Genomic DNA, 115,343 nt, shown 5'->3' on the forward strand with positions numbered 1-115,343 from the left:
GTAATTAAGCGACCGTTGGCTTGTTCCTAGAAGTAGTCAACGGTCGATTTTTTGAGTTTAGGGATTAGGAACTCACCTATGCTAGATTTACAAGGATACGAAGCTTCGATTTTGAAAGGAGCTTTAGTAACAATAGAAGTTGCAGTGCTTTCACTCATTCTCGCCATGGTCTTAGGCATGCTTGGCGCATTAGCTAAGTTAGCGCCTTACAAATGGGCAAGGGCGATTGCCACTCTTTACACCACCGTCATTCGCGGCATTCCAGATTTGGTTCTGATGATGCTAATTTTCTTTGGTGGACAAATACTTTTAAATAACAGCCTTTACTCCATCAACGAAACGCTCAACGAGTGGTTTGCCTCGAGTGATCCAAACCATGAATGGACGTCTTACTTACCTGATTATATTGATGTCAGCCCATTTATAGCTGGTGTACTCACGATTGGTTTTATCTTTGGCGCCTACATGGCGGAGACTTTTCGTGGAGCGATCATGGCGGTGGACAAGGGTGAATTAGAAGCGGCGAAAGCTTATGGGATGAGTTCTGCTTTATCGTTTAGAAGAATCTTACTTCCTCAGATGATTCGTCATGCATTACCTGGATTTGGTAATAACTGGTTAGTGTTACTTAAGACCACAGCGTTAGTTTCCATTATTGGTCTGGATGACATGGTGAGAATGAGCTCATTGGCAGCAGGTACAACGAAAATGCCGTTCACCTTTTACATGGCTGTCGCGCTCATCTTTCTATTTTTTACCAGCGTTTCGACCGGGCTACTCAAGCTTGTTGAGCGTAAGTTCAGTATTCATGCGAGGTAAGTTATGGACTTTTCTTTGATTATTGAAAGCTTTCCAACTTATCTTCAGGGACTTTGGACAACAGTTTGGTTAGTGGGATTAGCGTTGGTTATTGGCTTGTGTGTCTCTATCCCATTAGCCGTGGCACGCAATAGTACCAATTACGCTCTAAGCTTACCTTCTTGGGGATTCATTTACTTTTTCCGTGGAACGCCGCTATTGGTTCAGCTGTATTTGATTTACTACGGCATGGATCAGTTTTTCCCTGTGAAAGATACCTTGTGGGAGAACGCTTGGTTTTGTGCTTTGGTCGCTTTTATTCTGAATACATCGGCTTACACCGCAGAAATTATTCGTGGTGCGATTAATGGTTTGCCGAAAGGTGAGGTGGAAGCTGCGAAAGCCTATGGCATGAGTAAGTTTATGACATACAGACGTATTATCTTGCCGAGTGCATTGCGTCGAGCATTACCAGCTTATTCCAACGAGGTCATATTTATGCTGCACGGAAGTGCAGTCGCGGGCATCGTTACCATCATGGATTTAACTGGTGCTGCGCGTCTAGTTAACTCGCGCTACTATGCACCATTTGAGTCTTTTCTGACGGCGGGGCTGTTCTACATGGCACTGACGTTTATGATTTTGTGGTGTTTCAAAGTGGCAGAGAAGCGTTTCTTAGCTTATCTGCGTCCTTTAAGCTAATTATCAATAGAGGCAATAGCACCGGAGTGGGTGCTATTGCTTTTGATAATTTTGTTATCTTCATTCCTATTTTTCCAGCCGATGTAAAAGACTCTTTCTTATTATTCATTAACTTACATTAACATTCGATAAACTCATTGTTTAGTAAGTAAAAATGAAAAAAACAATTCTATCGTTGGGCATTGCCGCCTTAGCCACAGGATGTGGTGGGGGAGAGGGAGAATCACAACCTAATGCTCAAGTAAAACCAACGCCAGCTCCAGTTCAACAAGCTCTTGAAACTGGTAATGCACTGCTCGTTTCTGACCCGAGCGATTTCATTCGTGAAAGTCGTCAGGTTGTGGAAGCTCACAAGATGCAGTCGAATACGATCAAATCTGCAATTGCGAAAAACCTTTCAGGTCTTTATTGGGATCCAACCCATGATGCCGCGATCTTGGCACCTAAGTATGGCTTCAACGACACCATCTTGATGACCAATAAGGCCATGGTAAGCGGTTACAAAGATCAAGCTATGTCAATTGGCGTTGCCGGGGAAAAGTCTAATGGTCAACGTTACGCACTATTAGGGAGTAACCCATTTAGAACGGCACAACGTTTTCCCGACTCTTCCAACGCAGCGATGACGAAATGGTTAAGTAATCTGGTCACTTGGTTGTCGGGCGGAGTTACTTCAAACGTCGTCATCGCGCAAATGGACCAGTCTTATTACTTTCCGGATGAGCAAGCGACTCGGAATTGGCTGAAAGACAATGTTTCACAAGAGTTGGCGTTTAACGAGGCCAACCTATGCGATGGTTCGAAGCTACTTAGCTGCTTGCAAACCAATACTCCAAACTTATTGATCTTGTCACAGCATCTGCAATCTGGCGACACTAACCAACAAGTACTCGATGCTCTGGCATACGCTGAGCAAGCCCAAATTCCTGTTCTATACCTGCATTGGGATGGAGGACTAACTGAACTTGGCCGAGACATTTTGGAAAAATTCCATGTTGATTATGTGGGAGATAACTATTGGCGTAAGTTAGGCTTGGTTGATTGGGCGCCTTCATCACTCATGAACTTCGTGCCAGACTCTGTTGCTACGCAACAAGCGCTGTTGTCTCGTTTTGAATCTCAAAACTTCAATGTTGACTTGTCACAGTGTGAGGACAAATCTTGTCCTGACACTGCGAATATGGAAAGTCAATTTTATGCAGGGGCAAACAGTATTCGCCATCGGTTGAAAAAGCTTGATGAACAAAAAGTAGATTTGTTTAATCAAGACGGCTACCAATACGAAAAACTCATGGTATTGCTGGCTGATCATTATCGTCAAACGGTTGTCTTCCCAATGGACAAACAGTCAACCCAAACGACCGAATTCCTAAAGTCGTACTTTGCCGATTACGTGCAATACAACAGCCGAAGCGTAAACCCAAAACAACCAAATATGGGGAACTTCAGCCGTAGTGAGTTTAGCCCTGAAGTAAAGAGAATCAGCGCAACTATTAATATGGAATCAAAGCGTAATTTCCGCTCTGCTGGTGTGTATGCGCTTCCTGGGGAGACCTTTACGGTCACGCGCAATGACAGTAATGAAGTGACGACTAAAATTGTCATCAACAGTTTAAGAAGTGGCGCAACTCATGAGTTCAGCAAAGATGGATACACGCGACCAAAAATGCTGACTTCTTTCGCCTATGAGGTGAAGCCGGGTGAAACCATCACGCTGACTTCACCTTATGGCGGGCCTATCCAGGTTCACTTTAACAATAATGATGTGCCAGTAGCTCTAACATTTAGCCATGTAGCGCAACACCCTGTATGGAGAAGTGAAAAGGATAACGATGCGTTTATTCAGGAGCTTGAAGCGAATTTGTTCGATTGGGCTGAACTGATCACGCCTGGATTTGAGGTACACTCTAAACGTGACAAAATGCTTGAATCTGTCAACGATGAGATGTGGTCGACACCAGCTGAAATGGCGCTAGCGACAGAAGAGTATGTTCATAACTACCCACATGTCTTGGCTGGTTTCCAAGGGCCGGGGATCGATGAGGTTCCGGAAATTATCCAGTATGCCAAAAATCAAGGTTGGGAAATCGCCAATATTGATATGGTGAAGCATATGAACGCTGACCAAGCGACGTGTGGTTACGGCTGTTCTGGTAACCCATACGATGCTTACTGGTCATTCAGCCCACTCGGTCACGGTGATTTACATGAGCTTGGTCATGGCTTGGAAAAAGGTCGATTCCGATTTGCAGGCTGGGAAGGGCATTCAACGACCAATTACTACTCGTATTACAGTAAGTCTCGGTTCTTCCAGAATACGGGGAAAGTTTCAACTTGCCAAAGCTTGGATTTCAAAGGCCAGTTTGAATTATTGCAAGTTAGCCGAACTCAAGCGGATCCAAACGCATACATGGCTGCGCAAAATCAAACCAGTTGGAGTTGGGGCGCTCGTGTTTACATTCAAATGATGATGGCGGCGCAGCATGAAGGTGTGCTTAAAAATGGTTGGCATTTATTGGCGCGCTTGCACCTGATTGAACGTGAGTTTAACCGCTTAAAATCGGACGATGCGCTTTGGGATGAGAGACGATTGAGCATTGGTTTCGCCAACTACTCTCGGGAAGAAGCAAATAGCATCTCAAACAACGACTGGTTGCTTATTGCTCTGAGCTACATCTCTCAGCGAGGCATGACGAGCTATTTAGATATGTGGGGCTTCTCGTTCACAGAAAAAGCGAAACAGCAGGTTGTGGCGCTGAATCTACCGCCGATGCCGCTCACTTACTTTGCAAGCAGCAATACCGGCTACTGTCTGAACGAATTTGCTCAAACACCGATAACTATTGATGGTCAAACGGTTTGGCCGCTGAATCAGTGATTAAATAGTAATTTGTATGAAAAAGGGAGACTGAGTCTCCCTTTTTATTGGACTAAGCTTAGCGTTGAGTCTCGCTTATAGCTTTGCAATAAATTACTTAAATGTCGACCAGATTGGTGCGTGATCTGAAGGCTTCTCGATACCACGAAGCTCATAGTCGATACCAGATTCAATACACTTTTCCGCTAGAGAAGGGGTTGCCAAAATGACATCAATTCGTAGGCCACGGTTATCATCAAAACCGCGAGAACGGTAGTCAAACCACGAAAATTGATCGTTCACCTCTGGGTATAGCTTACGGAAGGTGTCCACAAAGCCCCAGTCTAGTAAGGTTTTCAACCATTCGCGCTCTTCAGGTTGGAATGAACATTTACCTGTTTTTAGCCAACGTTTACGGTTTGGTTCGCCGATACCGATATCTGCATCAATAGGGCTGATGTTGATGTCACCCATAACAATCAATTGCTCGTCGTTATTGTGATGATCGTTTAGGTAGGTCATCAGATCTTTATAGAATTGGCGCTTGTATGGGAATTTGGTTTCGTGGCTGATGTTATCCCCTTGAGGGAAATAGCCGTTTAGCACAGTGACCTTTTCGCCGTTTTCATTTAAAAACGTTGCCATGATCATGCGCTTTTGATGTTCCTCGTTATCCGTCGGGAACCCTTTTTGTACGTGTAGAGGCTCTTGCTTACAAAGCATTGCTACGCCGTAATGTGCTTTTTGACCATGAAAATACACTTTGTAGCCCATGGCTTCGACAGCTTCAATCGGGAATGCTTCATCGTGAACTTTAATTTCCTGAAGACCAATCACATCAGGTTGGTGTTTGTCGATTAGCGCTTGGAGTTGGTGCAGTCGCGCACGTAGTCCATTGATGTTAAAGCTGATTACTTTCATTATTTATCCTTTTTGGGGCGTACTTTTGTATGAATAGTATCATTGTGTAAGAGCACTGAAAACGAGTCTCGGTGAAAGGAGTGAAACGCTCTGAGCTACTTTGCTTTTAATTTGTTTTCTAAGTCGTTTTGCACGATCTTTAAAGCGTTAAGCGCAACTTCTGGATGTATCTCATTGCTCTCAAGCAAATAGATTAAATCGACAGCCAGTTTGATCTCTTCAGGTGCGTCATCTAAAGGCGAGGTTGGTTGATCAGCCATTATTGATGTTTTTCCCTATGTGTAATTTGGTTCTCTAGCTTAAGAAGTGCTGCTTCACAACGCGCTAAACGTTGCTCGGTTGCTAGTAATACTTTTTGAGCGTCGGCACGCATAAAACTAGGAGCGCTTTCGACAGCACGTTCTTTTTCTAACACCATCTCGCGCAAGCGTCTTGCCCACTCTTGATGTTGAGCGAGCTCCTGATAAAGCACGTTGATAGGCTTGCGGAAATAGCTGCTATGTTTGATTTCATTCTTACGAATTTTAGTGGTAGAAATCTCGCGTTGAATCGCACCGATTTGTGCCACTAACCGTTCAGTGAGGTACTCAGCACGCAAAGCGGTGAGCTTACCTTCATTTTGCTCACGCACAATCGCATCCAGCGTGGCTTTTGCTTCTTTTACGCAAGGAGTAAGTAAGCGAGAGCGGCAACCAAATAAACGCTCATCAAAAAGCGGAACATGATGTTCGCCTCTTTGACGGTCAAGAACAGCGGCTTGCTTCGCCATTTGTTCTAGATTTTCCTGGAGTTGAGAAATGTTCATGACAAACCTACAAACCATGCGTCATAAGCCAATTTAATGGCTAGTATGCTGACGACAGTAACAAATACAGGACGAATGAATTTAGAACCAAATCTAATAGCGGAGTGCGCGCCAACAAAAGCACCAGCCATTAAACATACTCCCATTGTTAAGCCTAGCACCCAGTTGATATGTCCGAGGAATGCAAAAGTGATCAAAGAGGTAAAGTTACTGGTAAAGTTCATTGCTTTTGCTAAGCCAGAGGCGAGCAAGATATTCAGCCGGTACAGCGCCATTGAACTTACTGTCCAAAAAGCCCCAGTTCCAGGCCCTGCGAGTCCGTCGTAGAATCCTATGGATAAGCCTTGCATGTACTGTTTTTTATGAAGTTTTGGGCAAGGCTCGGGTATTGGACTTTGATGAGCAGAGTGGGGTGTTTTATGAAAAACGGTATACAACGCTGCCGCCAAAATAACAAGCGGCAATCCTTTTTCCAGCCAATCCGTACTAATCGCATCTACAAATAGCGTACCTAATGTCGCTCCGACGAGTGTTGCCACGAATGCACGCCTCCAGCATTGAGGTTTGAATAGACGTTTTTTGTAGTACGTAAATGCTGCAGTAGAAGAAGCAAAGGTAGCGGCAAGTTTATTGGTGCCTAGTGCAATATGAGGCGGCAAGCCTAGCGAAAGTAGAGCAGGTACGGTAAGCATGCCACCACCACCGGCAACTGCATCAATAAATCCTGCGACAAAAGCGACAAGCGCCAACACCAACAGCATGGTTGGCTCAATCATTTCCATAAATGGTGATTCTTCTAATATTCTATTTTACGTTTAAATGGAGGTAGTGAGTCGATTAAGGCTTGTCCGTATCGCTTAGTGACTAGGCGTCGATCAAGAATCGTTACTCTACCAGAATCTCTCTCTTTACGCAGTAAGCGACCTACGCTCTGGATCAGCTTTTTGCTTGCGTCTGGTACAGTTATTTGCATAAACGGGTTTCCTCCTTTTTTCTCAATGTATTCGGAATGAGCCTGCTCAACAGGGGAGGTTGGAACGCCAAATGGAATTTTTGTAATCACCAAGTTTTCAAGTAATTCGCCAGGTAAGTCTAGCCCCTCAGAGAAACTGCCAGTACCAAATAAGACGCTGGTTTTATTTGATTCTATTAGCTTTTTATGTTTTTTTAGAATTTCTTGACGTGAGCTTTCACCTTGAACTTGCAACGCCCAGCCTTTTTTTATGAACTCCGAAGAGAGTGCCTTCGCGACTTGGTTCATCTGCCAATAGGATGAGAATAATACTAAGTTGGCTTTCTTGTCTTCCAAGTACTTAGGCAATATCTCGATAAGATATTCAGTAAATTGAGGCGCTGGTGGTTCATATTTCATCGCAGGGATGAGCAATTCTGCCTGGTTTTGGTAATCGAATGGTGACGCAAGCGCTAAAAACTGAGTGCCTGATTCTGGTTTTCCATCAATACCAACCTGATGGCAAAAGTAATGGAAAGAGTTTAATGCACGCATCGTTGCGGAAACCAAAATGGCGCCAATACATCTGCTCCAAATCTGTTGGTCGAGTTGCCATCCAATTTCAAGTGGCGAAACACTCACAATGAAATCACCCTCGCGATCGGGGTGGGTTTCTAACCAGCGAGCTAAAGGCGCACCTTTTTCACGAGCTGGTTCAGCCATTAAATGCCATACTTGCGCTAGGTTTTCTAACCTTTGAATGTAGAAACCGAGCTCTGCAAGCGCTGGTTCAGCCAACCTTGTCGCAAGCTCCCCGTCCTTTACTCTTTCCGCAATAAGGTCGGCAATTTTTGCCACACTTTGATTTGCTTTTTTACTGAACTGCTTTAACTCTTTGGATTGGTTCTCTAGCCACTCCGGTAGTTCACCGTGTTCGAAGCGGTAGATACCCTCTTCAAATTGAGCTGGGTCGAACTGTTTGGGCAATTGAGTCAGTGCCGGTATTAAGTTCTGAACCGCGTCTTGAAGGTCGTTGCGAAATCGAGCTACGCGTTTCTCGTCTGCGAGTGATGAAAACTTACTAATCGACTGATTTAACTTCTCAAGCCATGCTGCCGCGCCTTTTAAACTCGCAGATGCTGAAGCATGGTCACGAGCGACGTGAGGTAAGTGATGTGCCTCGTCGAAGACGTATATTGTATTTTCTGGCTCAGGTAAAATCACGCCGCCACCTAAATCTGCGTCTGCCATGACGAGAGAGTGGTTAGCAATGATGACATCGTTTTTATCCAACTCTGAGCGCGCTTTTTGGAATGGGCAGCCGCGGTGGCCTGGTAAACTGTTATTGCAACTGTGTTTATCACTGACAATCAGTTGCCAAAGCTTATCGTCGATGGGTTTAGGCCAAGAATCACGGTCACCGTCCCATTTACCTTGCGCAAGAGAGCGATGCATTGTTTCTAACAGCTCTATATCTTTTTGCTTAGGTTTGGTTTCAAACATGGCTAACTGGCCACCATCAGCACCGCTAGCAGTGGCGAGCTTTTCTGCACAACAATAGCGTTGACGGCCTTTTGCCAAAATAAAAGAAAACTCTCGGTCGGTAATCCGACGAAAAAGAGGGAGGTCTTTATTTATGAGCTGCTCTTGCAGAGCGACGGTCGCTGTTGAGATAACCACTTTTCTATTGTTATGTACAGCCACGGGAATGGTCGCCATTAGATAGGAGAGCGATTTACCAATTCCAGTCCCTGCTTCTGCAACGAGTATTCGGTTAGATTTGTGATACTGACCGCACAGCGTTTTTGCAATCTCTGCAACAAGGTAGTTTTGTGCTCTTCTAGGCACAAAGTTATCAAGTTGATCTTGAAGGTTTTGATAGCTATTACGAATCGATTTTTGAATGTTACTGGTCAGCATACGGGCCTCAAATGCGTTGGAGGCGAATAGTAGCACACATCACTAGTTGTACAGTAGTTCACAAAACGGAATGCTTTTATAAGGAATGTAGATCTCCTTCACAAAAAAAAATTGAACCTTATCTTAATGAAATTAATTTCATTATATGAAAAATATAAAACTCCAATTTGGTCTGATTTGTAGGTTTTTATTCTTTTTTTTGTTGTTTTAAAATTTACTTGTTGGATTAAAAAACCATTTGTTAATAATTTTGTAAATTACAAATAATAACGGGGATTGGTTAGATGTTCGTCGAATAAATAAAGGTAAACTTGTCAAGTTGTTGTTTTGTAATGGTATTTTGTTTTTTTTACATTGGTATTTAGAAAATTTGACAGCCAGAATAATCTTTTGCACTCTTAGCTCCAGATTTTGAGGAGGTGCTGTATAACGTTTTGTTAACGCTCTACCTCAAACATATAAAAAAAGGGAACCGGACAAGGATATCCCGAACTAAGAAAAGGCAGTGGATTAATTATGAAAAAAACTCTATTAGCACTAGCTGTAGTTGCGTCTGCAACTTCAGTGAACGCAGCTGAAGTATTCAAATCTGAAGAAGGTTCTGTAGATTTCTACGGTCAGCTACGTCCAACTCTTCTATTCACAGAAAAAACTGATCACACAGCAGAGCTAAACACTAGCTCTTCTCGTACTGGTGTGAACGCGGTTTACGTTGTTGACGAAAGCCTAAAAGTTCTGGGTGAAGTTGAAATCGGTGTTGCTCTAGGTGACAACTACGACGCAGGTGCTGATTCAAGCGAGCGTACAGATGACTCTGTATACGTACGTCGCCACATCATCGGTTTTGATATGGGTGATATGGGTACTCTTCGCTTCGGTAAAGAAGGTACTTGGGCTGATGACGTATACTTCGCAGATTACTCTTACTTCTTCGGTGGTAACGCAGCGGAAACTGCATACGGTCACGCTTGGAACAACGATTCTCAAATCAAATACGCTTACGAAAATGACGCATTCTGGCTAAAAGCTGGTTACGCGCTAGGCGAAAAAGATTCTAACGAAGAAGTACTAGAAGTATTCGTTGGTAAATCTTTCAACGACCTATCTCTACACGCTGGTGTACTTACTGCGAACAACGACATCAACGTAACTAAAGAGAAAAAACTAGTTCTTAATGGTGTAGAGCAAACAGTTTCTCACACAGAGCGTACTGATAACGAAAACCTATCTTTTGAAGTAACTGCTGAGTACGCACTAAACGAGCACACTCTAGGTGCTACGTACTACTACAACGAAAACGAAGATAAGCTAGGTAAATCAACAGTTGATTCACACTACATCGTTGTAGCTGGTATGTTCGCTGTTGCTCCTAAAACAACTCTATACTCTGGTTACGAGTACCTAGCTCAGTCTACTGACGAAGCAGGTAAAGTAGACGCAGACTCTTCTTGGTTCTACGCTGGTGTTGAATACAAGTTCTCTAAATGGGCACGTGTATTCGCAGAAGCGGGTTACACTTTCGAAGGTACTGACTTCGACAACAAAGACACAGACGACGCAACTAACTTCGGTGTTGGTGCTCGTTTCTACTGGTAATCAATACCCAGTTTGATATTGTAAGACCCAGCTATATGCTGGGTCTTTTACTATGAAGATAAGGATGAAAAATTCTATGCAGTTATCATTAAAAGTGGCAATGGCGTTGTCTATTCTTGCCAGTACAAACCTTTATGCTGCAACGACTTTAGTGGTTCCAGAAGACGTGAAGTTATTGGCCGTCAACATGGAGAAGCCAAAACTTGAGGGGGGACTTTTCTCTAGTGAGAAGACAATTGAGATCCCTGACGGAACTAACCAAATTGTCTTCAAATATCAACCTGCTTTTGAAACAAACGAAAACCTTAAGACGGTTTACAGTGATGTAATCGTTGCTAAATTTGATGCTGAAAACGAAAAGCTAACGTTTGAACTGCCAGAGTTTAAAACTCTTCGCCAAGCGCAAAACAACATCTCGCCTCTAGATTGGCAATTACTGGATACCAAAGGCCAACCTATTGCTTTGGTCGAAGATGTATTAGAGTCAGATGGTGTTCAAATTGGTCGTAATTACCCTCAAGAATCTCGTAACTACAATATTGCTGGCGGTATCGCGAGTGTTGCCGTTAGTTATGTAACTGTGAATCAGCATCAACAATCAGTAAGTGATATCGAGCCTCGAGTTGAGAGTAGTGATACCCGTTCAACAGCCGCATCAAACGACAGCCCAATGGTTGATGTATTAAAGACGATGTACCAGAAAGCGTCTCCGGCGGAAAAAGAGGCCTTTAAAAACTGGCTTGCTGAGCAGTAATCCCTTAGTTCATTAGGTAGGGCTTAACTGAAAAAGTACGAATCTAAAAAGCAGGCTTTAAGCCTGCTTTTATCTTTTCTGCTTATTAGAGAGAGATTTCTCTCCATTCACCAGGCATTAGGTCGTTAAGGACGATATCACCCATCGAATGACGAATGAGGCGCAAAGTAGGGAAGCCAATGTGCGCAGTCATGCGACGCACCTGACGATTTCTTCCTTCAATAATGGTAATGGCTAACCAAGTGGTAGGGATATTTGCGCGAAAACGGACCGGAGGGGTTCTGTCCCAGACTTGTGGTTCTGGAATTACTTTAACTTCGGCTGGTAGAGTCATACCATCTTTTAGCTCTACTCCCTTTCTCAATTTTTCAAGATCTTGCTCCTGAGGAGCGCCATCGACTTGAACCCAATAAGTCTTCGGCGATTTTGACTTTGGCTGCGTTAGCTTCGCCTGCAAGATGCCATCGTTAGTGAGTACCATTAAACCTTCGCTGTCTCGGTCCAATCGGCCAGCCGCATAGATATTTTTGATCGGGATATAGTCCGCTAACGTTTTGCGACCATCGCCATCGGTAAATTGACTGAGCGTATCGTAAGGCTTATTGAAAATAATGACTTTACGATCTTTAGGGGTCACTTTTGGCTTTTGGCTCTTTGTTGGGCGATTAGGGCGGCGGTCTTGCTGAGTACGAGTCTTCGAGCCATTGCGAGCTCCTGAGTGTTTAAAATGGCCCGTTTTAGACTGGTTACGACTGCGACCTTTTTCCTGACCTGTACGAGATGACATGTTAACTACCCTGCAAAAATGTAAATGAACTGTGTTTGAAAGTTTTAAGTTTTCTCATGATCGGATATGATTTGCGCGCCTAAAACTAACAAACGCGCACAGAATGATAGACTAATTCGTGTTATTTGTTTAATTATATCAGTGCACTCATGGATTCAGAGCTTAGAGCTTCAAACTACAACAAAGAGTGCGAACCGCATGTGGCGTTAGTGAGGAGACATGTACTGCTAACGTGCAGCAATGCGTCAATTAAACCAACTCAGACGCTGAGTTGATCAGCCAACAAGTTGATTAAAAAATAGGGAAATTTCATGCCTACAGAAAAACCTACAATTATCTACACCATCACTGATGAAGCGCCGGCGCTAGCAACTTATTCATTACTACCAATCATTCAATCATTCACAGCATCGTCTGGCATCAATGTAGATACTCGTGATATTTCACTAGCAGGTCGAATTATCGCTAACTTCCCAGAGCATCTAAAAGAAGAACAGCGCATTGGCGATGCGTTGACTGAGCTTGGTGAACTAGCTCAAACTCCAGAAGCAAATATCATCAAGCTACCTAACATTTCAGCTTCAGTTCCTCAGCTTAAAGCGGCGATTAAAGAGCTTCAGGCGAAAGGTTACGATTTACCAAACTACCCAGAAGAGCCGAGCACGTACGAAGAGAAAGCGATTAAAGCGGCTTACGACAAAATCAAAGGTAGTGCGGTTAACCCAGTACTTCGTGAAGGTAACTCAGACCGTCGTGCTCCGACTTCGGTTAAGAACTACGCGAAGAAAAACCCACACTCAATGGGTGCATGGTCAGCAGAATCTAAGTCCCATGTTGCGAGCATGTCAGACAATGACTTCTTTGGTAGCGAAAAGTCTACAACTATCTCTGGTGCAACAGAGGTCAAAATCGAGTTTGTCGGTAATGATGGTACAGTTAAAGAGCTTAAGTCTGCGTTCCCATTACTAGATAAAGAAGTCATTGATACTTCAGTAATGAAGAAGAAGGCGTTGGTTGAATTTTTCGAGAAAGAGATTGCTGAAGCGAAAGCACAAGACGTGCTGCTGTCTCTTCATATGAAAGCGACGATGATGAAAGTTTCTGACCCTGTCATTTTCGGTCATGCAGTAAAAGTTTACTACAAAGACGTTTTCGATAAGTACGGTAAGCTGTTTGAAGAGCTAGGTGTTGATGTAAACAATGGTATCGGTGATGTTTACTCAAAAATTGAGTCTCTACCTGAAGCGCAAAAAGCAGAAATTGAAGCGGCCATTCAAGCGGTTTACCAAACTCAACCAGAGCTTGCGATGGTTGACTCTGATCGTGGTATCACAAACTTACATGTACCAAGTGACATTATTGTAGATGCTTCTATGCCAGCAATGCTTCGCTCTTCTGGTCAAATGTGGGGACCAGATGGTAAACAAAAAGACACCAAAGCGATGATACCAGATCGTAGCTACGCAGGTATTTACCAAGCGGTGATTGATTTCTGTAAAGAGCACGGCGCATTTGACCCGACCACTATGGGTAGCGTGCCTAACGTTGGTCTAATGGCTCAGAAAGCTGAAGAATATGGTTCTCACGACAAGACATTCATTCTAGACGCTGCGGGTACTGTTCGCGTTGTTGATGCTTCAGGTAACGTACTGTTAGAGCAAGCGGTTGAAGAAGGCGATATCTTCCGTATGTGTCAGGTTAAAGACGCACCAATCCAAGATTGGGTTAAACTAGCAGTGACTCGCGCACGTGCAACAGGTGTTCCAGCTGTATTCTGGCTAGATGAAAACCGCGCGCACGATGCTGAGCTCATCAAGAAAGTAAACGCCTACCTACCAGATCACGATACTGACGGTCTAGAGATTAAGATCCTATCTCCTGTTGAAGCTTGTAAGTACTCACTAGAGCGTATGAAAGCGGGCCTAGATACTATCTCTGTTACAGGTAATGTTCTTCGTGACTACCTAACAGACTTGTTCCCAATTCTAGAGTTAGGTACGTCTGCTAAGATGCTATCTATTGTTCCATTGATGAATGGTGGTGGTCTATTTGAAACAGGCGCTGGTGGTTCTGCTCCTAAGCACGTTCAACAAGTAGAAAAAGAGAATCACCTTCGTTGGGATTCTTTGGGCGAGTTCCTAGCGCTTGCAGCTTCGTTAGAGCATTTAAGTGTAGCGACAAACAATCCTAAGGCTCAGGTTCTAGCAGATACACTAGATAAAGCGACCGGTGAGTTTTTAGACACCAACAAATCTCCGTCACGCAAAGTGGGTGAACTAGATAACCGTGGAAGCCACTTCTATCTTGCACTTTACTGGGCGAAAGCGCTTTCAGAGCAAACGGATGATGCGGATCTTGCTGCTGAATTTGCACCAATTGCAAAAGCGCTGTCAGAGCAGGAAGAAACGATCGTTGCTGAGCTAAATAATGCGCAAGGCGTGAAAGGTGAGCTAGGAGGTTACTACTTACTAGACGATACATTGGTTTCTAAATTGATGCGTCCAAGCGAAACCTTTAACGCAATCATTAACAAGTAAGTTAGTGTTAAAAAACACGTCGTTTTCGGCGTGTTTCCTATCCTGTAAGTGCGTTGTAAGTGTTCCTTTTGTAACACGTGCTCTAAATAGTAAGAAACCCGCTATCTTGGCGGGTTTATTTTTCTCTTCAAAACATCAACGTGGCGTTTCGAGAGCAATATTTTTATATTTCGACAGCGCTCTAATTATTTGGCTTGGCCTTCAAGAGGCACGACGCTACTCGCGTGACAGCCTTTGGGACCTTTTTCAATCTCGTAAGAGACTTGTTGGCCTGCTTTCAGTGTACGATAACCGTCCATCTGGATAGTTGAGTAGTGGGCAAAGATATCTCCCTCTTCTTCATCTGAACAAATAAACCCAAATCCTTTGGCATTGTTAAACCACTTTACTGTACCTGTAGCCATGCTTTACATCCCTCATGCATTTTTTACTGATGTTGTTACTGCAACCAAGTTATACCTTTAACTTGGTACTACCATTGTCAGCGAATGCCAACAAACGTCAAATCAATGATAAGTCACATTCATCAAACCACTTAAAGAAGAGAAGTTTCAAAATGATGATTTATGCATCGACACTTTCCACTGTAGTCAATGAATTTCGACAGTCAATAGCAGTGAGCAACAAACAGAAACATAATTGAAAACAAATCACTTTTGAGATTAACAAATTTGCAAACAGTTTTTCGTATATACGCAGAAGTTTAGTCAATTTGCCTATGAAGTGGCTCATACTGAAAAAGCCATACTGTCCGTGTTTCTTATGGGAGAAGAATCCTCTGACTGAATAAAAAATGAAGTTTTCGTGATAATTACCGTATTCTCAATGAGGAAGTGTGATCCAGATAGAAGATGATGGGGTGGTTTGCAATAGTCCGAGAGCAATAAATAGAAAGTTCTTTTATAAGAAAAAATGTGTAACTTATCGACAAGCATCTTTTATTTGCGCCGTATCAAGACGTGCATTAGTCTCTATATTAGGTAGCAACTTTTATCGATCAAAGATCGAATTCGGTGCCATAACTCACTACACCGCGCTGCATGCTTGTGGTAGATTGTTTTTTATAGGTCGAAAACATCAACCCTTTGATACGATATCTTTAGATTGCCATGAGTAAAAATTTTGAATGGGTCACTCCGGACTCTGATCTTCTGGAGCGAGAAAGTACGAAAGTCCAGCCACCTAAGCTGTACAATGTCGTACTCAATAATGATGACTATACACCTATGGATTTCGTCATAGAGGTGCTTGAGCGATTTTTCTCACATGATATTGATAAAGCAACTCAAATCATGCTTCAGGTCCACTATGAAGGAAAGGCAATCTGCGGCACATACAGCGCAGAAATTGCCGAAACAAAAGTAGCGCAAGTTACGATGTACGCAAGGGAAAATGAACATCCGCTACTTTGCACTATGGAGCAAGCGTAAACAAAGAAGACTTGCTCGAACAACCCCAGTTGTTTTTTCGGGAGGTACTTATGCTAAATAAAGAACTAGAGTCAAGCCTTAACGGTGCATTTGCTCGGGCGCGCGATAAACGCCACGAGTTTATGACTGTCGAACACCTCCTACTTGCATTGTTGGAAAATGATGCAGCTAAGGAAGCCCTTCTAGCTTGTAAGGCGGATCTTGACGCTTTACGCAACGAACTCGATATTTTCATCGATCAAACTACGCCTCTTATCCCAGATAGTGATGAGACGCGTGAAACGCAGCCGACTTTGAGTTTTCAACGTGTACTACAACGCGCCGTCTTTCATGTACAGTCGTCTGGTCGTAATGAAGTAACAGGCGCCAACGTGCTTGTTGCTATCTTCAGTGAACAAGAGTCGCATGCCGCTTACTTACTGAAGAAAAATGACATCTCCCGATTAGATATTGTTAACTTCATCTCCCACGGTATTACTAAAGCATCAGGTGCAGGTGAGGATTCATCATCAGACTCGTTTAGCTCAGAAAGTGTTGAAGAGCCTAATTCTGAAGAACGCCTAGAAAGCTTTGCGACGAATCTTAATCAAGTCGCTAAAGATGGAAACATCGACCCACTCATTGGACGTGATAAAGAGTTAGAGCGCACTATTCAGGTACTTTGTCGACGCCGCAAGAATAATCCACTACTAGTGGGTGAGGCAGGGGTTGGTAAAACAGCCATTGCGGAAGGTCTTGCATGGAGAATTGTCGAAGGACAGGTCCCTGAGGTTATTCAAAACAGCGTGATTTATTCACTAGATATTGGCTCTTTGCTCGCTGGTACCAAATATCGCGGTGATTTTGAAAAGCGCTTCAAGGCGATTTTGAAACAACTTGAAAAAGAAGAAGATGCCATTTTGTTCATCGATGAAATACATACCATCATCGGTGCAGGCGCGGCATCTGGTGGTCAAGTCGATGCAGCAAATCTTATTAAGCCTCTTTTAAGTAGTGGTAAGTTGCGTTGTATTGGTTCGACGACATACCAAGAATACAGCAACATTTTCGAGAAAGAGCGTGCGTTGTCTCGCCGTTTCCAAAAGATAGACGTTGTAGAGCCTTCATTAGATGACACAACTAAAATCTTGATGGGCTTGAAGCCGAAGTACGAAGCTCACCATGAAGTACGTTATACCAATAAAGCTCTGCGTGCCGCGGTAGAACTGTCGGCTAAATACATTAATGAACGCCATCTACCAGATAAGGCCATTGATGTCATTGATGAAGCTGGTGCTCGTAGTCGTCTTGCTCCTGCAAGCCGTCGTAAAAAAACGGTCGGAGTGGCTGATATCGAATCAATGGTTGCCAAAATGGCGCGAATTCCAGAGAAGTCGGTTTCTTCTTCAGATAAAGACATTTTGAAAAACTTAGATAGCAAAATGAAGATGTTGGTATTCGGTCAAGATAATGCGATTGATGCATTATCCGAGGCGATCAAGCTGACACGTGCAGGTTTGGGTGTAGACAACAAACCTGTTGGTTCATTTTTGTTTGCAGGCCCAACAGGGGTTGGTAAAACAGAGGTGACAGTGCAGTTATCTAAGCTTCTAGGTATCGAGCTACTTCGTTTTGATATGTCTGAGTATGGTGAGCGTCACTCCGTAAGTCGCTTAATTGGTGCGCCTCCTGGTTATGTCGGTTATGACCAAGGTGGTTTGCTAACTGATGCTGTTATTAAGCACCCACATTCAGTCGTATTACTTGATGAGATTGAAAAAGCGCACCCTGATATCTTTAACCTGCTGTTGCAAGTCATGGATAACGGTACGCTAACGGACAACAATGGTCGCAAAGCAGACTTCCGTAATGTCATTCTTGTTATGACAACTAACGCAGGTGTGGCGGAAACCGAGAAGAAATCAATTGGTTTGATTCAACAAGACAACAGTCACGATGCAATGGCGGAAATTAAGAAGGTGTTTACTCCTGAGTTCCGTAACCGTCTTGATAACATCATCTGGTTTAACAGCCTTGATGAAAGCGTTATCCATCAAGTGGTTGATAAGTTCATTGTTGAACTGCAAGTGCAACTTGATGCGAGAGGCGTTTCAATGGAAGTATCGCAAGACGCTCGCCATTGGTTAGCACATAAAGGTTATGACAAAGCTATGGGGGCTCGCCCAATGGGGCGTGTTATCCAAGAACAGCTTAAGAAGCCTTTGGCTAACGAACTGTTGTTTGGATCTTTAGTTGACGGCGGTACAGTGAAAGTAACGCTGGTCAACGATACGCTTGAGTTTGAATACTTAAGTGAGAAAGAGACAGCGATGCATTAATCGTTATTCGGTAACAAACGCAAAAGCGCACGAGAAGATCGTGCGCTTTTTTATCTGAACTAAATCGGAAAAAATTGTGCAATAAAAAACGGAGCAGCTTGCTCCGTTTTTTATTGCATCCGAAAATCAGAGATTAACGAGCGCGGAAGACGATGCGGCCTTTTGACAGGTCGTATGGAGTCATCTCTACAGTTACTTTGTCACCCGTTAGGATACGGATGTAGTTCTTACGCATCTTGCCAGAGATGTGAGCAGTCACAACGTGACCGTTTTCAAGTTCAACACGGAACATAGTGTTTGGTAGAGTGTCAAGGACTGTGCCTTGCATCTCGATTACGTCTTCTTTAGCCATTTAATCCTCTTTAGAAATTAGGCAATATTAGCGGGCTATATTCTGCCGCTAAATAGTAATTATGTAAAGTTGAGGCGTATTCTACCCTCGCCAACGCTGATTTACTAGCCTTTGGTGGCGTTGAAAGCGTGTTTTGTAGCTCATTGCTGGGCACTCATCAATCTGATATCCCAAATATAGCCACTGTTGTTTGTTTTCTTGGCAGTATTTAATTTGATAAAGCACTGCTAACGTGCCAAGAGATAACTCGTAGTCAGGGTCAAAAAAAGTATAAAAAGCACTCGAGCATTGAGGCATCAAATCTGTCACTGCAATGGCGAGCAATTGATCTGATTCATCGTAAATGTGTAAAAACGACGTTGTCAGCCAGCTGGTTTGAGCAAATCGAGCAAACTCATCACGCTTTGGTGGGTACATAGTGCCGTTTCTATGCCGTTTGCAGATGTACCGACTGTAAAGCTCAAACCATTCCTCATCCATTTCAGGTTTCATTTCCCAGCGTAAAGACTGTGCTTTATTAAGCAGCCTCTTCTGACTTTTTGATAGTCTAACGTCTGGAATCGAGACTCGAATTGGCTGGCAAGCGGTGCAATGCTCGCAATGCGGTTTATATATGGTATCTCCGCTACGACGAAAACCGTTAGCCATGAGCAACTGGTAATTTTCTTCAGTATGCAGCCTTTCATCAAGCGCCACCGCAACCCGCTCTTGCCGTTCAGGCAAATAACTACAAGGGTGATTATTCGTCAACCCTATTCGAATATGTTGTATATCCGTACTCATACTGAATCCTGCAAAACTTGGGGCTGATAGGCATCAAATAGTGTTTGCTTTTCTCTTAAAGATAGTAGTTTTTGCATAAATTCGTCACGCTCAAGTTCAAATGCGCCAAGTGATGCCAAGTGAGAATTCATAACTTGGCAATCGATTAATTGACCTTGCTTTGACGCCAAATGGTTGCATAAGTACCACAATGCAATTTTGGATGCGTTATCTTTTAGGCTAAACATCGACTCCCCGCAAAAAAGTTGGCCCACGCAGATGCCATATAGTCCGCCAATCAGGTTGTTGTCATGCCATACTTCTACAGAGTGACAGTGACCAAGTTTGGCTAACTCAATGTAGGAAGCTTGCATTTCCTCGTTGAGCCATGTTTCCTCTGCAGGGCGTGTTGAAGAACATAGTCTAATCACTTCTTCTGTCGCGAAATTGAGTGTTACTTTATAGTTATGTTTACGCTGAAATTTTTTGAGACTTTTAGATGGCTTAAACTGCAATGGGTCAAACACGGCGCGCGGAGAAGGGCTCCACCATAAAATAGGTTCACCAGGACCATACCAAGGGAAAATGCCTTGATAGTAACCATTGAGGATTCTCATGGGGTTTAAGTCACCACCAAAAGCCAGCAAACCATTGGGGTCGCTGAGTGCTTTATAGGGTGAGGGGAAGTTGAACGTTTCATCGAGTTCAGTTAAATAAATAGCCATAAGAAGTCGTTACCAACATTGGAGTCAGAGGAGTTTATGATGACCTGGTTAAGAAATATCGTAAAAGTATGGCTTGGGATCATACTGTTTTTACCACTTGTCGCCAACGCAGCCTATGAAAGAAATGTTGCCAAGCCAGTTAATGAAGTAGTTTACGGGAAGATTGACTCTGTCCGTTATATTACTCAACAAGAGGTTGTTCAATCGAAAAGTAACGGTTGGAAGACACTACTTGGTGCCACTATCGGTGGTTTAGTCGGTAATCAATTTGGTGGCGGTACGGGAAGAGAAGTCGCGACGGCAGTGGGTGCGCTTGCAGGTGCCGCAGTTGCTCAAAACCAAAGTAATTACCAATACACGGTTGAATATAAGTTAGTTGAGCTACTCATCAAAGTGAAGGGTGATAAGCTAATTAATGTCATCCAAGATGTTGATAAAAATATGTTATTTAGTCGAGGGGATGAAGTTCGTATTTTATATTTTGATGATGGAGTCAGGGTTGATATCACTTATTAACCCTAGGTTGTTTTAGCCTAACGAAGCCTAATCAAGCATGTACAGTCGGGCTGGCTTATTGTCAAATCAAGTCGAAATAGTTTGCTGTTTCGCCGTGCTTCTTTCGCTCTTATTTACATCGCTGGCAATGCCTTTAATTCTGTATCTTTAGGCTGCTTGAGGATATTCATAAATTAGCGCCGATTTACTCTGGTTTTGTCGTGTTTTTTTGGGTAGTCTGAATTCACGAAGAATTGTTTAGCCCTCATAAAAAATCGTATGTTGAGGGCACAAAGGATTATCAACTTTTAATGGAAAGCCTAACGTTACAACCTATCAATAAAATTCAAGGGGAAGTGAACCTTCCTGGCTCTAAAAGCGTTTCTAATCGAGCTCTTTTACTTGCTGCTCTTGCTAAAGGCAGAACTCGCCTTACTAATCTCCTCGACAGTGATGATATTCGCCATATGCTGAATGCGCTGACTAAACTAGGCGTTCAATACCAACTTTCCGAAGATAAAACAGAATGTCTCGTTGACGGCCTTGGGCGCCCGTTTTCTGTCTCAGAGCCGGTAGAGTTATTTCTCGGCAATGCTGGCACTGCGATGCGACCATTAGCTGCGGCTCTTTGTCTTGGAGAAGGGGAGTATGTACTGACGGGCGAACCTCGTATGAAAGAGCGTCCAATTGGTCACCTTGTCACGGCACTGAAAGATGCTGGTGCGAACGTTGAGTACATGGAAAACGAGAACTTTCCGCCTCTCAAAATAATTGGTACTGGCCTAAAAGCAGGTACAGTTTCTATCGATGGGTCCATTTCAAGTCAGTTCTTGACCGCTTTCTTAATGTCTGCGCCATTGGCTGAAGGTGAAATTCGCATCAACATCGAAGGCGATTTGGTTTCTAAGCCTTATATCGATATCACCCTGCATATCATGAAGCAGTTTGGAGTCGATGTGATCAACAACGACTATCAAGAGTTTGTGATCCCAGCCGGTCAGCAATACATCGCTCCAGGCGATTTCTTGGTTGAAGGTGACGCGTCTTCTGCTTCTTACTTCTTGGCGGCGGCAGCCATCAAAGGCGGAGAAGTTAAAGTCACGGGTATCGGTAAAAACAGCATTCAAGGTGATATTCAATTTGCTGATGCGCTTGAAAAAATGGGTGCAGAAATTGAATGGGGTGATGACTACGTAATTTCACGTGTTGGTCAATTAAAAGGCATCGATATGGATTACAACCATATCCCTGATGCTGCAATGACCATCGCGACAACAGCGCTATTTGCCGAAGGCACTACCGCTATTCGTAACGTTTATAACTGGCGTGTAAAAGAAACAGACCGTTTGTCAGCTATGGCGACTGAGTTACGTAAAGTTGGTGCGGAAGTGGAAGAAGGGGAAGACTACATCATCGTCAAACCTGTCTCTCAGTTAAAGCATGCTGCGATTGATACTTACGATGATCATCGAATGGCGATGTGTTTTTCGCTGGTGGCACTTAGTGATACGCCTGTGACGATTAACGATCCAAAGTGTACGTCGAAAACGTTCCCTGACTACTTCGACAAACTTAAGGCTTTAAGCTGCTAAATATTCTGACCTGAAACCGGAAAGCCAGAGTGAATAACACTCTGGCTTTTTTGTTTCCCAATACTATTTAACCAGCGTAAATTCCTTAGAAAGGTGATGCGCTAAGTATTTAAACATATTGAATACTGCAGTCGTATTTGAAGTTGGTAAACCTTTGTCATCAAGGAAGTATTCACCTTTAAAAACTAAAACACCTTCTTTTTCTTCTACGCTTGTTGCTCGCATTCCCTCGATGTAATCATCGTGCTCTTGGATGATTTGGTTAGCGATCAAAAGAAGGTCGAACTCTTCGATAAACGTTCTATCAGACATATTCTTTCTACCATTCTATTCAGTTAAGAGCGCTGAGTATACCTACAACTAAAATGGGTTTGCATGATTAATTCAGTCAATCGTTCAGTAAGACTAAACAGATCAATTTTTAGAGTATAAGCATGATGCGGAGGAAGATGGCAGAACATTGAACCAAACTATTTTGTGATGGGTAACAAAATTTATTGCATTGGATTAGCGGATGCTAAGTTTGCCTGTTTAGATATGCCGCTCAATACCTTTCAGAACCCTGTCTCTTTGAAGTATAAAGACGATGAATTGTCAACCAATCGGATCTGAATTTCAAAAAAGCAGTTGATCTTCTTTTCATCTCGCACAATAGTAAAAAAAGAAGCAATGAAATAGAACATTATGCGGGTGGCCTTTAAACAAGGTTTCTACCCGCATTATTATGAAGGACGTTAGAGTCAGTTATGGGTAAATCACTCGTTATAGTGGAGTCACCAGCCAAGGCAAAGACGATAAATAAGTACCTTGGTAAAGACTTTATTGTTAAGTCTAGTGTTGGTCATGTGCGTGATCTGCCTACGGCCGGTCAAAGCACTGGTGAGAAAAAAGCCGCAGCCATCTCAACTAAAGGGATGAGTCCGGAAGAGAAAGCGCGCGTTAAAAAAGAGAAAGACCGCAAAGCGTTGATCAAAAAAATGGGGATTAACCCATATCATGACTGGGAAGCGAATTACCAAATCCTTCCAGGCAAAGAAAAAGTTGTCAACGAACTACAAAAACTCGCCAAAGACGCAGATTGCGTTTATCTCGCAACCGATTTGGACCGCGAAGGGGAAGCAATCGCATGGCACCTTCGTGAGATCATCGGTGGCGATGAAGAGCGATACAAACGTGTAGTTTTTAACGAAATTACGAAAAACGCGATCCAACAAGCTTTCCAGACACCTGGCGAGCTGAACATGGATGGTGTAAATGCCCAACAAGCACGTCGCTTCATGGACCGTGTCGTTGGTTTTATGGTTTCACCTTTACTTTGGAAAAAAGTGGCTCGTGGCTTATCTGCTGGTCGAGTGCAGTCTGTTGCGGTGAAATTGTTAGTTGAGCGTGAGCGTGAGATTAACGCGTTTGTACCAGAAGAATTCTGGGACATTCATGCGAATACGAAAACGAAAGACAAAGCGGACTTTAAACTGCTTGTTGCGCAGAAAGACGGTTCTGCGTTTAAGCCAGTTAATGAGGCAGAAACCAAAGCAGCGATGTCTGTACTTGAGAATGCAAGTTACGAAGTATGTAAGCGTGAAGACCGTCCTACAAAGAGCAAGCCTTCAGCACCTTACATCACCTCTACGCTTCAACAGGCAGCGAGTACACGTCTGGGCTACGGCGTGAAAAAGACCATGATGCTAGCTCAGCGCCTCTATGAGGCCGGTTACATCACTTACATGCGTACTGACTCGACTAACCTAAGTGCCGAGGCTGTGGACGCTGTACGTGACTTTATTGGTTCTGAGTTTGGTGATAAGTACCTGCCAGCGAAACCATTGGCGTACGGTAGCAAAGAAGGGGCACAGGAAGCGCACGAAGCGATCCGTCCTTCAAATGTGGGTGTTAAGGCGGAAGACCTGCAAGGTGTCGATGCTGATGCGCACAAACTTTATGCTTTGATTTGGAATCAGTTTGTAGCGTGTCAAATGACGCCAGCAGAATACGATTCAACAACCATTAGCGTAAAAGCGGCAGAATACACGCTTAAAGCGAAAGGCCGTATCCTTAAATTTGACGGCTGGACTCGTGTACAGCGTCCAATGGGCAAAAACGAGGATACAATCCTTCCAGCGGTACAACTTGGCGATAAGCTAAGCTTAGAGTCACTTGACCCTAAACAGCACTTTACAAAGCCACCTGCGCGCTACACTGAAGCAGCACTGGTTAAAGAGCTGGAGAAACGAGGCATTGGTCGTCCGTCGACTTACGCATCGATCATTTCTACGATTCAAGATCGTGGCTACGTGAAAGTTGATCAGCGCCGTTTCTACGCTGAAAAAATGGGTGAAATTGTTACTGACCGCCTTGATGACAGCTTTAACGATTTGATGAACTACGACTTTACTGCGCGTATGGAACAGAAATTGGACCAAATCGCTGAAGGTGAAGTGAACTGGAAAGCTGTGTTAGACAACTTCTTTGCTGATTTTACTGGCGATCTTGAAAAAGCGGAGCTAGATGAGTCAGAAGGCGGTATGAAGTTAAATCACATCGTCATGACGGATATCGAGTGTCCGACGTGTAGCCGTCCAATGGGCATCCGTACTGCTTCGACAGGTGTGTTCTTAGGCTGTTCAGGTTACGCGTTACCACCAAAAGAGCGTTGTAAGACAACCATCAACTTGGGTGACGAAGAAGGTATTATTAACGTTCTAGAAGAAGACGTTGAAACCGCAGCTCTGCGCGCTAAAAAGCGTTGTCCGATCTGTGAAACAGCGATGGACGCATACCTGATTGATGACAAGCGTAAGATGCATGTTTGTGGTAATAACCCGAATTGTGAAGGCTACCTTGTTGAATACGGCGAGTTCAAAGTAAAAGGCTACGATGGTCCAGTTGTTGAATGTGACAAATGTGGCTCTGATATGGTGCTTAAGAACGGTCGCTTTGGTAAATACATGGATTGTACGAGCGAAACGTGCAAGAACACTCGAAAGATCTTGAAGAATGGCGAAGTCGCGCCCCCGAAAGAAGATCCTGTTCATTTCCCCGAGTTGCCATGTGAAAACTCAGATGCGTATTTCGTACTTCGTGATGGTGCTTCAGGTCTATTTATGGCGGCAAGCAACTTCCCGAAATCGCGCGAGACACGTGCTCCTTTGGTTGCTGAACTGGCACGTTTTGAAGAGCGTTTACCTGAGAAGTTCAAATACCTAGCGACCGCACCGCAAGAAGATCCTGATGGTCGTCCTGCAGTTGTACGCTTTAGTCGCAAAACAAAAGAGAACTACGTTCGTTCGGAAGAGAATGGCAAACCATCTGGTTGGACAGCGCTCTTTGTTGACGGTAAGTGGGAAGTCACTGATAAGCGTAAAAAAGCGAAAGCATAAAAACGTACGATCTAAGTAATGTAAAAAGGCAGCGATATCGCTGCCTTTTTTGCGTTTTGTTTTTGCGTAAAGGCCACTGTGTTGTTCGTATAGATCTTTGCTGCTTTGACTGAGTTTTGCTGACGCGAGAAGATCCCAGTATCAATATTTCGTAGTCGCTGATGTATTTTTTATGTAAAAAATATTCGTTGTAACTTTCATTTTGCATTCACATATTTGTTATACATTGGGCTAAAAAATCGGCGGTGTAGTGAATCCGTTCGTAAATTGTTTTCACAATGTAATCGTTTGCTTTTCCATGTGTGATCTAGATATCGTCTTGAGTACGCAAGAGCTGTATGGTACACAGAATGGCGTATTAAAAATTGTAATTTAGAACCCGCTTAGATAATTTATTACAAAAATTAGTGCAACTGTGTGCATTGTTTGCGTCAAAAAATAAGGAAAGAGTGGACGTTGCATACTGGAAGTGCCGTAGCTTTTTTATCCGTGTTGTAAGAGTTCACAGAAACTCAGAGACGGTTGCTAAATGTATTCGCTTGACTCCCCGAGTATGACTCATTCAAGCGAGTACCAAATCCAAGCTATAACGATATGGAGAACAACAAATGGCTGGTGTTTTGGGAATGATTCTTGCTGGCGGTGAAGGCTCTCGTTTGAGACCTTTAACGGAATCTCGCAGTAAACCTTCGGTACCGTTTGGTGGTAGTTATCGATTGATCGATTTTGCTCTAAACAATTTTGTTAATGCGGATCTGATGCGCATTTACGTCCTAACCCAATTTAAATCTCAATCTTTATTCCATCACTTAAAAAAGGGGTGGAACATCAACGGCATTACAGACCGCTTTATCGATCCTATTCCCGCTCAAATGCGTACTGGTAAACGTTGGTACGAAGGGACGGCGGACGCGATCTATCAAAACCTGCGTTTTATGGAATTAGAGGAACCAGAGCAAGTTTGTATTTTTGGCTCTGACCATATCTATAAGATGGATATCAAACAAATGCTGAACTTCCACTCAGAAAAGCAGGCTTCTCTGACGGTATCTGCATTGCGCATGCCACTAAAAGAGGCGTCGCAATTTGGGGTTATCGAAGTGGATAGTGAAGGTCGTATGATTGGCTTTGAAGAAAAACCAGCAAATCCGAAGTCGATTCCTGGTGACCCTGATTACGCTTTAGTTTCAATGGGTAACTATGTTTTTGAAGCTCAGGTACTGTTCTCAGAGTTGGTCGAAGATGCGGATAATGAAGCTTCATCACATGATTTTGGAAAGGACATCATTCCAAAGATGTTCCCTAGAGGTGATGTGTTCGTGTATGACTTCAGTACCAACAAAATCAGTGGCGAAAAAGAAGAGGTGTACTGGCGTGATGTCGGAACTATTGATGCGTACTGGCAAGCGCATATGGATCTGCTAGAAAAAGATGCACCATTTTCGCTGTACAACCGTAAATGGCCATTGCACACCTACTACCCACCATTGCCACCTGCGACATTTACCGACTCTGATAATGGTCGTGTGCAGATAATCGATAGTTTAGTGTGTAATGGCAGCTATGTTAGAGGCTCAAGAATCGAAAAGTCGGTGCTTGGTTTTCGCAGTAATATTGCTTCTGCTTGCGATATCAGCGAATGTATACTTCTTGGTGACGTAAAAATTGGCGAAGGCTGTGTTTTACGTCGTGTGATTGTCGACAAGGATGCCGATATTGCTCCTGGTACTCAGATTGGTGTGAATCTTCAAGAAGATAAAAAACACTTCCACGTGTCTGAGGAGGGCATTGTTGTTATTCCGAAAGGAGCTCGAGTTGGCTACTAACAACTTATCTATTCTGTTTGTAGCTTCTGAGGTTGAAGGCCTCATTAAAAGTGGTGGCTTGGCAGATGTTGCCAAGGCACTACCGGAAGCCCTTCAAAACCTACAGCAAGACGTAAGAATTACCATCCCTGCGTACAGTAGTATTGATAAACTCGCAGACGCAGAAGTTGTATTAGAAACAGAATTAACATCATGGCCGCATACGGAGTATCGAGTTTTGCGGCTCATGTTAGGTCAAAATCCTGTTTACCTGATTGATTGTCCGCCGTATTTCAATCGACCATCAATGTATGCGGAGAACAACCAAGCGTATACTGATAACGGCGAGCGCTTTGCGTTTTTTAGTGCAGCATGTCTCGACATGTTACCCAAGCTCGCCTTTCAACCTAATATCATACACGCGAACGATTGGCACACAGGTCTTGTTCCATTTTTGCTCAAGCACAGGTATGGCAATGATCCGTTTTTTGCTCATACTAAAAGCGTCATTTCAATTCACAATGCGGTCTTTAAAGGCGTATTTAGTTATGAAGACGTGCAGTGTTTGCCAGAGTTTCATTGTAGAAACGTTCCCGATGCTGCGGTGAGTGCAACGCATATTACGATGCTCAAAGCTGGTGTAATGAATGCAGATAAGATAAACGCGGTCAGCCCTACGTACGCAGAGGAACTCAAAACAGAGCTTGGCAGTCATGGAATGGCTTGGGAGTTTCAGCAACGCGCGCAGGACTTAGTTGGTATTTTGAACGGTTGTGATTACAGTGCTTGGAACCCGGAAACGGATACTTACTTGCCAGTTAATTACTGCGCCGACCAGCAAAGTATGTCGCAAGGGAAGAAAGCTTGTAAAAAAGCATTACAACAACGACTAAATTTGCCCGAAAAAAATGTAGCTATGTTCGGTATGGTTTGTCGATTGACCCAGCAGAAAGGCGTTCATTACTTGTTGCCTGCTTTGGCCGATTTTTTGAAGCACGATGTTCAGCTAGTTGTCGTTGGGACCGGAGACCCTATTCTTGCCGCTCAGCTACGAGAGGTTGCCGCGCAGTTTTCTAGCAAATTTGCCTTTGTAGAAGCGTATGACAATGAACTTGCGCATATCGTTGAAGCTGGTTCTGATTTCTTCTTGATGCCTTCTGAGTTTGAACCATGTGGCTTAAACCAAATCTATAGTATGGCTTATGGGACATTACCGATAGTACGCGGTGTTGGTGGCTTAAAGGACAGCGTTAGCGATTATGATGTAAACCCATCTGAAGCAACGGGGTTTGTTTTTTTCGAACCGACACCGCAGGCATTGTTGTTAACGATGCTAAGGGCACTGTTGCTCTACGCTCAAAACGAGCCTGAAGTGAATAAAGTACAGTTGCACGCGATGCAACAAGACTTTTGTTGGCAAAAGGCCGCAGAATCTTATTTGCAGCTTTACCACTCAGCGTTAGTTTGACTTAAAATTGTAACGAAAGGCACCGAATGAGGTGCCTTTATTATCTTGAGTAAGGGGAGTGTGGTAGGATGGCTTTTTACTCAATAGCACGATCTTTTTGATACTCAATATGACTCAGCCGCTACTTTTTCATAAAACCTATTTGCACCCTACTAGTAATGAGTGGGTTGTATTTGTGCACGGTGCTGGTGGTAGCTCTTCTATCTGGTTCAAGCAAATTAAAGCTTACAAGCAACACTTTAACTTATTGCTGATCGATTTAAGAGGTCATGGAAAGTCAAATCAGTTACTTAAAGAGCTCATTGCTAACCGTTATACCTTTACGGAAGTTACCCAAGATATTTTGAAAGTATTGGACCATTTAAAGATCCAATCCGCTCATTTTGTCGGTATGTCGCTTGGTACTATTATTGTTCGAAACCTTGCTGAATTGTCATCAGAGCGCGTACGTTCGATGGTGCTCGGCGGTGCTGTCACAAGGCTTAACACTCGTTCTCAGATATTGGTGAAATTAGGTAATTTTTGTAAGCATATCCTACCGTACATGTGGCTCTACAAACTGTTCGCTTATATTGTTATGCCTCAAAGAAGCCAACGAGAATCTCGCCACCTTTTTATTCGCGAAGCCAAGAAGCTTTGCCAAAAAGAATTTAAACGTTGGTTTATTCTTGCTGCTGATGTAAATCCGTTAATGAAATATTTTAAAGATCGAGAGTTACCCATTCCGACTCTTTACTTAATGGGCGACAGGGATTACATGTTTATTAAACCTGTCAAAGAAATGGTTGCAGCGCATAAGCTCAGCATTCTACGAGAAATCCCGAATTGTGGTCATGTATGCAATGTAGAGCGTCCAGAAGACTTCAATCAACACTCCATCGAGTTTATTAAACAGCAAGCTGTATGTGCTTAAAACTGAGTGTATCCACTGAATAGGAGAGCCGCTATAGCTCTCCTAGTTGATATCCACATTGCCAACATGCACCAAATTGCCCTTCGTTTATTTCATGACATTTTGGGCATTGCCAATCTTGATACTCATGCCTATCGGATTGTTTTCGATATGCTTTTACTATTTCTTCAGCTTTCATCTTTTGTGCAGTGTCAAAAAGCCACACATAAGGATCGGTATCATCACCAAACGGCAGTTCTCCTTTTAAGCCGAAAATACCTTCTCCACGAACTTCACAGTAAATTTGTTCCACTTTAAGCAGCTCACATACAATGTGTGCTTCTGCTGGGTTTTTAGCGATAAATATTTTCATCAAAATACCCACTTCACCAATTACGAGTTTTGCTGACTTGGTGTCGGCCTTACTTTATTCATAACCCATTTAGTGATGATTGGAAATAGTCCCAATAGCGCAAAAGACGCTAATACTGCGGGTGAAACAATGCCCGATAGGCTTTCAATTGTTGCTAATTGAGTACCTGCATTCAGATATACGGCTGTGCCTGGCAGCATACCTATTTGGCTAGTGAGATAAAATCTACCTACAGACATCGGCGTTAAGCCCATCAGTAAGTTGATTAGAAAGAAAGGGAATACAGGGATTAGACGCAAGGAAAATAGATAAAAAGCTCCGTCTTTTTCGACACCTTGATTAATTGCGTTGAGTTTATTTCCGAATTTGTTTTGTACCCAGTCACGCAATAAGTATCGGCTGCTCAAGAAGGCCAGTGTTGCCCCCATAGTGCTAGCGAAAGAAACCAGTAGCAAGCTTGTCCAAAAACCAAATAAGGCTGCACCAAGTAAGGTGACTACTGCCGCTCCTGGGATAGAAAAAGCGGTAATTGCAATGTAGGTAAAAAAGTAAATCGCAGCCGAGAATACAAAATTCTGATCGATGTATGTAGTTAGTGCTTCTTGTTGGGCTTTTGCATTCTCTAAGGTTAAATACTGGCCAAAGTTAATACCTAAAAAGACGATAGCCGCTAGTAGGATGAGACCTAAAATCAGTTTCTTATTCATAATTTTGATTCCAATTTGGGATATATGTAATAAGACAGTAGGAAAACCGAAAAAATTTCACAAAAAAACCGCAGATTAGACTGCGGTTTTACAAGATAGTTTTTAGGCCGACTTTTATTGGAGGCCGTTCATCAACTCATCTCGGCGAGCTTGAGGTACCACACTCCAATGAGTGCCGTTGATAGCACCTTCTAGTGCCCATAGCAACTCAATGTTGACGGTTGCAGAGTGCGTATCTCTTATCGCTTTATAGGCGTTAAGCGCACCTTCCTCTTCAAGCTTCTCTACGGATTCGATGCCGGCTTTTTTTAGCATGCGCTCGGTAGCCAGTCGTAAGTTAGGCAAATCTTTCAAACGGTTAGGCTTTGTACTTGCTTGCTGTTCTTTCTCAAGCTTTGCCTTTTTCAATGATTGATTCGCTACTTCGATTAAGCGTTCGCTTGATTCCCATAAATCGCTGGAAATAGCGTAGTACTTTGTAACGACTGGGAAGCCACGTTTTTTATAAACGTAAGGCTTTAGCCCTTGTTTCTCGAAGTCAGATGAAGTTTTTTGGTCTGCTCTGATATGAAGCTGATTGTTTACCACTAGTGCAAACATTGTTTCATCAGCGAATAGTCCGAAGCCACCAAACATTGAGCGCGACTTGATATTACCAAGTGCCTCAAATAGCTTCATAGAGTCTTTGAGTATCGGTTTATCCATGTTTTGTTATCTCGGTGTAATTAATATTACGCCACCAAAAGTCAGGTCCGAGAGAGTAGCAAACATGCGTAAAAACAATGTCATTACAGAGTAAAGTCATTGCTTACACACTTGCCATCGGTAACCCCGCTACCTTCCATATCGTAATATGGTTCAGGCCGGAGGCTTTGCGTCCCACTCTTTCGAATGGTTTGCCCTGTGCGTGACACAATGAGCATACTTCTTATATTGAATTAACATCACGGTTTAGCGTTAAAAGTGTGATTTTGGTTCAATAAAAATGATAGATTGAATGCTCTATTTTGCATATGGAAAGGTGCAAATTGGCCTTTGAAAAGGAGTTCTTAATATATATTACATTTATATAAAACAGGGAGTTAACGTTAGTCAATTGTTATTAGAGCAGTGTGAAGTATTAGAGAATGCTTAATTTTTCCAAAAAAATAAGCGCCCCTGTAGAGCGCTTATTTAACACGGTTAAATACAGTGAAATTTAGTTCATTTTTTTCACAGTATTTCGAATTACAAGCTCAGGTTGCATTTCGAAAATTCGTTTTTCGTGTTCTTTATCTTTGATACGCTCAAGTAGAATTTCGAATGCATTTTTACCAACACGACGTTTAGGTTGGTGGATAGTCGTTAGCGGTGGAGAGAAGTATTCCGCAAGCTCGATGTTGTCGTAGCCGATCACTGAAATATCTTCAGGAATTTTGATCCCGTTTTGTTGCAAGCGGCTCATTAGGCCTAGAGCCATTGTGTCGTTAAAACAGAATACCGCCGTCGGGCGCTTGTCCATTGCGGTAATTTTATCTGCAACTAATACGGCCGTATCACATTCAAAGTTACCTTCAAGGATCCAGTCTTCATTTACAGCTAGGTTCGCTTCGCTCATTGCGCGACGGAAACCTGCAATGCGCTCTTGGCAAGCAAGCTTTTCAAAATGACCGCTTAGACAAGCGATATCCGTATGACCATTGTCAATCAGATGTTTGGTTGCAATGTAGCCACCTTCTTCTGAGTTATCCATGATCTTGTCTGCTTGTGAGCTCTCTGGGCCCCAATCCATGACCACTTTAGGAATGTCCGCATGACGGTCAAGCATCTCTTTTAGTTCTTCGGTTAAGTCAGAACACATCACAAGGATGCCATCAACGCGCTTTTCAGCCAGCATACGAATGTAATCGCGTTGTTTTTCGTAAATCCCGCCTGTGTTACATAAAATCAGAGTATAGCCTTGGCGGTAACAGTAGCTCTCAACGCCATCAATCACTTCTGAGAAAAATAGGTTAGTTGATTGAGTTACTAACATGCCAATCGTACGAGTTGAGTTGCATTTTAGGCTGCGTGCAACGGCACTTGGCGCGTAATTCAGCTCGTCAACGGCTTTCATTACTTTTTCTTGCGTTGCTTCTGCAACGAAACGCGTTTTATTGATAACGTGCGAAACTGTCGTAGTGGAAACGCCGGCTAAGCGAGCAACGTCTTTTATCGTGGCCATAAATGGTGTCCTGTATCGAGCTACTGAAATATGTCGTATTGGATGTACCTGATGCTCTAGTGGTTTCACACCTAGCAATCTAAAATTGGCGCTAAGTGTCTCGGCAGCGGTTGATCCAAGTGCGACAAAAGGGTGCGTAGCAGCATCGGTCGATGAATTTTATCTTTTTTCTATCTGATGAGAAATTGCCATCAACCTGTTAAGAAAACACAAAAACCGCTATATTTCAGCGGTTTACATATAAATCATATTTAATCGTTTGCGCTCACATTTTAGCCCTATGTGGACTGACTAGCAATGTTTTCAGCAAGAGATTTGTGTATTTGAAGTCACATTTTGACTGCTAAATAACCAAGCGTCTTTGCGCTAAGTTAAGGCAAACGAATATTATACCCAAGTTACTTACAATTGGTCACTTTCAGGCATACAGGAAGCCCGATAGGCAGGCTCCCTAAAAATAGGCGGCAATTATTCACCAAGAAGGTAGGCGCTGTCTAGTTTACAAAATGCAACTAATAGTTTCGCGACACTCGAGTAAAATCCAAATTCGTCGAATTTTTTACATTTGTCTGAAAACTGAGGTAACCAAGACATCAATTGTTGCTGGATAAAGTCGTTTTGTTTAACGAAGGCTTCTTCCATGTGTTTTTCTTGTTCAAGCTCGTTTGAGCGGATAATCATGTTCCCGAGAAAGTCGAGCTCAACGGCTAAGTGATCCGCAGGTTCCTTTAGGTTTTCGTCTACTTGAACGCCAAATTCAGCCATCAACTTTTCCATTTCCTCAGCTGGCTTGTCATTCAGTAAACCTGATTCACCAATGTACATGGATGCGTAAGGAAGAGCGCCGTATTTTTCTGTCTTCAAAAACAGTTCACAAAAGTCAGCTGCAAGCTCTAGTTGTGCATCTTCACGATCTTGTAACCGATTCAATGCATCAACTAGGCTATCAACAGCTGGTTTCAGCGACTCATTTTCACCTAAACCTGCGAGAAAACTGCGAATTTCAACACTGTGATAGGCTTCCAATTCTTTCTCTGTTAGTTCTTTTGCGAACAAGCTCGAAAACCACCAGTAAATTTCAGCGCGTTTTTCATTAAAAGCTTTCACTTCTTGCATTTTGGGCTCCTGAATGATGCTTCAAGTCATGCATCACAAAGTCAATTAGGGATATCCCCTAAGTGTAATCAATTAAAATGAATAGCAGTAACTATAATTGTTATGTTTTATGGTCAAAAATGACCGTTTATTAATAGCAATGGGCAAGCTTGTTTTGAATCAATAAAAACGCTAAATCTTGCGTTTTAATGTATCTATGACTAGAAATGTTACTAGTTATGAATAGAATACGTCTTGGATAATAAGAAGACAGAAAAGTGGTGTAAATGAGCTATCACGTATTAGTCGTAGAAGATGATGTTGTAACTCGTAGTAAGCTTGCGGGGTATTTCCAAAATGAGGGCTACCAAGTCAGCGAAGCAGAGAGTGGCGCAGAAATGCGTGAAGTTTTGCAAGCGGGCGATGTAGACCTGATCATGCTGGATATTAACCTGCCTGGTGAAGACGGCCTGATGCTTACTCGTGAGTTACGTAGCCAATCGGATATTGGTATCATATTAGTAACAGGACGCACGGATAGCATTGATAAAATCGTAGGCCTAGAAATGGGTGCTGACGATTATGTGACAAAACCTTTTGAACTGAGAGAGCTGTTAGTTCGCGTTAAAAACTTGCTGTGGCGTATTTCAGCAGCGCGCAGTGGCAGCTCGAAAGCGAATGAAACCAGTGAAGAGCACATTGTGCGCTTTGGGGAGTGGACATTCGACATTCAACGTCGCGCACTTAGCCGCAACGGTGAGCCAGTAAAACTAACTAAAGCAGAGTATGAACTTTTGGTGGCATTATCGTCTTACCCTAACCAGGTGTTAAGTCGTGAGCGTATTTTGAACATGATCAGCCATCGAGTGGATGCGCCGAATGACCGCACCATTGATGTTCTTATTCGACGTATGCGCGCAAAAATGGAGTTCGATCCTAAGAACCCACAGATTTTTGTAACGGTACACGGCGAGGGCTATATGTTTGCTGGTGACTAGTTTGAACATAACTCAATCGTAAAAAGAAAAAGGAGAGCTTCGGCTCTCCTTTTTTGTGGCTTCAAGATAATACTAGTTTGCTTCAACCATTGGTGTTTGGCCGACAGTATCACGCAACCTTTGCCAAATACTGCCCAAGTACTCATGCCAATAAAGCTCTGTTTGTTCTAAGTAACGCGCTTTAGGTGAGTATTTATCCCAAGGTTGACTTATCTCGCTAATAGCTAAGAAGTTGGTCGGGGCTGGGATTGGTTTAATGCCTGCTGCGTTGAACTCATACAATGCACGGCTCATGTGACTCGCAGAAGTGACTAACACAATTTCCTTTTGTTGAACGAATGCAGCCGCTTGACGCGCCTCTTCCCACGTATCTTTCGCATCTTCTAATAAAATGATATCGGATTTCGCGACTCCCAACGCAAGGGCAACGTTCGCCATCATTCGCGCGTGGCTAATTTCAGATCCGCCAGCATAGCCGGATAAGATTAATTTCGCGCCTGGATACATTCTTAAAATACGAATGCCCTCAGTTAAGCGCATTAATGCTGCACGGCTTAACTGCGAGGTGGGTGGAATTTCGTCATCGATAACATGACCATTCCCTAAAACCATCACGTAGTCGATGGTGCCAGAAACTGGCAAAAAGGCTTTATGCTCTCGCTCTAACGGCATAAGAAGCTTGGTTGAAACAGGTTGGAAGGCAACAAGAAAAATGCCAACAAAAGAGAATAGAACAACGAAGCAGCCAGTTTTACGTTTTGTAGTAAAACTAATGAGAGCAAGACCCAACAAGCCTATCAGCAGCAATGCCGGAAGGGGCATAAGCATGGCTGACACTACTTTTTTCAGCTCAAACATACATAAATAGTCCGAAAAAACATCAATTGATAATAAAAATGAGGGTATCCCTCTTTATTCCTGCTTTCCTTGTGCCAGAATAGCGGCACAATCCGTTATGATAACTCAGCAGAAGTGACAGAAGACCGCAATTTCGACGATATCGCCCACAAATTTGCAAAAAATATTTACGGCTCCGATAAAGGGGAGATCCGCCAAATCATTGTGTGGGAAGATTTTCTACAGATTCTAAGTGAATTAGATGCTGACCAGCAACCCCTAGAAGTGTTAGACGCTGGTGGTGGTTTGGCACAAATGTCGCAAAAGCTTGCTAAGCTCGGACATCGAATCGCTTTATGTGATCTATCTTCGGAAATGCTGCAGTTGGCTAAGCAGGATATTGAAAAAAACGGTTTGCTTGAGCAGTATCGCCTGATTCATTCGCCTGTCCAATCCATCGGTGAACATATGGATGGACAGGTCGATCTGGTTATGTTCCACGCTGTGATGGAGTGGCTTGTTGATCCTAAGGCCGCACTTGAAACAGTTCTAGAACAAGTAAAACCGGGAGGCATCGCATCAGTCATGTTCTACAACCACCACGGTTTAGTCTATAAAAACGTGGTTTGTGGCAACATTCCTCATATATTAGACGGCATGCCTCACCGAAAAAGATTTAAACTACAGCCGCAAAAAGGCTTAAAACCTGAAGAAGTCTACCAGTGGATAGAAAATTCAGGTTTTAATATTTGTGGCAAATCTGGTATTCGCTCATTTAGTGATTACATAGGCAATATGGAATACATGGGTGATTACGAGTTTGAAGATGTGTTGGCGCTAGAAAAACAACTTTGTCGACAAGAGCCATACCTCTCATTAGGCCGCTACATTCATGTGTGGGCTAAAAAGAACGATAAACAGGAATAACAATGAGTGAGATGACTCTCAATGCTGCAGAGCAACCAATCGATGAGCTGGTTGGCTGGGTTAAGCAGCACGATTTCTCGTTGAACCTGACCACAGAGCGATTGGCATTTTTGATAGCCATTGCCGTACTGAGTAATGAAAGGTTCGATGAAGAACTGGGTGAAGGTGAACTGCATGATGCATTTGCCATCGTCACTCGACTATTTGATGAGACCGGCGAAGCCTCCGCTTTTCGTGCGAACAATGCGATCAACGAGATGGTTAAGCAGCGTCTTATGAGCCGTTTTGTCAGTGAAATTACTGACGGAGCGAGCATTTACCGCTTGTCGCCATTAGCGATAGGAATAACCGACTACTACGTGCGTCATCGTGAGTTCTCAAAACTGCGTCTATCTATCCAGCTATCCATGGTAGCGGATGAAATGGCGAAAGCGATTGAGGCAGCACAAAAAGGTGGCACACCGGGTCACTGGAAGAAAAACGTATACGGTGTTTTAAAATATTCTGTAGGCGAAATTTTCGATCAAATTGACCTCAACCAACGTGTTATGGATGAGCAGCAACAGTCAGTGAAACAACAGATTGCTGACCTGCTTAACAAAGACTGGCGCGAAGCGATCAACAACTGTGAAGCACTTCTGTCAGAAACATCAAGCACGTTGCGTGAACTTCAAGATACGCTGCAAGCCGCCAGTGATGAACTGCAAACTCAGATCCTCGATATTCAAGAAATTGTTTACGGTGACCCTGAGCTGGAGTTTATCGAAGAAGCCTTGTTTGGTCTGCAAATGAAGCTGGACCGAATCACAAGCTGGGGCCAGCAAGCGATCGACCTTTGGATTGGTTACGACCGACACGTGCACAAGTTTATTCGTACTGCAATCGATATGGATAAGAACCGTGCGTTTAGCTCGCGTCTGCGTCAATCCGTCAAAGATTACTTCGATGCGCCTTGGTATCTGACTTATGCAGATGCGGAGAGGCTTTCTGACCTTCGTGATGAGGCCCTAGTACTGCGTGATGATGAGGTCACGGGTCAAGTTCCGATGGAAGTAGAATACGAAGAGTTTCAACAAGTCAATGATGAGCTGTCTGAACGAATTGGTGACATGCTAAAAGCGCATAAAGATCAAGGCACACCAATCGATTTGAGTGTGGTACTGCGAGATTACCTTGCACAGCACCCTTACTCTCATCATTTTGATTTAGCTCGCATTATCGTCGATCAAGCTGTACGTCTAGGGTATTCAGAATCGGATTACCAAGCGATTCAACCAGACTGGAAAGCAATCAACGAATTTGGGGCAAAGGTACAAGCGAATGTCATCGACCGATACTAATGAATACATGTCAGAGAATCTGGCAAAAGCAATTTCTAACCCTCTGTTCCCAGCGCTAGACAGCATGCTTCGAGCAGGGCGTCATATCTCAAGTGAAGATCTAGACAACCACGCGTTGTTGTCGGATTTCGAACTTGAGCTTTCTTCTTTCTACCAACGCTACAACACCGAATTGGTGAAAGCGCCAGAAGGTTTCTTCTACCTTCGTCCACGTTCAACATCTCTGATTGGCCGTAGTGTTCTTTCTGAACTGGATATGCTGGTGGGTAAGGTACTGTGTTTCCTTTACCTAAGCCCAGAGCGTCTTGCGCACGAAGGCATCTTCACTAACCAAGAGCTGTACGACGAACTGCTTGCTCTAGCAGATGAAAATAAGCTGATGAAGCTAGTGACGAACCGTGCTACCGGTTCTGACCTTGATAAAGAAAAGCTGTTTGAAAAAGTACGTACGTCACTTCGTCGTCTGCGTCGCCTAGGCATGATCATCAACATCGGTGAAACCGGTAAATTCAGCATCAGTGAAGCGGTATTCCGCTTTGGTGCCGATGTACGTATTGGCGATGACATGCGTGAAGCGCAGCTGCGTCTGATCCGTGATGGTGAAGCAGTAGTGCACACCAAAGAGCCAAGCCAAGGCAGCTTATTGTCTGAAGAAGATCAAGACGACCAAGCCCAAGAAGAAACAACAGAAGAGGGTGAAGCATGAGCATGATTGAACGCGGTAAATACCAATCGCTGACCATGGTCAACTGGAACGGCTTCTTTGCCCGTACGTTTGACATCGATGGTCTGGTCACCACGCTATCAGGTGGTAACGGTGCAGGTAAATCAACCACAATGGCGGCGTTCATCACCGCATTGATTCCTGACCAAACGCTACTGCACTTCCGTAACACGACAGAAGCAGGCAGCAGCCAATCGTCTCGCGACAAAGGTTTGTACGGTAAGCTACAGCCGGGCGCATGTTATGCGGCGTTGGACGTGGTGAACTCACGTAACCAACGCTTATTGTTTGCAGTAAAACTGCAGCAAGTTGCGGGTCGTGATAAGAAAGTAGACATCAAACCGTTTGTTATCCAAGGTCTTCCAAGCCATGTGAAACCAACGGATATTTTGGTTGAAAGCGTATCTGCGACTCAAGCTCGTGTACGTCAAATCAACGAAGTAAAAGAATCGATCGCGGAATTTGAAGGCGTTCAGTTCAAAGCGTTCTCTTCTATCGTGGATTACCACGCGCAAATGTTTGAATTCGGTGTGATTCCGAAGAAACTGCGTAACTCTGGAGACCGTTCTAAATTCTACCGCCTGATCGAAGCATCGCTTTACGGTGGTATCTCAAGTGCGATTACCCGCTCGCTACGTGACTACCTTTTGCCACAAAACGGCGGCGTGAAAAAAGCGTTCCAAGATATGGAATCGGCACTGCGTGAAAACCGCATGACGCTAGAAGCGATCAAAACCACGCAAGCAGACCGTGACTTGTTCAAACACTTGATTACAGAGTCGACCAACTACGTGGCAGCGGACTATATGCGCCATGCCAACGAGCGCCGTAAAAAACTAGAACAGACATTGTCTTTGCGTTCAGAGTTATTTGGTTCTCGCGAGACCTTGATTGAGCAAAACAATCTGCTTAACCGCGTTCAAGAAGAGCTGGAACTGCTGATCGAGTCAGAATCTTCTTTAGAGCAAGACTACCAAGCGGCTTCTGATCACTTGCAACTGGTGCAAAACGCGCTGCGTCAGCAAGAGAAGATCGAACGCTACCAAGAAGATCTTGAAGAGCTGAGCGAGCGTCTTGAAGAACAAATGATGGTAGTCGAAGAAGCGCAAGAACGCGTGATGATGGCTGAAGAGCAAGCTACCGTTGCAGAAGAAGAGGTGGATAGCCTTAAGACGCAACTTGCTGATTACCAGCAAGCTCTTGACGTTCAGCAAACTCGCGCCCTTCAATATCAACAAGCAGTTCAAGCGCTGGAGAAAGCGAAGCAGCTACTTGGCGATGACAGCCTAACGGCAGAATCGGCTCAAGCGCTTGTCTCTGAGCTTAAGAACAAAGAGTCAGAAAGCACCAATGCGTTGCTATCGGTTAAGCACAAACTGGACATGTCTTCTGCAGCGGCAGAGCAGTTTGAAACCGCGCTTAAACTGGTACAAAGCATTGTTGGTCAAGTTGAGCGCAAAGACGCGTCTGAACATGCGAAAACCGCAATTGCGAAAGCGCGTGAGTCACAACAAATCGCACAAAACGAACAGCAATGGCGAGCACAACACCGTGATCTCGAACGCAGCCTTAACCAGCAGCGTCAAGCACGTGAACTGGTTGCTGAATACAAAAAGCAATATCACGTTGAACTAACCGATGAGGTTACGTTTGAACAAGAACGTGAACGTCATGCGACGCAAATCGAATCAGTAGAGATAGCTCAAGAAGAAGTTCGTGATCAGCGTGGTGAACAGCGCCGTCTAGAGCAAAACGCGGTGGCAGAAATCAGTAAGCTTGAAGCAATAGCACCAGCTTGGATTGCGGCGAACGATGCGCTAGAGAAACTGAGAGAGCAGAGCGGTGAAGAGCTTGAGGATCGCCATGCGGTAATGAACCACATGCAAGTTGTCCTTGAACAAGAAAGGGAGCTGTCTTTAGCTAAAGATAAGCTTGCTGAGCGCCGTAGCCAGCTAGACTCTGAGATTGAGCGTCTTGCTTCTCCTGGTGGTTCAAATGACCCTCGCCTGAAAGGTTTGGCAGATACACTGGGCGGCGTATTGCTGTCTGAGATCTACGATGACATCACGATTGATGACGCGCCTTACTTCAGTGCGATGTACGGTCCGGCTCGTCACGCTATCGTTGTTTCTGACTTGTCAGGCATCGAAGAGAAACTGGTAGAGCTAGACGACTGTCCAGAAGACTTGTACATCATTGAAGGTGACATCGATGCCTTTGATGACAGCTCGTTCGATGCAGAAGAGTTAGAGGGCGCGGTTTGCGTTCGTATGAACGATCGCCAAATGCGTTACTCTCGCTTGCCTGAGATCCCATTGTTTGGCCGTGCGGCACGTGAGCAGCGTCTAGAGTTGCTGCGTAACGAACGAGAAGAAGTGGTAGAGAAACACGCGAAAGCGGCGTTTGATTCTCAGAAAATGCAGCGCTTGTACCAAGCGTTTAACCTATTTGTGTCTAACCACATTCAGGTTGCTTTTGACGCCGATCCAGAACAAGCACTGGCAACTATTCGTGATAAGCGTAACCAAATTGCTCGCGTGCTGGCGGATCTAGATGCGAAAGAGCAACAACAACGTTCTCAGCTTCAAACCAGCAAGCAAGCGTTGTCTTCTCTGGACAAGCTAGCGTCACACATGGTGCTTGTTGAAGATGAGTCATTGCAAGCGCGTTTTGATGAGCTAGAAGAGAAAATCGCTCAGCTTGCAGAGGCGAAGAACTTCTTAAGCAACCATGCAAAAGCCGTCGCGCAATTAGAGAATATTGTGTCTGCACTTGATGCTGACCCAGAGCAATTCGATGCACTAGAAGCAGAATACAAAGCGGCAGACGAGCGGCTACAAGATCTTAAGAAGCAAATCTTTGCACTCTCGGATCTCGTTGAACGTCGTCACTACTTCGCTTACTCTGATTCAGTAGACCTACTGAACAAGAGTAGCGAACTGAGTGAGCAGCTAAAAGCTAAACTGGTTCAAGCTGAAAAAATGCGTACTCGCTCTCGTGAAGAGTTGAAGCAATCGCAAGGTCAAATGAACCAATACAACCAAGTATTGGCATCATTGAAGAGTTCACACCAAGCGAAACTGGAAACGGTTCAAGAGTTCAAACAAGAGCTTCAAGAGTTTGGCGTGAACGCTGACGAAGGTGCAGAAGAGCGCGCAATGCGTCGTCGTGACGAATTGCACGAGCGTCTACACACGTCTCGCAGCCGTAAGAGCGAATACGAGCGCACGATCACCTCTACTGAACTAGAGATGAAAGGCTTGGCAAAACGTCTGAAGAAAGTTCAGAAAGAATACGTTGAGCTGCGTACGTTCGTGGTTGCTGCGAAAGCTGGCTGGTGTTCAGTACTTCGTCTGGCGCGTGAGAATGATGTTGAGCGTCGTCTACACAAGCGTGAACTGGCTTACATGTCAGCGGATGAACTGCGTTCGATGTCGGATAAATCACTGGGTGCGCTGCGTCTAGCGGTTGCGAACAATGACGACCTGCGTGATGCGCTGCGTCTATCAGAAGATAACGCACGTCCAGAGCGTAAAGTTCTGTTCTATATTGCTGTATACCAACACCTTCGTGAGCGTATTCGTCAGGATATCATCCGTACTGATGACCCAGTTGAAGCAATCGAAGAGATGGAAGTCGAGCTGGCGCGTCTAACGGAAGAGCTAACCCAACGTGAAAACCGTCTAGCGATCAGCTCTGAGTCAGTAGCGAGCATTATCAAGAAGACGATTCAACGTGAGCAAAACCGTATTCGTATGCTGAACCAAGGCCTGTCGAACATCTCGTTTGGTCAGGTGAAGGGCGTACGTCTAAACGTGAAGATCCGCGAAAGTCACGAAGTGCTACTGAACGGCCTAGCGACACAACAAGAGCAGCATAAAGACCTGTTTGAATCGACTCGCTTTACCTTCTCTGAAGCAATGGCGAAACTGTTCCAACGCGTGAACCCACACATCGATATGGGTCAACGTTCACCTCAAGTTCTGGGTGAAGAGCTACTGGATTACCGTAACTACCTAGAGCTAAGTGTAGAAGTGAACCGTGGTACAGATGGTTGGCTACAGGCTGAGTCTGGCGCGCTATCAACAGGTGAAGCGATCGGTACCGGTCAGTCAATCCTTCTTATGGTTGTTCAAAGCTGGGAAGAAGAGTCTCGTCGTCTACGCAGCAAAGACATTGTGCCTTGTCGTCTGCTCTTCTTGGATGAAGCCGCGCGTCTGGATGCGAAATCGATCGCGACATTGTTCGAATTGTGCGACCGTCTGGATATGCAGCTTCTTATCGCGGCGCCTGAAAACATCAGCCCAGAGAAAGGTACGACCTACAAACTGGTGCGTAAGGTGTTTAAAGATCACGAACACGTACACGTGGTTGGCTTGCGTGGTTTTGGTCAAACGGATAAGCCTAAGACTGAAGCACAAGAGATGATTGAAGAGTTTGAATCGTAAACTGCGAATCTAACAAAACGCCCGCAATGAACGCGGGCGTTTTTGTATCTGTTTACGAGGCAGGCTTCGAAATACATAAGATAAGCCGAGACTGTAGGACGGCAGTCTCGGCTTATTAACGGAACTTAATGAGGAAGCGACGTTTATTCCTCTGGAATATCGTCCCTGACTTCGATCATTTCAGCAAGCTCTTCAAGTGCTTGGACAGAAAGCTCAGACAAGCGTTGTAGGTGTTGGTCTAAGCTCTCTTGTTCTTCAAGCTCTGGTTCATCATTATTTGTTTCTTTTATTAGCATTTCCCAACCTCTCAAGTTGAGTAAGGGGAGCTCTCATCATACTCAAAAGGCAAAGTAGAAAAGAAACGATCTATGTTGATTTTGTTAGCTCGATCATTGATTCAACTTATATATGAGAAGGATGTGTTTAATAAGGAGAGCAAGTGCAAGGTTTTTGGATGCGGGAACAAAAACGCCAGTAATCATGACAATTACTGGCGAGTAATAACGAACATTAGGTCGGAGGGTTAGAACAACGGCTTCACACCGAACTGCTCTGCTGCGTAAGCGACGCGTTCAATCGGTTTTGGATACTCAGCAGGTGTGCCAAGGCTCTCTATGTGTTTCAAACGAGGAAGCAAGCCTGCACCATTAGCGATTTGGATTGCCAGACCAGGGCGAGCGTTAAGCTCTAAAACCATAGGTCCTTCATCTTTATCCAGCACCATATCCGTACCCATGTATCCCAAACCTGTCATTTCCCAGGCACTTGACGCAAGCTCCAGCAAGCGCTCCCAATGCGGTACTTGAAGGGTCGAAAGGTCTTTACCTGTATCAGGGTGATGAGTCACTGGATGATCGAACTGCACCGCTCTGACGGCTTTACCTGTCGCGATGTCAATGCCTACTCCTACGGCACCTTGATGAAGGTTTGCTTTGCCGTCGGAAGCCGCTGTAGAACAGCGCATCATCGCCATAACTGGATAACCTTTAAATACGATGATCCGAACATCTGGTACGCCTTCATAACTGAAGCCATCAAAACAGTCATCAAACTTGATTAAGTTTTCAACCACAGCAACGTCATTTTTACCACCAAGAGAGAAAAGGCCAGCAAGCGCATTACTAATGTGACGCTCGACCTCATCCCTACCAATTGTAGAGCCGGAGGGTTTGGTATATACCCCGTTTTTGTGAGACGTAACAACCAGAATGCCTTTACCGCCACTACCTTGTGCAGGTTTGATTACAAAACCAGGCCAGTTCTCAACCATTTTGTGGATAGTCTTAACTTCAGCTTGGTTATGAATGACACCGATCAGGGCAGGAACTGTTGCTCCTGCTGCCTGTGCAATAATTTTGGTCTTTAGCTTGTCATCGACAAGTGGGTATTTAGAACGATCATTGTAACGGCCAATATAGCTGTGGTTACGCTTGTTCATCCCCATAATGCCTTTATGGCGAAGCTTAGACGGCGAAGTAAAACTTTCGAACATCGTTTAGTCCTCCGCTAGTGGTTTGAAGCGTCGTAGCTCAGTGAGGCGGTAACCTGTGTAAGTACCTAGTAATAGAATACCGGCCAGAACAATCAACTGTAGACCAATGAAGTTAAAGGTTAAGTGTTGAATGTATGAGTTCGTCATTGCAAGGTAAACTAATACTGCTGTCAGCAATGAACCACCACCTTGCAGAGCAACTTCCTTCGCACCTTCTTCTTCCCATAGGATTGACATACGTTCAATCGTCCAAGACAAGATGATCATAGGGAAGAAGGTAATTGTTAGGCCTTCTGTTAAGCCCATTTTAAACGCAACAACGGTGAACACCGAGATGATCATAATAACGGTAATAATGACCGCAGATATCCTTGCTACCAGCAATAAGTTCAACCTAGACAAATAGCTTCGAATAATCAGGCCTGTACCTACAATTAGCAAGAAACCGACAATACCCGTTAATAGTTGAGTTTGAACAAAAGCAACGGCAATCAACACAGGCATGAAGGTACCGGATGTTTTCAGGCCGATAATCACACGCAAGAACACAACGATCAGAGCACCAATAGGGATGAGCATGATGGTTTTGAACATCGCTTGCTCTTCCAAAGGTAGGCTATGAATTGAAATATTCAGTAATCCATCTGCTTCTATTTTGTTGTTTGTAGCTTGTTGTGGTGTCATTTCTTGCTTAATCATCGAGAAATGCACTTGGCTATTTTTACCACCAACAAGGTCAAGTAAGGATACGTTTGATTCATCCCACACTAACAAGTTGGGTTTCACTGCTTTTTGTTCGGATTTTGGCGAAAACAGTACCCAATCTTTACCTGACCAAACCTGAACCATTGGTTGAATTGTTTGGCGTCGACGACCATCTTCTAGTTCGATAACACCGACGGTTTTGCTCTGTATACCTGCGGTAAGCAAAATATTATGCAGTGCATCAGTACGGCTGAAATCGTTCAGTAGTAGCGACGAGTTTTGGCTATCTGGGTCATTAAGCGCTTTGATAAGCTCACGAGTAAACGTCACATTATCGGCTGAGCGACTCATCGCACGTTCGATAAGGGCATTTGCCGCTGCTGCTTGTGGTGCTGATAGCGTTGGTGGCGTAATGTCTTCCGTTGGCGGTAAAGGAGTGACTTTAGCCTGAGGGTCTACTAAGAACTGGGCTTTGTAGTATATGGTTTGTGGCCCTTGAGCTTGGCGAATTGACCATTCTGCACGACGGCCTGAATCGTCATTGATGTAGGAAACGCCATAACCTGATGAGGAAGCAGATTCACCGATAAGTGTGTAACCACTTTGTGTATGAGGTGCTGCAAGTGACGCTTTTACTTCGTTGCCGTTAGCATTGAACTCAATACGAGCTTCTACATCCCATACCTGGCGAGTTTCGCCTGGCGTCCAAGGCACGCCGTAGTTTTCATGTCTGAAAACACTCAGAGCAATGCCCGCAATCACCAATAAGATGATAGAAAGGTAAAACGGTATTTTTGACGTCATAATCTACCTTATTATTTTTTATCTTCGTCCGTTTGGATATAGGTACGACTTACATCGACAAGTGCTATGTCGCGCATAAATTCTCTACCCAGTAAAATAGGATGGTTCATATGTGAGCGATCTGCCAACGTAAATTGCGCTTTTTCATGAATTTTTCCAACGCGCACCCAAAGTTCTACCACAGCGCGGCGTTCTAACTCTTCACTGGTAACCTGGCGGATTTTGACGTAGCGAATGACAGGAGCTTCGATCCAAGTACTTTTCTCTTCTTCGGATTTACTGGTGTCTGCTAAGTGGAATCGGACCCATTTTTTACCATTTCTTTCGAACTCTTCAATATCAACGGCATTTAAAGACGACGTCGCGGCACCAGTGTCGATACGTGCATCAAAAGTTTGCTTAATCGACTCTACCGTGACCTTTTCGATAGAGCCAAGGACAATATCGTGAGTTGGGGTTGGTTCCACAGGAGCGGGAGATTGGACAATAATCGGCTCTTTCGGTTTTTTTACTTCTGCCATTGCTTCATCGCGAAATGTAAGAAGTTCAACCTGTAGTTTATCGACTTGTTCTTCAAGGCTGTCGATATAGTCCGATTGGTTGCTGAGCTGTAGCTCTAGGTTGGTAATGCGATTATTGACATTCGCTTCTGAATTTTGAATCGCCGCTAACGTTTCTTGGTGGTACTGTTCGCCTTTGGTTAGTGAGCATCCAGATAGTAAGGCGATGGCAACAATCGGGGTCAATCGTAATAACATTGAAAACCTTGGGATTGGATTAAGTTGTTTATTTTTTAGGAGTTTAGCTTATATCGATAAAGCCTCACAAGTAAGAATGTTTCTCTATTACTTATTGTTTGAGGAATAGTGATGAAAAGCCAAAAATCAAGGACATAAAAGCGCATCCTTATTTAGAGCGTGCTTATATTTTGACGTGAAAAATGGATTCAAAAAACAAACTCGCTCATTACGAGGAAAGAGGGTAATGTCTTAACTCGTAAAATGAGTTAAGACAATGTCAGGAATCTCAGCGAATTATGATTTGCGAGCGACAAGAACCGCGCGGCGAGGGGCAGGATAGCCTTCTACAGTTTTGCTTGGGTCGTTCGGATCTAAGTAGTCAGGTAGAGAGTTATGCGTCATCCAATCTGTGGTACGTTGTTCGTCTACGGACGTGATGTTTTCATCAACGATACGAACATCTTCAAAACCGACCAATTCTAGCCACACTTTTAGGGCTTTTGCTGAAGGGAAGAAATAGACATTACGCATTTGCGCGTAACGAGAAGTCGGGACCAGTACTGCATTCTCATCACCTTCAATCACGAGTGTTTCCAATACGAGTTCACCACCAGATACCAATTGATCTTTTAGTTGCACTAAATGATCGAGAGGCGAGCGGCGATGGTAAAGCACGCCCATGCTGAATACCGTATCGAACGCTTCTAACTTAGGTAGTTGTTCAATGCCCAATGGCAGTAGGTGTGCACGTTGGTCATCGCCCATTAGTTTACGAATTGCTTCGAACTGAATCAGGAACAGGTGAGATGGATCGATACCGACAGTTAAGCGTGCACCTTCGCCTAGCATGCGCCACATGTGGTAGCCGTTACCACAACCAACATCGAGTACGCTGCGATTCTTTAATGGTGAAATATGCGGAAGCACGCGGTCCCATTTCCAATCACTGCGCCACTCAGTATCAATATGGATGCCGTGTACGTGGTATGGGCCTTTGCGCCAAGGATGGAATGTACGAAGTAAGCTTTCTAGCTTTTTAAGTTCCCCTTGAGGCATCGGCTCATTGTTTGAAATCGTGACAGAATCAACAATGTCGATGTTGTCCGGTCTACCCGCTGGGATTTTGTTCAGGGCTTTCAACCAGCGACTAAAGTCACCGTGCTCTGCATTTTGCCAATCCGTTAGCTGTTGCGGAAGCACATTAAGCCAAGGTTGAAGACGAGTGTCTTGGGCAATCAATTGGTAGAAATTTGCAAAGTTAAACATAGTTAGTCAATCGCTGAGTTGATGGGTATAAATTATTAACAAAAGCCGAAATCGGTATGGTTCAGGCTTGGTATGCATGGTCTATTTAATCGCGAACATGGAGCCGAAGTTAAAGCATTGGAACCAAACGTCGTAGCTAGAAAAGCCAATTTTAGCGAAACGCTCTTTATGTTCTTTCTTTGAATCTGGGCGCATTACGTTTTCTATCGCGCTACGCTTTTGGCTGATTTCTAGTTCGCTATAACCATTCGCACGTTTAAAGTCGTGGTGAAGGTCAATTAACAGTTCGTTCGACACTTCATCTTCGAAGACGAACTTCTCCGATAGAATCAAAATGCCGCCTGGACGCAGGCCTGCGTAAATTTTCTCGAGCAAGGAGTAACGATCTTCTGGAGAGAGGAATTGCAAAGTGAAGTTCAACACCACCACTGACGCGTTTTCAATTTCGATATTGCGAATGTCTGCTTCTACTACATCCACAGGAGTGTCACTGCGGTAAGCGTTGACGTGAAGTTTACAACGCTCAACCATCGCAGGAGAGTTGTCCACTGCGATGATTTGGCAACCTTCTTGTTTGATATGGCGACGCATAGACAATGTTGCAGCACCCAAAGAACAGCCAAGGTCATAGATGTTTGAGTGAGGTTTTACAAAACGCTCTGCCAGCATACCGATTGCAGAAATGATATTGCTGTAACCCGGTACCGATCGTTGAATCATGTCAGGAAATACTTCCGCTACGCGTTCATCGAACGTGAAATCCCCAATTTTATCGATTGGAGCCGAAAAAATAGTATCTGGATTGCTCTTAGGGTTCATAACTAAGTCTCTGCATACAAGCCGCCTGAAAATGTCAGGCACCAAAAAAGGCGCGTATTTTATGGGAATTTCGCGCCTCTGTCATGTGTTGCGTTAGAACATCTGTAACTGCGAGTTGCCATCGTCAGCAGGGAAAGGTGCTAACTCAGGGAGCATGATACGCTTTTGTATGTCTTTATATAGGTTTGCGGCCAACTCTGGCGCAATTATATTGTCTGCGGTATGGATCATGACATATGGCTGTTTACCTTCGGCAATCCATTGTGGCAACTTGTTGAGCCATGGTTTAAAAAACTCGTAATTTTGCTGTTCTTCTGGATGACCAATAAAGCGAATCAAAGGGTGTGAAGCGGTAGCAATGGCGTGAACAGGTACTCGTGGTTTTTTCATTTGTGCATCAATAATCGCCTCATTGTCGGGCTTAGCGGCAAAGACTGGGCGGCTATCCATAATAATGCGGTCAATATTATTCTCTACTAACCATTGGTTAAGTGCTCGCTCTTCTTCGCCTTTGGAGAAAAATGCCATATGGCGAACCTCAACACCGAGAGGGAAGTTAGGTGGAAAGCTCGCACAGAACTTTTTCAGTCGAACAAGGTGTTCAGGACCAAATGCGGCTGGCAATTGAATTGTCCATTGGCCCACACGGTCATGCAAAGGCTCCATGACTTTCATGAAGTCTCTCAGTTGTTCGCTGCAACCTCTTAGCATTTGCTCATGAGTGATGGCTTTAGGAAGTTTGAAAGTAAAGCGAAAATCATCGTGGGTTGCGGCTCTCCAGTTTTGCACTGTATTGAGCGTCGGTGTGGCATAAAATGTCGTGTTGCCTTCCACGGTATGAAACACTTGCGCATACCTTTCTAAACGTTCAGCGGGCTTTGTCCCGCTGCCGTAAAAACTTTGTTGCCATTGATTGTGTGACCACATTGTCAATCCAAGTCGAAGAGGTAAGTTATCCATTATTCTTTACTGCTTGCTACTCGTGTGAATACTTTACGAGAGTTTTGCTGAAATAGGTAATTTCACGCTATAATCCTCCCCAATTTTTTCGCTTTGGTGCGCTTTTGAACATTTGTTGTACTAAAAAGCACCAGTGAATGATAAAACACACGTAATTGTATGTTGAGTAGTCGATTTTCGTGGACATTCAGCGTATAACTGAATCTTTACTCTGCTTAGCAATGAGGCTGACAGAGCGTAGTTAACAACATTTGAGAGATTGGGAATTTCATTATGCGTACCCATTACTGTGGTCACCTGAACAAGTCCCTTGCAGGACAAACTGTAGAACTTTGCGGCTGGGTTAACCGTCGTCGTGATTTAGGCGGTCTTATTTTTATTGATATGCGAGATCGCGAAGGTATCGTTCAGGTAGTTGTTGATCCAGATATGGCGGATGCGTATGAAGTGGCGAACACACTTCGTAATGAATTCTGTATCAAACTAACGGGTGAAGTGCGCGTTCGCCCAGAGAGCCAAGCAAACAAAGACATGGCAACAGGTGAAGTTGAGATCCTTGCGAAAGGTCTTGAAATCATCAACCGTTCTGATGTTCTGCCTCTAGACTTCAACCAAAAGAACTCTGAAGAGCAGCGCCTGAAGTACCGTTACCTAGATCTACGTCGTCCAGAAATGAGCGACCGCATCAAGCTACGTGCTAAAGCGTCTAGCTTTGTTCGTCGTTTCCTAGATGACAACGGCTTCCTAGACATTGAAACACCAGTACTAACAAAAGCGACACCAGAAGGCGCTCGTGACTACCTAGTACCTAGCCGTGTTCACAAAGGCAGCTTCTACGCGCTTCCTCAGTCTCCACAGCTATTCAAACAGCTTCTAATGATGTCTGGTTTTGACCGTTACTACCAAATCGTTAAGTGTTTCCGTGATGAAGACTTGCGTGCTGACCGTCAACCAGAATTCACTCAGATCGATATCGAAACGTCATTCATGACGGCTGACCAAGTTCGTGCAACGACTGAGAAAATGGTTCGTGAAATGTGGCAAGAGCTACTAAATGTTGACCTAGGTGAATTCCCAGTAATGCCGTTCAGCGAAGCGATTCGTCGTTTCGGTTCTGACAAGCCAGACCTACGTAACCCACTGGAACTAGTAGACGTTGCTGACCTAGTGAAAGATGTTGAGTTCAAAGTATTCTCAGGTCCAGCAAACGACGAAAAAGGCCGCGTTGCCGTTATTCGCGTTCCAGGTGGTGCATCTTTGACTCGTAAGCAAATTGATGGCTACGGTGAATTCGTTGGCATCTACGGTGCGAAAGGTCTAGCTTGGATGAAGGTTAATGACCGTGCAGCGGGCATGGAAGGTATCCAATCTCCAGTCGCTAAGTTCCTAAATGAAGACGTGATCAACGGCATTCTAGATCGTACTCAAGCGGAATCTGGTGACATTATCCTATTTGGCGCTGATAAAGCGGGTATCGTTGCAGAAGCAATGGGTGCGCTACGTTTGAAACTAGGTAAAGACCTAGAGCTAACGGATGAGTCTGCATGGGCTCCACTATGGGTTGTTGACTTCCCAATGTTCGAAGAAGATGACGAAGGCAACCTACACGCGATGCACCACCCATTCACATCGCCTCTAGGTGTGACTGCAGAAGAGCTAAAAGCAAACCCTGCTGCGGCAAATTCTAACGCTTACGATATGGTTCTAAATGGCTACGAAGTGGGCGGCGGCTCTGTTCGTATCCACAACGCAGATATGCAAGAAGCCGTATTTGATATTCTAGGTATCACACCTGAAGAGCAACAGCTTAAGTTCGGCTTCCTGCTTGATGCGCTGAAATTCGGTACGCCTCCACATGCTGGTCTTGCATTTGGTCTAGACCGTCTAGTAATGCTGCTATGTGGCACAGAGAACATCCGTGATGTTATCGCGTTCCCTAAAACAACAGCAGCGGCGTGTCTACTAACAGACGCACCAAGTATTGCGAACCCAGCAGCGCTAGAAGAGCTAGCTATCGCAGTAACTGCAGCGAAAGAAAAAGACGCAGAATAAGCGCACAACATTTGAAGAAAACTCCCGCAACTGCGGGAGTTTTTGTTTAAATAAACCCAAGAAACTTCCAAAGCAATTTCCCAAGCAACGCTTTTAGAACATGTTTTGTTATTAAGCGTCAAAATACATTAAAAGGTGAATTATGGCTGGTCATAGTAAATGGGCGAATATTCGTCACCGTAAAGCAGCGCAAGATGCGAAGCGCGGCAAAATCTTTACTAAATTAATCCGTGAAATCGTTGTTGCGGCAAAAGAGGGGGGCGGTGAGCCAGAAAATAACCCACGTTTGCGAGCAGCAATTGATAAAGCACTGTCTAACAACATGACACGTGACACTGTCAACCGCGCAGTCAGCCGAGGTGCTGGTGGTGAAGGCGACGACAACATGGAAACCGTGATCTATGAAGGTTATGGTCCAGGTGGTACGGCGGTCATGGTCGAATGTATGACGGATAACCGAAATCGTACGGTATCTGGCGTACGCCATGCATTCTCAAAGTCAGGCGGCAATCTGGGGACGGATGGTAGCGTCAACTATCTTTTCGACAAGAAAGGCGTGATTTCATATGGCCCAGGTTTAGATGAGGATGCGGTAATGGAAGTAGCATTAGAAAGTGGTGCTGATGACATTGAAACGGCAGAAGATGGCTCGATTGATGTCTACACGGCCCCAGGCGATTTTGGACTCGTAAAAGATGCTCTTGATGCCGCAGGGTTTGAGGCAGAGAACGCTGAGGTGTCGCTGATCCCATCTACGAAAGCAGATTTGGACGCGGATACTGCGCCAAAACTACTTCGTTTGATTGACGCTTTGGAAGATCTGGACGACGTTCAAGAGGTTTATCACAATGGTGATATCTCTGACGACGTTGCGGCTACGCTAGATTAAACTCAAGGTGTCGGGAGCGGTATTTGCTCCGAAGTTAGCAAGTAATAATAAAAAGACTGAGGCCGAATTAGGCCTCATTTTTAGGAACATTCATGTCAATTATTTTGGGCATTGACCCAGGTTCGCGCATTACCGGCTATGGGGTCATTCGTCAAAATGGGCGCCACTTGCAATACCTTGGTAGTGGCTGCATTCGTACTTCAGAAAAAGAACTTCCGGGTCGGCTTAAACAGATTTATGCAGGCGTCACGGAAATCATTACCCAGTTTCAACCGGACGTTTTCGCGATCGAGCAAGTGTTTATGGCCAAAAACGCGGATTCAGCGCTAAAACTTGGCCAAGCTCGTGGCAGTGCAATTGTTGCTGCGGTGAATGCGGAGTTGCCGGTATTTGAATACGCGGCTCGTCTTATTAAGCAAGCTGTCGTCGGCACTGGTGGCGCGGACAAAGCGCAAGTTCAGCATATGGTTCAGCAGATGCTTAAATTGCCCGCCAAGCCTCAAGCGGATGCAGCCGATGCTTTAGGTGTGGCGATTTGTCATGCCAATACTAACAAGACTCTCGTTGCGTTAGCGGGCAAAGCAACCAGTGCCAGAAAAGGGCGCTACCGTTAAAATTAACTGGATGTCTATCCAGTTCTTTATTATCCTGTCGCAAATTCATTTCCAAAGAGTATTTATAGTGATTGGACGTCTTCGTGGCATACTGATTGAAAAACAACCACCTGAAGTATTAATTGAAGTTAATGGCATTGGTTATGAAGTCCAGATGCCAATGAGCTGTTTTTACGAACTGCCAAATGTTGGCGAAGAAGCCATTATTTATACTCACTTTGTTGTCCGTGAGGATGCGCAATTGCTATACGGTTTCAACACAGTAAAAGAACGAGCACTTTTCCGTGAAGTGATCAAAGCCAATGGCGTTGGTCCTAAACTCGGTCTTGGTATTCTCTCTGGTATGACAGCAACGCAATTTGTTACTTGTGTGGAACATGAAGACGTTTCTACGCTGGTTAAGCTTCCAGGCGTTGGCAAGAAAACCGCAGAGCGATTGGTTGTTGAAATGAAAGACCGCTTGAAAGGGTGGGGCGCTGGCGATCTATTTACGCCATTTACGGATGCTGCTCCTGCGGATTCTGGTGCAACATCCAACAACGCAGAAGAAGAGGCAATCAGTGCGCTTCTAGCTCTAGGTTACAAGCCGACTCAAGCGTCGAAAGTGGTATCTCAGATCGCTAAACCGGACATGAGCAGTGAGCAAATGATCCGTGAAGCTCTAAAATCAATGGTGTAACGCTGGTTGCACAGTGAACATTTGTTCAAGATAACTCATTCTCTAAGGTTAATGCCAATCGCTTAACGATGTTTTTTGTGTCATTCCAGCGAGCCTGGCGAGACTGGGAATCTAATAGCAGCACGCTGAGCGGTTAATGAAACAATTTGACCATAAATCGCTCGGATAGAAGATCCTGTATCACGCTCCTTCGTCGCTGTACAGGATGACGAGATATAGAAATATGCCACTTGCTGTTAAACGAGCGGCATTATTCTCTCAGGTAACCATTTTTCAAGGTAAAAAGATGATTGAAGCCGATCGTTTAATCGCGCCAGAAAACCCTGCCTTTCGTGATGAAGATGTCATTGATCGTGCTATTCGGCCAAAAAAATTAGCGGATTACCAAGGTCAGGACCATGTCCGTGACCAAATGGAGATCTTCATTAAAGCTGCTCAGTTACGTAGCGAAGCACTTGATCACCTTTTGATTTTTGGTCCCCCAGGTTTGGGTAAAACCACACTTGCGAATATCGTTGCCAATGAAATGGAAGTGAACATTCGCACTACTTCAGGCCCTGTACTTGAGAAAGCAGGCGATTTGGCCGCGCTGTTAACCAACCTCGAAGAAAACGATGTGTTGTTCATCGATGAGATTCACCGCTTGAGCCCGATGGTTGAAGAGGTGCTGTATCCGGCGATGGAAGATTATCAACTGGATATTATGATCGGTGAAGGTCCGGCCGCTCGTTCTATTAAGATCGATTTACCACCATTTACGTTAATTGGTGCGACGACCCGAGCGGGCTCTTTAACGTCACCATTGCGCGACCGCTTTGGTATTACTCAGCGCCTTGAGTTTTATAAGATAAAAGACCTCCAAGATATCGTGCAGCGAAGCGCGGATTGTTTAGGTTTATCAATGGAACCTGAAGGTGCATTGGAAGTGGCAAGACGTGCGCGTGGCACACCACGTATTGCTAACCGTTTGCTACGCCGTGTTCGTGATTATGCGGAAGTAAAAGGCAATGGTCACATTTGTGCCGATGTTGCCGATAAGGCGTTGAATATGCTTGATGTGGACGCCGAAGGCTTCGATTACATGGACCGTAAGCTACTACTCGCGATTATGGAAAAATTTGGTGGTGGTCCTGTCGGGCTCGACAACATGGCAGCGGCGATAGGTGAAGAAAAGGACACTATTGAAGACGTTCTTGAACCTTATCTTATTCAGCAAGGTTATTTACAACGCACTCCGCGTGGAAGAATCGCGACAGATCGTGCGTATTTACATTTCGGAATTGAAAAATAAAATTCCCTCGCTGGGCCTTTGTTGCCCAGCGCTTCATTAAAGTTGACCAAACTCACATTTTTTGAATTTTTTCTCATACTGGTTTAGTAAGTAAAAAGCATTGATTGTTAACTCGATGTTTGCTTGCAACTGGTTAATTTCTCTCCTGATTACTCTCTCTTAACATCCGTATCCAATACTGGTTGATCTAGATCAATGTGATGGATTTTTGTGCAAATTCCGCGCATAAACATTGATGTATATCAAAGCGCGTTACGGCTATAAACCTTTTGAAACAATCTGTTTTTACAAGTAATATTAGTCCCAGCTATATTAGCTGATGCTTAACAATTAACTAACCAATGAAGCACATTTTTGCAACAATGAGTTGTGATAATTCAACATTTTTCAAGTGTAAATAACACCTGAATATGGATTGCAATATGTAGAGAGTGTCATTCAGCCGACACATAGGAGTTACCATGATTGACGTAGTTGATCTATCGCGGTTGCAGTTTGCACTGACAGCGATGTATCACTTCCTATTCGTACCATTGACCCTTGGTATGGCCTTCCTTCTGGCCATTATGGAATCGATGTACGTAATGACGAACAAGCAAATCTATAAGGACATGACCAAGTTCTGGGGTAAGCTATTCGGTATTAACTTTGCACTTGGTGTGGCGACAGGCCTTACCATGGAGTTCCAGTTTGGTACGAACTGGTCTTACTACTCCCACTATGTAGGTGATATCTTCGGTGCACCGCTAGCGATCGAAGCACTTGTCGCATTCTTCCTGGAGTCAACTTTTGTTGGTCTATTCTTCTTCGGGTGGGATCGTCTATCTAAACGCCAACACTTAGCGGTTACCTGGCTTGTTGCACTAGGCTCTAACTTCTCTGCTCTTTGGATTCTTATCGCAAACGGCTGGATGCAAAACCCAGTAGGCGCAGATTTCAACTTCGAAACCATGCGAATGGAAATGGTGAGCTTCTCTGAGGTTGTACTAAACCCAGTTGCTCAGGTTAAGTTCGTGCATACGGTTGCTTCTGGTTACACTTGTGGCGCAATGTTTATTCTAGGCATCAGTTCATACTACCTATTAAAAGGTCGTGACATTGCGTTTGCTCGTCGTTCGTTTGCTATTGCTGCTTCTTTCGGTATTGCAGCTATCTTATCTACCATCGTTCTTGGTGACGAATCTGGCTACGAGCTTGGTGAAGTTCAAAAAGTGAAACTCGCTGCAATTGAAGCAGAGTGGCACACTGAACCTGCACCTGCTGCATTTACGTTATTTGGTGTTCCTAACCAGGAAACGATGCATACCGATTACGCAATTAAGATCCCTTACGTAATGGGTATTATCGCGACACGTTCTTTTGATGAGCAAGTAACAGGTCTTCGTGATTTACGTGATGAACACGTCGATCGTATTCGTGACGGCATGTACGCTTATGAACTTCTAGAGAAGCTTCGTGCGGGCGATAAGTCAGAAGAAAACATGACTGCGTTTGATGAAGTGAAAGGTGACCTAGGTTACGGTCTACTTCTAAAACGCTACACAGACAATGTTGTTGATGCAACAGAAGAGCAAATCCAAGCTGCTGCGGACGACTCAATCCCAACAGTATGGCCGCTATTCTGGTCATTCCGTATCATGGTTGCTTGTGGCTTCATCATGTTGTTTGTCTTTGGTGCGGCGTTTATCCAAACGTGTCGTCAGAAGATTGAGCAGAAACAATGGATTCTAAAAGCTGCACTATTTAGCATTCCACTACCTTGGATTGCAATTGAAGCGGGTTGGTTCGTCGCTGAGTACGGCCGTCAACCTTGGGCTGTAGGTGAAATTTTACCAGTGCATGTTGCAGCTTCTGCACTAACTGCAGGTGAAATCTGGACTTCACTCTTCGCAATTCTGGCGCTATACACGGTATTCCTGATTGCAGAAGTTTACCTAATGTTGAAATTCGCTCGTAAAGGCCCAAGTAGCCTGAAAACGGGTCGCTACCACTTCGAGCAAAATGCTGACTCTGTTGAAGACAAAGTTAGTCGCCAAGTAGAAGCGTAAGGTAAGGAGATAACAAGATGTTTGATTACGAAATCTTGCGACTCATCTGGTGGGTACTAATCGGTGTTCTACTAGTTGGTTTTGCAGTAACAGACGGTTTCGATATGGGTGTAGGCGCGCTTGTACCTATCATCGGTAAAAACGACACGCAACGCCGTGTCATGATTAACTCAATTGCTCCTCACTGGGATGGTAACCAAGTTTGGCTTATCACTGCTGGTGGTGCACTGTTCGCAGCTTGGCCTTTGGTTTACGCAACGTCATTTTCAGGCTTCTACTTAGCGATGATTTTGACACTAGCAGCGCTATGGCTTCGTCCTTTGGGTCTAGACTACCGCTCTAAAATCGAAGATCCAAAATGGCGCAATACCTGGGATATCTGTATCTCAATCAGTGGTTTTGTTCCGCCAATCATCTTTGGTGTAGCGTTTGGCAACCTTCTACAAGGTGTACCATTCCAATTGAGTGAGTTCTTGATGCCAACATACCATGGCTCATTCTTTGGTCTACTAAACCCATTTGCACTGTTGTGTGGTCTAGTAAGCTTGTTCATGATTTTGATGCAAGGTTCTACTTGGCTACAAATGAAAACAACAGGCGAAGTGCATGTGCGTGCGCGCAACGTTGCTCAGTTGGCTGGTTTACTGACGGTTGCAGCGTTTGTAGCGGCTGGTTTCTGGATCCAAAATATCGATGGCTACGTCATTGTTGGCGGTATCGACACTAACGCAGCTTCTAACCCTCTAAACAAAGAGGTTATCCGTGAAGCTGGTGCGTGGATGAAGAATTTTGAAAACTACCCATTACTATGGGCTGCTCCTGTGATAGGTGTTGCAATGCCGCTTCTCGCTGTATTGGCATCTCGTCTTGAAAAATGTGCGATTTCGTTTATTACTTCAAGCTTGGGTGTTGCTGGTGTTATCTTTACTGCAGGTTTTGCGATGTTCCCATTCATCATGCCTTCAGACTTAATGCCAAGCCACAGCTTAACAATGTGGGATGCAACGTCATCTGAGCTGACTCTGAACCTAATGACAGGCGTTGCGTTTGTTATGGTGCCAATCATCCTTGGTTACACATCTTGGACTTACTACAAGATGTTTGGTCGCCTTGATGACCAGTACATTGAAGACAACAAAAACTCACTTTACTAAGGAGCATTTACTATGTGGTATTTCGCATGGATTCTAGGTGTACTACTTGCTTGTGCATTCGGTATCATCAACGCTCTTTGGCTAGAGCACTCAGAAATGATGGATAAAGACAGTGAGTAACCTCGCTGATAAGGTAGCGAAACTTCACGCACCAATGGATAAGACTCTGCTACGAGTCTTATCTCTCATCCTTGGCTTTATGCACGTAGGATTGGTGATGTGGGACCCTGAAGCTTACCATCAAGCAATTGGTGGTTTTAACTCAATCGTCGCACCAGCACTGATTTGGTCTGTATGTTCAAGCATGGTGTATGGGGTGGGCTTCAAGCCAAGAAACTGGTACTGGCAAGTTTTGTTTAGTCCTTATTTCTCGTTAGCTATCTTAATTTATCTAACGGCACTTTATTTCATTTAGGCTGAAATATGCTGTAATAAAGTCGGTTGCTAAATCATCGAATAAAAGCTAGGTATCTCGCCTAGCTTTTATTTTTTCTACAAATTTCAAAAATATTTCCTTAGCTCGGTACCAATTGCTGTCGCTTCAGTTATAGTAATTACTTTAAAGAATTGAATATATTGGTACTCCCTTGCAAGGCACATCAAATCTCTTTCACTGGCCGATCACCGTGTACTATGAAGACACTGATGCGGGCGGTGTTGTATATCATTCTAATTATCTAAAATTCTTTGAGCGCGCACGGACAGAGATGTTACGTGCTAAAGGCATTTCTCAACATGTGTTACTGGAACAAAATATCGGCTTTGTTGTCCGACACATGGATATCGATTTCAACCAAGGGGCTAGGCTGGACGAGCATCTGACAGTCGTAACCCGAGTGTCAGAAATAAAACGTGCTTCTCTGCAATTCTGTCAAGAGTTGGTCAATGATCAAGGCAAGATATTGTGCAAGGCCTCGGTTAAGGTAGCATGTATCGATAATAAGAAAATGAAACCAATAGCTATTCCAACCTTTATAAATTCGGAGCTAACAAATAGTGACTGCTGATATTTCCATTTTAGATCTCTTTCTTCAGGCCAGTCTGTTGGTAAAGCTTGTGATGCTGACGTTGCTTGGCATGTCAATTGTGTCATGGGCAATGATCATCAAGCGCAGCAAAGTGCTTTCTCAAGCATCAAAAAATGCAGAGCAGTTTGAAGACAAATTTTGGTCGGGTACTGATCTTTCTCAGCTTTACCAAAAAGTAAAAGCGCGTAAAGACGAAATTGAAGGCACAGAAGAAATCTTCTACGCAGGTTTTACAGAGTTTGCTCGCCTACGTAAGAGCAACGCAAATTCACCAGCTTACATCATGGAAGGCACTGGCCGCGCAATGCGCGTTGCTGTTTCTCGTGAAGTTGATGAGCTAGAAACAAGCTTACCGTTTTTGGCAACAGTCGGTTCTATAAGCCCTTATATCGGCCTATTTGGTACCGTTTGGGGCATCATGCACGCCTTTATTGCGCTGGGTGAAGTAAAGCAAGCTACGCTGTCTATGGTTGCACCGGGTATCGCTGAGGCACTTATCGCGACAGCAATGGGTCTATTTGCGGCTATTCCGGCAGTAATGGCGTACAACCGCCTAAGCAATAAAGTGAGTAAACTAGAGCACACTTACGCAACATTTTCTGAAGAATTCCACAGCATCCTTCATCGTCAAGCGATGGCTGGCCGAGACAGCGCGGATAAGGAATAAAGCATGGCGGGTTATCAACCTAAAAAGCGAAAAATGACAGCGGAGATCAACGTTGTTCCGTATATCGACGTAATGCTCGTACTGTTGATCATTTTTATGGCGACCGCTCCATTTGTGACTCAAGGCGTCGACGTTGATCTTCCGAAAACATCGACTGCAGAATCTATGCAAGACCTTGCTGGCGAGACTGACAGTAGCTTTATTATCATCGAAATTGATAGCGAGGGTAATTTAGGCCTAAGCGTCAATGATGAAGAAGTTCAGCGAGGTTTGTCGTTGCAAGATGTTATTGTGCGAGTGAAAGCGGAGCGAGAGGTTAAGCCGGATTCACCAGTTGCGGTAGGTGGCGACGCGGCAACACCATATGCCGATGTTGTTCTATTGCTGGATGAACTAAGTCGAGCTGGTATCCCTAAGGTAGGTCTAATGACCGATATCAGGGAATAGACATCAATTATCTATGAAAGATCACAAGAACAAACCCAACCAATACACCAAACCGATAGCAATATCGGTTGGTTTGCATGCAATTCTAGTTGCAGCCCTGCTTTGGGGGACGGACTTCAATATGTCTAAACCAGAGCCTACAGGGCAAATGGTTCAAGCTGTTGTCATCGATCCAAAACTTGTGCAGCAACAAGCGAAAGAAATTCGCCAGCAACGCGAAAAGGCAGCGAAAAAAGAACAAGAGCGTCTTGATAAACTGAGACGCGAAGCAGAGCAGCTAGAAAAAAACCGCAAAGCTGAAGAAGAGCAAATTCGCAAGTTGAAAGAGCAGCAAGCGAAAGATGCTCAAGCGGCACGAGAAGCAGAAGCTGCGCGTAAGAAAAAAGAGCAAGAGCGCAAGCAGGAAGAAGAACGTGTTCGCAAAGAAAAAGAGCGAGCTGCTAAGCTAGAAAAAGAGCGCAAGGAAAAAGAAGAAGCCGTGCGTAAAGCTGAACAGCAGCGTTTAGCAAAAGAGGCGGCTATCGCAAAAGCTGAGCAAGAACGTTTAGCTCGTGAAAAAGCAGCAAAAGAAGCGGAAGAAAAAGCACGTCGTGAGCGTGAAGCAGCTGAAAAAGCTGAACAAGAGCGCATCGCAAAAGAGAAAGCGGCAAAAGAGGCAGCGGAGCGAGAGCGTAAAGCGAGAGAAGCAGCTGAGCGTGCCGAGCGTGAGCGTAAAGCTCAAGAAGCCGCGTTAGATGATATTTTTGCGGGTCTCGAGGATGAGGTCAGTAAAAACAGTGCTGCGCGCAATCAATTTATTGACGACGAACTTTCTCGTATGTCATCCATCTATACTCAAAATATTCAGCAAAAGCTGATTAAGGATGACTACTTGCTGGGAAAGGAGTGTAGGGTAAACATCAAATTGATTCCGACAGGAACTGATATGATGGTCTCTGGTGTTACCGTTTTGAGTGGTGATGCTCGAGTATGTGCTGCGGCGAAGCGAGCAATAGCTCAGGTAGGGACGTTCCCTAAATCTTCAGAATCAGCGGTCAATGAAAGACTAAAAGACATCAACATAACTGTTGCTTTGGACTAAAAGGAATAAGACGTGATTAGACGCCTTTTACTAGGAATGTTTGTACTGTTTAGCAGTATGACAAATGTGGCGAATGCCGCATTAGAGTTGGTCATTACCGATGGTATTGATTCAGCACGACCAATTGCTGTTGTTCCGTTTAAGTGGGAGGGCACACAAGCGCTTCCAACGGATGTTTCTGCTGTTATCGCCTCGGATTTACAGCGTAGTGGTAAATTCAGCCCAGTTCCAACGAGCAAAATGCCACAAACACCGTTCAGTGAATCAGAAGTTAATTTTGATGCTTGGACCAATTTAGGTGTGGATGCGCTATTGACTGGTTCAATCAAGCAAAACGACCAAGGTGACTACGTTATCAACTATCAACTTGTTGATATTGTGCGTGGTCAGTTAACAGGTGGGAAGAGTAAGGCGCTTGGTAGTGACGGTGAATTAGTCCTGTCAAAAGATCATGTGCTGTTCAATAAAGTAGCCACTGTTCAAGGGCCTCGTATGCGTGAGTACGCTCACCGTATCTCTGATTTGGTGTATGAGCAGTTAACTGGCGACCGTGGCGCTTTCATGACTCGTATCGCATATGTGGTAGTGAACGATAAAGACCGTTTCCCTTACCAACTTCGAGTCGCTGATTACGATGGCTACAATGAGCGTCTGGTTTTACGCTCTAAACAACCATTAATGTCACCAGCGTGGTCCCCCGATGGTAAAAAGCTTGCATATGTTAGCTTCCAAAATGGCCAAGCAGAAATCTTCATCATGAACATCTACACCGGTGAACGTGAGAAAATTACTTCATACCCACGTCACAATGGTGCGCCAAGATTTTCGCCAGATGGCAATAAGTTAGCGATTGTTCTTTCTAAAACAGGCTCGCTTCATGTTTATACGTTTGACCTTAACACTCGTAAGCTGACGCAAATTACGCGTGGCAGATCAAATAATACGGAACCGTTCTGGCATCCGGATGGAAAATCGTTGATTTTCACATCGGATAGGGGTGGTAAACCACAGATTTATCAAGTAAATTTGGGCAGCGGTTCTATTGACCGTTTGACTTGGCAAGGCAGCCAAAATTTGGGTGGTCAGATTACTCCTGATGGGCGATTCCTAGTTATGGTGAACCGCAGCAACGCAGGATTTAATTTGGCGAAACAAGATTTGGAAACTGGTGCTCTTCAAGTCTTAACTAAGACCTTGCTTGATGAGTCTCCTAGTATTGCCCCAAACGGTGGCATGGTTGTGTATAGCTCGATTTACAACAAGAAAAACGTACTATCGATGGTGTCAATTGATGGTCGATTCAAAGCTAGATTACCGGCAACAAATGGGCGTGTTCGAGCGCCTGCATGGTCACCGTTTTTGTAGTAATAAGTTTGATTAATAAAGGAAAATAAGATGCAACTGAACAAGGTTCTAAAAGGGCTACTAATCGCGCTTCCTGTAATGGCTGTTACAGCGTGTAGTTCAAGCGACGACGCTGCTTCTAACACTGGTGCAGCAACAAACAACAATGGCGCAGTGGAAACAACAGTAGCTACGCCAATTGATCAAAGCGGTCAGTTGACAGAGCAAGAGCTAAAAGAGCAAGCGCTACGTGAAACTCAAACAATCTACTTTGCTTTTGACAACTCAACAATTGCAGCAGATTACGAAGAGATGCTAGCGGCTCACGCTTCTTACCTAAGCAAGAACCCAGCACTTAACGTAACTATCGAAGGTCACGCTGATGAGCGCGGTACACCTGAGTACAACATTGCTCTAGGTGAGCGTCGTGCACAAGCAGTAGCGAACTACCTACAAGCACTAGGTGTTCAAGCTGACCAAATCTCAATCGTTAGCTACGGTGAAGAGAAGCCACTTCTTCTAGGTCAATCAGATGAAGTTTACGCTAAGAACCGTCGCGCGGTTCTAGTATACTAATTCGAGGTAATCCTCATGTTCAGTAACACTAAGCGCGCTGTTGCGCTTACGTTACTGGCAAGTGCAGCGAACTTTGCGTTCGCTGCACCAGCTCCAGTATCCGATCTCAACAGCACATCATCCGTCTCTAAGAGCCGTTCATCTGAAACGGAAGTAGAGCGTCTAGAACGTTTGCTACAAAATCGCAATCGCGTTCAGCTCCAAATGCAACAGCAAATTGACCAAATGTCACAAGAGATCAGTGAATTGCGTGGTCAATTAGAGCGAAATAGCTACGAAATGAAACAAATGTTGCAACGTCAACGAGAGTTGTTTGTCGAGCTGGATCGTGTTCGTGGAGAGATAAAATCCGCGCCTGCGCAAGAAGCGAAACCGGCTAAAACAGGTGGTCAGTACACACCAAATGTTGATGAGCAAACGGCATACCAAAATGCAGTCGACCTCATCCTCAAGAAACGTGACTACACTGGCGCAATTGCAGCGTTCCAGCAGTTCCAGAAAGATTATCCTGATTCTACATATTCAGCGAATTCTCACTATTGGCTAGGTCAGTTGTACTTCGCTAAAAAGCAGGATGAGGATGCAGTGAAAAGTTTTGCCGCTGTTGTGTCTTATAAAGACTCCAATAAGCGAGCCGATGCGTTGCTTAAGTTAGGCGAAATCGCTGAGCGTAATAACAATGCAGCTCAAGCGAAAAAGTACTACCAACAAGTGGTTGATGAATACCCAGGTAGTGCATCTGCAAAACTTGCCAGCTCTAAGCTGTAAGACGTTATGTTTTGAAAAGGAAGCTTCGGCTTCCTTTTTCTTTTCCATTTTCTGTTGGTGCAGAACGGCTAAGTCGATAGCAATGATGCAGAGCCTCTGACCTTATGTTGCACCGAATTTCGCTACTCGGAAATGCTACCTGTAACAAAGATATACGGCTAGACCGCTAGAAATCCCCGCGACAAGTTGGTTTTTGAAAATTAACGAGGTTACAATACTCGGATTAAAGGAAGTTGCGTAGAGCAAGAGCAATGAGCCATATATTAGATAAAATCGACACTGTTTACCCATTCCCACCGAAACCAGTTCCATTAAGCGAAGAAGAAAAAGCATCTTACATTGAGCGTATTAAAAAGTTACTCAAAGAAAAAGATGCGGTACTTATCGCGCACTACTATACCGACCCTGAGATTCAAGCCCTAGCTGAAGACACTGGCGGGTTTGTTGGTGACTCGTTGGAAATGGCGAAGTTTGGTAATCGTCACCCTGCAAGTACATTGATTATTGGTGGTGTTCGCTTTATGGGCGAGTCGGCCAAAATTCTGACACCAGAAAAGCGCATTCTAATGCCAACGTTGGAAGCGGAATGTTCGCTTGACCTTGGCTGTCCTGCGGATAAGTTCAGCGAGTTTTGTGATGCTCACCCTGATCATACGGTTGTAGTTTACGCAAATACTTCAGCAGCGGTTAAAGCCCGTGCCGACTGGGTCGTTACATCGAGCATTGCGCTTGAAATCGTGGAACACTTAGACGCTGAAGATAAGCCAATTATTTGGGGACCAGACCGTCACCTAGGATCGTACATCGCTAACAAAACTGGCGCAGATATGCTGCTTTGGCAGGGTGAGTGTGTGGTTCATGATGAGTTCTCTGCTGATGCGCTACGAAAAATGAAGAGCGTGTATCCAGATGCGGCTATTTTGGTTCACCCTGAGTCACCAGCAAGCGTCGTAGAACTTGCCGATGCCGTTGGATCAACGAGTCAGCTGATCAAAGCAGCGAAAGAGCTTCCTCACAAACAAATGATCGTTGCGACAGACAAAGGTATTTTCTTTAAAATGCAGCAACTTGTGCCAGAAAAAGAACTTATCGAAGCACCAACCGCAGGTGCAGGCGCAACATGTCGCAGCTGTGCACACTGTCCTTGGATGGCAATGAACGGTTTGAAAGCAATTGAGAAAGCGCTTAGTGAAGGTGGTGAAGAGCACGAGATTTTTGTTGACGAAGAACTGCGTGTTAAATCCCTTATACCACTTAACCGCATGCTAGATTTTGCTGAGCAGCTAAATATGCAAGTGAAAGGTAATGCTTAAAAAGTAGGCGTTACTGAAAGTAAATCTCAAAAACCAGCCGAATATGGCTGGTTTTTTTGTGTCTTACTATCAATGAGTTACTATTGATGCAATCAATGAATATCGAGATCATAAATTTATGGCGGTGTGGTTAGTAGTTAAAAAGTGGCTTAGTTCCCACCTTTTTAAATTGAGCAACCGAAGCCTTCTCATCTTTAGTGGCTTATATGTGAGCCTTTCATGGTGGCTGCTGGTTCTCGCTGGTGAAACAGCATTAACAGACAGTTTCGCTAACTTTATCTATTACCTCATGGTTACGGCGAGTACGGTGGGTTATGGCGACCATTCTCCAGTAACAGATTTGGGTAAATGGGTTGTCGTACTATTTGTAATCCCCGGCGGTTTGAGCTTATTCGCCGCATTATTGGGGCGTGTCGCTGGAGCAGCGATGGACTATTGGCGAGCGGGTATTTTAGGAAAACGGAGAGTAAGAGTGGAGAACCATATTGTATTGTTGGGCTGGAATGGATCGAGAACGATGCACCTTATTCGCATGTTACAACATGAAGAAGAGGGAAAGCGTCCGATTGTTTTATGCAGCCGTTCAGAAATAGAGAACCCGTTACCTGGCGAAATCAGTTTTATCAAAGTGACCAGTTATACCGATTCGCAAGAAATGAAAAACGCCAATATTGCCGAAGCCGCTTGCATTATTGTGGATAATCTCTCGGACGACATTACCTTGTCAGCCGCTCTATACTGCGCATCTGTAAACCCTTCCGCTCATTTGGTCGCTTACTTTAAAGATGAAGCGCTAGGCCGACTTCTAAGTCAGCATTGCCCGAAAGCGGAATGCATACCTGCTGTTGGCGCAGAAATGTTGGCAAAAGCGGCGGTTGACCCGGGCTCAAGTGCGCTTCATCAGGAGCTTTTGGCTTCAACACGAGGTATGACGCAATACTCAGTTATTTATCCTGAGGGGCAGTCTGCCACCACTATTGAGAATCTCTTCGTTTTTCTCAAAAGACGCCATCATGCCACGCTGATTGCTTTTGATATTGGCGATGGTATTCAACTCAACCCAGATTTAGATGCTGAAGTACCCGCGAGTACCAAGCTGTTTTACATTGCAGATGAACGTATTGAAGATTTTGCCTGGAAAGAAATGAACAAGGAACAATAATGCACATGATTGCTGGCCTGTTAGCAGGCTTCCCAAACTTTTTACTCTATTTCTCTGTTTCTATTATTTTTGTATTGGCGTTTAAGTTCATCTACGTCAAGTTGACGCCATACGATGAGTGGCATCTGATTAAAGAAAAACAAAATACAGCAGCAGCGATTGCGCTAAGTGGGGCCTTCCTTGGTTATTGTCTCGCGATTTCGGGGGCGGCAAAAAACTCGGTCAATATCGTCGATTTTATGGTGTGGGGCGTTGTTGCAATGCTTGCTCAAATTATCGCATTTGCAATTGTACGCTTTATTTTACTTCCGAAAGTGGCAGAGCGTATCGAAAAAGATGAACTGCCAGCCGGTATTGTATTAGCCGCAGTTTCTGTTTCGGTCGGCGTATTGAATGCCGCTTGCATGACTTACTAGGAGGAACGATGAAGCGGAGTTCTAACGTTAAACGTTCTTCCATGGACAAAAGCTTAAAGCTTGGGAAAATCCTTCCCTTTGCTGCCTTTGGTGGTATTTTCTTCTTTGCTACGTACGAGTCAAAAACAGAAGGGTACATTTTTTCTGATGCTGATGAGTGTAAATCTAACTCGCCTGAGTTTAGTGAACAGTGTGACATTGCATACCAAGAAGCTTTAGCTCGTGCCGAACAAAATGCCCCTCGCTACCGCAGCGAGTTCGAATGCGAGAATGATTTCTACGAGGATGATTGTTACTACAGTTCCAGTTCCCGAGCTTATGTACCTAACTTTGGCGGTTTTTTTTACAGTCGCTCATTAAGCGGGTTGAAAGGTTATAACAAGAGCTATTACTCAGAGCCGATGTACCGTTATAAATCCAAATTCTATAATGGATCAGGACAATTCTTTGGCTCCTACCGAAATCAGCCGACCAAAGTTGCGACGAATAGCCTTAATAAACGTGGTGGCCGCACCATTGGCAGGGTGATGTCTCGAGGCGGGTTTGGTAAAGCGGTGTCGGTCAGTCGAGGCGGTTAAAAAGCACTATGTTTCGACGAGAAATACAAGAGCGCGAAAACTGGCGTGAATTAGCACGCCAGTTTGGTTTTGGTTTCCATACCATGTATGACCAACCGTATTGGGATGAGAGTGCTTACTATCAATTCACGCTGGAGCAAATTGAGCGCGATATAGAAGCGCCCACTGAAGAGCTGCATCAGATGTGCCTGGCTATTGTGGATGAAGTCGTTCGGAGTGAGCGGTTGCTGACGCAATGTGCGATCCCTGAATCTATGTGGGAGCAGGTCGCTTCTTCATGGAGACGAAGCGAACCTTCGCTTTATTCGCGGCTGGATTTCGCGTACAACGGGACCTCGCCAGCAAAATTACTGGAAAACAATGCGGATACGCCAACCAGCTTGTTTGAAACTGGCTTTTGGCAGTGGGTGTGGCTAGAAGATGTTGTAAATAAAGGTCGAGTTCACCAGAGCGCGGATCAATTCAATATTCTTCAAGACTTTTTGATCGAGCGCTTTGCCGAAATAGCAAAATACCAACCAGGACAAACACTTCACTTTAGCTGCTGCAAGTACACTGAAGAAGATAAAGGGACTGTCCAGTATTTAGAGGATTGCGCGCGAGAGGCAGGGTTAGCAACGGCATTCGTGCATGTCGAAGATATTGGAGTTACGGAAGATGGTCTGTTTGTGGATGCTGACGACAGAGCGATTCGTTGGATGTTTAAGCTTTACCCTTGGGAGTTTATGTTTGAAGAGGAATATGCGAAGTACTTAGCGACTGCGAACGTAAACTGGTTAGAACCGATGTGGAAGTCGATTCTATCCAATAAAGCACTTTTACCGTTATTGTGGGAGCGCTTTCCTAATCACCCGAACCTTTTGCCCGCTTATTTTGCTAACGATTCAAAAGCGAACACTATGAGAGATTATGTCATCAAGCCACTATTTTCTCGAGAGGGCGCGAACATCGAGATCGTCATCGATGGAAAACGTTTTGTTAAAACGTCAGGGCCTTATGAATCTAAATTCAATATCGTCCAGCAATACCATCCACTACCTAAGTTTGGGCACAACCATACGTTAATTGGCAGTTGGTTGGTCAATGATAGAGCTGCCGGTATTTCGATTAGGGAAGACAGTAGCTTAGTGACTCAAGATATGGCGCGGTATATTCCACATGTAATTTTAACATGATCAAAAAAGCTCTCCATTTGGAGAGCTTTTTGTCTATTCAGCCGTTCAATCTTGATGGTCGACAGCGTTGCGTCTATTGTTCTTCAGCTAATGCAACACCGCGCTGGGTAAGACCACATAACATCACTGGCATTGCATTGAAGATCTCTTCAAACTGCTCTAAGCCTTCCATACCTTGTTCGGCCAATGTTTCAATGGTTGTTTCTGGGTCGTAAAGCATAGTAAGAGAAAGTAAAACACCACCGAGTAGGGCATTATCTTCGCTATCCTCAGGCATCAACGTTTCCCAGTCATCACGCGCAAGTTGCCAGCCTTGTAATACACCTTCACAGAAATCGCGAGCCTGACTTGTTACAATGTCTTGCTCATCTAGCGCGCACCCTGCAGGCCACTGCCAAGTGCCTTCTAGGAGAGCGGGACGAGTTTGGTTCCACATTTGTACAATCTCGTCAATGTACTGCTCTAGTTGTTCACCGTCAGTAAATGGCGCTGTTTCTTCTCCACCCCATAAGAATGGCAACCACTCTTGAGGCATTAATACGTTTGGCGCTGCAGCCATCGCTGTTACAAAGCCTTGAGTTTTTGCTAGGTTTAGTAGTTTACCGTCAAGTTCTGGGAGAGAAAGGATGTCTTGTAGTTTCAAAATAGAATACCATTTGTTAATGGGCTGGTTGATTGCGCTCATCTTACCAATCAATTAGTGATAAATCGATATTAGGGAATGATTCACACATCTATGGAAATTCGCTCATCACTTAGAAAAAAAAGCATTCTCGCCCTAACACTTTACCTGTGCTTCTTTATCGCCACTATCGGTTCTGTCGCCTATTTGGTTGTTGAGCCACCGGTTAGACAAAAGCTAGAGCAAAACCTAGAGTTACGTACCCAACTCCTGGCTCTTGAGATAAAAGAGCCCCTCCTCAGTTCTACAGGTGTATTGAGCAGCTTAGTAGGGCTAGCCCAAGGGACTGAAAATATTCAATCTCTCAACACAATAATTCCACATATACTTCAATTGAGTGACAAGATGCTTGTTAGTGGTGGCGTATGGCCTAAACCCGAACTAAAAGCAGAACAATGGAGATATAAAAGTCTATTCTTCAATAAAAACAGTGATAGTGGTATTGACCAAATTCACTCCTACAATAACCCCGAATCTGGCGGTTATGATAATGAAGCCTGGTATGTCGCTGCCGCCGATGCTCCGGTAGGTTCTGTTAGTTGGTCTACGGTTTACATCGATACCTTTACTCAGGTCCAGATGATTACCGCGTCTTCTCCGTACTACCAAAACGGTCGATTCGCTGGAGTTGTAACGGTAGACCTATCACTTGATGCACTTTTTCAGTTTATTCGAGAGCACACGAACCAGCATTCTTTGGGGGTAGTGGTTCGCGATGCTGACTCAAACGTGATTATTGAACACAACTTTCAACTGACGGACGAAATTTATGTCAGCGAGCTTGATTTCGGAGAGTTCGATTGGCGCATGGAAGTTGTCAACGCAAAAGCTAAAGTCGCCGATCAAGTGTTTGAACAAGTGATGAGCGTTGAGGGGAGGATCATTCCATTTTTGCTCTTGTGTGTCTTGGTCGGTTACTACTTACTGAATCGCTATATTGTTGAACCAATTGTTCGCATTGCCGCTAAGATTGATGACTCGAAAACTGGTGGGATCATAGATATTGACTACGATAGCGATGACGAAATCGGACAGCTTATCGAGAAGTTCAATGAAAAGACGATCTATTTAGAGCAGGAGAGAATAAAAGCTCAGGCTTCGACAAACGCTAAAACGGCATTCTTAGCCACATTGTCCCACGAGATTCGCACACCAATGAACGGTGTACTAGGAACTGCCCAGATACTGTTAAAAACACCACTTACCGATGAGCAGCGTAAGCACCTGAGAACACTTTATGATTCAGGTGATCACATGATGACATTACTCAATGAGATTTTAGATTACTCAAAAATTGAACAAGGGCATGTTGAGTTTGAAAATAAGCCTTTCCCAATTGAGTCGATTATCGGCAGTATCAAGAGTGTTTATCAAACGCTATGTGCAGAAAAAGGTCTTCGCTTTAGAGTAGTCTCGCATTTACCAACGGGTCGTTGGTACAACAATGACAAAGCCCGTTTGCGTCAAGTACTGTTCAATCTACTCAATAACGCTGTTAAGTTCACCGATCGTGGCATCGTAGAGGTAGAGCTAGCCGAGAAATCGAGTAAGGCTGGCACCAAGCTGATACTAAAGGTAAAAGATACAGGGATTGGTATTTCAAAAGAGGCACAAAAACGCATTTTTCGTCCTTTTGAGCAAGCAGAGTCATCAACGACTAGACGGTTTGGTGGTACAGGGCTTGGTTTAGCAATAGTCAAAGAAATCGCGGAACATATGGGTGGGCAAGTGGTTGTAGAGAGTCAGGAGGACGCTGGAACGACTTTTACTGTCGAAATTGCCCTTACACCTTGCAAGCCGGGTAAAGTAGAGTCAATCAATACACATAAATTGAACTGTAAAGGGTTGAAAGCACTCATTGTTGAAGACAACCGAACAAATGCGATCATTATGGAAACTTTCCTCCGAGCCAAGGGCTTTGAGTGCACAAGTGTCGAAAATGGTCAGCTTGCAGTCGATGAGGTTGCGAGCAAACCATTTGATTTGATACTGATGGATAATCATATGCCTGTTCTAGATGGCGTTGGGGCCATATCAGCCATTCGAGCAATGAGTTCACCTGCTAAGTCGGTACTGATTTTTGGCTGTACAGCGGATGTGTTCAAAGAAACACAAGAACGTATGATTAATGTAGGAGCAGACCACATAATAGCGAAACCAATAGTGGAGTCTGAATTAAATGATGCACTGTATCTTCATGCGACACAGTTATATCAGTACCAATCGGACTTTGATGGAAATGCAGCAGATAGCTTTAATGCTGAAAAGTGGTTACTCAACTTCTATGTCGCTCTAGATAATGGACATCTTAATGAAGCACTTGAGGCTATTTCAGCGATCATTGCGGAGGCTCCCCTTGAACTCAGTGACGACGTTTCTTCAGTCGCTGAACGGATAAGAAGTAACTTAAAGCGTCAGCAATCCCCAGACCAAGATGATATCGATACATTAACGATTTTGCTGGCCTCACCATAACTGAATCAATATGGCGCAACTGTGAATTGTTCTTACTATTCATACGTCATCCAGCTTCGTGACAAACTCTTCTAACCTGCAATGAACAGGCTTGCAGTTTTACTTTTACGAGTAAAGCAGCAAGACCTTCTACTGTGATTATATCGGTAATACTCTGAATTTTCGCAGCTTGGTAGCATAAGCTATAGGAGTGACTGTTTACAGTCCGAGTTTTGTTCTAACTTTACGTCAAAATAATTATCGTAACCCCTTTTTATGTAAGTGAAATCCGTGTTTTTGTACCATTTTTACGTAATTTTAGGCGTTTTTACTCGTCATTGGTGAAAAAAACTACTTTTACTTTAAAAGTTGGTTATAAATTTACAACTTAATTTTAAATACAGAGCCATAAGCTAGTTTTTGTGTGTTCTAATTGCGTCATTAACTGGCTTGGTGTCTTTTTAGTGGTTAATAGTTTTATTATTTTTATTAATTGCAGTGTTTGATTTTAAGGGTTTTGTAAATGAAGTCTCGTGGACCATTTTGTATTCGTCACGCCGCAGCGGATACCTTTGCTATGGTTGTTTTTTGCTTTATCACAGGGATGATTGTCGAGATTTTGATTTCAGGGATGACATTTGAGCAATCTCTAGCATCGCGTACGCTATCGATTCCAGTGAATATCGCCATTGCTTGGCCGTATGGGGTTTTTCGTGATTGGGTGCTGCATCAAGGTAGTAAGGTGTCACCGTCTTCCTTTATGAAAAACATCTCTGATCTGGTCGCTTATGTACTATTTCAATCTCCAGTTTATGCGGGTATCTTATTCGCAGTTGGCGCGTCTACAGATCAAATTGTGACCGCAGTGGCAAGTAACGCTGTTATTTCTTGTGGCATGGGTGTGTTGTATGGGTACTTCTTGGACATGTGCCGCCGTTGGTTCCGTGTTCCCGGTTATTCTCAAAGCATCTAAATGCCCCAGTTTTGCTCAATTTAGTTACTTAGTGAGCAATCGATTCGAAAAGGGCGCTTTTTTTTATGTTTAGCCTTGACCATCAGGCACATAATCATTAAATTAGCGCCTCGTTAGCCAATGATGCTAACCAAAATTTGATTCGGTGAGTTGTCCGAGTGGCTGAAGGAGCACGCCTGGAAAGTGTGTATACGGCAACGTATCGAGAGTTCGAATCTCTCACTCACCGCCACATTCTAAAAGGTCTGATTTGTCAGGCCTTTTTTCGTATCTACACTAAAGTAATGCGTCATTGAAAGTACACAAGAGTGCTCAAGGTGCAAGCGCCATTCTATCTACAAGCCAACTATTCACATCTCACCTCTATACAACGCCAAAATTGAAGATGCTATACAGAGGCAGCCATAATCTGATTGGTGCGGGTTAGCACATCCGCTTTAATCTAGAATTTAGCACCCATATCACATGAGGTATGAATACGGCCACAAGAATGAACGTAGTGCTACTAGATGCTAAGCAAAACAGCCATGAACACGAATACAACAGCAATCATACCAAAGAGATCTGTGTTTAGATTGAGGTCATCAGGGTTAAATTTTTCAATGCTTTGCGTCGTTTTGCATCTTATCTTCATGTTCTTGTCCTTATTTCATGTACGATTTCAACAGCAACATAACATGCAATTGAGTGTTCACAAGTCATAAAAAGCATAAGTATACTTGCACCACATTGAGCGCAAAAAATACTCAAAGCGTTTTAAAGTGGCGGTCTACCTTTTGTAACATCAAATATTCTTTCTGTTTTTGTGCCTGTATCGCTATAGTTGAGAAACGGTTATCTCGTTCTAGTTAGGAACAAACTACTGGCTGCCGCTACATTCTCTCAGCGTTCCCACTCAGTCGCCTTGGGTAGATACTTTAGTCGTTGAGTACTGCAAAAAAACGCCGCATGAGCAGCGGCGCTTTGTTGAGGAATTCCCTTTCCTACTTGTAGCTAAGTTCTGTCGCTTTGCCTTTGAAGATCCGGTATACCACAAAGGTGTAAAGCAATATCACCGGCATAACAATCATCACACCGTAGCCCACGATTATTAACGTCGCAGGCGAGGAGGCAGCTTGTTGTGCGGTCATTAATCCCGGCACAACTTCTGGGAAGAAGCTATACGCAAGCCCGAGAAAGCTCAACGCGAAAATGACAGTGACACCAAAGAAAGGCCAGCGCACACCCAGATCATTCACCATTGGAACCTGACGCAAATAGCGATCAACTAGGAAGATGGTTGCCAATACAATTAACGGAACTGGGGCAAGCAACAAGATTTCTGGGAAGCTGAACCAACGCAAGGCAACTTGTTGATTTACAATTGGGTTTACAACGCTAACCACCAAGATTCCTAAGGCTGCTAACCAACCAGCACGGCGAGACCAACGGGCCGAGCGTATTTGCAAATCACCTTCCGTTTTTAGTACTAACCATGCGCCACCGATGTAAACGTACGCCGCCGCTACACAAAGTGCGCTTAACCAAGCAAAGCCAAATGCTTCGGTTGATTGTTCAAATCCCATGATGTAACGACCCACCATGTAGCCTTGGGTTAGCGCGGTGACTAACGAGCCAATTCTGAAGCACCAATCCCAGTGAGGTTTATGATCCGAGTTCGCTTTGGCTCGGAAGTCGAACGCCACGCCACGCATGATCAGTGCGATAAGCATAATCGCGGTCGGCATATAAAGTTCCGTCAAAATCAAGCTATGAGCAGTAGGAAAGGCAATCAGCAGAATACCGACGGCTAACACCAACCACGTTTCATTCGCATCCCAGAAAGGGCCGATAGACGCTATCATTCGGTCACGTTGCGCTTCATTATCACTCGGTAAAAGGATACCGACGCCAAGATCGTAGCCGTCGAGCACGGCATACATAAAGACCGAGAAGCCAAGCAGCAGAAGATAAATTTCTGGTAGATAGTCGAGCATGATTAGGCCTCTTGTTGTGTCAGTGGGACTTCATGGGCTGCAACGTCTTTGCGCGCCAAATAGAATAGGGTATGGATGTACGCAACCAGCAATGCAGCATAAATGGCTAAGTACATAATGAGCGAAGTCATCACGCTACTGCTCGCAACCGTGGTGACGGCTTCGGATGTTCGCAATACACCGCTGACCAACCAAGGTTGTCGACCAATCTCAGTAACATACCAACCCGCCAGTGTGGCTATCCAACCAGAGAACGTCATGGCTAATGCCGTGTACAGGTAAGGTTTAGGTAGCGCTTTTTTACGTGCTAGCTTCACCGCGCCATACCAGCTAACAAGCAACATAAGGACACCAACACCAACCATCACGCGGAAACCAAAGAACAAGGGCTTCACTGGCGGGTGGTCAGGTGCAAACTCGTTAAGTCCTTGGATTTCCCCATCTAAGTCATGCGTAAGAATCAAACTCGCCAGCTTTGGGATGCCCACTTCAAAATCATTGCTGCGAGTTTCTTCATTTGGCATCGCAAACAGAAGAAGAGGCGCGCCTTGCTCGGTCTCCCACACGCCTTCCATCGCTGCGATTTTTGCAGGTTGATGTTCAAGCGTGTTTAACCCGTGAAGGTCACCGACAAAGATTTGAATTGGGATGAATCCAGCCGCCGCGAACAGCGCGACTTTTAGGCCAAGTTTGGCTGAGCGGTGATCTGGCTTTTTCATTATTTGATAAGCTGAGATACCCGCAATCAAGAAGCTGGCAGTCAGCGCCGATGCTAATAGCGTGTGCAGAAGACGGTAAGGTAAAGAAGGATTGAAAATAACTTCCTTCCAACTGGTTACATGTACAATTCCGTCAATCACTTCATAGCCACTTGGTGTGTGCATCCAGCTGTTAAGCACTAGAATCCAAAACGCGGACATACTTGTCCCAACAGCAACCAGAACGGTGGCGAGAGTATGAACCCATTCCGGCACTCGTCCTCGTCCAAAAAGCATCACGCCAAGGAAGGTGGCTTCCATAAAGAAGGCGGTCATCACTTCGTATCCGAGCAATGGTCCTGCTACGTTACCGACTCGTTCCATAAAGCCTGGCCAGTTGGTACCAAACTGGAAACTCATCGTAATGCCGGATACTACACCTAAGGCGAAAGTAAGAGCGAATATCTTGACCCAGAAGTAATAAACATCGAGCCATACGGGGGCTTGGGTGCGGTTATATCGCCACTTGAAAAACACCAACATCCATGCCAACGCGATGGTGATGGTCGGGAAGAGAATGTGAAAGCTGATATTGGCCGCGAACTGGATCCGCGACAGCATGAGGGTATCTAACATCTTGGTTCCTCAAAAACGTGCCATACTAAAAATCGTGTCTATCTGTAATTTAGTTACGAAAAGTCGGGCAGTTTGGATTCATGTATCGAGAAATACAGGTGATTCTGTTTTCTTCTAACCATGATTTATATCAACTAAGGGAAAGAAAGGAGTGTAGGAAATTGTCTCAAAATGCCACTAATAGTCGCGAGAAGTGAGTAAAAGAAAGCAAATGTAACTGAAGGAGCATGGATTAAGATTAGTTCGAATTATCCTTATGATGGTTTCGATAATCCTGAAATAAAATTACAAAAACAATATTTTTAGTAAGGAAAATTGCCTTGCCTTCACTTTGAACCTCCATACTATTTATACACTAGTCATGTCGAGATCATCTCAAACACAGCAAACTTACTGGCAGTTAAGGTGGGAAACTTTAGCTAATTGATAAACTTAAAATTGCACTGCTAATGACATATGCATCATAAGTTCGTTAGCACTCGACCAGAAGTGCGATAGGCTACATTTTTATACTAGCGAACGATTTGGCGCTAGGTAATTCGGCTTTCACTAGATCAACAAGTCGACTGCGGACCATTTTCGATTTCTGATGAGTTTCAATCCAAACTGACACTTACTTTTCAGCAAGTGTGCTAGTGTCTTTCTTATTATTTATTAAATAATTAATAGATGCCGATATGGTAAAGAGAGTTGTGGACAGCTATCTCGAGCAGTAGACTGGCGCTAGCCAGAGAGTCTGACTTTGAGGGGGGCATTCTACATGAATTTTGGATTCTGCCACCGCAAAGCTGATATTGAATTTGATGGAGATGGATAATGAATGACAGTTGGGCTAATTTCTTTCCTTACTTTGCTGGAGCTTTTAAGCTTATTGTATTAGGGATAGGAGCCTACTTAGCCATTAAATGGCATTTTGACGAAGAGCGAAGGGTAAGAGAAGCGGAAGGTGTGGTGTTTGATAACCCAAGTCTCATGAAAAAGTTTGCGAAGACGCTAACTCTGCCATTCCTTTTGTGTCTTCTCGTTCTTCTTGTTATATATGCTACCAACTGGTTCCTGTATTGACGGCTTTATTGTTTGTTGTAGTAAAGCTGAATGCTGCCGCCTCTGAGAGTCGAGCCGTAGTTGAAGTTAACGCCTATGCCGAAATTGTCCAACCAATCAAAGGGCTTTGGTGCATAAAATAGCCATCCTATAGAAGCTTCGTAGTAATGCGGACTTCCCAGTTCATCGCTTAAATCATGCGAAAGGTCTACTCTTTTAATCCCGGTAAATAAAGCCTGCTCACCGTGATAAATATTGTAGTAACCGGTGATTTCATTAGATAGGTACCAACCTTTAGGGTTGCCTATATTGCCGTTATTTGCGCTTCCCCAGCTGTGCCCAATGAATGAATTCAATGTCGAACTGGCATGCCATTTCCCCCAAATTGTGGGAGACGTGTATTTGGCTTTAATGGATGGTTGAACTATTGCCGCCCATGCTGAAACGTTAACGGCACGGCCGTCTAGGATTCTTCCAATGATGGATGAAAGTTTATTATCGGTAGAGAATGAGTTTTTATAACGCATAAGGTGAGTCGTCGTTCTGGTGCTAAGGGTGACGTTTTCACTTGCTTTGTATAGATACCCATAACCAATCGATGCACCGTATGTCCTTTCCTTGAGAAGATCCTTACTTGTGCCGAATAGTTTGAGATCATTCTCTGTTTGTATCGTAAATGCCTTAAACGACAGCTCATGTAAGTCCTCGCTGCCCTCTATGTCAAAGTTAGTCGTGTAAGGGAGAACATATACGGATTTGCTTCGACGTTCATTGATTGACTCGTCAGTCCCGAACTCTGGGTTGGCGGTATCAAATAATGCATTCGGATCAAAGTCGCCAATACCAAACGCAATTGCGTCAGTGTCGGACAGCAAAACCGCGATAGAAAAACGTTGTTGGAGAAGGTTGCTAATTTCCTTATCTAGTGGATCCGCTTGAGCTGTGTTAGGAAGAGAGAGTAGGAGAGCGAGCGAAACGACTCGCCACTCCACTGAGGCGAAGTTGGGTTGGAACATTTTGGCTCTTTCAAATGGTTCATGCATGGAGTTTTTGGACGTACCGGTACGCTAACATTAGTTTAATCGTTGAATGGTCGGTGTAACTTTGAGAAATCTATGTTTTCTCATATTGATATGAAAAAGTTCCTTAAACGAGTTTAGCTTCAATGTGTATGCTGCACCAGATTTGTTTAGCAACATCATTCTTTTCTGAAGATGTAGCAAGACTTTGTGACTAGGTTGCATTATTTTCTTTAATGCGTCTCTTGAGAGGAAAATAGCAAACTTTTTTATTGCCTTGGCGCTCAAGAAAATCTGAATCGTTCACTGTGCTACTGGTTAACTTCGAAAACTTGTAAGCATCCTGTCTGCCAACATCACGACTAACATCATCAAGGAGTACCCTTAAATACGTCAGATAAACAATGGTTTTTTTGAGCTTTAGAAGAAATGTTCGGACCTTTGCATATTCCGCGGTGGTGCTCAATCCAAGAACTGTGTTTTGTATGTGTTCTCAGTAAATCATTGAGTCGATCTATTCTTCAAAATGTGATCCCTTTTAATTCACTTTCTGTTACATATTTTTCGTTTTGAAAGAGCATTTTAATTTGCATCTTTTGAAAAGATCTCTTTGTTAAATTTTGTATAAAATCAACTAATTGTTGAAATTAGAACCCTTGTCAAAAAGTCATTAGATTTCATGTTGAATAGCCTCTTTTACCTAATAGTATACTCTATTTGTTTGATATAATTTCCGGCAGTTTGTATACCATAAATAAAGAGAGTCTATTCATGTTCCAGAACTTAACGATCAAGCAGAAGATAGTGATTCCGCTGTCATTGATTATTGGATTGTTTATTGTGAGCTCTGTATTAAACGTTATGACAAGTTGGAAGCAATCTGAATTGAGTGAGACACTCAACGAACAGATCGTGCCGAACTTATTAACGATTGAGGATGCTTACCGCGATCTTTACCAAGCTACATCTGCAATCCAAGGTGTTGCTCTTTCTGATACTCAAACCGATATTGATCACCACATCGGTGAATACAAAGACAACGCATACAAAGCGCTGCCGCGTATGGAACAAATGATTGAGCTATCGCAAGCCGGTGTGACGCCTTCTACACATGGTAATGAAGTTCGAACGCTTGTCTCTTTGGGTGAAAAATGGTTAGCAAGTTATGAGGCGATGCTACGTTTACCTCAATCTCAATGGCGTGGTTACTACAATGAGCACAAACATACCTTTGAAGACCAATTTATCGAGGTTAGAGCGCAGCTTAACGTTGTAAAAGATGCAATAGAAGAAAAGCAAAGCCAATTGAAGGACGAAATATCAGCGGCTGCAACAAGAGCAGAACTCATTCTTGAAGCGGGCATTGTGATTGTTATTCTGGCCGCTATTGCGATGGCGTTTTTGTTGTTGCAAACGGTTGTGAAGCCTATCAATGATATTAAAAATGCGATGACAGAAATTGCGTCCGGTGAAGGTGATCTAAGTCAGCGAATCGATGTAAAAACACAAGACGAAATTGGCAATTTAGCAGACGCATTTAACCAGTTTGTGTCCAAAATTCAAGTGACAGTCGCTCAGGTAATTGAAAGCTCAAATACCCTACGTAACGAAATGGCAAATCTTAGCTCGTTGACCAAGACCATCGCGAACTCGACCGTTTCTCAGCAAAAAGATAGTGAGGCGGTAGCGGCGGCAGTGCACGAAATGCAAGTCACCAGCAGAAATGTAAGCGATAGCGCTAACGAAGCCGCGGTTGCGAGCCAAACAGCGAATGATGAACTTACCAATACCAATGTTATTTTGGATCAAACGGTTAGCTCAATTCGCAGCCTCGCAAGTGAAATCGAAAGCGCAAGCCACGTCATTAACACATTGGATCATGATGTGAGTAACATTGCGTCCGTACTGGATGTAATTCGTGGTATTGCCGAGCAAACAAACTTATTAGCGCTTAACGCAGCCATTGAAGCGGCTCGCGCTGGAGAGCAAGGGCGAGGCTTTGCTGTGGTAGCGGACGAGGTTCGTTCTTTAGCCAGTCGTACGCAACAGAGTACGGGAGAAATCCAAACCATGATTGAAAAGCTACAATCTGGTGCAGGACAAGCTGTAGAAGTGATGCGCGGTAGCCAAAATAGCAGTGATGAAACGATCAAGTCCGCTGGCCGAGCGAGTGAATCCCTTTCTGAAATCTTGAACGCGATTTCACGTATGAACGAGATGAATACACACATTGCAACGGCTGCGAGCCAGCAAAGTACAGTAAGTGACGAAGTAAATAGCAACGTACAAGGCATTGCAGACAGTAGCACTTCAATTGTGGAAATCGTAAACCAAGCGCAAGCTTCTTTAGCCATGTTGTCAGAGCAAACTCAACGTTTAGATCATCAGGTCAGTCAGTTCAAAGTATAAGCTGAGAACAGCAATCTCACTGACGAAATAACCCGCTTCTTAGCGGGTTATTTTTTAGATAAGTGGCGAACCTGACTTGTGAAATTTCGACTATATTTACATTCCTTTCTCACTTTAGTTCGTATACCAGAGTGGGCAAATAACCCTAGACAGCGGTAACAAACTCTGTACAGCGTGATGATGCTTTTATCATCACTTTTGCTGCTTTTTAACCATTGCAATTGCACACAGGAAAATGTGATTTCCAACCCAAAATCTTCAAATTTGAGAACTTCATAACACCTTTACCATAAACGTTTTTCGTAAGCGTATAGAACTGTAAATTTTGTTGTATGTACAACACTGGGTATTTATCATCCTAATTAATTTGTTCTGGATATACATCCATTAGTCATTATTAAGTCATTCTAGAAGCTTTTAATAAGGAATCTTGAAGGCTTGTCGGTAGATAAGAGAGAAAAATTCATGAGACGTAAAACCACGCTATCTCTGCTGATTGCGTCGAGCCTTTTTGTGGTTGGATGTCAACCTAGCGAAGAAGGATCGAGCCAAGGTGGGGGGCCTGCGCCCGTAACCGAAGTAGAAGTGTTAACAGTGCAGCCAACGCGCCAAGCATTGACAGTAGAGTTGCCGGGTCGTAGCAGAGCATTCAAAGAAGCAGAAGTTCGTCCGCAAGTCACTGGCATTATTTCGGAGCGAAATTTTGTTGAAGGTGGCCTTGTTGAACAAGGACAGTCGCTATATCAAATTGATGATTCATCATTTCAGGCGGATTTGCTGAGCGCTGAAGCGGAATTAATCCGTGCGCAAGCTGCGGCAGAGTCGACCTATGCCACGGTGAAGCGTTACAGAACCTTGATCACCAAAAAATCCATCAGCCAACAAGACTTGGATGAAGCAGAAGCGGCATACAAAGAAGCGAAAGCGCAGGTCCTAGTCGCAAAAGCCAAGATCAACACAGCAAAAATCAACTTAGATTATACGCAAGTCAAAGCTCCGATTAGCGGGGTGATCGGTAAATCGAGTGTGACAGCGGGTGCGTTGGTTACGGCTAACCAAGCTGCCAAATTAGCGACCATTCAGCAGCTTGACCCTATCAATGTTGATATTGTGCAATCATCCGCGCAACTGCTGCGTTTGAAAGCATCACTCTCCCAAGGCCATATGCAAGAAGATGACTCTGCGCAAGTTACATTGATGCTTGAAGATGGCAGCACTTACGAACACAAAGGCACAATGAAATTTACTGAGGTCAATGTGAACGAAAGTACGGGCAGCGTGACGCTTCGTGCCGAATTCCCAAACCCTGACGGTTTGTTGCTACCTGGAATGTTTGTTCGTGCGACGGTCATTACTGGTGTCGACCCTGATGCGATTCTAATACCACAAAATACGGTATCTCGTGATGCGACAGGTAAAGCGACAGTGATGACGGTTAATGGCGAGAACAAAGTGGAAGCGAAACCAGTGAAGACTGCCGAAGCGATCAATAGCCAATGGCGCATTATTGATGGTTTGAACGCGGGTGATAAAGTCATTACCGCCGGTTTACAAAAGGTAGGGCCAGGCAGTTCGGTAACTATCCAAAACGGTGAACAGGAGTAATCATGGCACGATTTTTTATCGATCGTCCGGTATTTGCTTGGGTTCTCGCGATTCTAACGATGTTGGCGGGGGTAATGTCATTATTCAATTTACCCGTCTCGCAATACCCAACGATTTCACCGACGACGATCACCATCAGTGCTCGCTATCCAGGTGCATCAGCAAAAACCGTTGAAGACTCGGTAACGCAGGTTATCGAGCAAAACATGACAGGATTAGATTACCTTCGCTACCTATCATCGAGCAGTGATGCATTTGGTAATGCGACAATTACCCTGACGTTTGATAGCGAAGCTGATCCTGATATCGCGCAAGTACAGGTGCAGAACAAACTGCAATTGGCATTGACTTCATTGCCGATGGAGGTACAAAACCAAGGTATTGTCGTCAATAAATCCAATACGGCATTTCTCATGGTTGTCGCAGTTTATTCTGAAGATCCAGACTTTACAGAAAACGATATCGGCGACTTTGTTGTAACGAATATTCAAGACCCGATAAGTCGTGTAACTGGCGTAGGACAAGTGCAGGCGTTTGGTGCGCAGTATGCGATGCGAGTTTGGCTGGATCCATTTAAGCTTACGCAGTTCAACTTGACCGCAATCGATGTAGCGAACGCGATCAGTGAACAGAACGCGCAAGTTTCTTCAGGTCAACTTGGTGCAGCACCTGCGCAGGAAGGCCAGTTGTTGAATGCAACGATTTCGTCTGCAAGTCGTTTGAGCAGTGTGGAAGAGTTCCAAGACATCATTCTTAAGTCTGACGCCAGTGGTTCTAATGTTTATTTGAAAGATGTTGCTCGTGTTGAACGTGGTGCAGAAAGTTACGATATTCGAGGCCAATATAATGGCTTCCCAGCATCGGGTTTAGGTATTTCATTAGGTACTGGCGCAAACGCGCTTGAGACAGCCAATGCGGTAAAAGAGCGCTTAGAACAACTGAGTGCAACGTTCCCAGAAGGGTTGCAGATTGCTTACCCATTTGAAACAACGCCATTCGTCAAAGCCTCGATTCAAGAAGTGGTTAAAACGCTATTAGAAGCCATTCTTCTTGTGTTCTTAATCATGTACCTGTTCTTGCAGAACTTCCGTGCGACGATCATTCCAACGATCGCAGTGCCTGTCGTATTGCTCGGAACCTTCGCTATTTTGTACGCGACTGGATTTAGCGTAAACACGTTAACCATGTTCGCGATGGTTCTGGCTATCGGTTTGCTGGTGGATGATGCCATCGTTGTGGTGGAAAACGTCGAGCGTGTGATGCATGAAGATGGTTTAGAGCCCAAAGAAGCGACCAAAAAATCGATGGGGCAGATCACTGGTGCCCTGATTGGTGTGGGGTTGACGCTTTCAGCGGTATTTGTCCCTATGGCGTTTATGTCTGGTTCTACCGGGGTTATTTACCGTCAGTTCTCGATAACTATTGTGGCGGCTATGACGCTTTCCGTTTTGGTTGCGATAATTCTGACTCCAGCATTGTGTGCTACGTTGCTGAAAAAAGGCGATGCTGAGCTTCTAGAGAAGAAAGGCTTCTTTGGCTGGTTTAACCGCAAGTTTGATGCGATGACAGCAGGCTATGAAACCGGCGTTGCCAAACTTCTAAAACGCACAGGTCGCATGTTGGTTGTATTTTTGGCAATGAGTGCAGGTGCTGGCTGGTTATTTATGAACCTTCCAACGTCATTTTTGCCAGATGAAGACCAAGGCACAGTATTCTCAATGGCTATTTTGCCGCCTAACTCAACACAAGAACAGACGGAAAAAACACTTGAGAAAATGCGTGACTTTTACCTAGTAGACGAAAAAGACAATGTAAAATCTGTCTTCTCCGTTGCTGGATTTAGTTTCGCAGGTCAAGGCCAAAACATGGGGATGGCATTTATCGGCCTGAAAGATTGGTCTGAGCGTGAAGCGCCTGGCGCTGATGCGGCTTCCATTACGGGCCGAGCGATGGGGTACTTCTCTACCATTAAAGAAGCTTTGGTGTTTGCGTTCGCCCCTCCAGCGATTCAAGAGCTAGGTAACTCGACAGGTTTCGATTTCTATCTCCAAGACTCGTTGAATAAAGGGCACGATGCATTAGTTGCGGCTCAAGGGCAACTTCTGGGCATGGCAGCACAAAACCCGAAACTTGTCGGTGTTCGTCCAAACGGTCAGGCAGATGCGCCAATGTACAAAGTGAACATTGACCACGTCAAACTTCGTGCTTTGGATGTCAGTATCAATGACGTAAACCAAATCCTGTCAGCTGCATGGGGCGGGGCTTACATTAACGATTATATTGATCGCGGTCGTGTGAAGAAAGTGATGGTGCAAAGTGATGCGGAATACCGCATGCAGCCAAAAGACTTCGATTCATGGTACGTACGCAACGCTAAGGGAGAGATGGTGCCTTTCTCTGCTTTTGCGAGTGGCGAGTGGACATATGGTTCTCCTCTTTTGCAGCGCTTTGATGGTTTGCCAGCAATGAATATTCAAGGCGGTGCAGCTCCTGGTGTAAGTACTGGTGAAGCCATGGAAGAAATTGAAGCAATGGTAGAAAAGCTACCGGAAGGCTTCACGGTGAACTGGAATGGTATTTCGTATGAAGAGCGCCTTTCCGGAAACCAAGCGCCAATGCTATATGCGCTATCTATCCTCGTCGTATTCTTAGTTCTTGCCGCTTTGTATGAAAGTTGGTCAGTACCTTTCGCCGTGGTGTTAGTTGTTCCTCTTGGTGTGCTTGGTGCTGTGCTTGCGGTAATGACGCGCAGTATGGATAACGATGTGTTCTTCCAGGTGAGCTTATTAACGACGGTCGGCTTGGCAACCAAAAACGCCATTCTGATTGTTGAGTTTGCAAAGGACTACTATGAGAAAGGCGCTGGGCTTATCGAAGCAACCTTACATGCTGTTCGCGTTCGTCTGCGCCCAATTATCATGACATCGCTTGCTTTTGGTTTGGGTGTGGTACCACTTGCTATCAGCTCAGGTGTGGGATCGGCAGGTCAAAACGCAGTGGGTACCGGCGTACTTGGTGGCATGATCAGTGCCACGATATTGGGTATATTCTTCGTCCCAATCTTCTTTGTAGTGGTTGAGCGATTGTTTGATCGACGTGCGAGAAAAGAGTCTGAGGCAGAGTTGTCTGAGACCAGCACTAAACCCAGTCAGCAAAGCGAGTAGGACTTGGTTGTTTTAACTGAGTTATACTAGTGATAATAAACACGATTAAAGGGCGCTTCGGCGCTCTTTATTTTATGTTTTCACTTGGTGGTTACCGTCTATGACGCGAGCCTGAAAGACGGCGTGTTGTGTTCAGTATCAGCACAGCCTTTTCGGCCGAATGAAAGCCTAACGAAGAAAAACGACGATGAAAGATCAGAAAATTTCCCCAATTTCCGTTTTGGATCAAAGTCCTATGTTTGTTTGTGGTGTGATGCAGCGCATGTACCGCAATCGTGCCCAAGCTGAGCTCTCTCGGCAAAATTTGATGACACTAGAAATGGCAAGTGCACTGGCCGCTTTAGAAGAATTTCAGCCTATGAGCCAGCAAGCGTTGGCTGATGCGGTTCGAACTGAGCGAAGTGTAGCAAAGCGGATGGTGGACAATCTGGAAAAGAGAGGGTTTGTTCAAGTTTCTAAAAGTAAATCGAATCAGCGCCTTAAAATGCTAAGCATGACAAAAGAGGGGGCAAATGCTTTAAAGCAAGTTCATCAAATCATGACGAATTTACAGAAAGAGTTTTTTTCTTGTTTGTCGGAATCTGAAGCGAGTGAATTTTTTCGTCTGGTAAGAAAGCTCACTTTTGCGAATCACGACCAGTAACTGACATCAATGCCGTTTAGCGTCTTTATTTTATCGCGGACCAACTATATTAAGCTGTAGAACTTAAGAAATAGGATGCCCAACGTACAGGTCACGGTAGAAAGCACCGTAGTGAGTGCGATGATATTTGCAGCTAACGTGGCATTGCCTCCCATGGAACGCGCCATGACATAGCTGGCAGCAGCGACTGGAGAGGCGTTCATAAAGAAAAGAATACCTAGCTCAATTCCTCGAAATCCTACTAAGTAAGCTCCCATGGTGATGATGACTGGCGCTACGATGAGCTTGTAACTGCTCGCAAACCAAGATGGACCTTTCTCTTTTCTCATCAAGCTAAAGTCAAGTGAGCCACCTGTACACAACAGCGCCAAAGGCAATGTCATTTTGGACAAGTAGTCTCCTGCGTCAATAACCACATTCGGTACTGGAATAGCGAGTAAATAAAAAGTCATTCCTAGAACAATGGAGATTATAAGCGGATTCCTAGTCAGTGTTCGGCCCATCATCTTTGCTGCTTGCGAGGCAGACGTTGCCCCCTTGGGCGATAAGCAAATGACCGCTTGGACGTTATAAATAAATGTGGTGACCGCGACATAGAGCGCTGCTAGCGCCACACCTTGAGAACCATACGCATTGGCAACGTAAGCGATACCAATAATACCTGTATTTGCTCGGAACCCACCTTGGATGAGAACGCCTTGGTCAGGCGATGCTTTGAACAGAAGTTTGACGGAAAGGTAGGTGAAAATGAAAAACGAAATACTAGCGATGACGCCGAAATTGACGAATCCACTTGCCGCGGAAAAGTCGTGTTCTGAAGCCACAATGCTGACAAATAACATCGCAGGCAAGGTAACTTGAAACACGAGTTTAGAGCCTACTTCGATAAAATTATCGTTGATTAGACCAAAGCGCTTAAAAAGAACGCCAAGTACCAACATCAAACAGATAGGTCCGGTTATCGACAAAGAGAATTGCAACTGATGTAAAACAGCTTCCATGTAAGTATCCGCAGCAAAAGAAAAAAGTGTTCCTGTTGCCTATTAAGCCACAAACCCGGAGGGTAGGACAGTAACGTGATGAAATTTTCTTCTGTTGTAGGTTCCGGAGTCATTTACACTCCAAGTTATGGACGAGGTCCCAATTTAACAAAGCGGTACTGGTCCTACGTGCGATATGTTGGTTAACTCGTTGTCGTGATGCATCCACATGCGTATTAGATGTGAGGGCTGGTCATCGTAGTTATGGATAGGAGTTCATCAATGAAAAGGAAACACAACAAAACTGTACTGTGTGCGTTTGTCTCTGGTTCGGTATTTGGTGCGGTTTTGGTCATTGCGATGTCTTTACCAATGTAATCCTCTTAATTGGCTGTTGGAACACTCACTCTAATTCAGTACAAAACAGATTGAGTTCTGCGGTATGTGCTGTTAGTTTAAAAAACATGAAAATACACGTTCGCCCTTCATTCACAACCTTCTCTTGGTGGCGCTCTAAATAGAGCGGCGCGGAATACTTACATTCTTAAGCTGCTGGATGGTAGCTAAGAGTGTTTGATCTTTTTATCTCCAGTAGCGATCTATTAAATACTTGGAGACAAATATGAATAGCCATAAAAATACATCTCAGCGTGAAATTATACTTACCGGAGATCGAGCAACAGGTCCATTACACCTAGGGCACTATATTGGTTCATTGCAACAACGAGTCAAATTGCAAACGGAGCACGAGCAAACGATCTTGGTTGCGGACATGCAAGGGCTGACGGATAACGCGCATAACCCATCAAAGGTATCCTCTAATATTCTCAATGTCGTTGCAGATTATTTGGCTGTTGGTATCAACCCCACTCAAACTACGATCACGTTGCAGTCTCAAATTCCAGCGTTAGCCGAGTTGACAATGTATTACAGTAATCTTGTTTCTATCGCACGATTAGAGCGAAACCCCACGGTTAAAAATGAGATTCAAAGTAAAGGCTTTGAACGCTCTATTCCCGCAGGCTTTTTAACGTATCCAATTTCTCAAGCTGCTGATATTACGGGGTTTCATGCGACGCTAGTACCAGTGGGTGATGACCAGCTGCCGATGTTAGAGCAAACTAATGAAATCGTGAGAAAAATAAACCATCTAGGTGGAAAAGAGGTTCTTAGAGAATGCCGTCCATTACTTAGCGATGCACCCCGTTTGCCGAGTACTGACGGTAAAAATAAGATGTCTAAAAGCATGGGGAACGCAATCAACTTAGGCGCCTCCAAAAAGGAGATTTCTTTGGCAGTGAAATCTATGTATACCGATCCCAATCATCTGAAAATTGAGGACCCTGGCCAAGTCGAAGGGAATATTGTATTCATCTACCTCGATGCTTTTCATCCTGATAAAAATTATGTCGAACAGCTAAAAGACCATTATCGACGAGGTGGGTTAGGTGATGGTTTGACCAAGAAAGTGTTAGAAGAATGCTTACAAGAGATGCTTCGCCCTATTCGAGAAAAGCGCGCTATGTATTTGAATGATAAAGCGCAGCTGATTGATATTTTAAAACAAGGTAGTGAGCGTTCTCGCGAGAAAACCGAAAAAGTGCTATTTGATGTGAAAGATGTATTTGGTTTAAATTTGTTCTGAATTAAAAGTAGAGAGTTGAACATAAGGCACGACGGCTGGTTAGCAACGTGCCTTTTTAAGTTCCCAGTCAGTCAAAGCGCATTGTTAAGAAGAAAAAAACTCACGACGAAAATCCGCGACTTCTTGTTGGTAATAGCTTTGCCATTCCGGTTCTGACAAATTTGAATGGCTAGAAGCTCTTTGCGTTCTTAGCTTGGACTCAAGTTGTTGTAATGCTTGTTGGTAATCTTTGACTTGTTTTTTTTGCTCTGTAATTTGCTGCTGACGAGCATGAATGTTTTTACTTTCTTCTTTCGTTAAGTAAGTTCGTTCTAGCTCTGCGATCATCGCCAAGCGATCTGGTAGGCTCATACTATTAGGAATCAGGGTGACCGCACGCTCATATTTTTCCTGGTTGCTTGTTAGCCCGATAGCATCTGCATGTTCTTGCCAGTCAATGGTGAGTTGCTCGAAAGCTCGCAAAAAGTTATCTGGGCTTTGAGTGTCCAGCTTTTGGGCTTCTAAGTTGAAATCGTACAGCGCGAACTCATCCGCAAAAACAACATCAGCCAATTCCCCCCAGATGCTTCTTGCTTCGTTCTTCAGCTGTGCAACACGCGACGCCAGTGATTGTTGCTCATCAAATAACAAATTTCCTACACTCTCTTGCCATTGGCTGCTGAGCTGAGGGTAGTTCGCCAAAAGCTGGAATCGAGCTGAAGATAAATGCGCCTCAAACAAGGCGACCTGCTCTTCACAACTACGGTTCAACATACACTCTTGCCAAAACGTCTCAAGTTCGGCGACAAGTTTCCTGCCTTTGAGTTGAGTTAATCGCTCAGTCGTTATTTGAACTGTGGAAGGGAGCTTAGCGGTTTGTGGTGAAGTATCTGTATCGGGCACGATGCTGCTTGTTTGTGGTGATGTACTGGAGACATTCTGATTTTTTGTCTTAGGGGAAGGAGAGGAAGCGAGCTCTTCTTTTTGAACATCGTGACTGAAAGTTAAAAATATCATGCCCGCCATAATGGCGGACATGATTATCAAAGCGATTTTCTTCATGGCTTGATTGTTGCGCTTACTGGGAAATGGTCAGAAAGGTTGTAGTGTTTCCATAAACTCTCTGCGGTTGTGCGCGGTACGTCTACACGGTTGTCATTGAATGATTTCACCCCGTATTCACTACTCACCATAACATAGTCAAGGTATTCCACGTTTTCGCCACCTGATAACGCTTCACCTGCGAAGTTATTGATACGGGGATCAAAGGTTGACTCCGTGTAACCAGAGTAGTGAGGCTCTATGGCACTTAAGTTAGCGATCATTTGTTGGTAGTCACCAGGAAACTTTCTTTTGTTTACGTTAAAGTCGCCGCTGTATACCACAGTTTCGCTTGAAGGAATGTTAAGAGATTGGGCGAGTGTGCGGATTTGTTTGAACTGGCGCTGACGATACTCACGGGCGGTGTCTGTATCGAAAGATGCGGTATGGGTAGCAAACACATGATAAGCCTGACCACCTTTAATTATTTCCGCATAATTTACGCCTTTATCGGCAAAGCAGTCTGTACCAGAGCAATCGGGAAAGACATATTGCGCTTCATTCACGATAGGGTAGCGACTAACTATGATTACGCCACCATCATGAATATTAACGCCTTCTTTATCTAACATCTTTGTTTGGTAAGGATATTCCTTGGCTAACTCACGTAAGAATGCTTCACGGCCGCTGGCAAACACCTCTTGCAGTGCCAAAACATCGTAACCTTTTACATGTTGAGGAATCAGTTCGTAACGATCTCCAATGTGCGATGCAATAGCCGTCAACGCCCAGATGTTATAAGTCATCAACTTAAGGTTTTGTTCTTCGTTGTCGACAGATTCCGCTACCTTGCTTGGCGTGATGGTGTAGTAAAGATCATCATATCGAGCGGTACTGTCTGACTTAAATGCCAGTTCGGTTTCTCTCGCACCAAAAGCGTTAGTGTTGGCACGATGAATGTTACGATCATCTTTGAGAGATAACTCGACATCGGCTGCGGACAAGCCGTATTCAATGGTCGAATTGTACCAATGGCCTTCCATTATTTGATTGAGTGTTATGCTTTCACCTTCGGGGCTAGAAACCACGGTTTCAAAACGGTAAGTTTGATTTGATTTCACGCCCTCCCAGCGGTTGAAGCTTAATACAGATTTAGTTTCCCACGGACCAAGTACCTGCACATGTTGTTGCCACTCTTCTCCGTATTGAAGCAAATCACTGCCTTCATGTTTTACTTGAATAGTTAACGGTTGATCAGAGTTATTCGTTAGGTAAACGTCGGTATCTGCAATGCTGGGTAACGCTATCAAGCTACTTACTAAAAGGCTCCACTGCGAAAATTTCATCTTATTTTTCCATCATTTGAACTAGAGCAATCATTCTTGTTTATAAATGTTACTTGCACGTTAAATATGGATGACATCTAAGTCAGTGCTGAAAATTGTTATCAGAATGTGATCTTTATTCAATGGTGAGGGTGGAGGTATTGAGTGTGTTGCCGTTGAAGCGGTGGAAAATAATACCAACAGTCAACGAATTGCATTCACTGCAATCAAGCTGTCATCTTTGCTCTATAAGTTGTGCGGCGTCATTCATCTAGCCATATGGCTAGAACTCAAATTGATAGATGGAGCACCATGGCTAGAGCAGTAAATCCAACCGATGAAACCATCATTAAATTGTTACAAGAGCAAGGTCTGATTAGAAGTGAAGCAGAAGCGCGTTTAAAGAAAGAGGTGTACCGCTTGCAGCCTAATGAGATAGCAAAAGTAAAAAATTATGCCCAGCATTTTGGGATAAACGCGAAAGAAAAGCTCATCGATGAGATCTTGGATCTGCGCCGAGAAGCGCTCATGAAAAGATGTAGACACAATACGGAGCATACGAGCCTATCTTTAAAATAGCATGTGATAAAACTATCAATTACTGGTCAAGATTTGATCTCTCAAGCCGATGTATATAAGAGCGTTCAATGATATCGAGCGCAAAAAACAGTGCGTTTTAGAGGTTAAGCTTTCACTTAAGTGAGAGGTTTGGAAAGGCTGCGGGGAGAAAGTGCATGCGTATTAAAGACTTAAGTGTCGTAAAGAAAATATCGGTTAGTTATTTAACCGTTTTTGCCGTGTTTGGTTTAGTGTCAGTAATGTTGGTGCAAGGTTTGTTAACACTGAATAAAGACATCTCAGTGCTAACAGATAAAAGTTTACCTTCTGTTGCGATTTTGAAAGGTATCCAAGTTGATATTACTAAAGTGCGTAAAGATGAGTTCTCTTTATTGCCAAACGCAAATCACCCCAAAATTGGTGAGTGGTTAAAAGGCCTCGACCAATGGCGTTCTGATGTGCAGGCTGGTATTGCAGAATACGAAAAGCTCGACCTTAATAAGCGTGAAACGCAGTCCTTTAGCGTTTTTAAAGAAACTTGGAATCAATACATCAAAGAAACGAAGACTTACAACGTATTGCTAAGCCAAGGCGATGCTGAAAGTGCAAATGATGTAATTTTATCAAGTTTCGATACCTACTCAAAAGCGTTGAGCAGCTTGGATGATACCCTCGCGTTGAACGATGAGTTGGTGAATTTGATTGGCGAAGAAGTACAAAGTGAAGCGGCATTTACACAATACAGCGCTGCTGTTGGTGCGCTTGTCGTCGCATTGGTCATGGTAATGTCTGCCATGTTGCTTTCTCGAGTCATCTGCGGGCCTGTTGATCGAGCACTGGAATTCGCTTCCAAAATCGCCAAGGGTCAATTGAATAATCAAATCGACGAAAGCGAATTGAGCAAAGACGAGTTAGGAACGCTGCTCAAAGAGCTTGTCGGTATGCAAACAAACTTACATTCGTTGGTTTCTGAGATTAATGACTCAACGATTCAGCTAACGGCAGCAGTAGAGGAAGTGAGTGCTATTTCTTCTCAGACCGCTTCTGGTATGCAAAATCAACAAATTGAACTTAGCTCGGTGGCTTCTGCGATGACAGAAATGCAAGCTGCTGTAAGTGAAGTGGCACAAAATACCGAAGTTGGCGCAACCTCTGCTTATTCGGCTGCGGAAGTGGCAAAGCAAGGAACGGTGACGTTACAACAAACTATCGCAGTAATTGAGCGTGTATCACATACGATCCAAGAATCAGATGAACTGGCACGTGAGCTTGAATCGAGCTCAAACAATATCAATGTGGTCGTCGATGTGATCCGCGGGATTGCCGAGCAAACAAACTTGTTAGCACTGAACGCCGCAATTGAAGCCGCTCGGGCTGGTGAACAAGGACGTGGGTTTGCTGTTGTGGCAGATGAGGTTCGTTCTCTGGCGCAACGCACTCAAGACTCCACTTCACAAATTGTGGAAATTGTTAATCAGCTACAAGAGAGCAGCAGTAAAATAGGGCATTCAAGCCGTGATTGTCAGGAGGGTATTTCTCAGTGTGTTGAGCAAGTTAATGATGCTGATAGCCAGATAAAAGAAATTGAACATTCTGTCGATAACATAGCGCAAATGAGCACACAAATCGCAACGGCGTGCAGTGAGCAGAATTCTGTATCCGAAGAGCTGAATCGCAGTGTGGAGCATATTAATAGTGCTTCAACAGAGATGGCTGAGGGAGCTTCACAAACGGCTGTGGCTTGTCAGCAGATTAGTAGCCTAGCGCACAACTTGAAAACTCGAATGGGTTCATTCCAGCTCTAGTTGTTGTGTTTCAGCTTTATTCCTAACCTCATTGCTACAATAAATAAGCCGGACGAAATGTCCGGCTTATTTATTCTCTGTCTATATAAGTTCAGAGTATGCTCAACCTTGGGAGAATATGCTCGCTAGGCTGGAATACCACTGTGAAACTTAAAATCTGTATCTGGCGTAGAAATTAAATCTGCCTCTATACGTCCAAAGTAGGCGATGCGCTCGCTGATATCTTTGCCTGCGATTTGCTCCGCTAATACAAGATAATCCTGGTAATGGCGTGCTTCTGAACGTAATAAAGAAATGTAGAACTTTGCGATATCGTCATCCATATGTGGTGCTAGTTTGGCAAAACGCTCACAAGATCGGGCTTCGATGTACGCACCAATGATGAGTTTATCGATCAGCGTTTCCGGCTCATGAGTCTTCATATGCGAAATCAGTCCTTTAGCATAGCGACTTGCTGGAATATTTTTATACTCAATTCCACGACTTTCCATGATCTCTAAAACTTGATAAAAGTGGTGTAACTCCTCTTTTATCAAAAGCACCATCTTATCGATCAAATCTTGGCTGTATGGTGAGTCGGACTTAGCCATGATTGACTTAGAAATATTGCTCTTGCCTTTTAAAGTTTCCAATGAGCCTACGTTACGGTAAGCAAAATCTTCGTAGGGCTTAAACCAGTCAAGTAGAGCATGTGAACTGGATTGGTCAACGGCATACTTACGAATTAAAAACATGGCAGATTGGCCAGCTTTTAGTTCGCACAGTAGGTGGTCTAACAAAATGGTTTGAAGGTTCTCTGGTTTCTTTGCTTCCTCTACCCATTCATCAGGTGTACTGCATTGCAGAAATTGGTTAATGGGAGCAAGAAGATCTTGATAGGCGTCTAGATTCATCATTTTAGTTTTAGTACTTCACATTTTTATTGGGCATATCCGTTGTCTTACGGATAGAAAAAAGGCTGCAATTGCAGCCTTTCTTGACCTGAAGTGAATGTTACCACTTTTTCTTCTCGCCGAAGAGTGCTTCCATGTCATTGTCACGCTCTTTGTCAGCAATCTGCTGCATTTCGGCATCGCTTTTATCTTGGCGTTTTTTATCTAAGTCACCTAACATCTCTTCAAGCTTTTGTTTAGCTTGAATAGAATAAGGATCGCTCTTAGTGCTCAAAGCATCGATACCTTTACGCAGCAGTTGAAGCGCGGTGCCTGGTTGGCCACGAGCGATAGAGTCGTTTGCTCTTTTGATGACATTTTCAATGTTGATGCGAATTTGCATCGTTTCCAAGCGCGCATTTTCCGTGACGTAAGTCTGGGTATCCAATCGGCCTTTGTTGTGCTCGTTACGGATAGTGTCGCGAAGTCGTTTAACCAGCTTAAGCATGACGATAGCTTGTTTATCACTACTCGGCATCTTGAAAGTGGTACTCTCGCCAGTAGGACCATTCTCTTTTAGCTGCGTAATCTGCTGCTTCATATTTTCGATACGTTGAGCAAGTTGCTTGTTCTTCGGGTCCAGCTCATGCATGCTCTCTAGCGCGTCAAGAATACGATTGTTTAGACACAGCAACAGCTCTTTACTAAAAGGGATATGGTGTGCATGACCAATCAACTCTTCAGTACCATCTATCAAGGCTACATATCGCGCTGATTCCTGCCTTTTTGCGGTTTCAACTTTAACCTTATATTGCAACATAATGTTATAGCCTAGGATTAACACCAGTAGGATGGCTACCAAAGCGATTATTAAACCAATATTCATATCTTTGCGTCTGCTTTACTTTTCTGCGGCTAGCGTTAAAGAATACATGAATCTTATCTTACTCGGCACCTTATTTGTTTGATTATTTTGTCTCTCCCACGTTTTAGTTACTGATAGAAGTCACATCATAGAACTTCGGTCATTTATTGGCTCAACTTTGTGCATATTGTTTCTTGCTTGAAGATTATTTGTATGTGATTGAGGTATAAGTTAGAAATTGCTGTTCATTTCGATTTGAACGCGTTATAACTAATTATTATATCGCTCGCTTGAGTGGCCAATAAACTCTCTCATGAATAAGTAAGGGATTACGATGAAACTGCAGCAGCTGAAGTATATTGTTGAGGTTGTAAACCATAATCTGAATGTATCTGCAACGGCGGAAAGCTTATATACCTCTCAGCCAGGTATCAGTAAACAGGTTCGGTTGCTGGAAGACGAGTTAGGCATTCAGATTTTTGAACGTAGCGGTAAGCACTTAACGCAAGTGACGCCAGCTGGAGAAGAAATTGTACGTATCTCTCAAGAAATTCTCGCTCGTGTAGAAAGTATCAAAGCGGTGGCTGGAGAGCACACCCATCCAGAAATGGGGACGCTGAATATCACCACGACACATACGCAGGCTCGTTATGCACTGCCAGATGTCATCAAAGGTTTTACTTCTCGTTATCCAAAAGTGTCGTTACACATGCACCAAGGTACACCGTCACAAATGTCTGAGGCGATAGCTAAAGGCACAGCGAATTTTGCGATTGCGACAGAAGCTCTTCACTTATATCAAGATGCCATCATGCTGCCTTGTTATCACTGGAATCGTTCAATAGTTGTGCCTAAAGACCACCCACTAGCGAAGAAAGACAAAGTAACGATCAGTGATCTTGCCGCTTACCCATTAGTCACTTACGTGTTCGGTTTCACTGGCCGTTCAGAGCTGGATACAGCATTCAACCGCGAAGGTTTAACCCCGCGAGTGGTGTTCACTGCAACTGATGCAGACGTCATTAAAACTTACGTTCGTATGGGTATTGGTGTGGGTGTGATTGCAAGCATGGCTGTCGATGAAGAGCAGGACGGTGACTTGGTTGCAATAGATGCGAGCCATTTGTTTGGCGCGAGCACCACGAGCATCGGCTTCCGCCGTGGTACATTCTTACGCTCTTACATGTTCGATTTTATGGAGCGTTTTGCACCGCACTTAACGCGTCCAGTGGTTGAGCAGGCGATTTCGTTGAAGTCTAATGCAGAAATCGAAGAGATGTTTAAAGACATCGAGCTTCCGGTGAGATAACACTTCATTGATGTTTCGATTCCCTCTACAATGCGCTCGTTGTAGGGGGAGCTATGAAAACGCAATTTCAATTTATTAATGACTTCTTAATCGAAAACCAATCTTTGTGGCGATTCGAGCCTTTTAAAAGCAGCATTCACACATCATTACCTTGGCAGGAGCAACATCCTCGACTGTGCCAATGGCTAGCGTCTCTTACTCCCTCTCAAATCGAAGAATACAAAGCAGCACCAGAACTCGCGTTAAAAGCACTTAGTCCGTTTTTGCCTGAGCTTGAACAACTCGCAGAACTGACTCATTTAGAGCTTTTGTCGTTAAACGGCTTGGAACTCGCTCGTGGTTTAGATAACGGTATTCCGGGACGTAAGTTGGAGCAAATTAGCTCGATGGGTGAAGCTGCAATTCAACAACACTGTGGCGAAGAATGGCTAGAATGGTGCTCAGGTAAAGGTTACTTGGGGCGAATCCTGACAACGCAAACCGATCAGCCTGTAACCAGCTTTGAATACCAACAAGCACTGTGCGATTCGGGGCAACAAGCAGCCAATGAACATCATTGGAAGATGACGTTTATTCAAGGCGACGCGTTTGATAGCAAAGCGAAAGCCGTGTTTAAGCCAACGCAACACGCAGTAGCACTGCATGCATGCGGTGACCTTCACGTTCGTCTAATGCAGTACGGCAGTGAAAATGGGATTGCTGCGATGACCATATCACCTTGTTGTTACCACTTGATTCAGTCGGAACAATACCAGCCGATGTCGGAATCGGGCAGGGCTTCTTCTCTCTCATTATCTAAGCAAGAACTGCGTATCCCATTACAACAAACGGTGACGGGAGGAGAGCGCGTGCGTCGTCATCGTCAGCAGGAAATGATGTTTCGTCTTGGGTTTGATTTGATCACGCGACAAGCTTTGGGAATGGCAGAGTATCAGCCTGTGCCGAGTATCCGTAAGTCGCAATTAAGTGATGGTTTTGAATTGTTCTGTCGCTGGGCAGCGGAGCAAAAAGGCATTATTCTTCCTCAAGAAATCGATTTCTCTCATTTTGAAAAGTTAAGCGAACAACGCTTCTGGCAAATGGAGAGAATGAGCTTAGTGCAACTTGTTTTTCAACGTCCGTTGGAGATCTGGCTCGCATTAGACAAAGTGCTTTATCTTGAAGAACGTGGTTACCGTGTTAGATTGTCAGAGTTTTGCCCTAAATCGGTCACGCCTAGAAATATTTTAATTTGTGCATATAAGATTTAGTTATTCTTTATAGCCAAACGCTCTATATGAAAAAGCCCACTTATGCGTGGGCTTTTGTAAACAAAACGTGACAAGTTATGTTTTATTTTGTCATTAATTGAACATAGCGATAGCTTGAGTAGGTTCAACGTATTCCAAGTCAAAGCTTTCTGCTACTTCTTTACACGTTACTTTTCCGTGAATAACGTTTAGACCTTCAAGGAAGCCTTTGTCTTCTAGAAGTGCTTCGCGGTAGCCTTTATTTGCTAACTTCACGATGTATGGAAGTGTAGCGTTGTTGAGTGCAAATGTTGAAGTGCGAGCAACTGCGCCAGGCATATTTGCTACACAGTAGTGAACCACTTCATCAACGATGTAAGTTGGATCTGCGTGAGTTGTCGCGTGCGAAGTTTCGAAACAACCGCCTTGGTCAATTGCCACGTCAACCACTGCCGCACCAGGCTTCATCTTAGCAATGTGCTCTTTAGTGACCAGTTTAGGTGCTGCTGCGCCAGGAATTAGAACGGCACCGATAACAAGGTCCGCTTCTAGAACATGCTTCTCGATAGCGTCTTCAGTAGAATAAACCACTTTTGCGCGACCTTGGAATTCTTCGTCAAGCTTACGAAGTGTGTCTACGTTACGGTCTAGAATAGTGACGTCAGCGCGAAGGCCAACCGCCATACGAGCAGCGTTTGCACCAACAACGCCACCACCAACGATAACGACTTTTGCAGGTTCAACACCAGGTACGCCGCCTAGGAGTAGACCACGACCGCCGTGCGATTTTTCCAACGTTTGCGCGCCAGCTTGGATAGACATCCGACCTGCCACTTCTGACATTGGTGCTAACAGTGGCAAACGACCCATATTATCTGTTACAGTCTCATAGGCTATACAGACAGCTTTGCTCTTGATTAGCTCATCAGTTTGTGGAAAATCTGGTGCTAGGTGTAAATAAGTAAATAAAATTTGCCCTTCGCGGAGCATTGCTCTCTCTACTGCTTGGGGTTCTTTTACTTTTACAATCATGTCTGCTTGCGCAAATACGTCAGCAGCATGAGGGAGAATGGATGCGCCGACAGCGATGTAATCATCGTCTGAAAAACCAATGCCGGCACCTGCATTGGTCTCAACTAAAACTTGGTGACCATGTGAGATGAGTTCTCTCACGCTAGCTGGGATCATACCAACACGATATTCGTGATTCTTGATTTCCTTAGGTACGCCAATGATCATCCTGTATCCTCTTTCTATAATGGTTGTATTAACTGTTAGTAGGGTGTTATTGTCGAATTAATAACTAGTATAGTTATAGATTTGTAAAATTTGGCACCAAATATTAAAAAGTTGTAGTATATTTTTTTGCAAGGAAGTAATAAGGTGGAATAAAAAATGGCAGACAACTATAAAAAGCCGTCCAAGGAACTAGACCGTATCGACCGCAACATTCTTAATGAGCTGCAGAAAGACGGTCGTATTTCAAACGTTGAGCTTTCAAAACGTGTGGGACTTTCTCCAACGCCATGTTTGGAGCGTGTACGTCGCTTAGAGCGTCAGGGTTATATCACAGGGTATACTGCATTATTGAATCCGCAGTTCCTGGATGCATCACTATTAGTATTCGTTGAGATTACGCTAAACCGTGGTGCGCCGGATGTGTTTGAGCAGTTTAACTCAGCTGTTCAAAAGCTAGACGACATACAAGAGTGTCATCTTGTTTCAGGTGACTTTGACTATCTTCTTAAAACCCGTGTATCAGATATGGGTGCTTACCGCCGACTATTGGGCGATACGTTACTACGTCTACCTGGCGTAAATGACACTCGCACATACGTTGTTATGGAAGAAGTGAAACAATCTAACCAGCTTGTGATCAAAACTCGTTAATTTCTTGCAAAGAAAGCGGTATATGCTTCCGCTTTCGCCAGAGAGTAATTGGGTTTTTCTCCTTGATATGGTTAAATCAATTTACCGAGCGGCTTGATGCCGCTCGGAATGTTTTGCAATTTCCTATTTCATTTCCATATTCAAGTTGATTTATGTTCAAAGAGAACGCAAAGAAAGTCGAAACCATTATCAAAACCAGTGAAGAGCCCCAGTCTTCACGCTTAAATGGCTTCCAACGCTTAAAAGAGTGCTGCTTTATCGTTGGCGTTCTTAGCTCGGTATTGCTTGCGGTTGCACTATTTACCTTCAGTCCGGCCGATCCTTCTTGGTCCCAAACCGCATGGGGAGGGGATATCGATAATGCTGGTGGCCTTTTCGGCGCTTGGCTAGCCGATACTCTATTCTTCACATTTGGCTCTCTCGCTTACCCAATCCCTTTCTTGCTAGCGGCGGCTGCATGGGTGATTTGCCGTAAACGAGGAGAAGATGAGCCCATTGATTTCATGCTATGGGGTACAAGGCTGCTCGGTCTGGTCGTCCTTATTATGACCAGTTGCGGTCTTGCCGATATTAATTTTGATGACATTTGGTATTTTTCATCCGGAGGTGTGGTCGGGGATGTGTTGTCTAGTCTCGCTTTACCTACATTGAATGTACTCGGTACCACATTGGTATTGCTGTTCTTGTGGGGAGCGGGCTTTACGCTCTTCACTGGCATCTCATGGCTTAACATCGTGGAATGGCTTGGTGATCGTGCGTTAGCACTAATTGCCGCGCTTGCAAATAAGGCAAGAGGTTCAGAGCAGGAAGTTTTAGAACCTCAGCTTGATGAGTTTGTAGAAGACAAAGTCTCTACGCCTAAACACAATGTAGACCATGAAATTGATGATGAGCCGCTTCCTCATTTAACGGCATACGATGTCGATGAACCGAAAGAGCCGGCGCCAGCGCATGAGTATCCTATTTATATGCCGCAAGCGAAACCTGATAAGCCTGCGGAACAGGCGATGGTAGAACCGACGCCACCACAACGCAAGGCTACGGTTAATGCTGCGCCAGTTTATTCTGAACCTGAGCCTCAAATACAACCTATCCATACGGTTAACACTGATAACGTTGATCCGCTCTTGGAACGCACCAAGCAACTGAATGTTACGATAGAAGAGCTTGAAGCAGCGGCGCAACAAGCAGATGACTGGGGAACTGAAGAGCAGGCAGCCCCATCATTTGCAGACACTTACTCTTCCTATGTCGAGCAACATACAGCTACAGAAGAACCGATCAGTGTTGAACCAGATTATGCGCAGTACGAACAATTTGAAGCAGAGCAAGTACAGCAGCCAAGTATTGAGCATCCTGTACATGAAGAGCGTGCAATTGATTCTGCTGTATTAGATAGCATCACGGCGCAAACAGAGTCGAGCCAACATATTGAGCCTACGATCTCTGACTTTGATGTGTTAGATGATGAAGACGAAGTGGAGTCTCAGCCTGCGCAGCAAGTACAGCCAACAACGCCTCATCAGCAAGCAGCAACACCTTCAACAACATTTGAACCTGCTCCTCAAAAAGTGGAAGTAGAAGAGGTCCAAGACAACGACCAAGACGTTACCGCATTCCAAGATATGGTTTCCAATGCACAAGCCAAAGTCGCTGCAACACAGAACCCATTTTTGGTACAGAAAGAAGAAAACTTGCCAGTTCCGGAAGAGCCACTCCCAACGCTCGAGTTGCTTTATCATCCAGAAAAACGTGAAAACTTTATCGACCGTGATGCGCTAGAGCAGGTCGCTCGATTGGTAGAGAGCAAACTCGCTGACTACAAAATCAAAGCCGATGTGGTTGGTATTTATCCTGGTCCAGTGATCACTCGTTTTGAGCTTGATTTGGCGCCGGGGGTGAAAGTAAGTCGTATTTCTGGTCTTTCAACTGACTTAGCGCGTGCATTGTCTGCGATGGCGGTACGTGTTGTGGAAGTAATCCCTGGCAAGCCTTACATCGGTTTGGAACTGCCAAATATGAGTCGTCAGACGGTCTATTTATCTGATGTCATCAGTAGCCCTCAGTTTGAGCAAGCAACGTCACCAACAACGGTTGTGTTAGGTCAAGACATTGCGGGCGAAGCTGTGGTGGCAGATCTTGCGAAGATGCCTCACGTGTTAGTAGCAGGTACAACAGGTTCTGGTAAGTCGGTGGGTGTGAACGTGATGATTTTGAGCATGCTGTATAAAGCAGGTCCAGAAGATGTACGCTTCATCATGATTGACCCGAAAATGCTAGAGCTTTCTATTTATGAAGGTATCCCTCATCTTCTTTCTGAAGTTGTGACTGATATGAAAGACGCATCAAACGCTCTACGTTGGTGTGTGGGCGAGATGGAACGTCGTTACAAATTGATGTCGGCATTAGGTGTACGTAATGTGAAGGGCTTCAACGAAAAATTGAAGATGGCAGCAGAAGCGGGCCACCCAATCCATGACCCGTTCTGGCAGGAAGGCGACAGCATGGATACTGAACCGCCATTGCTAGAAAAGCTGCCTTACATCGTCGTTGTTGTTGACGAATTTGCTGACCTGATGATGGTGGTAGGTAAGAAAGTTGAAGAACTGATTGCTCGCTTGGCGCAAAAAGCGCGTGCGGCAGGTATTCACTTAATTCTTGCGACTCAGCGTCCATCGGTTGACGTTATTACCGGTCTAATTAAAGCGAACATTCCAACTCGTGTTGCGTTTACGGTATCGACTAAAACGGACTCTCGTACAATCCTAGATCAAGGCGGCGCAGAATCACTACTTGGTATGGGTGATATGTTGTATCTACCGCCGGGATCAAGTCATACAACTCGTGTTCACGGTGCATTTGCATCAGATGATGATGTTCATGCTGTTGTAAACAACTGGAAAGCGCGTGGTAAACCGAACTACATTGAAGAGATCATCAGTGGAGATCAAACTCCAGAAAGTCTATTGCCAGGTGAGCAAATGGAAGCGGATGAAGATGTAGACCCGCTCTTCGATCAAGTTGTTGAGCACGTGGTTCAATCACGTCGAGGTTCGGTTTCCGGTGTTCAGCGCCGATTTAAGATAGGTTACAACCGTGCCGCCCGTATTGTAGAGCAGCTTGAAGCGCAGGGCATCGTAAGTGCTCCGGGTCATAACGGTAACCGTGAAGTACTGGCACCTGCGCCACCAAAAGATTAATGAACTTGTGTTACTCACCTCAGTCCAACTGAGGTGAGTGGTTCTAATAATAGGTATCTGAATGAAAAAACTATTTTCAGCGAAACTTTTCTCCGCGCTTGTTTTAAGCTTTTCCCTCTTCTCTACTGCACACGCAGCATCTCCTAAAGATGAATTAAACAAACGCCTTTCTATGAATGATGGCTTTAGTGCAGATTTCTCTCAGCAGGTTATCAGCCCTGAAGGCGAAACGGTTATGGAAGGAGAAGGTACGGTTGAAATTGCCCGCCCAAGCCTGTTCCGTTGGAGTACAACATTTCCTGATGAGAACCTACTGGTCTCTGACGGTAAGACATTGTGGTACTACAGTCCATTCATCGAGCAAGTGAGTATCTACTGGCAAGAGCAAGCAACAGAGCAAACGCCATTTGTTTTGCTAACGCGTAACCGAGCAAGTGATTGGAATAACTACAAAATATCTCAAAAAGGTGACCAGTTCACTCTCATTCCTACCGCAGTAGACTCCACACAAGGTCAATTCCAGATTAATATTGATGCCAAAGGTGTCGTGAAAGGCTTCAACGTGGTTGAGCAAGACGGTCAAAAAGGTTTGTTCACCTTTAACAACGTGAAGCTGGGTAAACCAAAAGCAGACAGATTCACATTCACAATTCCAAAAGGTGTGGATGTGGATGACCAAAGGAATTAATTGGTAGTGAGTAATTACACATTAGATTTCTCGGGGGACGAAGATTTTCGTCCCCTTGCTGCTCGTATGAGACCGGAAACAATCGAGCAATACATTGGACAGCAGCACATTTTAGGCCCTGGTAAGCCACTGCGCCGTGCGCTAGAGGCGGGTCACATTCACTCTATGATCCTTTGGGGACCACCAGGCACAGGCAAAACGACATTAGCGGAAGTGGCTGCAAACTACGCCAATGCTGAAGTAGAGCGTGTGTCTGCCGTAACGTCTGGTGTGAAAGAAATCCGTGCTGCAATCGAGAAAGCACGTGAGAACAAAATGGCGGGCCGCCGCACCATCTTATTTGTGGATGAGGTGCATCGCTTCAACAAATCTCAACAAGACGCGTTTTTACCGCATATCGAAGATGGCACGGTTACCTTTATTGGTGCGACGACAGAAAACCCATCGTTTGAGTTAAACAACGCATTGCTGTCACGTGCACGTGTCTACAAGCTAACGTCTCTCGATAAAGATGAAATCTCACTGGCGCTGAATCAAGCGATCAGTGACAAAGAGCGTGGCTTGGGCAATACACCCGCACATTTCGCTGATAACGTATTAGACCGCCTAGCAGAACTGGTAAACGGTGATGCTCGTATGTCTCTCAATTACCTTGAACTGCTCTACGACATGGCAGAAGACAATGCGCAGGGTGAAAAAGAGATCACGCTTAAGTTGCTTGCGGAAGTAGCAGGGGAGAAGGTCTCTCGCTTTGATAACAAAGGTGATATCTGGTACGACTTAATCTCTGCGGTCCACAAATCCATTCGTGGTTCAAACCCGGATGCGGCGCTTTACTGGGCTGCACGTATGATTGCTGCTGGTTGTGACCCTTTGTATATTGCTCGACGCTTATTGGCGATCGCTTCTGAAGATGTAGGTAATGCTGACCCTCGCGCAATGCAAGTGGCACTGTCTGCTTGGGATTGCTTTACCCGAGTTGGTCCAGCAGAAGGTGAACGTGCGATTGCACAGGCGATCGTGTACTTAGCGTGTGCGCCAAAAAGTAATGCTGTTTACGTGGCATGGAAACAAGCGCTCACAGACGCTCATAACTTACCTGAATATGAAGTGCCGCATCACCTTCGAAATGCACCAACCAGTTTGATGAAAGACATGGGTTACGGTGCAGAGTATCGTTATGCTCACGATGAGCCTGGCGCTTACGCTGCGGGTGAGCAATATTTGCCACCTGAAATGGGCGATCGTAGGTACTATCAGCCGACAAATCGTGGTCTAGAGACCAAAATCGGCGAAAAGTTAGATTACTTGGCTACTTTAGACGCAAATAGCCCACAAAAGCGCTATGAAAAGTAGGCGTTTTTGGATACATTTGTTCAGTAAATTTTTTTAACGCGTACGCTTGGAAAGTGCGCGTGATTTCACAACAAAAAGCATAGGATTAACAATGCTGGATTCTAAATTACTTCGTACAGAGCTGGATGAAACAGCTGCTAAACTGGCGCGTCGTGGCTTTAAGCTAGACGTAGATACTATTCGTAAACTTGAAGAACAACGTAAGTCCATTCAAGTAGAAGTAGAAAATTTACAATCCACGCGTAACTCCATCTCCAAGCAGATCGGCCAAAAAATGGCGGCTGGCGACAAAGAAGGCGCAGAAGAAATCAAGAAACAAATCGGTACTCTAGGTAGCGATCTTGATGCGAAGAAAGTTGAACTTGAGCAAGTAATGGCTCAACTAGACGAATTCACGCTTTCTGTACCAAACATCCCAGCAGATGAAGTGCCAGATGGCAAAGATGAAAACGACAACGTTGAAATCTCTCGTTGGGGTGAGCCAAAGTCTTACGACTTCGAACTGAAAGATCACGTTGACCTAGGCGAAATGGGCGACGGTCTAGACTTCGCAAGTGCAGTTAAGATCACTGGCGCACGTTTCATCGTGATGAAAGGCCAATTCGCTCGTCTACACCGTGCAATCGCTCAGTTTATGCTAGATCTTCACACTGAAGAGCACGGCTACACAGAAATGTACGTACCTTACCTAGTAAACTCTGACAGCCTATTCGGTACTGGTCAGCTTCCTAAGTTTGGTAAAGATCTTTTCCACACTGAGCCGCTAGTAGAAAAAGTAAACGACGAAGAGCCACGTAAACTGTCTCTAATCCCTACTGCAGAAGTACCTGTAACGAACCTAGTTCGTGACACGATTTCTGACGAAGCGGATCTACCAATTAAGATGACAGCGCACACGCCATGTTTCCGCTCAGAAGCAGGTTCTTACGGTCGTGATACTCGTGGTCTGATCCGTATGCACCAGTTCGACAAAGTTGAGCTAGTACAAATCACTAAGCCAGAAGATTCAATGAACGCACTAGAAGAGCTAACAGGTCACGCTGAGAAAGTTCTACAACTTCTAGAGCTTCCTTACCGTAAAGTGGTTCTATGTACAGGTGACATGGGCTTCGGCGCTCGTAAGACTTACGACCTAGAAGTTTGGGTTCCTGCTCAAGAAACTTACCGTGAAATTTCTTCATGTTCTAACATGTGGGATTTCCAAGCTCGTCGTATGCAAGCACGTTTCCGTCGTAAAGGCGAGAAGAAACCTGAGCTTGTACACACGCTAAACGGTTCTGGTCTTGCTGTAGGTCGTACAATGGTTGCTATCCTAGAAAACAACCAAGAAGCAGACGGCCGCATTGCAATCCCTACAGTACTTCAGAAGTACATGGCGGGCGCAACGCACATCGGTTAATTCATTAACCACTAGAACACCAAAACCCAGCCTTAGTGCTGGGTTTTTTGTTATCTGCGTCGAGTGAAAATTGATTATTACTAAGCTGCAATAGTGTTTTCGAATTTACCCTAATTATCTTGTTATTTGTAATCGATATAATCATCCACCTTACCACGGTAAGTAGATTTTCTCATTCAAGTAACGAGGAGGGCTTATGGCCGTAGGGTGGGCCAATGACGATAGCGTCAGCCAACAAATTCAAAACACAATAGACGACGAGATTTCCCGTGTTCGTGGCAGTATCGCAAGGGGTGAAAGCGCCCATTATTGCGATGAGTGTGGTGATGAGATCCCAGAAGCACGTCGTTTTGCTATGAAAGGCGTTCGTTTGTGTATCGAATGTCAGTCAACAATCGAATTGGTGTCTCAACGCCAAGCATTGTTCAATAGACGAGCGAGTAAAGACAGTCAACTCCGATAACTTTACTGCTCTAATAAATAACGAGACGGTTTGAGTCTCATACTCAAACCGTTTTCATGTTCAATTGAACTATGAAGCGAAGCAGTCTTTACGTTGTAACGCAGCATCAATCGCATTCACTAACTTTTCAATATCTTCTGGCTTGCTGATGAACGGCGGCATCATATAAATCAGTTTGCCAAATGGACGAATCCACACTCCGTGTTCAACAAACAAGGCTTGGATGGTTTCCATATTCACAGGGCGATACGTTTCCACTACGCCAATAGCGCCCAACCAACGGGTGTTTTTCACCAAGTCGTATTCTTCAAGTTTTGGTAGTAACTCAGAAAACAACGCTTCGATTTGTTGGGTTTGCTGTTGCCAGTTACCTTGCTCAATCAATTCCAAACTTGCAGTTGCAACAGCACAGGCAAGTGGGTTACCCATAAACGTTGGGCCATGCATAAAACAACCTGCATCACCACCACAAACGGTATCCGCAACGTGTTTGCTCGCCAGAGTTGCAGAGAGGGTCATGTAGCCTCCAGTGAGTGCTTTCCCGACACACAAAATATCTGGCTGAATGTCTGCATGTTCGCAGGCAAACAATTTACCGGTACGCCCAAATCCGGTTGCGATCTCATCTGCAATCAATAACAAGCCGTATTTGTCGCAAAGCCTACGCACGCCTTTGAGAAACTCTGGATGGTAGATACGCATGCCGCCTGCGCCTTGAACGATAGGCTCTAGGATCACCGCAGCAAGTTCTTTATGGTGCGTCTCAATCTTGTGCTCGAAGTCGGTGAGGTCTTCTGGCTTCCATTCATCCCAATAACCACAAGTTGGTGACTCCGCAAAGATATGCTCAGGCAAAAAGCCTTTGTAGAGAGAGTGCATTGAGTTATCGGGATCGGTAACCGACATCGCCGCAAACGTATCGCCGTGATAACCGTGTCGCAAAGTAAGAAACTTCGGTCGGCGTTCGCCTTTTGCATGCCAATATTGCAGTGCCATTTTTAAGCTGACTTCTACGGCAACGGAGCCTGAATCGGCAAGGAATACATTTTCAAGATTACTTGGGGTTAGGGATAGCAACTTCTTACACAAACTGATTGCTGGCTGGTGGGTAATCCCGCCAAACATCACGTGAGAGACCTGATCGATTTGCTGGTGAGCGGCTTGATTTAAATGCGGATGGTTGTAGCCGTGGATCGTCGACCACCAAGAAGACATGCCGTCGACCAGCTCAGTACCGTCTTCCAATTTAATGTGAACACCATTTGCCGATGCTACTGGGTAGCAGGTCAGAGGTGTCAATGTCGAAGTGTAGGGATGCCAGATATGCTGGCGGTCGAAGGCGAGATCCATGTGCGATTCCAATAATAATTGAGGTTAAAAAATAAACAGATGTAAACTTTGTTCTTTTGTGTTGTGTTGACAGTTTATCGAGACTCAGTAGACTGTCAACACAACAACAAAAGTGACTAAAGGAATACACGTGGAAGTTCGTCATAACTGGACGCATGCTGAAGTGCGCGATCTCATGGAAAAACCATTCATGGATCTCCTATTCGAAGCGCAGCTTGTACATCGTCAATATCAACAAACCAACCATGTTCAAGTAAGCACGCTTCTGTCGATTAAGACAGGTGCTTGTCCAGAAGATTGTAAGTACTGTCCTCAGAGTGCTCGTTACACCACAGACATCGAAAAAGAGCGTCTGATGGAAGTAGAACGCGTACTCGATGCTGCGCAAAAAGCCAAAAATGCTGGTTCTACTCGTTTCTGTATGGGCGCTGCATGGAAAAACCCTAAAGAGCGTGACATGCCGTATTTGACTGACATGATCAAAGGTGTGAAGGGCATGGGTTTAGAAACGTGTATGACATTAGGTATGTTGACACCAGATCAAGCAAAGCAATTGGCAACCGCAGGTCTGGATTACTACAACCACAACCTAGATACCTCACCTGAGTTCTACGGCAACATCATTACCACACGGACTTACCAAGACCGTTTAGATACTTTGTCTCACGTGCGTGATGCTGGCATGAAGATCTGTTCCGGTGGCATCATCGGCATGGGTGAAAGTGCAAACGACCGAGCTGGTTTGTTGGTTGAACTGGCTAACTTGCCGGTACACCCTGAAAGCGTTCCAATCAACATGCTCGTGAAGGTAAAGGGCACACCACTGGAAGAAGTGGATGATGTTGAGCCATTCGATTTCATTCGCCTGATTGCGATTGCACGAATCATGATGCCTCAGTCAGCCGTTCGTTTATCCGCTGGCCGTGAAAACATGAACGAACAAATGCAAGCGCTGTGTTTTATGGCGGGTGCAAACTCCGTCTTCTATGGCTGCAAACTGCTGACCACGCCAAACCCTTCTGAAGACAAAGACATGATGTTGTTCAATAAGCTCGGCATTAACAGCCAAGAGGTGTCTCAAAAACCTGATGAAATCGAAGAAAATGAGTTACTCGATCGCGTCGTAGAGCGTGTTGCTGCTCGTCCAACAAAAGACGACCTTTTCTACGATGCCAGCGTTTAAATCTCGTATCGAGTCCGCCCTTGCTGAGCGTAAAACGCAAGGGTTGAATCGTTCTATGAATGTGGTGTTTGCCGGTAACCAGTCCGTTTTGGAACACGAAGGTAGACGCTACATTAATTTCTCAAGTAATGATTATTTGGGATTGGCCAATGACCAAGCGCTTGTTCGTGCTTGGCAGCAAGGTTTGAGTGTATACGGCAGTGGTAGTGGGGCATCACCGATGGTGACTGGCTTTAGTGCCGCGCACAGCAATTTAGAAGCCGCACTGACCGAATGGTTGGGTTACGACAGAGCAATTCTGTTTGGTTCTGGATTCAGTGCTAATCAAGCCTTGTTGTTCACCTTGTTGGAAAAATCAGACGTATTGATCCAAGACCGTTTGAACCATGCCTCACTGATGGAAGCGGGGGCGTTGTCACCAGCTAAGATGAAGCGCTTCAAACACAATGACATCGAGCACCTAAAGTCGCTGATTAATAGCGAAGACAACCATCTAGTTGTGACTGAAGGGGTATTCAGCATGGACGGCGACTGTGCGCCGCTCAGCGATATAGCTGAAGTCACTCGAAGTCATGATGCTTGGCTTGCTGTCGATGACGCTCATGGTATTGGCGTTCTTGGTCAATCCGGTGGTGGCTCTTGCGAGCATGCCGCGGTTAAGCCTGAGTTATTGGTCGTTACCTTCGGTAAAGCGTTTGGTACGTCTGGCGCAGCTATTTTATGTGACCACGCAACGGGGGACTTTTTAACTCAGTTTGCTCGTCACCATGTGTATTCCACGGCGATACCGCCAGCACAAGCGTATGCGTTGACTCATGCAGTCTCGATGGTTCAAGAGCAGTCTTGGCGACGTGAAAAGCTCTCTGAGCTTAGTGAAGTGTATCGAGATAGCCTTAGCGGCCTTGAGGGGTTTGTTGAGACTCAAACTTCGATTAAGCCCTTTTTGATTGGTGAATCTGAATTGGCTTTGCGAGTAGCAGGTGCTTGTCGCCAAAACGGTATTTGGGTGACTGCTATTCGCCCTCCGACGGTGCCTAAAGGAACGTCTCGTCTTCGAATAACACTCACTGCCAATCACACTAATGAACAAGTTAAAACGCTTTCAATCGCATTGAAGCAAGCATTAGGAGCGCTGTAATGGATAATGCAACTACCGCATTAGCGCAAACGCTCGCGTTAGAGAGTTTCCATCAAGATAAAGACGCGATTGCCTCTTCGTTTGGTAAAGCAGCAGAAACATACGATAAACATGCGGCTTTTCAACGTGATGTCGGGCATCAGCTGCTTGATAAACTTCCTGAAAACTTGACGGGAAAACGTGTATTGGATTTAGGTTGTGGCACGGGTTATTTCTCCCAACTACTTCAACAACGCGGTGCGGAAGTAGTCTGCGGCGATATCTCTCAAGCCATGTTAGATAAAGCAGAGCAGCGTTGTGGTGCAGTACGAATGCATTACCAAGTTGCTGATGCTGAAAACTTACCATTTGACGATGATAGCTTCGATTACGTGTTTTCAAGTTTAGCGCTGCAATGGTGTACAGATTTAAGTTACCCACTAAAAGAAGTGCGCCGCGTGCTAAAAAATGGTGGGAAAGCGTGGTTCTCTACACTGGTTGATGGATCACTGTATGAGCTGCGTGCATCATGGGAAAAAATTGATGCATATCAACACGTCAATAACTTTCTAACGCTCAATCAGGTAAAAATTGCGTTAGCGCAATCTCGATGTGACAGCCATCAACTAGACTTGACCACCATCACAGTTTGGTACGACTCTGCATTTTCAGTTATGCGTGACCTCAAAGGTATAGGTGCAAATCACGTAAGCGGGCGCTCACACGGTTTAACTAGTCGCGAGACTTTGTTAAAAGTTGAGCATGCGTACCAAGCGTTTAAAAACGATCAAGGTCTTCTACCTGCAAGTTATCAGGTTTGTTTTGGAGTAATACATCTATGATTGATGCTTTTTTTATTGCTGGTACGGATACTGATGTTGGAAAGACGGTAGCGTCTAAAGCCATTTTGCAAGCGATCGCAGCAAAAGGACTAAACACTATTGGTTATAAGCCAGTGGCAGCAGGGAGTGACAAGACTGAAGCGGGATGGCGCAACTCTGATGCTTTACACTTACAAGACGTCGCAACACTCGATGTGGCCTATGATGATGTGAACCCATACGCTTTAGAGTTGCCTGCTTCTCCCCACATTGCAGCGAAGCATGAACATGTCGAAATAAGTTACGATGTTCTGAGTCAAAAACTGGCTCAACATAAGCAGCAAGCCGATGTTGTTCTCGTTGAAGGTGCTGGAGGCTGGCGTGTGCCAGTATCCGATACGGACTGTTTATCTACATGGGTAAAAGAAGAGCAGTTACCTGTTGTACTGGTGGTTGGCATTAAATTAGGCTGTTTGAGCCACGCTTTACTCACAGCGGAGAGTATTAAAGCGGATGGTTTGAATCTTGTTGGCTGGGTGGCAAACCGCGTCAACCCAGGCACAGAGCACTACGCTGACATTATCGAGATGCTAGAAGCACGTATCGATGCACCTAAGCTTGGGGAAATTCCATATATTCCAAGTGCTAAACGCAAAGAGCTAGGCAAGTACATTAATTTAGAGCCGTTGCTAAACACTGACTAATGGTGTTTAGGGTAAAAGACTAAAAAACCAAAGGGCTGCGCAATGCAGCCCTTTCTTGTTGGTGTAACCTAAAAAGTCAGATTACTTATCTTGGCTGAGCCCCATCAATGCTTGTTGTGTTTCTGCAACACGCTGAGACATATGATGATCGGTTGAAATACCAAGTTGTTGCTTTGCCTCGTCCTCTGAGATGCCTAGGTGACAACGCAGTAAATCAATAGCCATTTGATAGTCGTTAGTTTCTACCATGGTTTTTCCCTCAATACATGGAGTTTTTGAGCTCACCCAATGCACTTTTTGCAATGTACTTAGAGTGGCTCTGTTTTGTTCATCTCATTCGAATTTAGCATGTCCATGTAGCCGCACAATAAGACCAAAGTCTATAGCAGAGCTAACGTACTGTTTTTGGTCTATTAAAAAATTTCTAGCTAAGTTGCTAAGAGGTGATAGATTTAACACCAAGATCATCTATCAATAGATGATGGGTAGCTCAGAGCTTATTTTATCATTTTGATAAATGTATATGAACGGAGGTTCCAGCTCCTACCAAAGCATGTTTTGAAATCGCTTGAATCAAATATTTCAGTCCCGAAAACAAATGTTGCAATTTATTGCTTAACCTTGTTTTTATCGCGGATAGACTATATCTATAACGCACGGAACATGAAAATCAACGGAATTGGCTTTTATAGCGATTACCATTTGTTCCTTATAACAATCCGTTTTAAAAAAACGATAAGCTTCCTCGGAGAAAAGTAATGAAGCGAATTATGTTATTCCTAGCAACTAACCTAGCTGTCGTGCTAGTGCTTAGTGTTGTTCTGAATATTGTTTACGCTGTAACTGGAATGCAACCAGGCAGTCTGTCAGGTTTACTTGTAATGGCTGCTGTATTTGGTTTTGGTGGCGCATTTATTTCGTTGATGATGTCAAAGGGTATGGCGCTACGCTCGGTTGGTGGTATGGTCATTGAAAGCCCGCGCAACGAAACGGAGCATTGGTTAGTCGAAACTGTGGGTCGTCAAGCTCAACAAGTGGGTATTGGTATGCCAACGGTGGCTATTTATGATTCACCAGATATCAATGCATTTGCGACAGGTGCAAAACGAGATGACTCTCTTGTCGCAGTTTCTACTGGTCTTTTACACAATATGACTCGTGATGAGGCAGAGGCAGTACTTGCACACGAAGTGAGCCATATTGCAAATGGTGATATGGTCACGATGACGTTGATGCAAGGTGTCGTGAACACGTTTGTTATCTTCCTATCACGCTTTATTGCCAATATCGTGGCATCGAACGATGATGAAGAAGGCCAAGGTACAAATATGATGGTTTACTTTGGCGTATCCATGGTGCTTGAACTGGTATTTGGTTTCCTAGCTAGCTTCTTGACTATGTGGTACAGCCGTCATCGCGAATTCCACGCGGACGCAGGTGCTGCGCGCCTCGTTGGCAAAGAAAAAATGATTGCGGCTCTAGAGCGTTTGAAGGTGAGTCATGAATCTCAACTGGATGGCACCATGATGGCGTTTGGTATCAATGGCAAGCAGTCGCTGACTGAGCTACTAATGAGCCACCCTCCGCTAGATAAACGTATTGCAGCGTTGCGAGGCCAGCAATACTAATTGTTCCTACTTAAATAATTGTTAATCTGCTGAAAAGGCTTGGTTTTGACCAAGCCTTTTTTTTTTCGCCGATTGATCGCGTGCGAACTTCATCACGTACTACTTACAGAAATAAAGTTATACAAAATTATTTTTGTACAACTTTGGAGGAATGAACTATCTTGTACATATAATAATTTTGTACAACTTAATGGGCGTGTAGGAGTAAAAAATGGACATACAGTCTGTTGGCAATATCTATCAAAAGCTCAACAAAGCGAACTTACATCTGCTTAAGGATATATATCACCAAGATGTAGTATTTGAGGACGCAGCGCATCGTTTAGAAGGATGGCCAGCACTTTCGGATTATTTCACCTCATTATATGCCAACGTCATCAGTTGTGATTTTGTAATCCATGAGCATCAACAAGTCGGAGATACAGGCTTCCTAACTTGGACAATGGACCTTCAGCATCCCAAACTTCAGAAGGGTGCGCCTATTCTCGTCAATGGTGTTTCGCACCTCAAATTTAGCGAAGGTCAGGTCATTTATCACCGAGACTATTTTGATCTCGGAGAGATGCTCTATGAGCATTTACCATTACTTGGTTCAGTCGTTAAAACCATCAAGCAGAGGTTAGGACAATGAACAACACCATTTTAATCACAGGCGCCACCTCCGGAATAGGAAGACAGCTTGCCCTAGATTACGCGACCTCAGAATGGAATGTGATTGCTTGTGGTCGGAATCAAGATGTTCTTGCAGAACTGGAGGCAGTTTCTACCAAAATTCATACATTGCAGTTTGATGTGACAAATTATGAGGAAACTCAGCAGGCGCTCTCTAATTTGCCCTTTACGCCAAACACATGGGTTTTTAACGCAGGCGATTGTGAGTACATGGATGAGGGAGTGGTCGACGCGAAACTCATGGCGCGTGTGATGAACGTAAATGTTGTCGGTGTTGCCAACTGCGTTGAAGGCTGCCAAGTACATTTAGAGAGAGGGCACCGCATTGTTATTGTTGGCTCTATCGCATCAGAAGTGGCACTGCCTCGTGCAGAAGCTTACGGCGCATCCAAAGCG

General features: G+C 44.4%; 102 protein-coding genes, 1 tRNA gene and 1 riboswitch (1 of these 104 running past the window's edge). Of the genes, 66 read left to right on the plus strand and 37 right to left on the minus strand.

Annotated elements, in window-relative coordinates; translation table 11 throughout:
• The first annotated feature begins 78 nt into the window (after positions 1-78).
• The 3 genes from R7F67_RS09485 to R7F67_RS09495 all read left to right on the plus strand — a co-directional run bounded on the left by R7F67_RS09485 (position 79) and on the right by R7F67_RS09495 (position 4,378).
• Positions 79-819, plus strand: a complete 741-nt coding sequence (locus tag R7F67_RS09485) for an ABC transporter permease (RefSeq protein ID WP_005378436.1) — start codon at positions 79-81, stop codon at positions 817-819.
• A gap of 3 nt (positions 820-822) precedes the next feature.
• Positions 823-1,500 carry an ABC transporter permease gene (locus tag R7F67_RS09490; RefSeq protein WP_005378435.1) on the plus strand — a complete coding sequence of 226 codons (678 nt, stop codon included), beginning with the start codon at positions 823-825 and terminating at the stop codon, positions 1,498-1,500.
• A gap of 154 nt (positions 1,501-1,654) precedes the next feature.
• Positions 1,655-4,378 (plus strand): ImpA family metalloprotease, encoded by a 2,724-nt coding sequence (locus R7F67_RS09495; protein ID WP_318057162.1) that lies wholly within the window; start codon positions 1,655-1,657, stop codon positions 4,376-4,378.
• A 93-nt stretch (positions 4,379-4,471) separates the two neighbouring features.
• Here R7F67_RS09495 and xthA read toward each other — a convergent pair whose 3' ends face one another.
• The 5 genes from xthA to dinG form a co-directional block, all read right to left on the minus strand.
• Positions 4,472-5,278: an exodeoxyribonuclease III gene (gene xthA / locus R7F67_RS09500; RefSeq protein ID WP_005378433.1), complete on the minus strand. Its 807-nt coding sequence runs from the start codon at positions 5,276-5,278 to the stop codon at positions 4,472-4,474.
• A gap of 95 nt (positions 5,279-5,373) precedes the next feature.
• Positions 5,374-5,538: a pleiotropic regulatory protein RsmS gene (gene rsmS / locus R7F67_RS09505; protein ID WP_017634734.1), complete on the minus strand. Its 165-nt coding sequence runs from the start codon at positions 5,536-5,538 to the stop codon at positions 5,374-5,376.
• Entirely contained in the window at positions 5,538-6,083 is a 546-nt protein-coding gene (locus R7F67_RS09510) for a primosomal replication protein (RefSeq protein ID WP_033905048.1), read from the minus strand. The genes rsmS and R7F67_RS09510 overlap by 1 nt, the downstream gene beginning before the upstream one ends.
• Positions 6,080-6,865 (minus strand): sulfite exporter TauE/SafE family protein, encoded by a 786-nt coding sequence (locus tag R7F67_RS09515; RefSeq protein ID WP_005387866.1) that lies wholly within the window; start codon positions 6,863-6,865, stop codon positions 6,080-6,082. Before R7F67_RS09515 ends, R7F67_RS09510 begins: the two co-directional genes overlap by 4 nt.
• Before the next feature lie 14 nt (positions 6,866-6,879).
• Complete coding sequence (dinG, locus tag R7F67_RS09520; protein WP_054575464.1) at positions 6,880-8,955, minus strand: ATP-dependent DNA helicase DinG; 2,076 nt, start codon at positions 8,953-8,955, stop codon at positions 6,880-6,882.
• 516 nt (positions 8,956-9,471) lie between these two features.
• On the opposite strand from dinG, the gene R7F67_RS09525 reads away from it, so the two are divergent.
• Complete coding sequence (locus R7F67_RS09525) at positions 9,472-10,551, plus strand: porin (RefSeq protein WP_005378424.1); 1,080 nt, start codon at positions 9,472-9,474, stop codon at positions 10,549-10,551.
• Positions 10,552-10,627: 76 nt separating this feature from the next.
• The gene (locus tag R7F67_RS09530; RefSeq protein ID WP_213893678.1) at positions 10,628-11,305 is read left to right on the plus strand and encodes a DUF2057 family protein; all 678 of its coding nucleotides are present in this window, start codon (positions 10,628-10,630) and stop codon (positions 11,303-11,305) included.
• An 85-nt stretch (positions 11,306-11,390) separates the two neighbouring features.
• Here the strand turns inward: R7F67_RS09530 and R7F67_RS09535 are convergent, their stop codons facing one another.
• Positions 11,391-12,092 carry a pseudouridine synthase gene (locus R7F67_RS09535; RefSeq protein WP_258475623.1) on the minus strand — a complete coding sequence of 234 codons (702 nt, stop codon included), beginning with the start codon at positions 12,090-12,092 and terminating at the stop codon, positions 11,391-11,393.
• Positions 12,093-12,403: 311 nt separating this feature from the next.
• On the opposite strand from R7F67_RS09535, the gene R7F67_RS09540 reads away from it, so the two are divergent.
• Positions 12,404-14,629, plus strand: a complete 2,226-nt coding sequence (locus R7F67_RS09540) for an NADP-dependent isocitrate dehydrogenase (protein WP_213963982.1) — start codon at positions 12,404-12,406, stop codon at positions 14,627-14,629.
• Between the two features lie 185 nt (positions 14,630-14,814).
• Here the strand turns inward: R7F67_RS09540 and cspD are convergent, their stop codons facing one another.
• Positions 14,815-15,033 (minus strand): cold shock domain-containing protein CspD, encoded by a 219-nt coding sequence (cspD, locus tag R7F67_RS09545; RefSeq protein ID WP_005378407.1) that lies wholly within the window; start codon positions 15,031-15,033, stop codon positions 14,815-14,817.
• A 705-nt stretch (positions 15,034-15,738) separates the two neighbouring features.
• On the opposite strand from cspD, the gene clpS reads away from it, so the two are divergent.
• Positions 15,739-16,059, plus strand: coding sequence for an ATP-dependent Clp protease adapter ClpS (clpS, locus tag R7F67_RS09550; RefSeq protein WP_005378419.1), 321 nt, complete (start codon positions 15,739-15,741; stop codon positions 16,057-16,059).
• Positions 16,060-16,109: 50 nt separating this feature from the next.
• Entirely contained in the window at positions 16,110-18,377 is a 2,268-nt protein-coding gene (gene clpA / locus R7F67_RS09555; RefSeq protein WP_005387879.1) for an ATP-dependent Clp protease ATP-binding subunit ClpA, read from the plus strand.
• Between the two features lie 133 nt (positions 18,378-18,510).
• Here the strand turns inward: clpA and infA are convergent, their stop codons facing one another.
• The 3 genes from infA to aat all read right to left on the minus strand — a co-directional run bounded on the left by infA (position 18,511) and on the right by aat (position 20,216).
• On the minus strand, positions 18,511-18,729 hold the full coding sequence (infA, locus tag R7F67_RS09560; protein ID WP_001040192.1) for a translation initiation factor IF-1: 219 nt from the start codon (positions 18,727-18,729) through the stop codon (positions 18,511-18,513).
• An 81-nt stretch (positions 18,730-18,810) separates the two neighbouring features.
• Complete coding sequence (locus tag R7F67_RS09565; RefSeq protein ID WP_047100846.1) at positions 18,811-19,512, minus strand: arginyltransferase; 702 nt, start codon at positions 19,510-19,512, stop codon at positions 18,811-18,813.
• Positions 19,509-20,216, minus strand: coding sequence for a leucyl/phenylalanyl-tRNA--protein transferase (aat, locus tag R7F67_RS09570; protein ID WP_005387881.1), 708 nt, complete (start codon positions 20,214-20,216; stop codon positions 19,509-19,511). Before aat ends, R7F67_RS09565 begins: the two co-directional genes overlap by 4 nt.
• A 39-nt stretch (positions 20,217-20,255) precedes the next feature.
• On the opposite strand from aat, the gene R7F67_RS09575 reads away from it, so the two are divergent.
• Positions 20,256-20,732 (plus strand): glycine zipper 2TM domain-containing protein, encoded by a 477-nt coding sequence (locus tag R7F67_RS09575; RefSeq protein ID WP_005378348.1) that lies wholly within the window; start codon positions 20,256-20,258, stop codon positions 20,730-20,732.
• Between the two features lie 290 nt (positions 20,733-21,022).
• Entirely contained in the window at positions 21,023-22,303 is a 1,281-nt protein-coding gene (gene aroA, locus R7F67_RS09580; RefSeq protein ID WP_017634728.1) for a 3-phosphoshikimate 1-carboxyvinyltransferase, read from the plus strand.
• Positions 22,304-22,366: 63 nt separating this feature from the next.
• Here the strand turns inward: aroA and R7F67_RS09585 are convergent, their stop codons facing one another.
• Positions 22,367-22,615: a YciN family protein gene (locus tag R7F67_RS09585; RefSeq protein WP_005387884.1), complete on the minus strand. Its 249-nt coding sequence runs from the start codon at positions 22,613-22,615 to the stop codon at positions 22,367-22,369.
• Between the two features lie 434 nt (positions 22,616-23,049).
• Between R7F67_RS09585 and topA the strand changes: the two genes are divergently transcribed.
• The 4 genes from topA (at position 23,050) to R7F67_RS09605 (ending at position 29,866) form a co-directional block, all read left to right on the plus strand.
• On the plus strand, positions 23,050-25,680 hold the full coding sequence (gene topA, locus R7F67_RS09590; RefSeq protein WP_054576377.1) for a type I DNA topoisomerase: 2,631 nt from the start codon (positions 23,050-23,052) through the stop codon (positions 25,678-25,680).
• Between the two features lie 608 nt (positions 25,681-26,288).
• Complete coding sequence (gene glgC / locus R7F67_RS09595) at positions 26,289-27,506, plus strand: glucose-1-phosphate adenylyltransferase (RefSeq protein ID WP_017634726.1); 1,218 nt, start codon at positions 26,289-26,291, stop codon at positions 27,504-27,506.
• Entirely contained in the window at positions 27,496-28,953 is a 1,458-nt protein-coding gene (gene glgA / locus R7F67_RS09600; RefSeq protein ID WP_033905051.1) for a glycogen synthase GlgA, read from the plus strand. Before glgC ends, glgA begins: the two co-directional genes overlap by 11 nt.
• 109 nt (positions 28,954-29,062) lie before the next feature.
• Entirely contained in the window at positions 29,063-29,866 is an 804-nt protein-coding gene (locus R7F67_RS09605) for an alpha/beta fold hydrolase (protein ID WP_137281836.1), read from the plus strand.
• A 31-nt stretch (positions 29,867-29,897) separates the two neighbouring features.
• On the opposite strand, the gene R7F67_RS09610 is transcribed toward R7F67_RS09605, so the two are convergent.
• The 5 genes from R7F67_RS09610 to torD all read right to left on the minus strand — a co-directional run bounded on the left by R7F67_RS09610 (position 29,898) and on the right by torD (position 34,244).
• On the minus strand, positions 29,898-30,218 hold the full coding sequence (locus R7F67_RS09610) for a DUF2007 domain-containing protein (RefSeq protein ID WP_017820033.1): 321 nt from the start codon (positions 30,216-30,218) through the stop codon (positions 29,898-29,900).
• 20 nt (positions 30,219-30,238) lie between these two features.
• Positions 30,239-30,925: a TVP38/TMEM64 family protein gene (locus R7F67_RS09615; protein ID WP_005378366.1), complete on the minus strand. Its 687-nt coding sequence runs from the start codon at positions 30,923-30,925 to the stop codon at positions 30,239-30,241.
• 114 nt (positions 30,926-31,039) lie between these two features.
• Entirely contained in the window at positions 31,040-31,630 is a 591-nt protein-coding gene (locus R7F67_RS09620) for a TfoX/Sxy family DNA transformation protein (protein WP_005378367.1), read from the minus strand.
• A gap of 116 nt (positions 31,631-31,746) precedes the next feature.
• Positions 31,747-31,836, minus strand: a riboswitch (cyclic di-GMP riboswitch).
• Between the two features lie 287 nt (positions 31,837-32,123).
• On the minus strand, positions 32,124-33,128 hold the full coding sequence (purR, locus tag R7F67_RS09625; protein ID WP_005378368.1) for an HTH-type transcriptional repressor PurR: 1,005 nt from the start codon (positions 33,126-33,128) through the stop codon (positions 32,124-32,126).
• Between the two features lie 468 nt (positions 33,129-33,596).
• A complete protein-coding gene (gene torD / locus R7F67_RS09630) occupies positions 33,597-34,244 on the minus strand; it encodes a molecular chaperone TorD (RefSeq protein WP_005378369.1) in 648 nt (215 codons plus the stop codon).
• 266 nt (positions 34,245-34,510) lie between these two features.
• Between torD and torR the strand changes: the two genes are divergently transcribed.
• On the plus strand, positions 34,511-35,221 hold the full coding sequence (gene torR / locus R7F67_RS09635) for a two-component system response regulator TorR (protein WP_005378370.1): 711 nt from the start codon (positions 34,511-34,513) through the stop codon (positions 35,219-35,221).
• Between the two features lie 72 nt (positions 35,222-35,293).
• Here torR and elyC read toward each other — a convergent pair whose 3' ends face one another.
• Positions 35,294-36,079 (minus strand): envelope biogenesis factor ElyC, encoded by a 786-nt coding sequence (elyC, locus tag R7F67_RS09640; RefSeq protein ID WP_005387893.1) that lies wholly within the window; start codon positions 36,077-36,079, stop codon positions 35,294-35,296.
• 114 nt (positions 36,080-36,193) lie between these two features.
• Here elyC and cmoM point away from each other — a divergent pair, with 114 nt between their 5' ends.
• Genes cmoM through mukB form a run of 4 tightly spaced genes read left to right on the plus strand, consistent with a single transcriptional unit; the run spans position 36,194 to position 43,497 of the window.
• A complete protein-coding gene (gene cmoM, locus R7F67_RS09645; RefSeq protein WP_025766915.1) occupies positions 36,194-36,985 on the plus strand; it encodes a tRNA uridine 5-oxyacetic acid(34) methyltransferase CmoM in 792 nt (263 codons plus the stop codon).
• 2 nt (positions 36,986-36,987) lie between these two features.
• Positions 36,988-38,325, plus strand: a complete 1,338-nt coding sequence (mukF, locus tag R7F67_RS09650; protein WP_047100840.1) for a chromosome partition protein MukF — start codon at positions 36,988-36,990, stop codon at positions 38,323-38,325.
• Complete coding sequence (gene mukE, locus R7F67_RS09655; protein ID WP_005378379.1) at positions 38,306-39,031, plus strand: chromosome partition protein MukE; 726 nt, start codon at positions 38,306-38,308, stop codon at positions 39,029-39,031. The genes mukF and mukE overlap by 20 nt, the downstream gene beginning before the upstream one ends.
• A gap of 2 nt (positions 39,032-39,033) precedes the next feature.
• The gene (gene mukB, locus R7F67_RS09660) at positions 39,034-43,497 is read left to right on the plus strand and encodes a chromosome partition protein MukB (RefSeq protein WP_047100904.1); all 4,464 of its coding nucleotides are present in this window, start codon (positions 39,034-39,036) and stop codon (positions 43,495-43,497) included.
• A 143-nt stretch (positions 43,498-43,640) separates the two neighbouring features.
• Here the strand turns inward: mukB and R7F67_RS09665 are convergent, their stop codons facing one another.
• The 7 genes from R7F67_RS09665 to R7F67_RS09695 all read right to left on the minus strand — a co-directional run bounded on the left by R7F67_RS09665 (position 43,641) and on the right by R7F67_RS09695 (position 50,250).
• Positions 43,641-43,793 carry a hypothetical protein gene (locus R7F67_RS09665; protein ID WP_005378381.1) on the minus strand — a complete coding sequence of 51 codons (153 nt, stop codon included), beginning with the start codon at positions 43,791-43,793 and terminating at the stop codon, positions 43,641-43,643.
• Positions 43,794-44,020: 227 nt separating this feature from the next.
• Positions 44,021-44,989 (minus strand): alpha-L-glutamate ligase-like protein, encoded by a 969-nt coding sequence (locus tag R7F67_RS09670; RefSeq protein WP_005378387.1) that lies wholly within the window; start codon positions 44,987-44,989, stop codon positions 44,021-44,023.
• 3 nt (positions 44,990-44,992) lie between these two features.
• Complete coding sequence (locus R7F67_RS09675; RefSeq protein ID WP_005378389.1) at positions 44,993-46,498, minus strand: inactive transglutaminase family protein; 1,506 nt, start codon at positions 46,496-46,498, stop codon at positions 44,993-44,995.
• Positions 46,499-46,509: 11 nt separating this feature from the next.
• Positions 46,510-47,256 (minus strand): ATP-dependent zinc protease, encoded by a 747-nt coding sequence (locus tag R7F67_RS09680; RefSeq protein ID WP_005378391.1) that lies wholly within the window; start codon positions 47,254-47,256, stop codon positions 46,510-46,512.
• Between the two features lie 276 nt (positions 47,257-47,532).
• The gene (cmoB, locus tag R7F67_RS09685; RefSeq protein ID WP_104975995.1) at positions 47,533-48,504 is read right to left on the minus strand and encodes a tRNA 5-methoxyuridine(34)/uridine 5-oxyacetic acid(34) synthase CmoB; all 972 of its coding nucleotides are present in this window, start codon (positions 48,502-48,504) and stop codon (positions 47,533-47,535) included.
• Between the two features lie 81 nt (positions 48,505-48,585).
• Complete coding sequence (gene cmoA, locus R7F67_RS09690) at positions 48,586-49,323, minus strand: carboxy-S-adenosyl-L-methionine synthase CmoA (protein WP_017635063.1); 738 nt, start codon at positions 49,321-49,323, stop codon at positions 48,586-48,588.
• A gap of 93 nt (positions 49,324-49,416) precedes the next feature.
• Positions 49,417-50,250: a DUF72 domain-containing protein gene (locus R7F67_RS09695; RefSeq protein WP_238970254.1), complete on the minus strand. Its 834-nt coding sequence runs from the start codon at positions 50,248-50,250 to the stop codon at positions 49,417-49,419.
• 306 nt (positions 50,251-50,556) lie between these two features.
• Here R7F67_RS09695 and aspS point away from each other — a divergent pair, with 306 nt between their 5' ends.
• The 21 genes from aspS to R7F67_RS09800 all read left to right on the plus strand — a co-directional run bounded on the left by aspS (position 50,557) and on the right by R7F67_RS09800 (position 69,565).
• Positions 50,557-52,335 (plus strand): aspartate--tRNA ligase, encoded by a 1,779-nt coding sequence (aspS, locus tag R7F67_RS09700; protein ID WP_005378401.1) that lies wholly within the window; start codon positions 50,557-50,559, stop codon positions 52,333-52,335.
• 142 nt (positions 52,336-52,477) lie between these two features.
• Complete coding sequence (locus R7F67_RS09705; protein ID WP_005378402.1) at positions 52,478-53,224, plus strand: YebC/PmpR family DNA-binding transcriptional regulator; 747 nt, start codon at positions 52,478-52,480, stop codon at positions 53,222-53,224.
• A 92-nt stretch (positions 53,225-53,316) separates the two neighbouring features.
• Positions 53,317-53,838, plus strand: a complete 522-nt coding sequence (gene ruvC / locus R7F67_RS09710) for a crossover junction endodeoxyribonuclease RuvC (RefSeq protein ID WP_005387909.1) — start codon at positions 53,317-53,319, stop codon at positions 53,836-53,838.
• A 67-nt stretch (positions 53,839-53,905) separates the two neighbouring features.
• Entirely contained in the window at positions 53,906-54,517 is a 612-nt protein-coding gene (gene ruvA / locus R7F67_RS09715) for a Holliday junction branch migration protein RuvA (RefSeq protein WP_005378313.1), read from the plus strand.
• 286 nt (positions 54,518-54,803) lie between these two features.
• Positions 54,804-55,808 carry a Holliday junction branch migration DNA helicase RuvB gene (ruvB, locus tag R7F67_RS09720; protein ID WP_005378312.1) on the plus strand — a complete coding sequence of 335 codons (1,005 nt, stop codon included), beginning with the start codon at positions 54,804-54,806 and terminating at the stop codon, positions 55,806-55,808.
• Positions 55,809-56,269: 461 nt separating this feature from the next.
• Complete coding sequence (gene cydA / locus R7F67_RS09725; protein WP_005378311.1) at positions 56,270-57,856, plus strand: cytochrome ubiquinol oxidase subunit I; 1,587 nt, start codon at positions 56,270-56,272, stop codon at positions 57,854-57,856.
• Positions 57,857-57,873: 17 nt separating this feature from the next.
• Complete coding sequence (gene cydB, locus R7F67_RS09730) at positions 57,874-59,010, plus strand: cytochrome d ubiquinol oxidase subunit II (protein WP_170897173.1); 1,137 nt, start codon at positions 57,874-57,876, stop codon at positions 59,008-59,010.
• A gap of 12 nt (positions 59,011-59,022) precedes the next feature.
• Entirely contained in the window at positions 59,023-59,130 is a 108-nt protein-coding gene (cydX, locus tag R7F67_RS09735; RefSeq protein ID WP_000270284.1) for a cytochrome bd-I oxidase subunit CydX, read from the plus strand.
• A complete protein-coding gene (gene ybgE, locus R7F67_RS09740) occupies positions 59,123-59,425 on the plus strand; it encodes a cyd operon protein YbgE (RefSeq protein WP_017820043.1) in 303 nt (100 codons plus the stop codon). The genes cydX and ybgE overlap by 8 nt, the downstream gene beginning before the upstream one ends.
• 172 nt (positions 59,426-59,597) lie before the next feature.
• Positions 59,598-60,017 carry a tol-pal system-associated acyl-CoA thioesterase gene (gene ybgC / locus R7F67_RS09745; RefSeq protein ID WP_017820044.1) on the plus strand — a complete coding sequence of 140 codons (420 nt, stop codon included), beginning with the start codon at positions 59,598-59,600 and terminating at the stop codon, positions 60,015-60,017.
• Positions 60,007-60,705: a protein TolQ gene (gene tolQ / locus R7F67_RS09750; RefSeq protein WP_005378301.1), complete on the plus strand. Its 699-nt coding sequence runs from the start codon at positions 60,007-60,009 to the stop codon at positions 60,703-60,705. Before ybgC ends, tolQ begins: the two co-directional genes overlap by 11 nt.
• A 3-nt stretch (positions 60,706-60,708) precedes the next feature.
• Positions 60,709-61,152: an ExbD/TolR family protein gene (locus tag R7F67_RS09755; protein WP_005378298.1), complete on the plus strand. Its 444-nt coding sequence runs from the start codon at positions 60,709-60,711 to the stop codon at positions 61,150-61,152.
• A 13-nt stretch (positions 61,153-61,165) separates the two neighbouring features.
• A complete protein-coding gene (gene tolA, locus R7F67_RS09760; protein ID WP_170897172.1) occupies positions 61,166-62,233 on the plus strand; it encodes a cell envelope integrity protein TolA in 1,068 nt (355 codons plus the stop codon).
• 12 nt (positions 62,234-62,245) lie between these two features.
• Positions 62,246-63,598, plus strand: coding sequence for a Tol-Pal system beta propeller repeat protein TolB (tolB, locus tag R7F67_RS09765; protein ID WP_005387925.1), 1,353 nt, complete (start codon positions 62,246-62,248; stop codon positions 63,596-63,598).
• Between the two features lie 30 nt (positions 63,599-63,628).
• A complete protein-coding gene (gene pal / locus R7F67_RS09770) occupies positions 63,629-64,153 on the plus strand; it encodes a peptidoglycan-associated lipoprotein Pal (RefSeq protein WP_005378293.1) in 525 nt (174 codons plus the stop codon).
• Between the two features lie 15 nt (positions 64,154-64,168).
• On the plus strand, positions 64,169-64,921 hold the full coding sequence (gene ybgF / locus R7F67_RS09775) for a tol-pal system protein YbgF (RefSeq protein WP_005387926.1): 753 nt from the start codon (positions 64,169-64,171) through the stop codon (positions 64,919-64,921).
• Positions 64,922-65,172: 251 nt separating this feature from the next.
• Positions 65,173-66,234 (plus strand): quinolinate synthase NadA, encoded by a 1,062-nt coding sequence (nadA, locus tag R7F67_RS09780; protein WP_064367997.1) that lies wholly within the window; start codon positions 65,173-65,175, stop codon positions 66,232-66,234.
• A 118-nt stretch (positions 66,235-66,352) separates the two neighbouring features.
• Positions 66,353-67,396, plus strand: coding sequence for a potassium channel protein (locus R7F67_RS09785; protein ID WP_017635053.1), 1,044 nt, complete (start codon positions 66,353-66,355; stop codon positions 67,394-67,396).
• Positions 67,396-67,812: a DUF350 domain-containing protein gene (locus R7F67_RS09790; protein WP_005378281.1), complete on the plus strand. Its 417-nt coding sequence runs from the start codon at positions 67,396-67,398 to the stop codon at positions 67,810-67,812. Before R7F67_RS09785 ends, R7F67_RS09790 begins: the two co-directional genes overlap by 1 nt.
• Positions 67,813-67,820: 8 nt before the next feature.
• Complete coding sequence (locus tag R7F67_RS09795; protein ID WP_054700790.1) at positions 67,821-68,390, plus strand: DUF1190 domain-containing protein; 570 nt, start codon at positions 67,821-67,823, stop codon at positions 68,388-68,390.
• An 8-nt stretch (positions 68,391-68,398) separates the two neighbouring features.
• Positions 68,399-69,565: a glutathionylspermidine synthase family protein gene (locus R7F67_RS09800; protein ID WP_042522104.1), complete on the plus strand. Its 1,167-nt coding sequence runs from the start codon at positions 68,399-68,401 to the stop codon at positions 69,563-69,565.
• A gap of 73 nt (positions 69,566-69,638) precedes the next feature.
• Here R7F67_RS09800 and R7F67_RS09805 read toward each other — a convergent pair whose 3' ends face one another.
• Complete coding sequence (locus R7F67_RS09805; protein WP_005378278.1) at positions 69,639-70,250, minus strand: YecA family protein; 612 nt, start codon at positions 70,248-70,250, stop codon at positions 69,639-69,641.
• A gap of 51 nt (positions 70,251-70,301) precedes the next feature.
• On the opposite strand from R7F67_RS09805, the gene R7F67_RS09810 reads away from it, so the two are divergent.
• The 3 genes from R7F67_RS09810 to R7F67_RS09820 all read left to right on the plus strand — a co-directional run bounded on the left by R7F67_RS09810 (position 70,302) and on the right by R7F67_RS09820 (position 73,906).
• Positions 70,302-72,722 (plus strand): hybrid sensor histidine kinase/response regulator, encoded by a 2,421-nt coding sequence (locus R7F67_RS09810; protein ID WP_054576387.1) that lies wholly within the window; start codon positions 70,302-70,304, stop codon positions 72,720-72,722.
• A 502-nt stretch (positions 72,723-73,224) separates the two neighbouring features.
• A complete protein-coding gene (locus tag R7F67_RS09815) occupies positions 73,225-73,674 on the plus strand; it encodes an L-alanine exporter AlaE (RefSeq protein WP_054575116.1) in 450 nt (149 codons plus the stop codon).
• Between the two features lie 144 nt (positions 73,675-73,818).
• Positions 73,819-73,906: transfer RNA gene (locus R7F67_RS09820), tRNA-Ser, on the plus strand.
• A gap of 273 nt (positions 73,907-74,179) precedes the next feature.
• Here R7F67_RS09820 and R7F67_RS09825 read toward each other — a convergent pair.
• The 3 genes from R7F67_RS09825 to R7F67_RS09835 all read right to left on the minus strand — a co-directional run bounded on the left by R7F67_RS09825 (position 74,180) and on the right by R7F67_RS09835 (position 76,984).
• Positions 74,180-74,308: a hypothetical protein gene (locus R7F67_RS09825; protein WP_005378275.1), complete on the minus strand. Its 129-nt coding sequence runs from the start codon at positions 74,306-74,308 to the stop codon at positions 74,180-74,182.
• Positions 74,309-74,657: 349 nt separating this feature from the next.
• Entirely contained in the window at positions 74,658-75,650 is a 993-nt protein-coding gene (locus R7F67_RS09830) for a cytochrome d ubiquinol oxidase subunit II (RefSeq protein ID WP_017820054.1), read from the minus strand.
• A gap of 2 nt (positions 75,651-75,652) precedes the next feature.
• Entirely contained in the window at positions 75,653-76,984 is a 1,332-nt protein-coding gene (locus tag R7F67_RS09835) for a cytochrome ubiquinol oxidase subunit I (protein ID WP_318057163.1), read from the minus strand.
• Between the two features lie 816 nt (positions 76,985-77,800).
• On the opposite strand from R7F67_RS09835, the gene R7F67_RS09840 reads away from it, so the two are divergent.
• Positions 77,801-78,049, plus strand: a complete 249-nt coding sequence (locus R7F67_RS09840; protein ID WP_005378271.1) for a hypothetical protein — start codon at positions 77,801-77,803, stop codon at positions 78,047-78,049.
• 5 nt (positions 78,050-78,054) lie between these two features.
• Here the strand turns inward: R7F67_RS09840 and R7F67_RS09845 are convergent, their stop codons facing one another.
• Positions 78,055-79,044, minus strand: a complete 990-nt coding sequence (locus tag R7F67_RS09845; RefSeq protein ID WP_017820055.1) for a Solitary outer membrane autotransporter beta-barrel domain — start codon at positions 79,042-79,044, stop codon at positions 78,055-78,057.
• Between the two features lie 774 nt (positions 79,045-79,818).
• Here R7F67_RS09845 and R7F67_RS09850 point away from each other — a divergent pair.
• From R7F67_RS09850 to R7F67_RS09865, 4 genes are all read left to right on the plus strand, one after another.
• Positions 79,819-81,456, plus strand: coding sequence for a methyl-accepting chemotaxis protein (locus tag R7F67_RS09850; RefSeq protein WP_005378266.1), 1,638 nt, complete (start codon positions 79,819-79,821; stop codon positions 81,454-81,456).
• Positions 81,457-81,921: 465 nt separating this feature from the next.
• Positions 81,922-83,061 carry an efflux RND transporter periplasmic adaptor subunit gene (locus R7F67_RS09855; RefSeq protein ID WP_017635040.1) on the plus strand — a complete coding sequence of 380 codons (1,140 nt, stop codon included), beginning with the start codon at positions 81,922-81,924 and terminating at the stop codon, positions 83,059-83,061.
• Between the two features lie 2 nt (positions 83,062-83,063).
• Positions 83,064-86,225: an efflux RND transporter permease subunit gene (locus tag R7F67_RS09860; RefSeq protein ID WP_054577971.1), complete on the plus strand. Its 3,162-nt coding sequence runs from the start codon at positions 83,064-83,066 to the stop codon at positions 86,223-86,225.
• Between the two features lie 187 nt (positions 86,226-86,412).
• Positions 86,413-86,868 carry a MarR family winged helix-turn-helix transcriptional regulator gene (locus tag R7F67_RS09865; protein WP_017635039.1) on the plus strand — a complete coding sequence of 152 codons (456 nt, stop codon included), beginning with the start codon at positions 86,413-86,415 and terminating at the stop codon, positions 86,866-86,868.
• 44 nt (positions 86,869-86,912) lie between these two features.
• Here R7F67_RS09865 and R7F67_RS09870 read toward each other — a convergent pair whose 3' ends face one another.
• A complete protein-coding gene (locus R7F67_RS09870) occupies positions 86,913-87,869 on the minus strand; it encodes an AEC family transporter (protein ID WP_258473566.1) in 957 nt (318 codons plus the stop codon).
• Between the two features lie 601 nt (positions 87,870-88,470).
• Here R7F67_RS09870 and trpS point away from each other — a divergent pair.
• Positions 88,471-89,493, plus strand: coding sequence for a tryptophan--tRNA ligase (gene trpS / locus R7F67_RS09875; protein ID WP_213905330.1), 1,023 nt, complete (start codon positions 88,471-88,473; stop codon positions 89,491-89,493).
• A gap of 84 nt (positions 89,494-89,577) precedes the next feature.
• On the opposite strand, the gene R7F67_RS09880 is transcribed toward trpS, so the two are convergent.
• Both R7F67_RS09880 and R7F67_RS09885 read right to left on the minus strand, forming a co-directional pair.
• Complete coding sequence (locus R7F67_RS09880) at positions 89,578-90,534, minus strand: ATP-dependent dsDNA exonuclease (RefSeq protein ID WP_213905328.1); 957 nt, start codon at positions 90,532-90,534, stop codon at positions 89,578-89,580.
• On the minus strand, positions 90,531-91,859 hold the full coding sequence (locus tag R7F67_RS09885) for a sphingomyelin phosphodiesterase (RefSeq protein ID WP_042522087.1): 1,329 nt from the start codon (positions 91,857-91,859) through the stop codon (positions 90,531-90,533). The genes R7F67_RS09880 and R7F67_RS09885 overlap by 4 nt, the downstream gene beginning before the upstream one ends.
• Positions 91,860-92,150: 291 nt before the next feature.
• Here R7F67_RS09885 and R7F67_RS09890 point away from each other — a divergent pair, with 291 nt between their 5' ends.
• Together R7F67_RS09890 and R7F67_RS09895 are read left to right on the plus strand one after the other, a co-directional pair.
• Positions 92,151-92,417, plus strand: a complete 267-nt coding sequence (locus R7F67_RS09890) for a hypothetical protein (protein ID WP_005388970.1) — start codon at positions 92,151-92,153, stop codon at positions 92,415-92,417.
• 155 nt (positions 92,418-92,572) lie between these two features.
• Positions 92,573-94,201, plus strand: coding sequence for a methyl-accepting chemotaxis protein (locus R7F67_RS09895; protein ID WP_017634953.1), 1,629 nt, complete (start codon positions 92,573-92,575; stop codon positions 94,199-94,201).
• 125 nt (positions 94,202-94,326) lie between these two features.
• Here the strand turns inward: R7F67_RS09895 and miaE are convergent, their stop codons facing one another.
• Positions 94,327-95,097, minus strand: a complete 771-nt coding sequence (miaE, locus tag R7F67_RS09900) for a tRNA isopentenyl-2-thiomethyl-A-37 hydroxylase MiaE (RefSeq protein ID WP_005388968.1) — start codon at positions 95,095-95,097, stop codon at positions 94,327-94,329.
• Between the two features lie 97 nt (positions 95,098-95,194).
• Positions 95,195-95,959, minus strand: coding sequence for a hypothetical protein (locus R7F67_RS09905; RefSeq protein WP_005378247.1), 765 nt, complete (start codon positions 95,957-95,959; stop codon positions 95,195-95,197).
• A 313-nt stretch (positions 95,960-96,272) separates the two neighbouring features.
• Between R7F67_RS09905 and cysB the strand changes: the two genes are divergently transcribed.
• Positions 96,273-97,247: an HTH-type transcriptional regulator CysB gene (cysB, locus tag R7F67_RS09910; RefSeq protein ID WP_005388967.1), complete on the plus strand. Its 975-nt coding sequence runs from the start codon at positions 96,273-96,275 to the stop codon at positions 97,245-97,247.
• 53 nt (positions 97,248-97,300) lie between these two features.
• A complete protein-coding gene (locus R7F67_RS09915) occupies positions 97,301-98,497 on the plus strand; it encodes an SAM-dependent methyltransferase (protein WP_258475634.1) in 1,197 nt (398 codons plus the stop codon).
• A 93-nt stretch (positions 98,498-98,590) separates the two neighbouring features.
• On the opposite strand, the gene ald is transcribed toward R7F67_RS09915, so the two are convergent.
• The gene (gene ald / locus R7F67_RS09920; RefSeq protein ID WP_005378241.1) at positions 98,591-99,715 is read right to left on the minus strand and encodes an alanine dehydrogenase; all 1,125 of its coding nucleotides are present in this window, start codon (positions 99,713-99,715) and stop codon (positions 98,591-98,593) included.
• Positions 99,716-99,871: 156 nt separating this feature from the next.
• Here ald and lrp point away from each other — a divergent pair, with 156 nt between their 5' ends.
• The 6 genes from lrp (at position 99,872) to R7F67_RS09950 (ending at position 107,472) form a co-directional block, all read left to right on the plus strand.
• The gene (gene lrp / locus R7F67_RS09925) at positions 99,872-100,366 is read left to right on the plus strand and encodes a leucine-responsive transcriptional regulator Lrp (RefSeq protein WP_005378234.1); all 495 of its coding nucleotides are present in this window, start codon (positions 99,872-99,874) and stop codon (positions 100,364-100,366) included.
• A gap of 152 nt (positions 100,367-100,518) precedes the next feature.
• Positions 100,519-103,566, plus strand: a complete 3,048-nt coding sequence (locus R7F67_RS09930) for a DNA translocase FtsK 4TM domain-containing protein (protein WP_258475635.1) — start codon at positions 100,519-100,521, stop codon at positions 103,564-103,566.
• A 61-nt stretch (positions 103,567-103,627) separates the two neighbouring features.
• Complete coding sequence (lolA, locus tag R7F67_RS09935) at positions 103,628-104,254, plus strand: outer membrane lipoprotein chaperone LolA (protein WP_017634949.1); 627 nt, start codon at positions 103,628-103,630, stop codon at positions 104,252-104,254.
• Positions 104,255-105,610 carry a replication-associated recombination protein A gene (locus R7F67_RS09940; RefSeq protein WP_038889531.1) on the plus strand — a complete coding sequence of 452 codons (1,356 nt, stop codon included), beginning with the start codon at positions 104,255-104,257 and terminating at the stop codon, positions 105,608-105,610.
• A gap of 91 nt (positions 105,611-105,701) precedes the next feature.
• Positions 105,702-107,009 carry a serine--tRNA ligase gene (gene serS, locus R7F67_RS09945; protein ID WP_005437179.1) on the plus strand — a complete coding sequence of 436 codons (1,308 nt, stop codon included), beginning with the start codon at positions 105,702-105,704 and terminating at the stop codon, positions 107,007-107,009.
• 196 nt (positions 107,010-107,205) lie between these two features.
• Positions 107,206-107,472, plus strand: a complete 267-nt coding sequence (locus R7F67_RS09950; protein ID WP_017634396.1) for a DksA/TraR family C4-type zinc finger protein — start codon at positions 107,206-107,208, stop codon at positions 107,470-107,472.
• 69 nt (positions 107,473-107,541) lie between these two features.
• On the opposite strand, the gene bioA is transcribed toward R7F67_RS09950, so the two are convergent.
• Positions 107,542-108,822, minus strand: a complete 1,281-nt coding sequence (gene bioA / locus R7F67_RS09955; RefSeq protein WP_017634395.1) for an adenosylmethionine--8-amino-7-oxononanoate transaminase — start codon at positions 108,820-108,822, stop codon at positions 107,542-107,544.
• Positions 108,823-108,952: 130 nt separating this feature from the next.
• On the opposite strand from bioA, the gene bioB reads away from it, so the two are divergent.
• Genes bioB through bioD form a run of 4 tightly spaced genes read left to right on the plus strand, consistent with a single transcriptional unit; the run spans position 108,953 to position 112,647 of the window.
• Positions 108,953-110,005: a biotin synthase BioB gene (gene bioB, locus R7F67_RS09960; protein ID WP_199437335.1), complete on the plus strand. Its 1,053-nt coding sequence runs from the start codon at positions 108,953-108,955 to the stop codon at positions 110,003-110,005.
• On the plus strand, positions 109,992-111,143 hold the full coding sequence (gene bioF, locus R7F67_RS09965) for an 8-amino-7-oxononanoate synthase (protein WP_017634394.1): 1,152 nt from the start codon (positions 109,992-109,994) through the stop codon (positions 111,141-111,143). Before bioB ends, bioF begins: the two co-directional genes overlap by 14 nt.
• Complete coding sequence (bioC, locus tag R7F67_RS09970) at positions 111,143-111,964, plus strand: malonyl-ACP O-methyltransferase BioC (RefSeq protein ID WP_005388087.1); 822 nt, start codon at positions 111,143-111,145, stop codon at positions 111,962-111,964. Before bioF ends, bioC begins: the two co-directional genes overlap by 1 nt.
• Entirely contained in the window at positions 111,961-112,647 is a 687-nt protein-coding gene (bioD, locus tag R7F67_RS09975) for a dethiobiotin synthase (protein ID WP_318057164.1), read from the plus strand. Before bioC ends, bioD begins: the two co-directional genes overlap by 4 nt.
• Before the next feature lie 81 nt (positions 112,648-112,728).
• Here the strand turns inward: bioD and R7F67_RS09980 are convergent, their stop codons facing one another.
• A complete protein-coding gene (locus tag R7F67_RS09980; RefSeq protein WP_005378215.1) occupies positions 112,729-112,896 on the minus strand; it encodes a hypothetical protein in 168 nt (55 codons plus the stop codon).
• A gap of 509 nt (positions 112,897-113,405) precedes the next feature.
• Here R7F67_RS09980 and htpX point away from each other — a divergent pair.
• The 3 genes from htpX to R7F67_RS09995 all read left to right on the plus strand — a co-directional run.
• The gene (gene htpX, locus R7F67_RS09985; protein WP_005388085.1) at positions 113,406-114,275 is read left to right on the plus strand and encodes a protease HtpX; all 870 of its coding nucleotides are present in this window, start codon (positions 113,406-113,408) and stop codon (positions 114,273-114,275) included.
• 211 nt (positions 114,276-114,486) lie between these two features.
• Positions 114,487-114,906, plus strand: coding sequence for a nuclear transport factor 2 family protein (locus R7F67_RS09990; RefSeq protein ID WP_005378211.1), 420 nt, complete (start codon positions 114,487-114,489; stop codon positions 114,904-114,906).
• On the plus strand, positions 114,903-115,343 hold the 5' portion of the coding sequence (locus R7F67_RS09995) for an SDR family oxidoreductase (protein ID WP_318057165.1). Its footprint extends 285 nt past the window's final position; the window shows 441 of its 726 coding nt (coding positions 1-441); its start codon is at positions 114,903-114,905; the stop codon falls past the right edge of the window. The genes R7F67_RS09990 and R7F67_RS09995 overlap by 4 nt, the downstream gene beginning before the upstream one ends.

The sequence above is a fragment of the Vibrio sp. YT-17 genome (assembly GCF_033337375.1).
Taxonomy (GTDB): Bacteria; Pseudomonadota; Gammaproteobacteria; order Enterobacterales; family Vibrionaceae; genus Vibrio; species Vibrio alginolyticus.

Bases quoted from the DNA above. Each gene is read 5' to 3' on its own strand.
- R7F67_RS09485 (WP_005378436.1), top strand. From the start codon at position 79: ATGCTAGATTTACAAGGATACGAAGCTTCGATTTTGAAAGGAGCTTTA.
- R7F67_RS09490 (WP_005378435.1), top strand. From the start codon at position 823: ATGGACTTTTCTTTGATTATTGAAAGCTTTCCAACTTATCTTCAGGGA.
- R7F67_RS09495 (WP_318057162.1), top strand. From the start codon at position 1,655: ATGAAAAAAACAATTCTATCGTTGGGCATTGCCGCCTTAGCCACAGGA.
- xthA (WP_005378433.1), bottom strand. From the start codon at position 5,278: ATGAAAGTAATCAGCTTTAACATCAATGGACTACGTGCGCGACTGCAC.
- rsmS (WP_017634734.1), bottom strand. From the start codon at position 5,538: ATGGCTGATCAACCAACCTCGCCTTTAGATGACGCACCTGAAGAGATC.
- R7F67_RS09510 (WP_033905048.1), bottom strand. From the start codon at position 6,083: ATGAACATTTCTCAACTCCAGGAAAATCTAGAACAAATGGCGAAGCAA.
- R7F67_RS09515 (WP_005387866.1), bottom strand. From the start codon at position 6,865: ATGGAAATGATTGAGCCAACCATGCTGTTGGTGTTGGCGCTTGTCGCT.
- dinG (WP_054575464.1), bottom strand. From the start codon at position 8,955: ATGCTGACCAGTAACATTCAAAAATCGATTCGTAATAGCTATCAAAAC.
- R7F67_RS09525 (WP_005378424.1), top strand. From the start codon at position 9,472: ATGAAAAAAACTCTATTAGCACTAGCTGTAGTTGCGTCTGCAACTTCA.
- R7F67_RS09530 (WP_213893678.1), top strand. From the start codon at position 10,628: ATGCAGTTATCATTAAAAGTGGCAATGGCGTTGTCTATTCTTGCCAGT.
- R7F67_RS09535 (WP_258475623.1), bottom strand. From the start codon at position 12,092: ATGTCATCTCGTACAGGTCAGGAAAAAGGTCGCAGTCGTAACCAGTCT.
- R7F67_RS09540 (WP_213963982.1), top strand. From the start codon at position 12,404: ATGCCTACAGAAAAACCTACAATTATCTACACCATCACTGATGAAGCG.
- cspD (WP_005378407.1), bottom strand. From the start codon at position 15,033: ATGGCTACAGGTACAGTAAAGTGGTTTAACAATGCCAAAGGATTTGGG.
- clpS (WP_005378419.1), top strand. From the start codon at position 15,739: ATGAGTAAAAATTTTGAATGGGTCACTCCGGACTCTGATCTTCTGGAG.
- clpA (WP_005387879.1), top strand. From the start codon at position 16,110: ATGCTAAATAAAGAACTAGAGTCAAGCCTTAACGGTGCATTTGCTCGG.
- infA (WP_001040192.1), bottom strand. From the start codon at position 18,729: ATGGCTAAAGAAGACGTAATCGAGATGCAAGGCACAGTCCTTGACACT.
- R7F67_RS09565 (WP_047100846.1), bottom strand. From the start codon at position 19,512: ATGAGTACGGATATACAACATATTCGAATAGGGTTGACGAATAATCAC.
- aat (WP_005387881.1), bottom strand. From the start codon at position 20,216: ATGGCTATTTATTTAACTGAACTCGATGAAACGTTCAACTTCCCCTCA.
- R7F67_RS09575 (WP_005378348.1), top strand. From the start codon at position 20,256: ATGACCTGGTTAAGAAATATCGTAAAAGTATGGCTTGGGATCATACTG.
- aroA (WP_017634728.1), top strand. From the start codon at position 21,023: ATGGAAAGCCTAACGTTACAACCTATCAATAAAATTCAAGGGGAAGTG.
- R7F67_RS09585 (WP_005387884.1), bottom strand. From the start codon at position 22,615: ATGTCTGATAGAACGTTTATCGAAGAGTTCGACCTTCTTTTGATCGCT.
- topA (WP_054576377.1), top strand. From the start codon at position 23,050: ATGGGTAAATCACTCGTTATAGTGGAGTCACCAGCCAAGGCAAAGACG.
- glgC (WP_017634726.1), top strand. From the start codon at position 26,289: ATGGCTGGTGTTTTGGGAATGATTCTTGCTGGCGGTGAAGGCTCTCGT.
- R7F67_RS09605 (WP_137281836.1), top strand. From the start codon at position 29,063: ATGACTCAGCCGCTACTTTTTCATAAAACCTATTTGCACCCTACTAGT.
- R7F67_RS09610 (WP_017820033.1), bottom strand. From the start codon at position 30,218: ATGAAAATATTTATCGCTAAAAACCCAGCAGAAGCACACATTGTATGT.
- R7F67_RS09615 (WP_005378366.1), bottom strand. From the start codon at position 30,925: ATGAATAAGAAACTGATTTTAGGTCTCATCCTACTAGCGGCTATCGTC.
- R7F67_RS09620 (WP_005378367.1), bottom strand. From the start codon at position 31,630: ATGGATAAACCGATACTCAAAGACTCTATGAAGCTATTTGAGGCACTT.
- purR (WP_005378368.1), bottom strand. From the start codon at position 33,128: ATGGCCACGATAAAAGACGTTGCTCGCTTAGCCGGCGTTTCCACTACG.
- torD (WP_005378369.1), bottom strand. From the start codon at position 34,244: ATGCAAGAAGTGAAAGCTTTTAATGAAAAACGCGCTGAAATTTACTGG.
- torR (WP_005378370.1), top strand. From the start codon at position 34,511: ATGAGCTATCACGTATTAGTCGTAGAAGATGATGTTGTAACTCGTAGT.
- elyC (WP_005387893.1), bottom strand. From the start codon at position 36,079: ATGTTTGAGCTGAAAAAAGTAGTGTCAGCCATGCTTATGCCCCTTCCG.
- mukF (WP_047100840.1), top strand. From the start codon at position 36,988: ATGAGTGAGATGACTCTCAATGCTGCAGAGCAACCAATCGATGAGCTG.
- mukE (WP_005378379.1), top strand. From the start codon at position 38,306: ATGTCATCGACCGATACTAATGAATACATGTCAGAGAATCTGGCAAAA.
- mukB (WP_047100904.1), top strand. From the start codon at position 39,034: ATGATTGAACGCGGTAAATACCAATCGCTGACCATGGTCAACTGGAAC.
- R7F67_RS09665 (WP_005378381.1), bottom strand. From the start codon at position 43,793: ATGCTAATAAAAGAAACAAATAATGATGAACCAGAGCTTGAAGAACAA.
- R7F67_RS09670 (WP_005378387.1), bottom strand. From the start codon at position 44,989: ATGTTCGAAAGTTTTACTTCGCCGTCTAAGCTTCGCCATAAAGGCATT.
- R7F67_RS09675 (WP_005378389.1), bottom strand. From the start codon at position 46,498: ATGACGTCAAAAATACCGTTTTACCTTTCTATCATCTTATTGGTGATT.
- R7F67_RS09680 (WP_005378391.1), bottom strand. From the start codon at position 47,256: ATGTTATTACGATTGACCCCGATTGTTGCCATCGCCTTACTATCTGGA.
- cmoB (WP_104975995.1), bottom strand. From the start codon at position 48,504: ATGTTTAACTTTGCAAATTTCTACCAATTGATTGCCCAAGACACTCGT.
- cmoA (WP_017635063.1), bottom strand. From the start codon at position 49,323: ATGAACCCTAAGAGCAATCCAGATACTATTTTTTCGGCTCCAATCGAT.
- R7F67_RS09695 (WP_238970254.1), bottom strand. From the start codon at position 50,250: ATGTGGTCACACAATCAATGGCAACAAAGTTTTTACGGCAGCGGGACA.
- aspS (WP_005378401.1), top strand. From the start codon at position 50,557: ATGCGTACCCATTACTGTGGTCACCTGAACAAGTCCCTTGCAGGACAA.
- R7F67_RS09705 (WP_005378402.1), top strand. From the start codon at position 52,478: ATGGCTGGTCATAGTAAATGGGCGAATATTCGTCACCGTAAAGCAGCG.
- ruvC (WP_005387909.1), top strand. From the start codon at position 53,317: ATGTCAATTATTTTGGGCATTGACCCAGGTTCGCGCATTACCGGCTAT.
- ruvB (WP_005378312.1), top strand. From the start codon at position 54,804: ATGATTGAAGCCGATCGTTTAATCGCGCCAGAAAACCCTGCCTTTCGT.
- cydA (WP_005378311.1), top strand. From the start codon at position 56,270: ATGATTGACGTAGTTGATCTATCGCGGTTGCAGTTTGCACTGACAGCG.
- cydB (WP_170897173.1), top strand. From the start codon at position 57,874: ATGTTTGATTACGAAATCTTGCGACTCATCTGGTGGGTACTAATCGGT.
- cydX (WP_000270284.1), top strand. From the start codon at position 59,023: ATGTGGTATTTCGCATGGATTCTAGGTGTACTACTTGCTTGTGCATTC.
- R7F67_RS09755 (WP_005378298.1), top strand. From the start codon at position 60,709: ATGGCGGGTTATCAACCTAAAAAGCGAAAAATGACAGCGGAGATCAAC.
- tolA (WP_170897172.1), top strand. From the start codon at position 61,166: ATGAAAGATCACAAGAACAAACCCAACCAATACACCAAACCGATAGCA.
- pal (WP_005378293.1), top strand. From the start codon at position 63,629: ATGCAACTGAACAAGGTTCTAAAAGGGCTACTAATCGCGCTTCCTGTA.
- ybgF (WP_005387926.1), top strand. From the start codon at position 64,169: ATGTTCAGTAACACTAAGCGCGCTGTTGCGCTTACGTTACTGGCAAGT.
- nadA (WP_064367997.1), top strand. From the start codon at position 65,173: ATGAGCCATATATTAGATAAAATCGACACTGTTTACCCATTCCCACCG.
- R7F67_RS09785 (WP_017635053.1), top strand. From the start codon at position 66,353: ATGGCGGTGTGGTTAGTAGTTAAAAAGTGGCTTAGTTCCCACCTTTTT.
- R7F67_RS09790 (WP_005378281.1), top strand. From the start codon at position 67,396: ATGCACATGATTGCTGGCCTGTTAGCAGGCTTCCCAAACTTTTTACTC.
- R7F67_RS09795 (WP_054700790.1), top strand. From the start codon at position 67,821: ATGAAGCGGAGTTCTAACGTTAAACGTTCTTCCATGGACAAAAGCTTA.
- R7F67_RS09800 (WP_042522104.1), top strand. From the start codon at position 68,399: ATGTTTCGACGAGAAATACAAGAGCGCGAAAACTGGCGTGAATTAGCA.
- R7F67_RS09805 (WP_005378278.1), bottom strand. From the start codon at position 70,250: ATGAGCGCAATCAACCAGCCCATTAACAAATGGTATTCTATTTTGAAA.
- R7F67_RS09810 (WP_054576387.1), top strand. From the start codon at position 70,302: ATGGAAATTCGCTCATCACTTAGAAAAAAAAGCATTCTCGCCCTAACA.
- R7F67_RS09815 (WP_054575116.1), top strand. From the start codon at position 73,225: ATGAAGTCTCGTGGACCATTTTGTATTCGTCACGCCGCAGCGGATACC.
- R7F67_RS09825 (WP_005378275.1), bottom strand. From the start codon at position 74,308: ATGAAGATAAGATGCAAAACGACGCAAAGCATTGAAAAATTTAACCCT.
- R7F67_RS09830 (WP_017820054.1), bottom strand. From the start codon at position 75,650: ATGCTCGACTATCTACCAGAAATTTATCTTCTGCTGCTTGGCTTCTCG.
- R7F67_RS09835 (WP_318057163.1), bottom strand. From the start codon at position 76,984: ATGTTAGATACCCTCATGCTGTCGCGGATCCAGTTCGCGGCCAATATC.
- R7F67_RS09840 (WP_005378271.1), top strand. From the start codon at position 77,801: ATGAATGACAGTTGGGCTAATTTCTTTCCTTACTTTGCTGGAGCTTTT.
- R7F67_RS09845 (WP_017820055.1), bottom strand. From the start codon at position 79,044: ATGTTCCAACCCAACTTCGCCTCAGTGGAGTGGCGAGTCGTTTCGCTC.
- R7F67_RS09850 (WP_005378266.1), top strand. From the start codon at position 79,819: ATGTTCCAGAACTTAACGATCAAGCAGAAGATAGTGATTCCGCTGTCA.
- R7F67_RS09855 (WP_017635040.1), top strand. From the start codon at position 81,922: ATGAGACGTAAAACCACGCTATCTCTGCTGATTGCGTCGAGCCTTTTT.
- R7F67_RS09860 (WP_054577971.1), top strand. From the start codon at position 83,064: ATGGCACGATTTTTTATCGATCGTCCGGTATTTGCTTGGGTTCTCGCG.
- R7F67_RS09865 (WP_017635039.1), top strand. From the start codon at position 86,413: ATGAAAGATCAGAAAATTTCCCCAATTTCCGTTTTGGATCAAAGTCCT.
- R7F67_RS09870 (WP_258473566.1), bottom strand. From the start codon at position 87,869: ATGGAAGCTGTTTTACATCAGTTGCAATTCTCTTTGTCGATAACCGGA.
- trpS (WP_213905330.1), top strand. From the start codon at position 88,471: ATGAATAGCCATAAAAATACATCTCAGCGTGAAATTATACTTACCGGA.
- R7F67_RS09880 (WP_213905328.1), bottom strand. From the start codon at position 90,534: ATGAAGAAAATCGCTTTGATAATCATGTCCGCCATTATGGCGGGCATG.
- R7F67_RS09885 (WP_042522087.1), bottom strand. From the start codon at position 91,859: ATGAAATTTTCGCAGTGGAGCCTTTTAGTAAGTAGCTTGATAGCGTTA.
- R7F67_RS09890 (WP_005388970.1), top strand. From the start codon at position 92,151: ATGGCTAGAGCAGTAAATCCAACCGATGAAACCATCATTAAATTGTTA.
- R7F67_RS09895 (WP_017634953.1), top strand. From the start codon at position 92,573: ATGCGTATTAAAGACTTAAGTGTCGTAAAGAAAATATCGGTTAGTTAT.
- miaE (WP_005388968.1), bottom strand. From the start codon at position 95,097: ATGATGAATCTAGACGCCTATCAAGATCTTCTTGCTCCCATTAACCAA.
- R7F67_RS09905 (WP_005378247.1), bottom strand. From the start codon at position 95,959: ATGAATATTGGTTTAATAATCGCTTTGGTAGCCATCCTACTGGTGTTA.
- cysB (WP_005388967.1), top strand. From the start codon at position 96,273: ATGAAACTGCAGCAGCTGAAGTATATTGTTGAGGTTGTAAACCATAAT.
- R7F67_RS09915 (WP_258475634.1), top strand. From the start codon at position 97,301: ATGAAAACGCAATTTCAATTTATTAATGACTTCTTAATCGAAAACCAA.
- ald (WP_005378241.1), bottom strand. From the start codon at position 99,715: ATGATCATTGGCGTACCTAAGGAAATCAAGAATCACGAATATCGTGTT.
- lrp (WP_005378234.1), top strand. From the start codon at position 99,872: ATGGCAGACAACTATAAAAAGCCGTCCAAGGAACTAGACCGTATCGAC.
- R7F67_RS09930 (WP_258475635.1), top strand. From the start codon at position 100,519: ATGTTCAAAGAGAACGCAAAGAAAGTCGAAACCATTATCAAAACCAGT.
- lolA (WP_017634949.1), top strand. From the start codon at position 103,628: ATGAAAAAACTATTTTCAGCGAAACTTTTCTCCGCGCTTGTTTTAAGC.
- serS (WP_005437179.1), top strand. From the start codon at position 105,702: ATGCTGGATTCTAAATTACTTCGTACAGAGCTGGATGAAACAGCTGCT.
- R7F67_RS09950 (WP_017634396.1), top strand. From the start codon at position 107,206: ATGGCCGTAGGGTGGGCCAATGACGATAGCGTCAGCCAACAAATTCAA.
- bioA (WP_017634395.1), bottom strand. From the start codon at position 108,822: ATGGATCTCGCCTTCGACCGCCAGCATATCTGGCATCCCTACACTTCG.
- bioF (WP_017634394.1), top strand. From the start codon at position 109,992: ATGCCAGCGTTTAAATCTCGTATCGAGTCCGCCCTTGCTGAGCGTAAA.
- bioC (WP_005388087.1), top strand. From the start codon at position 111,143: ATGGATAATGCAACTACCGCATTAGCGCAAACGCTCGCGTTAGAGAGT.
- bioD (WP_318057164.1), top strand. From the start codon at position 111,961: ATGATTGATGCTTTTTTTATTGCTGGTACGGATACTGATGTTGGAAAG.
- R7F67_RS09980 (WP_005378215.1), bottom strand. From the start codon at position 112,896: ATGGTAGAAACTAACGACTATCAAATGGCTATTGATTTACTGCGTTGT.
- htpX (WP_005388085.1), top strand. From the start codon at position 113,406: ATGAAGCGAATTATGTTATTCCTAGCAACTAACCTAGCTGTCGTGCTA.
- R7F67_RS09990 (WP_005378211.1), top strand. From the start codon at position 114,487: ATGGACATACAGTCTGTTGGCAATATCTATCAAAAGCTCAACAAAGCG.